The sequence below is a fragment of the Bifidobacterium indicum genome (genome assembly GCF_036987015.1).
GTDB lineage: Bacteria > Actinomycetota > Actinomycetes > Actinomycetales > Bifidobacteriaceae > Bombiscardovia > Bombiscardovia indica.
Genome location: NZ_BTXM01000001.1, coordinates 115,343 through 230,685 on the forward strand (window position 1 = coordinate 115,343; position 115,343 = coordinate 230,685).

Below are 115,343 nucleotides of genomic sequence, written 5' to 3' on the forward strand. Positions count from 1 at the left end.
CTTCATCCACTACATGTTCGCCTCGGAGCTCGCCCAGGTGGCGGCCATCTACACCCTCTTTGTCAGTGTGGCCGTGGCTGCCGGGGTCCCGGCCGTGCCCGCCGCCCTGATGCTGGGGTGCGCCAGCGGTCTGATTGGCGCAATGACCCATTACGCGTCAGGACCTGCCGCATTGATTTACGGTGCCGGATACGTCAAGACCTCGGAGTTCCTCAGAATCGGTCTGATATGCGGTCTTGTCACCGTTGTGGTGTTCCTCACCGTCGGATTGGGGTGGTGGAGGGTCATCGGCATCTGGTGACGCCCCTTGGGGATCCTGACCTTTCGGCATCCGCCAAAGATCGGGATCGGGCACCGGCTCTTTACGAGGCCTGCTTATGAGGAATCCGATGGTATGGAATGCCCGCTCGTCCCGGTCATGTTCAACCGGAAGGAGCGGGCATCCGTATCGGTTCAGCGACCTTCCCGTGCCAGGTAGTCGGGGATCCGGTCGGGGTATTCCGGCCAGGCACCCTGCCGGGTGCAGACGAAGGCGGCCGTGTTGACTGCTGCCCGGTGGGCCTGGACCAGGGTGGCGCCCAGGAGCCGGTTGATGGCGAAGGTGCCCGAGAAGGCATCCCCGGCGCCGACCGTGTCGGCGACCTCGACCTTGGGGGTCTGGATGCGCGAGGTCTCCCCGTCGGCGAGGTAGATGGTGCTGTAGGCACCGCCTGCCGTCAGCACGATGGTGTTCAGGTGGTACTGGTCCATGAACCACTGGCAGAGTTCGGCATCCGTGTCGCCGGGAATCTGGAACATGTCGCGCAGGAGCACCAGCTCCTCGTCGTTGAGTTTGAAGACCGTGGCCATGTCCAGGAGCTCCTGGATCAGGTCCTTGGAGTAGAAGGTGCCGCGCAGGTTGATGTCGAAGAAGCGCATGGCATCGGGCCGGGTGTCCTTCAGGGCCTCCAGGCCGGCCTTGCGTGATTCGTCGCTGCGCAGGGCCAGGGTGCCGTAGCAGACCGCGTCGGCCTTTTTGGCCAGGTCGGCCAGCTCCTTGGTGCAGCGCAGGTGGTCCCAGGCCACATCCGGCTTGAAGATGTACTGGGGTATGCCCTCGGTCAGTTCCACCTCGACCGTGCTGGTGGGGTGGTCGTTGTGCTGCAGGATGGCCTTGACGCCGGCCTTCTGGATGGCCTGTTCCAGCTCCCGGCCCAGGTCGTCATTGCCCACGGCGCTGAAGGCATACCCGTCTGCACCGTTCTTGGCGGCGTGGTAGCTGAAGTTGACGGGGGCCCCTCCGGCGCGCTTGCCCGAGGGCAGCACGTCCCAAAGAAGTTCGCCGATACTGAGGACTATGGGCTTTGCGGTCATGGTGTACCTTTCCTGGTGGTGATTCTGTGATTGATGATGGTTCTGTGATTGGTACGAAATCTTGCCCGGTTCCTTCATCCCTGCCCTCCCAGGCTCGAGGGATGCTCCAGAAACTGGTTGGCGGCAACGGCGGCGGCCCCGGTCAGGGTGGCGTCGGCGGGGAGTTCGGATAGGAGTATCTCGGTATGGTCGCGCACCTGGGGGAGGGCCCGGTCGGCCACCAAAGTCCTGACCCGGTCCAGGAGGGGCCGCCCCGCCTGGGCCACCAGATCGCCGATGACGATCTGCGCAGGGTTGTAGGCGTTGACGATGGTGACGCACCCGTAGCCCACATAGTCGGCCACCTGGTCGAGGAGACTGACGGCCGTCGGTTCGCCTTGGCGTGCCATGTCGAAGAGGAGGTTGCAGGCCTCCTTGTGGGTCATGGCCTCCAGGCCGGGGAAGTGGCCCCTGTGGTCGGCCCCACCCATCAGGGTGTGGATGGCCACGGCCGAGCAGTAGCATTCCAGGCATCCCCGGTTGCCGCACTCACAGGTGGTCCCGTTCATGTCGATGCTGACATGGCCGATCTCCGTGGCGGTGCCCAGGCTTCCGTTGACCAGGTTGTCCTGGTCGATGACCCCCAGGCCGACACCCTCGCCCACCAGGTAGTAGGCCAGGTTGGCCCCCTTGATACGGGTGTCGAAGAGGGCCTCGGCCATGGCTCCGGCCCGGGCGTCCTGCTCGATGAAGGTGGGGACCCGGAAGGTCCTGCCGAACTCCTCGATGAAGTTGACGCCCCGCCAGCCCTGCATGCTGGTGACGACGGCGATCCGCCCCTCCTCGCGCAGGTAGGGGCCGGGCACGGCCATACCGATGGCCACGATGGAGGGGTTCCGGTCAAGAAGGGTCTTGATGCGGCGCCTCACCTCATGGACGCATGACTCCACGTCCCCGTCGGTGACCGGCGGCAGCTCCTCCATTTTTAGGAGGTGGCCGCCGATGTCGAAGACCCCGATCTGGACCAGGCTTCGGGCGAATTTGACCCCGATGACCTGGTAGCGCTTGGCGTTCAGTCTCAGGCCGATGGACCGGCCGTGCCCCCCGGAGGCCACCTCTCCGGTTTCGCTGACGATGCCGGCGTCGATCAATCGGCCGACCAGCTTGCCCACGGCGGGGGCCGTCAGATGGAGTTTCCTGGCGATGTCGGCCCGGGAACTGACCCCATCGGCATGCAGGCACTGCACGATGCGGGACTGGTTGAGTTCGGACATGGCTGCAGGGGTGCTGGCAGGTCCGTTCTGGTGCATGTCCGCCTCCTCCTTGAGCCGAGCCGATGAGGACCAATCCGGGTCCTTTGATTCACAATGAATTAACGACGTTTATACATTAACACTGTTTATAGATTCTGTCGAAGTGCGGTCAGGTCTTCCGAAACAGGAGGGCGCGGCGGTGGTAATTGGAAGAAGTCGGAATCTTCCGAATCCGGCTGTCCGGGAGGGGTTGCGTAATCGGGGTTTCGAAATGGTTTGTCCGGGAGGGGTCCGGAGTCAGGATTTCATTATCGGGTTTTCGGATCGGGGCTTCAGAGCCGGGGCACTCGAGTCTGCTGACTCTGCACTTGCGTCTCGCGGAACCGTGCATCATGTCCTCGCCGCGTTCTGGCGGCGTCGGGTTTTGCAAGCTCCTGTTCCGGCCCGGATCTTCCGGATTACCTCTGCCCATCGTGTCGCCAGGAGAGTCGTGCCTAGACTGGTATGGCAAGCCTGAAGATGGTGGCGTCGTCGAGGATGTCCCGTCCGAACCGTCTGCATGCCAAATGCCGTCCTAGGCGGAAACTCGTCTCAGCCTGGGTGCCGAAGGAGTGACTATGTGTGGGTCTGACAGGGCCGTATTGGAAATCGCCGTCCAGGATCCGGCCGGGGCCAAGGTGGCCAGCGGGCAGGGGGCATACCGGGTTGAGCTTTGTGTTGGTCTGGGTGCTTACGGTGGGTTCACCCCGAGCATCGGTCTGGTCCAGGAGGTCTGCAGGGTGGGTCTGCCTGGCGGGGTCCAGGTTCTGGTGAGACCCAGGGCCGGTGACTTCCACTACACGGATCCGGACCTGGTCGCGGTTCAGGTCAATGACATCCGTGCCCTCGTGCGGGCCGGGGCAGCCGGTGTGGTCATCGGTGCCCTGGATGGGCGTGGTGACGTGGACCGGGAGCTCAGCGCCCGTCTCCTGGAGGCCGCCAGGGAGGAGGCCGACCGCCAGGGGAGGCCGGTCCAGGTGACCTGCCACCGCGCCTTCGACCAGGTTCCGGACAGGTCCGCAGCCCTGGAGACCCTGATTGATCTGGGATTCGACCGGGTGTTGACCTCGGGTGGGGCGCCGTCCGTTGGCCGGGGGATGGATGCCATCGCCGACCTGGTCCAGCAGGCGGATGGCAGGATTCAGATCATGGCCGGTGGGGGATTGCGGGTTGAGGATATCGGCAGGGTCCTGGATCTCGGTGTGGATGCCGTCCATATGTCCGCGAAGCGGCTGGTCGACTCGAGGGGTGGGCCGGGTGCGGGTGCCGATGCCGGCTTGGAGATTACGGATGGGGGCCTGGTAGGGCAGGCCGCCCATGCCGTGTCTGCCTGGCATTCTGCGGCAGGAGTCTGAGCAAGTTGTCCTGACCGGCGTGCGAAAGTTGCTCTTGACGCACAACGGTTATATACTTAAATAAGTTTCCAGAAAAAGTAAGGAAAGAAAACTAAATAATGTGAAACGGAGTCGATGAGGATCTGCAAACTCATCTTTCCCGACTGATCTGGAACCACTGGCGGTTGCCGATGGTCCACCATCGACGATTCGCCCGTTACCTCGCGGGCAGTGGACGTGGGGTAGGGGAGATAACCACTGCGATGAAGCTGAATGGTATACGTGCTCCTTGGAGGTTCACGATGAGAAACAAGACATGGATTGCAGGCGTGGCATTGGCCACCGCCGCCGCATTGGCGCTGGGTGGCTGCTCGATGGGCGGGGGGTCCTCCAGCAAGGCCTCCTCCTCGGGGGATGCCGATGGCAAGGGCAAGACCATCACGGTCTGGGCCATGAAGGGTGACTACACCGACAAGACCATGGACGCCATCAACAAGGCCTTCACGGAGAAGACCGGTGCCAAGGTCAAGGTCCAGGTGCAGCAGTGGAACGGCATCACCACCAAGGTGACCACCGCCCTGTCCACCTCGACCCCGCCCGATGTGATCGACATGGGCAACACCCAGGTGGCCGGATTCGCGGCCAGCGGCGGTCTGATGGACCTGACCGATGTGAAGAAGGACCTCTCCGGGGGCCAGACCTGGATCAAGGGCCTGGAGGATCCGGCCACCGTCGATGGCAAGCTCTACGGCGTTCCGGCCTTCGCGGCAGCCCGCGCAGTCATCTACAACAAGAAGGTCTGGGCCGATGCGGGTGTGACCGAGGCCCCCAAGACCTGGGACGAGTTCACGGCCGATCTGGACAAGGTCCAGGCCAAGAACGCCGACAACAAGGACTTCATCCCCTTCTACATGCCCGGCCAGTATTGGTACTCGGCACTGCAGTTCATCTGGGATGCCGGCGGTGACGTGGCCGAGCAGAAGGACGGGACCTGGAAGGGCACCACATCCTCCGACAAGGCCGTCAAGGGCATGGAGCAGTGGAAGGAATTCCAGAACAAATACTCATCCAAGGCTTCGCAGACCGTTGACACGGTCGACCCGAGCATGGATCAGCTCCTGGCCGACGGGAAGACCGGCGCCATCCTGAGCAACTCCGCCTCGATCGTGGCCGCCAAGGAGGCCAACAAGAACCTGAAGGACGACGACCTGGGCACCTTCGCCATGCCGGGGCAGTCCGGCAAGAACCAGAAGTCCATGGTCGCCGGTTCCGACTGGGCCATCGCCGCCAAGAGCCAGAACGCCAAGCTCGCCCGGGAGTGGGTCAAGATCGCCGCCAGTGACGAGATCCAGCAGAAGTGGGTCTTCAAGAACGACGGCTGGCTGCCCAACTCGGTCGAGGGTCTGGACAAGGCCATGAAGTCCGCGGACTTCCCCCAGGTGCAGAAGGGCTTCTTCGACGCGGCCAAGGATTCCAAGTCCACGCCGGCCTCTCCCAACTGGGCCACCATCGAGGGTGACAAGTCCATCAACGAGTTCACCCAGTCCGTGGCGACCGGCACCTCCTCGCCCAAGGATGCGGCCCAGAAGTTCGACGCCCACCTGGATGAGGTTCTGGGCAAGAAGGGCTGAGCCCCTCTGATACACCGGCCGGGTGACCAGGACAAGCGGATGCCGTGCAGGTCGGCATCCGTGGTGACCCGGCCCTGATGAAATCGTTCGTTCCGGTGGGGTGGGCCTGCCCGCCCCACCGGCCGTCATACGGCAAGCAAAGCAAGGAAGCTCTCATGACCGTCAATGCAAGTGCCGTCCCGGCGCCCCAAGGGCCCTCGGGAGGCAGTGGACGGATCAGGCGTCAAGGTGCCCGTTCCGGCAGGAGGCCCGACAGCCACAATGGCATGGCTGCCATGTTGCTGACCCCGACCGGGATCATCCTCCTGGCCCTGGTGATCGTCCCCATTCTCTTTTTGATTTTCACCTCATTCACGGACTTCAACCAGCGATCCCTTTTCACGGGGGAGTTTAACGTCGCAGGCGTGAAACAGTACGCAACGGTCCTGGGTGATTCCACCTTCTGGATGGCCCTTCTGAGAACCTTTCTCTTCACGGCGGCCCTGGTTGTGGGCAGCATGCTGATCGGCATGGCCGTGGCCCAGATGATGACCAAGCTGGGAACGGTCATGCGCTACCTGGTCACCTTCGTCCTGATCTTCGCCTGGGCCATGCCCAACGTCGCCTCCTCGGTGGTCTGGAACTGGCTCTTCCAACCCGGATACGGGGTCATCAACTGGTTGCTCACCCGGCTCCGCATCTTTGGCGATCTGTCGAACCTGGCCTGGTCCAACACCACCACCCTGGCCTTCGTCTGCATCTGGATGCTGGTGGTCTGGCAGGCCGTGCCCTACATCGCCATAACCCTCTATGCGGCCACCATGCAGCTGGATCCCTCCAGCCTGGAGGCGGCCCAGCTTGATGGCGCGGGCCCGATCAGGACCTACTGGCAGATCGTCGTCCCCCTGATCTCGCCCAGCATCATGGTCATCGGCATGCTGTCGATCATCTGGGACTTCAACGTCTTCAACCAGATCTGGCTGGTCTCCCAGGGCGGACCTTCGGGTTCGACATCCACCATCGGGGTCTTCACCTACAAGAAGGCTTTCATCAACTTCGACATAGCCCAAGGCGCGGCCATCTCGGTCATCACCGTGATCATCCTCCTGGCCCTGACCTCCGTCTATGTACGCAATCTGCTGAAATCGGGTGAGGATCTATGAGCACCATCACAAGCACGACCGGTTCGCACGGTCCGGTCGGCACCACCGCGGAGAGCGCTGATCCGGTAGGGGTCCGCAATGGAGTTCGGCGGTTCAACTGGAGGCGGCTGGGCACCAACCTCATCGCTGTCGTCTTCTGCCTCATCTGGTTCTTCCCGGTCTACTGGATGACCATCACGGCCTTCAAGCCCCGCAACGAGGTGATGACCACCAACCCGGTCTTCGTCCCCACGCACTGGTCCCTGGAGAACTTCAGGTCGGCCATCTTCCAGACGCAGTTCTTCAGCAACCTGAAGAACTCGGTCATCGTCACCTTCGTGGCCGTGATCGTCTCCATCCTTCTGGCCTTCCTGGCCTGCGCGGCCCTGACCCTTTACAGGTTCAGGGGGCGCCGGACCATCATGGTCATGATCCTCGCCATGCAGATGATTCCGGGGACGGCCATGCTGATCCCCCAGTTCATCGTCTTCAACCAGTTCGGCCTGCTCAACAAGTACATCGGGTTGATCCTGGCCTACATCGCCCTGGTCCTGCCCTTCTCGGTCTGGAACATGCGTGGTTTCTTCCTCTCCATCCCCTCCTCGATCTTCGAATCGGCCAGGGTCGAGGGTGCCGGCGAATGGCAGATCCTGCGCAGGATCACCTTCCCTTTGGTGGCCCCGGGCGTGGTCTCCACCTCGGTCTTCGCCTTCATCACGGCCTGGAACGACTACCTGACCGCCTACACCTTCATGAAGGATGAGACCAAGTACACCCTGCCCGTCTGGCTGTCGTCCTTCACGACGCCAGCCGGCACGGACTTCGGCGGGCAGATGGCGGCCTCCGTCCTCTTCTCCCTGCCGGTGGTCGTCTTCTTCATGCTTGTCCAGCGCAACATCGCCAAGGGCATCACGACCGGCTCGGTCAAGTAGATTGGATTGGGGGGGGGCGGTCCCGGATGGGTCCGGACGGAACGGAAAGATTTGGAGATGAGCCATGGAGGATGAACCCTTGAATTCACAGGTGGAATCCGGTGGGTCCTCCCGTCGGGGAGGGCGCCGCAGGCTGCGTTCGGCCCTCCCCTCTGACATCCGCCGCAGGAACCGACAGACCGTGCTCCGGGCCCTCTATCCCGACAAATGGCACTCCAGGGCGGATCTGGCTAAGATAACCGGGTTATCTAAAGTCTCGGTCTCCGACGTGGTGGCCGGACTTATCCAGGACGGTCTGGTGGTCGAGGGGGGCTACAAAAGTTCTTCAAGGCCCGGCAAGCCCGCTGTCCTGGTCGGCATCAAGGCTGACGGTACCAACGTCATGGCCGTGGACCTTTCCGAGGCCGGAGTCATCCGTGGCATCCTGACCGACCTGACCGGGAAGGTCCTGGTGAGGCAGGACATGGAGATACCCAGAGCAGGGTATCTTGACCCCCAGGCCGTGGTCACACTCTGCAAGAGACTGTCCGGGCAGACCCGGGTGCCGATTCTCGGACTTGGGGTGGCGACACCGGGAACCGTGGACCGGTACGGGCGGGTCATTGCGGCCCCCAACTTGGGCTGGACCGATCTGGACCTGGCCGAACAACTCCACCGTGCCCTGCGGATGGTGGTCCGGGTGAGCAACGATGCCGACAGTGCGGTCTTCGGTGAACGTTGCTTCGCCACCGGGCCTGACAACATGATCCTGGTGGCCATTGCCAAGGGTGTGGGCGCCGGTGTGCTGATCGATGACCACGTGGTGCAGGGAAGTGCCTATGTGGCCGGTGAGATAGGGCATGTGGTCGTTGACGAGAACGGCCCGGACTGCGTCTGCGGGAAGCGGGGTTGCCTGGAGACCCTGATTGCGGCCCCGGTGCTGGAAGCGAGGATCGCCGACGATCCCAACCGCCGCGACGACCTGCTGACCCAGGCGGGGGAGGTTCTGGGAACGGCCCTGTCCCTGCCTGTGGCTCTGACCAACATCACCGATGTGACCATATCCGGTCCCGAGCGAATAGTGGGCAGGGTCTTCCTGAACGCTGTCGAGAACACCATCAACGACCGGGTCCACTCACGTTTCATCGAGCGGGTGGACGTCCATACGACCCGCCTGGGCGGGGATGCCGCCGCCCTTGGTGGGGTGGCCAACGTGTTGCGCCATGAGCTGGGCGTCCTCTGAACCGGGAGGCGGTCAGGGGGACATGTCCCATGCCGCCCGCCCCGCCCTCTTCGTCCGCTCTGCCGTAACCGCCCATCGTGGCCGCCCCCTCCCGGTCGGTCTGGTCTCATCGGTCATCGCCCACCCGTCCATGTCGTTTCATTCGGTTCCGGTTCAATCCGTCCGTTTCAGGGCATGTGATCAGTCCTTACGCGGATTCGCTGCCGTGCATAAGCTCCGTACCATGCCTCATTCCAACACCGGGCATGATTTCGGTACCAGGCATGAACCACCTATTCAGAAAGGTCCACTCATGATGTCATCGAGCGAACGTCCGATTGGTCAATCCCCTTCCGAGGGAAGGGCCTTGGAGCTGATACCCAGCCCGGTGTCCTTGGCCTATGGCAGTGGTGAGATCCTCCTGCCCTTTCACGGGAGGATCGCCTATGCGCGGGGGGTGGATCAGAGCCTGGGCGACACGCTCGCCCGGACCCTCTCCGAGGAGATCGAGGCGGCAATCGGTCTGACCTGGGACAGGGCGCGGGGGGACCGGTGGCCCTCCTGCATCGAACTGGGTCTGGACCATGACCTTGGGAATCAGGAATACCGGTTGACCATCGGGGACCCTGCCGCCATTCGCATCATCGGTGGCGACGGTCAGGGTCTGAGGTACGGGGTCCAGACCCTGCGGCAGATCATCCGCCAGTGTGGTCAGGTCCTGCCTGTCCTGACCATCGAAGACAGGCCGGCCTACCCGTTGCGCTCCTACAGCCTGGATGTAACCAGGGGACGCGTACCGACCATGGACTGGCTCAGGCACTGGGCGGATATCCTTGCCTTCTATAAGTTCAACCAGCTCCAGCTCTACATTGAGCACTCCTTCGCCTTTGACGGGATGAGTGAATCCTGGCGCGGAAAGAGTCCATTGCGTCCCCAGGACATCATGGACTTTGACGCCTACTGTGCCGGGCTGGGCATTGAGCTGGTCCCCTCCATATCGACCTTCGGCCACCACTACACCAATCTGAGAACCAGGGGCCTGCGTGACCTGGGCGAGTTCCCCGAGAATGCGGACAGGCCCTACTCCTTCATCGAGCGTCAGGAGCATCACACCCTGAACGTGACCCACCCCGAGGCCTTCGAGTTCTCGACCCGGCAGATCGATTCCTACTCCGAGCTGTTCAGGAGCGACAAGTTCAATATCGGGGCGGACGAGACCTTCGATCTGGGCAAGGGCCGGTCGGGGGAACAGGCCGAGCGCAGGGGAGTGGCCGATATGTACGCGGATTATGTGATTCGCCTGTGCGACCATGTCCGCCATGAAGGTGGACTCCCCATGTACTGGGGTGACATCGCCGTTTCCATGCCCGCTGTTCTGGACCGCCTGCCCAAGGACTGCCTACTGCTGAACTGGCTGTATGACCCGAAGGTGGGGGAGGGGAAGGTACGTCTGGTAGCCGAGACCGGAGCCCGGCAAGTGGTCTGTGCGGCCGTGCATGCCTGGAACACCCTGCTTCCGGACATCGACGGGGCCTGGCAGAACATCTCCCGCCTGAGTGCCTATGGGCTCAAGTATGGTGCCGTGGGCGCCATGGTGACCGACTGGGGGGACTACGGGCATATCAACGATCCGAGGATGAGCATGCCCGGTCTTGCCTACGCCTCCCAGTGTTTCTGGAAGATGGAGGGGGCCGAGAAGAGCCGGGTGGACCGTGCCCTCTCCCTCCTGGCCTATGGCAATGCCGACGGGTCCTATATGGAGGGATTCACCAGGGCCTCCCATTGCGTCTCCTTCGGGTGGGATGACATGGTCCGGTACATGGAGCTGGATGATGGTCAGGGTGGTGTCAACCAGGATGTTGCCGAATTCCTGACCCAGGTCGATCCTCATGTCTGGGACGAGGGCTTTCCCGACAACCTGGAAGGGGCCCGAAGGGGGTTCATGGCGACCATGGCAGGACGCCTCGGGGATGTATCCGCGCATGAAAAAGGCCTGATCGAGGCTGAGAAGACCATGGGCCGTGCGGCGGCAGGAGGCAGAGGTCTAGGCGTGCAGACCATGCAGGCCCAGTTGGTGGCCTTGGAGGGACAGCGAATCTTTAACCGGATCGGCTGGATTCTGGCCGGACGGACGGGGATCGTCTCGCACAAGGCCACCCATCAGGAGTCCTGGGCCACGGCCGACGACCTGGAGACCTGGTTCGAGACCTACCGCAGCGTCTGGCGGCATGTTAGTCGGGAGTCGGAGCTGCGCTGCGTATCCTCCCTGATCTGGAGGTATGCCGATATGCTCAGGCAGGATGATCGCGAGTAATACCAGACCGGTGAATACCCGGCCCCGTCTGCTCCGAGACGGGGTCTTTCCGTCTCCGTCCTCTTCAGGTGGCGGGCTCTCTGTGCCCTCTCTCCTTTGAAGAGGTGTTTTCCTGCATTTCATTTGCCGGAAAATCGGTGGTATGTGACCGGATGGCACAATCGACATATAGTTAATTCAACGGATTGACAAATCATGTCAGTTACTCTACCGTAGACCCTGAGAGGGAGTTCGGACTCCCGCTGTATATAGCTGCATAGGCAAAGGAGCAATTCTGATGGGTCTTTGGGATGTCGACAAGATCGAATATGTCGGGCGGAAGGGCGAGAAGGAAGGCCTGGGATTCCGCTATTACGACAAGGACAAGGTGGTGGCCGGCAAGAAGATGAAGGACTGGTTGCGTTTCGCCGTGGCCTGGTGGCACACCTTCAACCAGGGTCTGGTGGATCCCTTCGGTGATCCGACCGCTCAGCGTCCTTACTACAAGTACAAGGATCCCATGGATCAGGCCCTGGCCAAGGTGGATTACGCATTCGAGCTCTTCACCAAACTCGGCGTCGAATTCTTCTGCTTCCATGACCGCGATCTGGCCCCCGAGGGTGACACCCTGCGTGAGTCCGATGCCAACCTGGACAAGGTGGTCGATCGGATCGAACGGAACATGAAGGATACCGGGGTCAAGCTGCTCTGGAACACCTCCTCCCTCTTCACCAACCCCCGCTTCGAGGCGGGCGCAGGTACCTCGCCCTTCGCCGATATCTACGCCTATTCCGCGGGTCAGCTCAAGCACAGCCTTGAGGTCGGCAAGCGCCTGGGTGCCGAGAACTACGTCTTCTGGGGTGGCCGTGAGGGGTATGAATCCCTGTGGAACACAGAAATGAAGCGTGAGCAGGACCACATGGCCAAGCTCTTCCACATGTGCGTGGACTATGCCAAGGAGATCGGCTTCGATGCACAGTTCCTGATTGAGCCCAAGCCCAAGGAGCCGACCCTGCATCAGTACGACTATGATGCCGCCACAACCATCAATTTCCTGCGCACTTACGGCCTGGCCGATAACTTCAAGCTCAACATCGAGGGCAACCATGCCAACCTGGCCATGCATACATATCAGCATGAGGTCAGGGTGGCCCGCGAGGCCGGTTTCCTGGGATCCCTGGATGCCAACCAGGGCGACAAGCTGATCGGCTGGGACATGGACGAGTTCCCCTCGGACCTCTATGATGCCACGGCCGTCATGTGGGAGGTCATGGCCAACGGCAGCATCGGTCCGCACGGTGGTCTCAACTTCGATGCCAAGCCCCGCCGGTCCTCCTTCCTCCCCGAGGACCTCTTCCGGGCCCACATCGTGGGTATGGACACCTATGCGGCCGGTCTGCTCGTGGCGGCCAAGATGCATGAGGACGGGTACATCGAGGATCTGCAGAAGGCCCGTTACTCCTCCTTCGACTCCGGCATCGGGACCAGTGTGGAGAACGGTTCGGCCACCCTGGCCTCCCTGGAGGAGTACAGCCTGGACAAGCCGCAGTCCGAGCTGATCGCAGCCGACAAGTCGGACCACCTTGAGGTGGTAAAGGCCACGATCAACAACTACATCGTCGACGCCCTGGCCGAGGCCTGAGCGGATTCCTTCCGCCTTCTGCATTGCAGAACCCTGCACGACAGGAACGACTGTCGTGCAGGGTTTGCTTGTGCCCGCTCATTCTGTATTGCCCAGGTGATCTTCAATCCATGACCAGTCGTATTCACGGTCATGGATATGGGTGAATTCCAGTATTTCGGTGGCATTGGGAGCGCTTACTGCTCCGCCGGGGGTTTGCACCGAGCAGGATGAGGCCACGGTCGCCAGTTCCAGGCAGTGTTTCAAGGGCCATGACCAGGTGGCGGCGGTCATCAGGCCGGATGCAAAAATGTCACCTGCTCCAGTTGGATCCACACTGGTGACGGATGGGGCTGGAATTTCAATAGATTCATTCGAATTCGATGCCATGGATCCCTTGCTGCCGAGGGTTATGACTGCTGTCTCGACATTATCCAGGAGAATCTTCATGGCGTCCTGGATCGACTCCTGCCCTGTGTATCGCCTTGCCTCGGTTTCATTCATTATCAGAACGTCAACGTGTTTGGCATCCTCGAGAACCTGTTTGGACCACCTGCCCGAAGCATCCCAACCAACCCCGCCGAAAATCGTTGTACCTTGTTCATGAAGTGGGTCCGTCCATTCGGGAAGACCGTCGGAAAGGCTGATGAAGAGGGTCCTTGTCCGTGCATTTGAGGGCCAGGCCAGGTTGGGACCGGGCCTGTCATAGGTGATGAACGATCTATCGTCTTGCGAACTGATGGCTGCGGATACGGGGTTGTGATATCCGCCGCAGGTCTGGCAGAGTGTCAGATCAAGATGCTCCACATCATGAAGTGAGTCAAAAAGCGAGGCAGATATCCGGTCGATTCCTCGATTCGTCAGCAGGGCGGACCTTGCTCCGAGTCTGGCGGCTCCGACCGCCCTATTGGCTGCTCCTCCTGGCGATATGGTCATATTCCCTGCCAGTACTTCTGTTCCGGGTTCGGGGAATGGAAGGTCGGAAAAAATCAGATCCAGATAGGTTTTGCCGGCAACGACCACGTCAAAGCAGGCGGAATCATTGGGCTTGCCGGTTTCTTCGCCAAGAGTTTTGCTCATACTTGCTCATTTTAACGGCAATCAAGCAAAATGAGCAAACTTTGTCAAAATGTGTCATTTGATGTATGGTGAAACCATGCTTCTGGATGAAAGGCGTCAGCAGATTCTCGATCGATTGGCTGAACACGGCCAATCCGTCAAGGATCTTTCAAACGGTCTTGGTGTCAGCGAATCGACAATCAGGCGTGATCTCACATATCTGGAACAGGACGGTCGCCTGCAACGCAAGTATGGCGGGGCAATGCTGACCCAAGGCAACAGGTCGGAGATCACTGATACGGGACAACCCGACAAAACCGAGAAGTCTTCTGATGCCGAAGTAGATGCGAAGAAGCGTCTTGCGCATGCGGCTGCTGACATGGTCCAGGATGGGTCGGTCGTCGTGCTGGACATAGGCCCGATCGCTCCTCTGATAGCCAGGAATCTTCGTGGGCGTCAGGTTACCATCATTACTTCGAATCTGGCGGTCATGGATCAGGTTCGTCATGATGATGCAGTTGATCTGGTGCTTGTCGGCGGAGCTTTACGTCATCACCATGACAGCCTGGTCGGGCCGCTGACCCAGCATATGATTGATGAAATCACAGCCGACATCATGTTCTTGTGCTGTACCGGGGTTCGTGGTGATGCCGTCGTTGACAACATGGCTGTTGAAGCACCCATAAGGCAGGGATTCATCGGAGCATCGCAGCAGGTCGTTCTTCTTGCTGACGATACCAAGTATCCCGGTACCGGCAGTTTCAAACTCTGTTCACTGACCGATCTCGATGTACTGATTACGACGGATCAGGTACCTGATTCCGTTGTTGACTTGCTCAATGAGGATGGAAAGAAAGTGGTTCAGGTATGAAGTTGACAATTCTTGGCGGCGGCGGTTTTCGAACGCCTTTCATTTGGCAGGCCCTGTTGAGGGACCAGGGCCAGCCAAGACTCGATGAACTGGCTCTTTATGACATCGACCAGTCGCGCATGGATACGATGTTGAACATCATGCGTGTCGAAGCCGAGGGATTCGACGATGCTCCTCGCGTGCAGACCTATACGGAACTGGAACCGGCGCTGGAGGGGGCTGATTTCATCTTCGCGGCTATACGCGAGGCCGGTCTCCAAGCCCGGTGTTGCGACGAGCATGTGGCCTTGAATCTGGGGGTCTTAGGCCAGGAAACAACAGGTCCTGGTGGCTTGGCCTATGCGATTCGTACGGTTCCGGTCATGCTCCATATGGCTCGCATCACCAAGAGGATCTGTCCGCAAGCGTACTTCCTGAACTTCACCAATCCTGCTGGAATCATTACCGAGATCCTGCAGGGTGTACTCGGGGACCGGGTGCTTGGTATCTGTGACACCCCTTCGGGATTGGGCAGAAGGATCGCTGAGCTCCTGGGCCAAGAAAACCAAGATATCCAGATGGACTATGTAGGGCTGAATCATCTCGGTTGGATGAGGCGGGTGTTGGTGGATGGGCATGACCTTTTGCCGGATCTTTTGTCTGACGAAAGAAAGCTGTCCAAACTGGAGGAGGCGAAGGTTTTCGATCCGGATTGGCTCCGAAGCATGGGGATGGTCCCAAATGAATACCTCTTCTATTACTACTTCAACAGGGATGCCGTCAGTAGGATTCTGGAATCCGGAATGACGCGGGGGGACTTCCTGCTCAAGACCCAGACCCGTTTCTATGAGCAGGCAGCCCAGGCTGGTGAGGACGCCGATCGAATCTGGAGGAATGCTCTTCAGGAACGTGGCGCCAGTTATATGGCGGAGGCTTTGGGTGGTGTCCAAGGTGCTCCCACCAGTAACCGCAAGGAGGAATTCGACCCGGCCCATCTGGGGTATGCGGGTGTTGCTTTGGGTGTTATGAACGCCATCAGCCGCCGCGAAAACCGGATCATGATTCTGAATGTGCGTAATAGGGGAACCATCGCTGGTCTTCCTGATGACGTTGTTGTCGAGGTCCCCACTCTGGTGGATGGCAATGGGGTACATCCCTTGAATGTGGGAGAGCAGCCAACCATGGATCAGATAGGACTGATGCAACAGGTGCGCCAGGCCGAACGTCATGCTGCCAAGGCGGGAATCGAAGGATCCGAAAATGAGGCCCTGCTGGCCTTTGCCCTGCATCCTCTTGTCCAATCGGTCCCGATTGCAAGGAAGCTTCTGTCCGGATACAGAAAAGCCATTCCGGAGATGGATGCCGTGCTGACAAGGGGAGCTGACGTGATCTAGACGAGTGATTGGCACCTGCGGCATGAGGAAGCCATGTCCCGGTTTTCCTCTTGGGAGATGATGCTGGGAAAAGGCATCCGGTGAGGTCCGGACTGGAACCATATCTGGGCGGGGTAGATTACATCAATAGGTGAAAGGTACTGTGGAACATGCAGATCAAGGTCGATCGGGAAATGAGCAAGTATAGGCGTTTTCTGCGAGATCGCATACGTCCGTATGTTGAGGAAAAAGTGGAATCGTGCTCCGTCGGCGTCTATGTCAATCCCGGAGAGCCCCAACCTTGCCGTGAATTCATCAATCGAGCCGAATCCGGACATATTCGCTTCCGCCCCATAGAAAAAGGGGAGAGCTGGGGGACAACATGGGGAACAACCTGGTTCCGTGTCGAAGGGGTTCTGCCCCCGGAGGAGTTGGGCACTGGAACCGATTTCGATTTGGTCACCGATCTGGGATGGAGCAAGAACACCTCAGGTGGTCAGTGCGAAGGTCTGGTCTACGACAGTGATGGACGAGCCGTCAAGGGTGTGCAACCATTCAATTCCTGGGTCCGTCTGCATGGTAAAGGAGCCTTGGAGGGGCTGACTGATAAGGACGGGCGTTTTCGTCTGTATCTGGAGGCTGGGTGCAACCCGATGCTCTTGAATATTCCTCAGCGGTCAACGGACTTGGGAGAAGAGGCAGATGGCCGTTTGTACTCAGGTTATGCCTATGGAGGCATCAATCTGTGCCGATTCAACCAGGAGTTGTGGGAATATGTCAGGGATCTTGAGGTAGTAACGGGACTGATCGAGGTTCTGGATAAGGACACGGTTCGGTATTGGCGCGTGGTCAAAGCCCTTCAGCGCTCGCTGAATGCCTATGATGACGATGATCGGGATGGCACTCTGGCCTCGGCGCGAGCAGAGCTTGCCGAGGTGCTTGACCAGACGGCCGGAGCTACGACTTTTCATGAGAACGCAATCGGACACGCACACATCGATGCCGCTTACTTGTGGCCGAAGCGGGAGACAAGAAGGAAAATCGGCAGAACGGTCTCCAATGTCCTGGCTCTGATGGACCAGGATGATGATTTCCTCTTCGCCATGAGTTCAGCTCAGCAGTATGCCTGGTTGGAAAAGGACTACCCCGATCTCTTCAAACGTATGAAAAAGAGGATTGATCAGGGGCGTTTCATCCCCGTCGGAGGTATGTGGGTTGAAGCCGATGCAATGATGCCCTCGGGGGAATCCCTGGTGCGACAGATTACGACCGGCATGAAGTACTTCAAGGAGCATCTTGGGGTAACCCCCAATGGAGTATGGCTTCCCGACAGTTTCGGATATTCCGGGGCCTTGCCTCAGATTGCAAGGAGAGCCGGTTACAGCTGGTTCCTTTCACAAAAGATCTCTTGGAATGACACAACCAAGTTTCCTCATCACTCGTTCATCTGGGAGGGTATTGACGGCAGCGATATCTTGACCCACTTCCCGCCCACCGACACCTATGCTGCGGAAGTCACCCCCAATGAGCTCAGGTATTCGGAGGTTAATGCTTGCGATAAGGAGAGCATTGACCAGGGTCTTCTTCTGTTTGGTTATGGAGACGGTGGCGGTGGTCCCACCCGTGAAATGCTGGGGCGCCTTTCGAGGATGAACGATCTTGAGGGAATCCCCACATGCAGGCTTTCGACGCCTGATGCCTTCTTCCATGAACTTTCCAAGGAGATGGATCAGTGTGAAGCCCGCGAACGTCCGCGTTGGCATGGCGAATTGTATCTTCAGCTCCACCGGGCAACCCTGACCTCCCAGCAGGATATGAAGGCAGGGTGTCGACATGAGGAGGGTCTGCTCAGAGTCATGGAATATATGGGTTGCAGGGCCCGTCTTTCCAATCCCGACTACCGGTATCCTTCAGATGAGATCGATGCCATATGGCGAAGGCTTCTGCTCAATCAGTTCCACGACATCCTTCCGGGATCCTCCATTGCCTGGGTACATCGAGAAGCCCGAGAGGACTTCGACAAGGATATACGGGCGTTGGAGCGCATGATTCAAGACGCCACCGAAGCCATTGCCGACGGTGTGCCTGAGTCCCCGTTGCTGGAGAACGGGCGTGTCTCCCAGGCGAATTGGCGTCCTCATTCCGTACCTTCCGACCAGGTCAAGGCGTTGGATGAAAGCGGCAATACCAATGTCGGAGCCCCGACTGTTCGTATGAAGGATGACACCTACATCCTGGCGAATGATATTGTCCAGGCAACCGTCGGAAAGGACGGGCGTGTTCTGTCCTGCCGCGATTCGAAGACCGGACGTGAGCTGGTCGTCGCCGGGATCGGTTTGGGGGGATATCGTCTCCTGATCGACAAGCCCTGCGAACGCGATGCCTGGGAGATCGATCGCGATGCCTTCCTGGGGCCGTGCGAATACGGAAAGACCACAAAGGTGGTCCCTATTGGTTCAGCCACATCCTCCGGGGTGGAGGTCACTACGAGAATTGGTTCCGAGACCACTATCGTGACTCGGATTGTGCTGGACCGTGGGGGGCATGGGTTGAGATTCCATGCCAAGGTTGACTGGAGAGAGCGAGACAGATTCCTGAAGGTTTCATTCCCTCTGGCCCTGAGAACCTCCACAGCAACCTATGAGTGCCAGTACGGTACCATTGATAGGCCTGTCTACAGGGACACCAAGGATACCGAGGCGATATTTGAGAGTTGTACCCACCGTTTCGTATATCTGCATGAGGGGGGTTACGGTCTCGGCCTGGTCAATGCCTCCACCTACGGATCCAGCATCTTCCCTCTGGAACAAGGTGGGATATCGGGAAATCAGCCGGGAACGCTTTTGGAACTCTCCCTGCTTTCCTCACCAAGTTTCCCTGATCCCAATACCGATACCGGTCGGATCCATGAATTTACCTGGGAACTTCTTCCCGGTGCAAATCTGGATGAGGTTGTTCAGGAGGCCAGTGAAATCAATGCACCGGTACTTGCTCATGTGCCGGACATCCAACCTCTGATCGAACTTTGCAGGCATCAGGGCGACGTGGTCCTGGATTGGGTCAAACCTGCGGATGATGGGTCCTCGGATATTATCGTTCGCCTCTATGAACCTATCGGTGAACGTGCAGATGCGGTAATTCATGCCTCAGCGCTCCTGTCCAAGGCAACGGTTTGTGAAACCGACCTATTGGAAGAAGACGGTGAAACCCATGGAATGCCGAAGGCGCTTACTGGTCCTGATTCGGAACCGACCGTTCACCAAGGCAGGGAAACACGGATTCCTCTGGAGGGCGCCCGGCTCTCCCTCGCTCCTTACCAACTGACGACACTAAGGATACGACCATGACTGAATTGTAAGAACAGCGGAACCTAGTGGGTGACCACACCAGCGGGCGCAGCATATATGAATCAGGCCTATGTCAGGCGAGTTGAAAATCGGCTGAGAACATGTAGGTTGACGGCCCCAAGGATGGGTTCAAAGCCGTTCGGCGACCGCTCCCAAAGAAGTGAGATCATTATTCCAAGAAAGCAGGGTGATTTGACTATGACGTCAGGTTCTCCTTCATCCCGGGTACAGAAGGTGCATCGGGATGCATATACAAGAAAGCACCATCGAGCGGTGAGTGCACATGCGAAAACCAGATGGGTCGGTCTGGGGTTTGTCGCCCCCTTCCTGGTGGTCTTCTTTATTGCGACCATTCTTCCCATCCTGTATGCTCTCTATCTGAGCGTTTTCCGTGACCAGCTCATAGGCGGCAGCCACTTCGTTGGTTTGGCAAATTACGTTGCCCTATTGAAGAACGGAACCTTCTGGGATGGTGTTTGGAGAGTCGTCCGTGTTTTCCTCATCCAGGTTCCAATCATGCTTGGTTTGGCCCTGGTTGCGGCGCTGTGTATAGATTCGGGCCGTTTAAGGGGACATGGTTTCTTCCGCATTATCCTGTTCCTGCCCTACGCCGTTCCAGGTGTCGTGGCGGTGCTGATCTGGGAGTTCCTCTATGGGGATCAGTTCGGTCTGACGGCCAGCATCAACGCTTGGCTCAATACGAGTATCCAGCCGCTTGCAAAAAACGTGATTCTGTGGTCCATCGGTAATATTATGACCTGGTCCTTCCTGGGCTATAACATGCTGATCCTCTATTCGGGTCTGAAGACCATACCGACGGAACTCTATGAGGCGGCCCGACTTGACGGTGCGAGTGAATGGAAAATAGCCCGGTACATTAAGATTCCGGCCATCAGGGGGCAGTTGCTTATTACCTGGATGTTCTCCATTATCGGGACCTTCCAGCTCTTCAGTGAGCCTCAACTGCTGAAAACCCCGGCTCCAAACGCGATTTCCAGCAACTACACGCCCAACCTTTGGGCATACAACCTTTCCTTGAATGGGAGTCAGTACAACAACGCAGCGGCTTTGGCCATCCTGATGGGTGTGATTACCGGTGTGGTCACCTACATCACACAAGAACGCGGTTCGCGGGTTGATGAAACCGATAGTCCCAAGAGCCGTCGAAAGGCTTCGAGAAAGGTCGCAAAATGAGTAAGGCAAGCCGGCAAGGCATCGTGAAGGCGGGAAGCAGGAATAGCCTGGTCCGCCATTCGCCAGCAATGTTCATATTCATGCTCCTGTTGGCCTTGTACTCTCTTGTTCCCCTCTTGTGGCTCGTGATCAATGCCACCAAGAACCAATCTGATGTCATGTCGACCTTCGGTCTGTGGTTCGGGCACGATTTCAATCTGGTGGAGAACATCAAGGAGACTTTCACCTATAAGGGTGGGATGTTTGCAAAATGGCTTCTGAACACCTTTGTCTATGTGCTGATCGGTGCAGGTGGTGCCACTTTCCTGGCCACTCTGGCCGGGTATGCCTTGGCCATCTTCGATTTCCCTGGAAAGAAAGGGATTCTGGCAACGGTCATTGGTGGTATCGCTATTCCTAGTACTGCCTTGGTTGTGCCGACATTCCTGCTCTTTGCAAAACTGGGACTCACCAATACGCCCTGGTCAGTGATCATCCCCTCCCTGGTCAGCCCGTTCGGTTTGTACCTGGTCATGAGCTATTCACTGACCGGTGTGCCGAAGAGCATCATCGAGTCGGCACGGATGGATGGTGCAGGAGAATTTAGGATCTTCGCCCAAATCGTCGTGCCTCTCCTATCGCCCAGCATCATTACGGTCCTGCTGTTTGCAATCGTGCAGACCTGGAACAATTACTTCCTTCCCCTGATCATGCTGAACGATCCCAAGTGGTATCCGCTTACGGTGGGCTTGAATGAATGGAACGATCAGGCTACAGGCTCTTCGACTCCAGAGCCCATCTACAACCTGGTCATCACGGGTTCGCTTCTTACCGTCATTCCAATCATCATCATTTTCCTTATGCTTCAGCGGTATTGGGAGTCTGGACTGACCGCAGGAAGCGTCAAGCAGTGAATCGTCGAGTTGGCAAGGAGGTCATCCGCGAACCGGAAACCCCGTCCGCCATCAGGCGGGACGGAGAGATTCGTTGCGCATCGATGCGCAACAAACACTAAGGAAAGGAAATACTCATGAAGTACGAATCATTGAAAAGGATGGCGGTGGCCGGCGTTACAGTCGCCATGACGGCCACGCTCCTTGGCGGCTGCGGAGGCAGCGCCCAGAGTTCAGGCGGTGGCAAGGAAAAGGATGTTGAATCCGCCCTGCAGGAAGGTGGGAACCTGGTCTACTGGACCTGGACAGCATCGGCTGATACCCAGGTCAAAGCCTTCGAGAAGAAGTATCCCAAGGTTCATGTCAAAGTCGTGAATCCGGGCAGCGGAGCTGCTGCATATACCAAGATGATGAACGCCATCAAGTCGGGTTCCAATGTGCCCGACATCATGCAGATCGAGTATCAGGCCCTGCCCCAGTTCTATACGCCCGGCAATCTGCTTGACCTTTCTGCATATGGTTTCGCCGATCTGAAGAGTCAGTATGCGGCTTCGGCTTGGGGTTCGGTGAGTGCTGACGGCAAGATCTATGCCCTCCCGCAGGACACTGGTCCCATGGTCCTCTTCTACAATAAGAAGGTTTATGATTCCTTTGGTATCAATGAACCTCCAAAGACCTGGGATGAGTTCGTCAAGGATGGCGAGATCATGCAGCAGAAGGATCCCAGTGTCCATATCACCAGCGACTCGGGCCAGGGCAACCTGGTTGCCTCGATGCTTTGGCAGGCCGGGAGCCATGCTTTCAAGGTGGATGGTACGAATGTGACCATTAACCTGAGTGATCCGGGTGCCAAGCGTTGGGCCAGCACTTGGGACAAACTGATCAGCGAACATCTGATCACCACTTTTGCCAATCAGGGTACCGAGTGGTACCAGGCCGCCAACAAGGGGAAGATGGCTTCAATCATCTCCGCTTCCTGGCTTCGTAATTCGTTGCAGACCTCAGTCACGGAAAGTGCCGGGGATTGGCGTGTCGCTCCTTTGCCTACCTACGATGGCAAGCCTGCCTCCGCAAACTACGGTGGTTCGTCCCAGGCTGTTTATGCCAAGACCAAGAACCCCGCTCTGGCTGCCGGCTTCGTCAAGTGGCTCAACAACTCAAGGGAGTCCATCGAACTCGCCAAGGCCTCGGGTGGTTTCCCCAGCACGGTCAAGGACCTGAATGCGAAGGAGTTCCTTGAAGAGAAGGCCGACTACTTCGGCGGCCAGCAGATCAACAAGGTCTTCAACCAGAGCTCGAAGGACATCCACAAGGATTGGCAGTTCCTCCCGTATCAGGTCTATGCCAATTCGATCGTGAACGACTCGATCGGCAAGGCCTATGAAGGATCCATTTCCTTCGAGGAAGGTTTGAAGAACTTTCAGAAAGACCTGATCAAGTACGGCAATGAACAGGGGTACACTGTTAAGGGTGTCTGATTCTGGTCCAGACGGGTGGGATGATTTTTCTCATCCGCTTCCATTCAATTTAATGTAACAACCGAAATGAATGCCACAGTATCTGCTGGAATGATGCTGTGGCATTCCTGTTTGTGGGAGCGTCCTCTTTCTGAGGTCCCATGCATTCCACCGAATTCGACACGCGGATGGTGAGCAGGAGCTTTGCGGGTAGGTTAGGAGTGCTCAACAGTACTGGAACGAACGACCAGCCGGGTGGGGAAAACGACCTCATGACTGACCTTTTTCCCTGCATGCATCATGAAGAGCATGGAAGCCGCTTGAGAGGCCATTTCAGCCATCGGTTGTCTGATCGTGGTCAGTGCAGGACCAAGGAAGGCCGATGCCTGGATGTCGTCGAATCCGATCACCGATATGTCATCCGGGATGCGTAGGTGGAGTCGGCGAGCTGTTTCGTACAGACCCATGGCTTGGAGATCGCTCCCCGCGAAGACGGCTGAAGGCCGGGAGCCATTTGATAAGAGAGAGAGGGCTTTGCAGCGTCCGCTGTCAACGGTAAAGTCACCGTACCGGACAAGGCTCGAATCGACCGTGATTCCCGATTCTTCAAGGGCTGCACAGTATCCGTCGTAGCGTGCCTTGGAACACATCATCTCCCTGGGACCGTTGATGATGCCGATTCTTCTATGGCCCTGCTTGATAAGGAAGCGGGTAGCGGTCAGACCGCCTGTCCAATTATCAGCTCGAACAGAGGCCGTAGAAATCGAAGGATTGCCATACGGGTCCAGGGTTACGTACGGTATCTGGCGGGATGAAAGAAGTTTGCGCTCCTTCGAGGAGAGATCCGAGAAGACAAGAATGACGCCCAGGGGCCTGCGTTCTAGCACTCCGTTGACCCAGGCGGTCGAGGGGGAACGCCTATTGCCACTCTCTGCGATGGTGACGCTGCAGTTGTGTTCCCTGGCGGCTCCACAGGCGCCCTGAAGGAGTTCCATTCCCCAGATGCTGTCAAATTTCTGGAACACGATTTCAATATTGTTGTTGGTCTTTTGTGCCTTGAGCGGTTTGGAGTAACCGACTGTCTCCAAAAGGGATTCCACGTGTTCTCTCGTGCTGTCCGATACGTCCGGCCGGCCGTTGATGACTTTCGAAACCGTGGCTATGGATACGCCCGCCTGTTTGGCAATGTCCGTCAAGCGTGGTTTGTCTCGGGAAGAGCTAGTGGACTTACGCCCAGTGTTCATATTCATGGTCATTATTGTATATCGAAACTTTCGCGTTTTAGAATCCAGTAATAGGGATTACCATACTTTAGCTTGACTTACCTGGGACACAATGGACCATTTCGTAACTTTCGGTACAATGAACGAAATATGATATACTGTGGTGCGATAATGATGAGAGCTGATCCGGATGCGCATCCACAGTGAGCAAATCGTCGGTATCTCTCTTTTCAATGCCACATCCTCGTCGTGCTGAAGCGACAGGGTTCTTAGGGGATTGGCTGAATCGATCAAATCACAGCGAAAGGCAATGATGGCTGGAATGAAGAGGATGCCGCTTGAAGAAGCAGCCTTCCAAGCGAAGGCCCTGGTTGCGGGGATGTCGGTCCAAGAGTGCGTGGAACAGCTAAATTTTGATGCGCCGGGTATAGAACGACTGGGCATCGAACCCTACAACTACTGGAATGAGGGTCTGCATGGAGTCGCCCGGGCCGGTACGGCGACGGTCTTTCCCCAGGCCATAGGGATGGCAGCAAGCTTTGACCCGGAACTTCTCCATTCAATCGCAGAGGTGATCGCCACCGAAGGAAGGGCCAAATACAACAGCTCCAGGCAGTTCGGCGACAGGGATATCTATAAGGGCTTGACCTACTGGTCACCGAATCTGAATATCTATCGTGACCCGAGGTGGGGGAGGGGGCAGGAAACCTACGGTGAGGACCCCTATCTTACTTCTCGTATGGGTGTGGCGTTCATACGTGGTCTTCAGGGGGAGGGCAAGTATCTCAAATTGGCCGCGACCGCCAAACATTTTGCCGTCCATTCAGGGCCGGAAGCCATGCGACATGGTTTCAATGCCCGTGTGGGTCTGCAGGAATTGTACCGAACATATCTTCCGGCCTTCAAGGCGGCTGTCCAAGAGGCAGGTGTCGAGTCGGTCATGACTGCCTACAACTCGCTCAATAATGTCCCCTGCAGTGTTGATGGCGGGCTGATTGATCATATCCTTCGTCAGCAATGGGGATTTCAAGGTCATGTTGTCTCCGATTTCATGGCTTTGGAAGACGTGTACGGTGACCACAGCTATGCTTCGGATGCTCAGGAGACGATGGTTTTGGCCATCAAGGCAGGTCTGAATCTATGTGCCGGAAGGTGTTCCGGTGCCGCGGCGGATGCGTTGGCAGCAGGCCAGTTGGACCAGGAAGAGGTGCGGGAGGCCCTGGAACCGGTTATTCGGACTCGGGTCCGTCTGGGGATGTTCGCGGACGACTGTTCGTATGATTCAATCGGAGTGGACCAGTGTGACACCGAGGACCATCGGAATCTCAGCAAACAGATGGCTCAAGAGACCTTTGTGCTCCTGCGCAACTCCGGCATTCTGCCCCTGGACGCGAGCGCATATGGTTCGGTCTGCCTGGTGGGCCCCTTGGCTGATTCCAGAAGTGCACTTCTTGGTAACTACTTCGGCACCCCCAGCCACTCCTCGACGGTTCTGCAGGGCGTGGAATCCGCTTTGCAGGGTCTTTTACCTGTTCGATATGTCCAGGGTTGTTCCCTAAGTGGCAACCATGCCCGATCGGGATTGGCCCATGAGGATGAAGGGGAATCTGAGGCTCTGGCCCTGGCCGCCGTCTCCGACCTGGTAATCGCTGTGATGGGGATGGACTCCAGCATAGAAGGTGAACAGGGCGATGTCGGCAACTCCATGGGTGCAGGCGATCGAAGAAGCCTCGGCCTGCCCGGTCATCAGGAACATCTGCTCCGCGGCCTGTTGGAGGTGGGCAAACCCATCATCCTTCTTCTTGTGGGCGGCGGCGGCTTCGCCCTGGGCGGGTTGGAAGATCACGAGAACATGGCGGCCATCATGCAGATCTGGTACCCGGGTGGGCAGGGTGGTAGGGCTGTGGCAGATGTGCTTCTGGGGGAAACATCACCGTCTGGTAAGCTGCCGATTACTGTGTACAGGACCCATGCCGGTCTACCGTCCTTCCAGGAATACGAGCTGGGGAATCGGACCTATCGTTTCCTGGACAGGCCACCTCTGTACCCGTTCGGCTACGGGTTGACATATTCACGGATCCGGGTGGACAGACCCTCGGTTGTCCTTCCCGATGGTTCCAGGCGTGTTTCGATCGGAGTCCCGGTCAGGAATGAGGGCGATAACCGGGTGAGTGAGGTGGTCCAGATCTACCTGGCTCATCACGAATCCGGACTGGCGGTGCCGAATTGGAATCTTGTGGCTTTTTCCAGAGTTGCTCTTTCACCGGGTGAGCAAACAGTAGTTGATCTGGAGGTCGGGCAAGAGGCGTTTATGGAGTTCGACCGCGATGGAAGAATGATCGTCGACGGGGACTCCTTCACTCTCTATGCGGGTATCAGCCAACCGGATACAAGATCGGTCGAATTGCTTGGGCAATCTCCCTGGCCGGTTGAAGTCAACTTCGCTACGGGCAGGGTGCGGATTCTGAACCCGGGACCGGCGGTTATGCCTTGGAGTGAGAATTGATATGGCAGAGCGTTTATCAATATCGTCGCTCTTTGCCGACAGGGCCATACTTCAGCGTGACCACACCCTGAGGGTCTGCGGGAATTCCTCCGCTCAGGCGCGGATCCGAATTGCGCTCGACGGAGTGTCCGAAACTGTGGAGAGCGACCCATCCGGACGTTGGGAGGCTTGTCTGCCGCCGCATGAAGCAGGTGGACCCTTGAGGATGACCGTGGCGAGTCAGGGGGAATCGCTGACCATTGAGGATTTATACTATGGCGATGTCTGGCTTCTCGGGGGGCAGTCAAACATGGAGCTACCGGTCAGGAGAATTCTGACAGGGTTCCCTGATCTGTCAACACATGGAGATCCCCTGATCAGATATATCAAGTCGGATGCCGGAGTCGACTTTCTGAAACGGCATCGTGATTTTGTCGGTGGTCCCTGGCGGGCGGCCATGGAAGAAGACCTATACGATGTCTCGGCCGTCGGTTTTTTCTTTGCTGAGGAGGTGAGGCGCGAAGAGGGTGTTCCCGTGGGTCTGGTCATGACGGCCTTGGGGGGATCATGCATCGGCTCCTGGCTGAGTGAGCAGACCTTGGCGCGTGTATCAACACTGCCGTCCCATTTGCATGATTTGGGCCAGGAACATGTGCATCGGGAGGAAGAACGATTCGCTGCCGATGAGCGGAGGTACTTTTCGGAATTGGACAGCCGAGATACGGGTCTGGCCGAAGGCTGGGAAGAGCCTGGCCTGGATGACACGTCCTGGGAGCGAATCAGACCTGCTGATTTCAACAGGTCCTGCTTTTCAGGTTCGGGATCCGTCTGGCTGCGGCGAACCGTGCACCTGCCGAAACAATACCGGGGCCAGAGCGCCCAGTTGCGATTGGGCACCATGGTGGATGCGGATCAGACCTACCTCAATGGCCGCCAGGTCGGTGCGGTCGGGTATCAGTATCCTCCCCGGAACTATGATCTGGGAAGGCTGGACGATGATTTCCAGTTGTCCATAAGGCTGAAGATGCTTCACGGGCAGGGCGGATTGACCGAGGGCAAGTCTCATCTGCTGGTTCTGAGCGGTGGCCATGTGATCGATCTGGACGATCAGGGGCCCTGGGCGGTCAGAAGAGGGGCTGAAATGCCGGCCCTGCGGGGTCAGACCTTTTTCACGCACCTGCCCGTGGGGGATTTCAATACGGCTATCAGCCCCTTGTCTCGATACCAGGTTCGCGGTGTGCTTTTTTACCAGGGCGAAGGTGATACGGGTAGTCCGGAGGGCTATGCCCGAAAAATGATCGCTCTGATTGATGAATGGCGTCGGATACTGGACGATCCGTATCTTCCCTTTATCTTTGCCCAGTTACCGAATTACGGATTGGAGCGTCAACGCTACTGGCCCAGGCTGAGGGATGAACAGAGGAAGGCGGCCGCAGTCCTTCCGAGCACCATGATGATTGTGACCTTGGGCATGGGGGAGGACAATGACCTGCACCCCTTGGATAAGAGGTCTGTGGGCCTTTCCTTCGCCAAGGCTGCGGGCGTCATGTCGTACGGGAAGCAAGGCGAACCGTGTGGTCCCATGCCGATTCTTGCCAGCTGGGATGGGGGGGATCATCTGGTCCGTGTCTCATTCGCCCATGTCGGTGATGGTCTGGTGCAGACCGACCAGCTCCTTATGGACATCTCCGGTATCGGGCCGGTCAAAGCCTTCATCCGTGGTGAGAACGAAGTGGAGTCTCTTCTGCAAGAGGGCTGTGATCCCCGAGGGGAAACGATACGGTATGCCTGGGTCGACACGGCCAAGCCGGTGCTTTTCAATTCGGAGAACCTTCCCGCCAGTCCTTTCGAGCTTGAGATCCACTGACCGGTCGGTTGCCGGATTTCGAATCTTCCCGTTGGGTCAGTTTCGGGGAGCGGGGCTCTACATCAGTAGAGACGACGGTTGATCCGCTTGCCGGCTGGGACCGTAATATGGCCTTGGATGTGTGCCGGAACGAAAGTTTCGCTTATTCGAAGCTTGGAATCATTGGAGTTTCTTGGTTTCGGTTGGTGAGATAGTAATACGATTTGACTTTTTTCGGAAAACCAATCAAAATTAAATCAGTTCCTGAAAGACATCTTTCGGGAATTGCCGAGATGTCTACATGGCAAATCTGGGTTCGAAGATGAACGGAGTTTGTAATGGAAAAAGGTTCAATTGTTAAGGTCGTTACGGCAGGTTTAGTTGCCGTTGCGACTCTCCTGCCAGTATCGGCTTGCGGTTCGACGCAGAAGAGCGCTGAGAAGAAAGATGTCATCATCAGCGCACCCACCAATGCGACTACGGCTCTCACGGTCAATTACAATCCCTTCTCCTCCCTAGCTCTGACGGGGACAAACGGAGGCTTGTATGAGGGGCTGTTCTTCTGCAACAGTTATGGAACCAAGGGGCTGGAACCCCTGTTGGGTACCTCTTATAAGATGAGTCAGGATGCCAAGTCCATCGAAGTCAATTTGCGCAAGAACGTGGTCTGGTCGGACGGTAAGCCCTTCACTGCGGACGATGTGGTCTATACCTTTGATTTGTTGAGCAAGAACAGCGCCCTGAATACGGTTGGTTTCCACGGGAAGGCATCCAAAATCAACGAGAACGAGGTCAGGCTGGACTTTGACCAACCTCAATCCGCCAACGGGTTCACCTTCCTGACAACGGTGTATATAGTCCCCAAGCATGATTGGGAGAAGAAGCAGGATCCGGTCGGTGACACCAATGAGAAGGCCGTCGGCAGTGGTCCTCTGACCGTAGAAGGTGGCAACTTCTCGTCCATGTCATACACGCTCAAGAAGAACAAGCACTACTGGGATAAAGGAAAGCCGAAGGTTGCCGGCATCAGGTACATTGTCTACTCCAATACCCAGTCGCAGCAGGATGCACTTCTGGCCGGTCAGTTGGATTGGGCGAATCTGAATATAGTCAATGCGGATCAGGTGCTCTCCGGCAAGCCCGCCATCAAACAGGTGAATCTACCCTCCAGCCAGGTCTCACTGATCACCTGCTCCAATGCAGAGCTGGGATGCAAGGGCCCGATAACCGACCCTGCGGTTCGTAAGGCGATCTACTACGGCATCGACCGCGGACAGCTGAACAAGCTCTCGTTCAACAATTCATATCTGAAGATCAACGGTTCACTTTACCCGACCGAGCAGTATGAGAAGTACTTCGATAAGTCGGTCGATGATTCCCCTGTACCCATGAAGGGCAGGGCTGATAAGGCCGAGCAAATCCTCAAGGATGCAGGCTACACCAAGGGGGCCGATGGACTCTATCAGAAGGACGGACAATCCCTGAGTTTCGAGGTTGCGGTCACCAACGGTACCTCTGACTGGATTAGCGCAGTTGATGTGGCAAATCAGCAGCTCAAGAAGATCGGCATTGAGCTGAAGACCAAGCAGGTCTCCTCCAACGAGTGGGGTCAGGGACTGCGCAAGGGAGATTATGATCTGACCATCTACGGTCTGTGGCTTCCCAATGCGACCGAGGCTTGGAACTTCTACAATCAGTGGTTCAATGGGGCGAAGACCGCGCCAAAGGGCCAAACCGCTTATCCGGGTTATGCCAGGTACAACAACGAAACCGTCAACAAGGCCTTGGAGACCATCAACAGTACAACCGATTCGGCGGTCAAGAAGAAGGCATACTTGCAGATTCAAAAGCAGGTGTTTGAGGACATGCCCTACATTCCGCTGCTGAGGCAGGGTGGTCAGGTACAGACTTGGAACGACAGGGTCACCGGTTTCCCGACCAAGGACAATCTCTACGCGAATCCTCAGACCTGGGCTAATCCGGATCTGGGAATCGTCATCAAGAATCTCGATCTGAAGTAACATCGCTTTCTCCTGGCGGGGGAGGTCGAAGGACATCCCCCGCCATGGGAGCATACTGGGGTGGAGACAATATGAAATTCTATCTTCGAAAAATCGGGTTTTACCTGGTGGCCTTTGTCGCTGCGATTACCATCAACTTCGCCATTCCGAGAATGATGCCGGGTAATCCTGTTGATTCCCTTATAGACAGGCTCGCAGCCAAGGGGGGAACAATCGCTCCGGAAACCAGGGCGGCTGTTCAATCTATGTTGGGCGATACGCAGACGGGCATCGTGTCTCAGTATCTCGAATATGTCAAGAACATCTTCACGGGTCACTGGGGTGTGTCAGTGACGTTCTTCCCGACACAGGTTACTGAGTGTATCGCCTCGGCCCTGCCATGGACGGTCGCGCTGGTCGGATGCACGACGGTCATTTCCTTCTTTATCCAACAGTTATTGGGCATCGCGGCCGGATGGCGACACGGGCGGCTCTTCGACAACATCGTCTCTCCCGTAGCAACAATATTCCAGTCCGTTCCTTATTTCTGGCTGGCATTGATTTTCATCTGGCTCTTTGCCAAGACCCTGAATATATTTCCCCTGTCAGGAGGGTACGACTACAGAAACGTCACTCCCGGCTTCTCTTGGGACTTCATATCCAGCGCCATATATTATGCGTGCCTGCCGGCCTTGGCCATCCTCGTATCCTCGTTGGGGGCCGGTGTAATCGGCATGCGCAACATGATGGTTTCAACCCTTTCCGAAGACTACATCACCACGGCTGAGGCAAAAGGACTTTCCCCGCGCCGAATCAAGTATTCCTATGCAGCCCGGAACGCAATCCTTCCGTCCTTCTCGGGGTTCGGAACCTCGCTTGGACACGTAGTGGGCGGCTCCCTGCTGACGGAGCAGGTCTTTTCCTATCCGGGAATCGGTCAGATGATGCTTCAGGCCGTACAAAGCAATGACTACGCACTCCTCCAGGGGCTCTTCCTGATCATTACCGTTACGGTGCTGGTGGTTAATTTCATCGTTGATCTGCTTTACGGTTTTGTGGACCCCCGTACAAGAATTCAGGATTGAGGTATCACCATGCCAGAGGAGAATACTAACCTGATGAATTCCGTCGATAAGTCAAAGTCCGTCGGCAGCGGTGACAGGCCGCCCAGGAATAGCCGTTTGGCCATGATCAAGGGCATACTGCCTAAGCGCTCAGCCCGTCTGGTCGCTGGTCTGTCCATTCTGGGACTGGTCCTATTGGTGGCGATCTTCCTGCCATTGTTTGCCAAGGAACCCAATCAGATCAGTGATATCGGTCTGACTGGTCCCTCGGCTTCCCATATATTGGGAACAACGAAATCGGGGCAGGATGTTCTGGCCCAGCTCGGGTATTCCACCCGGGGTTCCCTGATCATCGGCTTCTCGGTCGGAGTCATCGCTCTCATACTTTCCACGGTCTTCGGTGTTCTGGGGACCTATATAGGTGGATGGGTGGATGAAACCTTTGCTCTCATAACCAATGTCATGCTCGTTATCCCCGGTCTGCCACTGACCATCGTCATAGCTGCAATGATTCCCAACAAAGGCACAGGCATGCTCGTGGCTGTCATATCGGTGACGGCCTGGGCTGGAGCTTCCAGGGTTCTGAGGGCGCAGACGCTTTCAATCAGGGGTCGTGACTACGTACTTGCTGCACGAATTGCCGGTGAGCATCCCCTGCGCGTCATCTGTGTGGAGATTCTTCCCAACCTCCTGCCCGTTATGGCGTCCCAGTTCACATTCAGTGTCCTAGGAGCCATACTGAGTGAGTCGTCCCTTTCCTTCATTGGTCTGGGATCTTCCAGTCAATTCTCTCTGGGAACCATGCTCTTCTACGCCCAGAACGGCTCAGCACTGAATGCTGGAGCCTGGTGGTGGTTCCTGCCGCCGGGATTGATGATCGCCCTGGTTGGGGCTGGACTGTCATTTGTCAATTTCTCCATTGACGAGGTCATCAACCCCCATCTGCGTGATGCACGAGTAAAGCCGTCCAAGACCCGCAAGCATGGACGAAAGACAACCGCTCCGGCCAAGGCCTTGGAAGGGGAAAGGTAGCCACTGATGATTGTGAATGACAAGGAAACGAATATCACGAATGGCTCTTCTTCGATTGATCGGGACCAGGTTCTCTTAAGCGTCAATGGCGTTGATGTCGTGTACGAAACCGATTCACCTGTTCATGCCGTTCAGAATGCCTCTTTCGAGCTTCACCGAGGTGAGATGATGGGTCTTGCCGGTGAATCGGGTTGTGGTAAATCGACCCTAGCCTACAGCATCAATCAACTGCTGAAACCACCGGGGGCCATTAAGTCCGGGACGGTCATCTTCCATGACAAAAGCGGTGAAGATATCGATGTCCGCGCCTTGGAGGGTCAGTCACTGAGGAACTATCGGTGGGAAAAATGCTCCATGGTTTTCCAGGGCGCCATGAACTCTTTGAGTCCGGTGACGAGAATCGGTAAACAACTCGGGGACGTTTACAAGACACACCGACCGTCCATGAAGGCCAATGAACGGCGGGAGAGATGCGCCCATCTTCTGGAGATGGTGCACGTGGATTCGAACCGCCTGGCTGCCTACCCCTTCGAGCTGTCGGGTGGTATGAGACAACGTGTGATGATTGCCATGGCCCTGGCCCTTGAACCTCAGTTGATTATCATGGATGAGCCAACGACCGCTCTGGATGTGGTGGTGCAAAGAGAGATCATAGAGGAAATCTCCAGGCTCAGACGTGAGCAGGGGTTCGCCGTTATCTTCATTACCCATGATCTGCCCATGCTTTTGGAAATCACGGACACAATCACCGTCATGAAGGACGGCAAGATAGTGGAACACAATGATTCCCATGAGATATACCGACATGCCAAGCATCCATACACCAGGAAACTGTTGACCTCTTTCCCCTCCTTGACAGGTGACAGGGGTTCCTTGCTTCGCTCCTATCAAGAGAAGGACAGGTGATTTGATGGCCCGCCTTAGTATTGAACATGTCAGTAAGGATTTCGAGCTGCGCAACGGTCTCAAGCACACCACCATCCATGCTGTGCAGGATGCAGATTTCGTTTTGGAATCAGGCAAAACCGTTGCTTTGGTTGGTGAATCCGGTTCAGGGAAATCCACCATCGCCAGGATGATCACCTGCCTGGAATCCCCGACCTCCGGGCAGATCACGCTGGATGGGACACCGGTTCCACGCAAGGGGCGGGAACTGTATCGGTACCGGCACAATGTTCAGATGGTGTTCCAGGACCCCTTTGCCTCTCTTAACCCCTACCACAACATCTATCATCACCTTGTTCGCCCGATGAAGGTCAATGGTATGGCCTCCAGCGAGGAGGAATATGTACAGAAGGTCTCTGAACTCCTGAAACGAGTGGATCTGTCTCCGGCCGAGGACTACATGTGGAGACGTCCACATGAATTGTCCGGAGGCCAGAGACAGCGGGTGGCCATTGCCCGAGCCCTAGCCCCTGGTCCGAAGATTCTCATAGCGGACGAACCGGTTTCCATGCTCGATGTCTCGTTGCGTGTCGGGATCCTGTCCATGCTCTCGAAGATCCAGCATGAGGATCACCTGGCAATGCTGTATATCACTCATGACCTGGCTACGGCCAGGCACTTCTCCGATACGATCATGGTCATGCAAAAGGGCAGGATCGTGGAGGCGGGGCCTTCCGACAAGGTCATCCTGCATCCGCAGAACAGTTACACGAAAGTTCTGCTCAACGCCGCACCTGATCCGGAACGCTACTTTGAACACCAAGAAGAGGAGAAGGGCCGGGAGGTCGGGAACCAAGGAGGTCTTTCCTGATGAGGCGCACCGTCACAAGCCTGATGGAGGGTTGGGAGTTCTGCGATGATCATGCGCCTGGGCAATGGAGGGAAGTCGACCTGCCCCATGACTGGGCCATCGAACGACCCGTCAAGGCGGACATGCCTTGTGGGGGTGAACAGGCATTCAGGGATCGTTGGGGGATTGGCTGGTACCGCAAGACCCTTCGTATGGAGAAGATACCGGCGGGAAGGACCTGTTGGTTTCATTCCGACGGTATATATGAATGCAGCACAATTCAGGTGAATGGAGTCAAAGTAGGAGGCCACGACTACGGATATTCACCCTTCTCCTGCGATTTGTCGGATGTCGTGCACCCGGGGGAAAACCAGATTCTCATACGTGTGGACAATACTCGTACGCCCTCGGATCGCTGGTACAGCGGTGCAGGAATATACCGGCAATTGAACCTTATCGAGGCCTCGGATCCTCACTTGGACCAAGACCGGATCAGTGTAAGGCAGCAGATCGATGCTGAAAGGTCCCGGGCCGAACTGTCATGCAGGATACCCTTGGTCCGCTCCGCTCGGGAGTATGAGTCGGATGACCTGCGCGTCACCGCATCATTGATTGATCAGGACGGCATCACCGTATCTTCTGGCGGACTGGAAAGCAAGGATGAAACCATAGGGTTGAGCCTGTCCAATGCACACCTGTGGAGCGCAGAGGATCCCTATCTCTATAAGCTGCGAGTGGAACTGCATTCTCACGATACGCTGATTGACGATCTGGATCTGAATATTGGTTTGCGGCAGGTGGATTTTGATGCCGAACAGGGGATGCTGGTCAACGGAAGCAAGGTCATTTTCAAAGGGGTCTGCATACATCAGGATTTGGGGTGTATGGGCTCCGAGACTTCCCGTGATCTTCTGCGTCAGCGTCTGCTCCTGCTGAAGAAGATGGGTTGCAACGGCATTCGGACGGCACATCACGCCCATTCGAGTGAATTGCTCGACCTGTGCGATGAGCTGGGTTTCTACGTCTATGACGAGGCCTTCGACAAGTGGCTGAGCGGTCACGATGAACATTTCTTCGCTGATCATTGGAAGGAAGACCTGGCGGCACTGATGTACAGGGACAGAAATCGTCCCTCGGTGGTCATGTGGGGTCTGGGTAACGAAGTAGAGTACCAAGCCCAGCCGAGGATGCTTCGGATACTGTCGGAGATGGTCGATTTTGCCCATGGTATTGATTCCGCCAGGCCCGCATGCTGCGCCCTGAGTCCTCACTTCCAGCGACCTGAACAGAGCAGCCTTGGCGACGGTATAGTCCAGGCCACAGATGATGTACACGCGAATGAGGAAATCTTCGACGTGGATGGAATAGTCGGATGCATCAAGGCGGTCGCCGATGTCAGTGACATGGTAGTGGTCAACTATGCGGAACAATGGTACGACCGAATTCACGAAGTCATCAGTGACAAGCCGATCTTCGGCTCCGAGGTCTACCAGTATTTTTCCGGTCATCCCGATCAGATGCAGAACTTCTCGGTTGCCAATCCCAATCTTGTGCCCCTCGAGCGTTCCTATCTTGTCGGAGGGGCCATTTGGGCAGGATTTGATTATCTGGGTGAATCCATGGGTTACCCCTCCAAGGGGTGGAGCGGTGCCCTGATCAGAACCGACAATATACCGAAAACCGGTTATTATCTAATGCAGAGTTATTGGTCGGGGGAACCCATGGTCCATTTCTCTGTTCTCGATTACAGTCAGCCGGACGAGATGGTCAAAGAGCATTGGGACATGCCGCCATATTTGCATCATTGGGATTTTCCTGGAATCAGAAGAAGGGTCCTTCCTTTCACGATCGCCACCAACTGCGATACGGTGCGTCTTTTCCTGAACGGGAAGGAATTCCATCTGAAAGGGCCCACTGAGGAACGGAACCGGTGCATTAAAGGATTCCTGCCCTATATTCCGGGCTGCATCCGTGTGGAGGGATACAGGAACGGAAACAAGGTCTGTCAGCAGACACTACGCACGCCGGACGAACCTATGAGACTCTTGTTTGGTCCCGACCGGAATTCGGCCTGTATTCACCTCTCGGAATCGCATGACCCGGATTCCAACAGTGTGACGCACTTTCCCGCAGATAGGGGTTTCAGGCGGTTGATAGGGCTGAGGTGTGTCGACAGGAATGGGACACTCTGTTTTCGGAGTCACCCCTCGATACGGTTTGAAGTCCAGGGACCGATTCGTATAGTCGGGCTGGACGATGGGTGCCTGTTGAGCAATGGCGACTGCTATAGGGCTGATCGGGTACGTGCCTTTCAGGGGCAGTGTGGCATGGTAATCGGAGGGACGGGGGAGATCGGGCCCGCAAAGGTTACAGCCACGGCAGATGACATGGAGCCTGCTATCCTTGAATGTCTGATGTCCTGAATGAGCTCTCGGGTCAGCGGTTTTCCCATTGCATGTGACGGTGTTCGTTAGGTAAGTCACCGGGCTTTCCTCCCATGCTTCATGCAACCGATATCCACGCACCATGGGAGTGCGGCAAAGAAGTGCCAGGCCGATTCGTTTTCGAATCTGATCTTCCCGAGGTTTGCTTCGATTGGGTTTTGCCCTGCGGGTCGGCCTTCTTCTTACGTTCTATGGATGGATGAGGGGCGATAGACGGTTTTCGGGTGTCTCCGGTCGACTATGGGTTGTTTCGGCTGCAGGGAGGTCGAATTGAAACAGGGGAGTATAGACAATCCGGAAGATGGAGAAACCTGCGACGTTGCTGCGCGAACTGGTTGATGTTTCCTGTATCAATGCACATCCTTGGTGCTGAATGTTTGGGAATTTCCGTGGCAATTCCAGGAAACATACGGTCGAGGCATCTTCTGACGGATAAACTTGGTCAGGGTGCAGCGGGATGGAATAGAGGGCAGGCCTCGTGTTGGTTCCGTTCGGTCCCGGGCATCCGACAACCAGGTTAAACACGACCTGACAGTAAATCACCAATGAGGATGAGGCTTCATGTTTATTCCACGCTACTACGAGGACCCCTCCAGACTGCATGTGGGGACCCAACCCAATCGCTCCTACTTCATCCCGGCTTCGGGGCCGATGGATTCCAGGGGTGACAGGAGGAAGGAGTCCGACCGTTACCTGGATCTGGATGGTGCCTGGGATTTTCGCTACTATCCCAGTCTCTATGACCTGGACGCAGAAATCGCCCTAGCCCAGGAGAGTGGTGAGCCCCTCTTCTATCAGGAGGACTTCGATCCTCAGACCGATGCCGGGCATGGGGTGTTCAAGCCCATCGCCGTGCCAGGGGTCTGGCAGACCCAGGGGTATGACAATCCTCAGTACACCAACGTGCAGTACCCCTTCCCCTTCGATCCGCCCATGGTCCCCCAGGACAACCCCTGTGGAATCTATCTGCGGACCTTTGAATACCAACCTGACGCCAGAGCCCCCCGTGCCCTGCTGAACTTCGACGGGGTGGATTCCTGCTTCTACCTCTGGGTGAACGGTGAACTGGTGGGGTACAGCCAGGTCTCCCACTCCACCAGCGAATTCGATGTGACCGATCACCTCAGGCCGGGGCGTAACCGTCTTGCCGTTCTGGTGCTCAAGTGGTGCGACGGCAGCTACCTGGAGGACCAGGACAAATTCAGGATGAGCGGCATCTTCCGTGATGTCTATATCCTGCGCCGCCCCGAAGGCGGCATCCGGGATTACTTCGTCCATACCGACCTGGCACAGGACAATTCCCAGGCCTGGGTCACCGTGGATCTCGACCTGTCGCCCACCGGCCAATCGGCTAAACCGACAGTCAGGGCCAGACTTGTGGACTCGGCAGGACATGAGGTCGCCAGGGGTGCAACCGAGGGGGGCGGGGACCGGACCAGTCTGACCCTGGAGGTTGCCCATCCCCGTTTGTGGAATGCCGAGGACCCGCAGCTCTACAGGTTGGAGCTCTCCACCAGGGCCGATGGCCTGGAGGAGGGATCCATGGAGGATCCTGACGAGTTCATCACCGACCATATCGGCCTGCGCAGCGTGAGTGTCGATGGGCAGGTGGTCAAGGTCAACGGCTCTCCCATCAAGATCCATGGTGTCAACCGGCACGATGGGGACCCCAGGACGGGCTTCGCCATAGACCAGGATCAGATCATGCGCGACCTGGTGCTGATGAAGGAGCACAACGTCAATGCCATCCGCACTTCCCACTATCCCAACGCACCGCAGTATTACGCCCTGTTCGATCAGATGGGCTTCTACGTGGTGGCCGAGGCCGACCTGGAGACCCACGGTATCGAATCCCTCTATCATGGTCCCGACTGGAAGGAACCTGAGTACTGGAATGGCAAGATAGCCGACGACCCCGTCTTCACCCAGTCCATCCTGGACAGGGTCCAGCGCAGTCTGGAACGCGACAAGAACCATCCCTCGATCATCATCTGGTCCATGGGCAACGAGAGCGGGTACGGGTGCGGGATCGAGGCGGCCCTGGCCTGGACCAAGCAGCGAGACCCCTCGCGACTGACCCATTACGAGTCGGCGATCCACGGTTCACCCAGGACCGACCTCGATTACTCCAATCTGGATATCACCTCCAGGATGTACCCCTCCATCCGCCAGATCGAGGACTACTTCACACCCGAGGGTCCCCATGGCATCAGTTCACACGGGGATGACGGGGATGGGGGTCGACGGCCCTACTTCCTGTGCGAGTTCTGCCACGCCATGGGATTGGGGCCGGGCGATCTTGAGGACTACTTCCGCGTTTTCCAGGACCATCCGGGCATTCTGGGTGGATGCGTCTGGGAGTGGGCCGACCATGCCATTGATCAGGGACGGGCCCGGGACGGCCGCCGGGTCTACACCTATGGTGGCGATCATGGCGAGTATCCCAACGATGGCAACTTCTGCATGGATGGTCTGGTCTATCCTGACCGGTGCCCCCATACCGGGCTGGAGGAGTTCAAGAACGTCTTTCGTCCGGCCAGGGTGGTTGGTTTCGATCCGGTCGATGGCGCAATTCGCCTGCACAATTACCTGGACTTCACCTATCTGGACGAGTATCTGACCCTGTCCTGGACCGTGCTCAGGGACGGGGAACCTGCATCCTCCGGGAATCTGGCGGGGGAGGCCGAGGCTGATCTGCACATCGCCCCCCACCAGGAGGGAGGGGTCAGGCTCCCCGATGTGGAGTGGCCCGATCGGGGACGGGTGACCCTACTGGTTTCCTACGTCTTGAAGAAGGACGATCGGAATCTTCCCCAGGGGCACGTCCTGGGGTTCGATGAGTTGGATGCCGCCGCCATGGGGCTGGAGGAGCGGCCCAACAGCCTGGCGGAAATCATCCGGAAAGGGCAGGGTCACGGTCGGCAAAGCCCCGCCCGACCCATGACCAAGGAAGGAGCCGGCACGATCGAGGTGGAAGGCGAGGATTGGCGGTATGTCTTCAACAGACGCACCGGCATGCTGGATACCGCAATCGTGGCCAACCGACAGATTCTGACGGCCCCCGTCCAGGTCAATGTCTGGCGGGCTCCCACCGACAACGATGCCACCATCAAGCAGGAGTGGTTCAAAGCCCAATACGATCGGACCGTGACCCGGGCGTACGAATCCAGTCTGGATATTGACGAGGATCACGATCGCACCATAATCCGCGGCGACCTGGCCCTGGTGTCACCGGGTATCCAGCCCCTGGGCCGCATTGAGGCCACCTGGTCCCTTGACGGTCGGGGAGGGCTGGATCTTGGGCTGAACTTCCACAAGGACGCCGACTTCCCCGTCCTGCCGAGGTTCGGTATCCGTCTCTTCCTGCCCAGATCCATGGACAGGGTGACCTATTGCGGATACGGGCCATACGAGAGCTACAGGGACATGCACCGGGCCAGCCACTATGGCGTCTTCTCCAATACCGCCGAAGGTCTGGTGGAGCATTATCTGCGCCCCCAGGAGAACGGGTCACGTTTCGGTTGCGATTATCTGATGGTTGAGGATGACAGGTCCGTCCTGGAGGTCGCCGGTGACACCCCGGTCTCCTTCAGCTGCTCGCCATACACCCAGGAGGAGCTGACGGGCCAGGGCCACGACTACGAACTGCGGGAATGCGGCTCCACCGTACTCTGCCTGGATTACGCCACGGCGGGTATCGGCTCCAACAGCTGCGGCCCCGTCCTGGCTCCTGCATATCAACTGGATGAAACCGAGATCACCTTCGGCCTGCATCTGAGGGTCCGGCCCCGCTAGTTTCCCGAACCGTGATGGTGGGGGGGGGGGGGCAGGCCCCTCCCCGGCGGATTACTTTCGCCAGTCCCGGTACTGGTGAAAGACCTGATCCTGTGGCTGCCCGGTGAGGGTCTCTTCGACCTCCACGGGCCAGGTAGGTGGCTGGTCCTGCCCGGAGAGGGCCCAGGCGGCCTGGCGTGCTGCGCCGATGGCCACATACTCGTCGATGCGTGGCAACTCCACATCCATACCAAGAATCTGGGGGGCATAGGCCCTGACCGCCCTGGACTTTGCACCGCCGCCGACCAGGAGGATGCGTTGGACTTCGGTGCCGAGATGCTCGAGCAGCTCCAGGCAGTCGCGCTGGGAGCAGAGGAGCCCCTCTACGAAGGCTCGGGCCAGGTTGGGCCTGCTCGTGTTCTCCAGGCTCAGACCGTTGAGGCTGGCCCTGGCCTCCGGACGGTTGGGGGTGCGTTCGCCATCGAAATAGGGGATCAGGGTGATGCCTCCGGCTCCCGGCTCAGACTGGTCGGCCAGGTCGGCCAGGTCGTCGTAATCCACACCCAGGGCGGCACGGCCCGCATCGAGGATTCTGGACGCGTTGATCGTGCAGGCCAGGGGGAGCCAGTGTCCGGTTGCATCGGCGAATCCGGTTACCGAGGCGGTCATGTCGTAGGCGGGCACGGGGCTGATGGCAGCGGCCACACCGGAGGTGCCCAAAGAGATCGAGACGTCTCCGACCTGCATGGAAAGCCCCAATGCGGTCATGGCGTTGTCGCCTCCTCCCGGAGCTATGATGCAACCGCCGGGGACGTCCCTGCCGGCGATTCGGGGGTCGGCCTTGGCGCCGACCTGATGAGGGCCAAGGACCTTGGGGAGGACGACCTTCTCGGCCATTCCCTCGGGAAGGGCCATGGCAAGGAGGTCGCGACGATAGGCGTTCGAGGCTGAGTCAAAGTAACCGGTGCCGGAGGCATCGGACCTGTCGGTGAAGAGGTCATTCAGGTTCGTCTCCGCCTCGTCCGCGGCGGCGGGGCCGTGCCCGGCGATGGCCCAGCTCAGCCAGTCGTGGGGCAGGCAGATGGCGGCAATTCTCGCGGCATTGTCGGGTTCGTTGCGGCTCACCCAGTCCACCTTGGTGATGGTCAACGAGGCGACAGGGGAGGATCCGACCGCCCTGACCCAGCGCTGGCGGCCGCGCATGACCGGATCGTCATCCAGGTCCGACTCCGTCCCTCCGTCCTTGGGGGACTGGCCCAGACGGGCGATCAGGTCCTCCGCATCGGGTGCCGACCGGATGTCGTTCCAGAGCAGGGCATCACGGATGACCCGGCCGGTCTCGTCCAAGAGGACCATGCCGTGCTGCTGGCCACCCACCGAGATGGCGGAGACATCGTCCAGCCCCCCCGCCTCCTGGGTCGCCTGCCTGAAGGCATCCCACCAGGCCTGCGGTTCGACGCTGGTCCCGTCGGGATGTGATGCCTTGCCGAAACGAACCATCCGTCCCGTCACGGCATCCGTGACCCTCACCTTGCAGGATTGAGTCGATGTGTCGACTCCCGCCACCAGTACCTTGTTCATGCCGCCTCCTTGTTTGCCCAGATTGCATCTGCAGCCTGATACCATTCTACCCAAATCATTAGATGAATAAACTAAATCCAATCGCACAGCATTGACAACGGCAGGTGGGATACTGAAAGCCGATATACCCATCCTGCCGTCCGGGATGAACATCAACCTTGGGAAGGTCGATTCGTGGCTGCCTTGCGCTCAATCAATCAGGATGACCTGAGGAATCACAACCTTTCGGTCATCATCGACACCATCCTGCGTTCCACGACGGCGTTGAGCAGGGCGGATCTGGCCAAGGCCACCGGACTGACCAAGGCCACCATGTCCCTGCTGGGCGCACTCCTTTTGGAGAACCGGGTCATACGCGAGGGGGAGCCGGAGACATCGCAGACCACCTACGGCCGCCCAAGCACCCCCCTGTCCATCGCCCGTGGGCGCTGGGCCGGTGTGGGCCTGCAGATCAACACGGACGGGTACGGGTGCCTGGCCCTGGACCTTGACGGAACACTGATCGATTCGGCCTGGGTCGATGATGACATGCGCGAGGCGGAGCCTGATCAGGTCTTCGCCAACCTGGACGCCCTGGCCAAACCCATCGAGGCGAACCTCGGCGGCAGGAACTATCGGGTGGTGGGGGCAGGGCTGGCCCTCCCCGGTCTGGTCACCGATGATATGCGGCTGCTGATGGCCCGGAACCTGGGATGGGAACGACTCGACCTCTCCCGGTTCGATCTGGTCCGGAGGCTGGATCCCACGGCCGGCAACGAGGCCCGTCTGGCTGCCCTGGCGCAGATTCCCGGATTCGCTACGCAACGTCCGGCCGACGGTGGGGACACTCCCCTGTCGCCAACCGATTCCTTCCTCTACATCTCCACGGACATCGGTATCGGGGGAGCTGTGGTTCGGCGTGGTGCCGTTGAGGTGGGCGATCATGGCTTTGCGGGGGAGCTCGGTCATGCCTCGGTGGACCTGAATGGTCCCACCTGCAGGTGCGGGCGGCGGGGGTGCCTGGAGACCTATGCAGGTCGCAGGGCCCTGGTGGAGGCGGCGGGCATCGCCTCGGGGGCCGAGGCGGTCTCCACCCAGGCCATGGATGAACTCTACAGACGGTGGCAGCAGGGAGACGACAAGGCCGTCGACGCCATCGACCGGGGCCTGGATGCGATGATATCGGTCATCGCCACGGCCATCAATATCGTGGATGTGGACACGGTCATCCTGGGGGGATTCTGGTCCCACTTCGGCGGGAATCTCGCCCAGCGCCTGCAGAGTAGGCTCAATCGGCTGACTTTGGGCAGGACCGCCGTGACCGTGAGGGTCCTCATGCCCAGCCTGGCCGAATATCCGGCCCTGAGGGGCGCGGCCCTGGTGGGGCTGCGTCGGTTCATCGACAACCCCTTGGGGTTCTTCGAGGAGTGAACCACCGCCTCCTGGGGTCACTGCGGGAACCGGTCATTCGCCGATGGCCTGGGCGATGATCCGGGTCGACTGCTCGAAATGGGTACCGGCGGCTTGGAGGCCGGTGGCCAGGCCGCCCACCAATGCTGTGCAGAGGACGATGGCCGCCCACCAGGACCATTGGATGCCCAGCCGTGCATGCCCCAGGTATACGAAGAGGTTGAAGGCCGTACCGCCTGTGCAGATCAGGGTGACGATGAAGGAGAGCAGGGTGGCGGTCACCATGGTGATGGCCCCATCAAGGCTGCCCAGGATTCGCAACTGCCCCACCTCGGCCCCGGAGACATAGGTCAGGGCCAGGTCCAGGCTCCGTCCCCTGGAAGTGATCAGCAGGCCCGATATGACCCCGGCCAAGGTGACGACCAGGGCGGGACCGAGCATAGCCGCAAGGGAGACCAGCATCTGTCCGTCCGAGCTGCTGTCGTCGCTGGTGCCCGGGGGTGCGAACAAGGCCATGGAATTCCTTAGGGTGAGGAGTATGCCGGAAAAGGACATAAGGAGGGAGAGACCTGCGGCCATGGGGATGATGGTGGCACCCTGCCGTTGGATCCTGCCGACGGCCTGCTGACGGGCCAGGACCCAGGTTGGCGAGGGAAGAGGGATCAGGTTGGTCCACCCCCGGGTCAAGAGGGGGAGGATATAGGGTGACCAGGCGGCCAGGGAGAAGATCAGCAGGAACATTGCTCCCATGGATGTTCCCAGGAAGAGGTTCATTTTGCTCTGGATTGCCTTGCTGCCCAGGATGTTCGCCAGCTCGGTCCGGTCGGCCCGGCCGGAGGCCAGTCCTGGAATGGCCAGCAGACAGAGGGCTCCGGTGAGGAAGATGCCTCCCATGAAGGTTCGGAAAGTGCCAGCCTTTCCGGGGGGATTCCAGGATTGTCTGAGGGCTTCCATGGGCCGGATCCTGCCCAGGGAACGGACGGTCATGACTGTGCCGATGAGGGTGGTGGCCCCGCTGATGATGAGTCCGGTGCGCAGGGAGAAGGGGAGATTCACATTCCTGTAGGGAAGGGTCATGTCAAAGGAATTGGTTATCAGGGCACAGATGATCGGGGCGACCAGGGGTGTCAGGAGGCAGGAGACGACGGCGGCCAGGATGAAGAGGATCAGGATGGCCAGGATGTTCATGGCCAGAAGCTGCCAGGGCATGGCACCCTGAAGGACCAGGAGGGCCAGCTGATGCCGACGCTGGTCCAGTGCGCTACTGATGACCCAGAGTAGGACGAGGACCGCGGCCACGACGGTGAATACCATGGGAACGCTCGTGACGTTGGAAGCCATATCGTCGGCATTGCGACCGTGATAGTCCATGTCGATGACCGCGTGGACGGCGAATATGGAACAGAGCATGGTCTGTGACGCAATCATGGACAGCCAGACGCCCACCCATACCAGGGGGGCGGCTTTGAGTTCCGATAGGCTTCTTCTCAATTCAGGCCACCGCCTCTCCGCCAGCCCGCCCCAGTCTTCCGTCCCGTACCTCCACGATGCGGTCGCAGTGGTCGGCCACCTCCGCACTGTGCGTCACCAGGACCACGGTCTTTCCGGACCGTCTGGCCAGGTCGGCAAGGATCGTGATGACCCTGTCCCCGGATTCCCGGTCCAGTGCCCCGGTGGGCTCGTCGGCGAAGACGATGTCGGCATCCGAAAGGAGGACCCGGGCCAGGGCCACCCGCTGCTGCTCTCCCCCGGAGAGGAGGGTCACGCTCTGCTTTTTCTGCTCCGCCAGGCCGAAATAGCGCAGGAGGTCGTCGGCCTTCTTCCTTGGCAGGAAGGATCCCCGCAGGGTGAAGGGGAGGGCCAGATTCTCCTCCACGGTCATACTGGTGATCAGGTTGTAGGACTGGAAGACGAATCCCAGATGCCTGCGTCGGAACCGGGTCAGGGAGGCAACCCGCATGTGGGTGATCTCCTTTCCCAGAAGGGATACGCTCCCCTCGGTCACCTCCTCCAATCCCGCCAGGCAGTAGAGGAGGGAGGACTTCCCGCTTCCCGAGGGGCCGACTATCCCCGTGACCTGGCCGGGCCAGGCCTGGAAATCGATATGGTCGAGGATGGTCAGGGAGTCACCCTTCCTGGGAGAGACCACCAGGGTAATGTCGCTGGCAACCACGGAGGGGCCGCTCGATTCCCCTCCCGCGGCACTTCCATCCCCAAGACCGGGTCGCCTGTGGCCCGGTCGGACAGGTTGATAGGGCTGGCCGGCCTGACCAGGATGGTCCGTCGGTATGCTCATTCCGGTTGCATGGACATTCCGGAGGGGGGTACTCGTCTGGTTGCCGGTCCGGGAGGCACGCTGCCGGGGTCGAATCGTAAGGCTCATCCTTCAAGTCAAGCATTGGTCAGCTGCAGATGGTATCGGTGAACCCCCTGATTCTCCCCTGAAAAAACCCTGAGATTTGTGCCTGAACACCCCTGAGAGAAAACGGTGGTTGCAGCCTTCCCGGTTCCTTCTATGAGGGTCTCTCCTGACCGTCGAAGATGAAGAGGGCATGGGCGTCACCGGAGCGCAGGCGTTCACGGTAGGTGCGGACCCTGGCCATACGGTCCGCGGTGCTCTTGGCCAGTGGGTTGGGGAGATGGTCCGGGCTGAACCAGCCCACCGAGAGGCTCTCCTCGTCGCCCACGAAGGGTATCCTGTTCCCGTCCGGGTCGGGCCTGCAGATGAAGAGATGGTCCATGTACATGGTCCGGTCCCCGTTGGCGTAGGTGATGACCTCACGGGATGAGGTGACCGCCACCAGGTCGGTGACGACCACGTCCACCCCGGTCTCCTCCCTGACCTCTCTGGCCACGGTGTCGGCGGGATCCTCACCGGGCTCGTTGATGCCGTAGACCAGGGCCCACTGGCCGGTGTCGGAACGCCGGCCCATCAGGATGCGGCCCTGGTCATCCTCCACGAATCCGGTCACCCCGTTCAGCCAGAGCAGGTCATGGCCGATGGAACGGCGCAGGTCCAGGACGAAGTCGGGGGTGGGCATGGGTCAGTCCCTGCCCCGGCCGTTCCGGTCCGCCTGGCTGCCCATCCAGTCCTGGACATCCTCCACGGTCTTGGGGATGGCGGCGGAGAGCCATTCGGGGCCCTCTTCGGTCATCAGGATGTCGTCCTCGATGCGGACACCGATTCCTCGGAACTCTGGCGGCACCAGGAGGTCGTTCTCCTTGAAGTAGAGACCGGGCTCGATTGTGAAGATCATGCCGGGGGTGATGGGCGCCCCCTGGTAGGACTCGTAGCGGGCCTCGGCACAGTCGTGCACGTCCAGCCCCAGGTGGTGGGCGCACCCGCAGGCGTGCCAGCGACGGTGCTGCTGGCCCTGGGGGGAGAGGGACTCCTCGACGCTGACCTTGAGTATCCCCCACTCGTGGAGGGCCTCGGCCAGGACCCGCATGACGGCATGGTGAATGTCGGAGTAGGTGGCTCCGGGCCGGGCGGCATCGAACCCCGCCTGCTGGGCCTTGAGCACGGTCTCGTAGATCCGTTTCTGAAGGGGGCTGAAGGTGCCACCCACCGGGAAGGTCCTGGTGATGTCCGCAGTATAGAGGCTGTTCACCTCGACACCGGCGTCGATCAGGAGGAGGTCACCCTCTTTGACGGTCCCGTTGTTGCGCATCCAATGGAGGATGGGGGCGTGAGATCCGGAGGCGATGATGGACCCGTATCCCACATCGTTGCCCTCCTCGCGGGCGTTGGCATTGAAGACACCCTCCAGCATCCGCTCTGAACGGGGCCGGCCGACCACCTGGGGGAGGCGGGCCAGAATCCTGTCGAACCCGTCCTTGGTGGCCGAGATCGCCTTGCGCATCTCACCCACCTCATAGGAGTCCTTGATCATCCTGGCCTCGGAGGTGAACTCTTCGAGTTTCTCGTCCGCGGCGCGGTTCCTGTCGGGACCGCCGATTCCACTGGCCTTGCGGGCGGCCTCCACCTGGTCGCAGACCCGTGCGTCGGCGGTGCGGATCGCACGGATTCTGACTGCCCCCTCATCGGGTCCCAGATCCTTGGCGATGGCATCGGGGAAGGCGGCGATGTCGCGGGTGGGGATGCCGGTCATGACGGCCAGCTCCTTCAGGCCCGCCCTGGGGCCCACCCAGTACTCCCCGTACTGGGATGACCGGTAGTAGTCCCGAGTGGACTGGTCGGCCCTGGGGTGGACGAAGAGCTCGGGCGTGTGGGTGCGGCCCGCCTTGGCTTCCTCGCTGTGGGGGTCCACCGGGTCCAGGACCAGGACCGAGCCGGGCTCGAAGTCTTCGCCCAGGCCGGTGTAGTAGGCGAAGGTGGTGTCGGGGCGGAAGGCGTAGTCGTTGTCATTGTTGCGGGTCTTGTAGTCACCCGCCGGGATGACCAGGCGTTCGCCGGGGAAGCGACGGCCCAGTTCCTTCAGGCGGCGACCGATGAACCTGCTGGATTCCAGAGGCTCCACCGCGGGTTCCTGGGCCTGCCAGCCGGTGGTCATGAATTTCTGGAAGGCGGGGGAGTTGGGCCGGAGCGTGCGGTTGTTGACCCGGTCGCTCATGTCCTGTTCATTCACGTCGACATTGCCCAGGTCGGTGTCGTTCTGTTCCTTGTCTGCCGGTGTCATCACCATGCCCTGCCTCCTTGGATCGTCAGGTTCGTGACCCGTTTCAGCGAGCCTATGCATGCCCATGGCGCAGGGGCTCGGGGTCTCAGCTGCTGTGCTCCATGCTAGTGCCCGGCGCTGATGAACGCGGAGATCGGCATGTGGCGGGCCGGGTACAATCGGCCATCGGCCTCGGGGGGGGGGATGCAGGGGAAGGGCCAGTCGCTCGGCCCTAAGGGATGAAGGCTTGTCCGGACCGCCCTGCCGCATAGAATAGGCAGGGTCGGTACCACACGGGAGCAGGAGCAAGGGCTGAGTATGTCATTCGAACATCCCAATAGCGAGGGGAAGGGTATTCGCGAGGTGGAGCGCGCCATCATGTCGCGTCCGTCCGAGCATGATACCACCAATCTGGATCTGGACCGGATGAACCTGATTCTGGACCTCATGGGACACCCCGAGCACAGCTTCCGGGTCGTCCATATCACCGGGACCAACGGAAAGGGTTCCACGGCCAGGATGGCCGAGGCCATCGTCCGCACCTACGGCCTGAGGACGGGTCTCTATACCTCGCCGCATCTGGAGCGTATCAATGAGCGGATAGCCATCGACGGCCAGGAGCTCTCGGATGAGGACTTCGTGGATGTATACCAGCAGATTGAAGACTTCATCGCCATGGTCGATGAGAGGTTCGCCAAGGAGGGTCGGGCCCGGATGAGCTTCTTCGAGGTCCTGACAGCCATGGCCGTTTGGGCCTTCGCGGATGCCCCGGTCGACGTGGCCGTGGTCGAGGTCGGCATGGGCGGACTCTGGGACGCCACCAATGTACTGGATGCGGACGCGGCCATCATCGGCCCGATCGACATGGACCACATGCAGTGGCTGGGCGATACGGTCGAGCAGATAGCCACCGAGAAGGCCGGGATCATCAAACGGGGCTCCACCGTCATCGTCGGCCCTCAGCCCCATGAAGAGGCCGTCATGCCGATCATCGAGGCAGCCGCCCGGAAACATGGTGCCGCGCAGACCCTCCGCGATGGCCAGGAGCTGGAGGTGGTCTCCCGGATGCCCGCCGTAGGTGGTCAGGTGGCCACCCTGCGCACCCCGAACGGGGAGTACGACGAGGTGCCCATCGACAAGTTCGGGTCCCACCAGGCCCACAACGCCCTGGCCGCCCTGGCTGCGGCCGAGACCGTCATCCCCGTCAACGGCACCCTCAACCAGGATCTGGTGGACGAGGCCCTGAGCCGGGTCAGGATCCCCGGCCGCATCGAGCAGATCCGTACCTCGCCCACCATCATCATCGACGGCGGGCACAACCTGAACGCCGCACAGTCCCTGAGGGCCGCCATAGAGGAGAACTACCACTTCGAGCAACTGGTCGGGGTGGTGGCCATGATGGCCGACAAACAGGTTGAGGACTACCTGGGCATCCTGGAGCCCATCCTGAACCAGATCGTCGTCACCGAGAACTCCTGGCGGGACAGGGTCATGCCGGCCGAGGACCTGGAGAAGATCGCCAGGCGTGTCTTCGGTCCGGACCGGGTCATCAGGCGGGACTCCCTCCCTGATGCCATCCAGGAGGCCGTCGACATGGTCGATGCCGACGACGAAACCGGCCTGGGCTACGGCAGGGGGGTCCTGATCTGCGGCAGCTTCGTCACGGCGGGCGATGCCCGGACCCTTCTCAAGGAGCACCACGACCCGGATCTGGCCAAGCCCAAGTCGGAGCGTGCCTGATGTACCTCAAGGAGCTGACGCTCAAGGGGTTCAAGTCTTTCGCCTCGGCCACGACTCTCCGGTTCGAGCCCGGCATCACGGCCGTGGTGGGCCCCAACGGGTCGGGCAAGTCCAACATCGTGGACGCCCTGGCCTGGGTCATGGGGGAGCAGGGGGCCAAGAGCCTGCGTGGTTCATCCATGGAGGACGTGATCTTCGCCGGAACCTCCTCCAGACCGCCCCTGGGCCGCGCACAGGTGACCCTGACCATCGACAACACCGACCGCGCCCTGGACATCGACTACACCGAGGTGACCATCTCCAGGACCATCTACCGCAACGGTGGATCCGAGTATGCCATCAACGGGTCGGCCTGCCGTCTCCTGGACATCCAGGACCTCCTGAGCGACACGGGTCTGGGTCAGCAGATGCACGTCATCGTCGGTCAGGGCCGCCTGGACGAGATACTCAGGGCCGATCCCGGCGGGCACCGGGCCTTCATCGAAGAGGCCGCCGGAATCCTGAAACACCGCAAGCGCAAGGAACGCGCCCTGCGCAAGCTGGCCAACACCGAAACCAACCTCTCCCGCCTGGATGACCTGATCGGGGAGATTCACCGCCAGCTGGGGCCGCTGGGACGCCAGGCCAAGGTTTCCCGCCGGGCCGACAAGATCCAGGTCTCCCTGCGCGACGCCCAGGCCAGGATCGATGCCGAGGACGCCCTGAAATCACAGGAGGGACTGGCTGCGGTCCGTCAGGAGATGGGGCGGGTCAGGCAGGATCTGACCGGTCGCCAGCGCGACCTGGCACGGATCAAGCTGCGCATCGAACAGGTGGAGTCGGTGACCAGCAGATCCAATCCTCAGATGGAGCGGATCAACCAGGTCTGGCACGACCTGACCCAGCTCCAGGAACGGTTCCGGTCCATGGCCTCCCTGGCGGATGAGCGGGTCCGATCGCTCCAGGGGCGCATCGTCGACCATCCGGGGGAGGACCCGGATATTCTGCGAAGGCGTGCCAAGGAACTCGAGGACCAGGCCGGGGACCAGGAGGGTCGGGTCTCCCAGGCCCGCATAGCACTGGACAAGGCCGTCCAGGCCAGGGCCGACCAGGAGAAACAGCTGGCCGTTCTCCGCCAGACCCTGACCGAGTTGCGTCAGAATGCCAGGCAGCGTGACGTCAAGCTGAGCGCCCTCCGTCAGATGGTGGCCAAGGAGGAATCCGCCCTGGACCTGGCCCGGCGGCGCAAGGATGACTTCGACCAGCAGGAGGAGGGGCTGACCAGGGATGCGGATCAGGCCAGGCAAAGGCTGGAAGTCCTGGAGGCGGACGCCCAGGACACGGACCAGGAGAACCCCCAGGGATTGGAGACGGCCCGGGAAGCCAGGTCCGAGGCACGACAGGACCTGGACGCCCTGGAGGAGCGGCAGCGGCTCCTTGATGCCCGGATCATCTCCCTGAAGGCCAAGGCCGATGCCCTGACCGACACCATTGAAGGCCGGAATGCCTCGGACCAGCTGACCGGCCAGGATGACCTGGCCTTCCTGGGGTCCGTCACCGACTTCGTCCAGGTGGAGGAGGGCTGGGAGGAACCCCTTGCCCATGCCCTGCGCGACTATGCCGGGGCGATCGTCGTGGATGGGCCGGGCACCATGCTCAAGGCCCTGGACCGGGCCCGGGAGGACAGGCTGGGCAAGGCCGCCCTCCTGGTGCCGATTGATGTGGTAGGAGCAGAAGCGGCCCAGGATGAAGTCCAGGGAGGGGATGGCTTCACCTCTGCGGCCTCCCTGGTCAAGCCGCGTAAGGCAGTCCCCAAGGCGGGGCGGCCCCAAACCGAGAAGGTGCTGGCCGCCATCCGCCTTCTCCTGTCCCGGACGGCGGCCGTGGAGGACGGTCAGGCCGCCCTGGATGCACTGGGCACCGGTGGCTGTGATCGGGCGGTGACCCGTGAGGGCGACCTCTTCGATCGGGTGGGGGCTGTGGGAGGCTCCTCACGGGCCGCCAGCGACCTGGCCCTGGTCGCCCGTCGCGATAAGGCCCTGGCCGAGGCCGAAGAGCTGGGGCAGGAGCTTGAAGCACTGGCGCCCGGGGTGATTCAGGCCCGGAAGGCCCTGGACCAGGCCAACGCCTTGGTGGAGGAGGCCCGGAACCGGCAGACCGAGGCCAGGCTCAAGGCCGAGCAGTCGGCCCGCGACCTGGCAGCAGCCAGGACCCAGGTGGCCCAGATCAATTCCAGGTTCCAAACCCTGAAGGAGCGCAAGGACCAGGCCCAGGACCAGATCCACATGCACACCTTGAAACTGGATGACCTGAAATCGGGCCTGGCCAAGGCCGAGGTCAGCGGACATGACCAGATCGACCTTGACGACATGGACCGGCGGTCGAGGGAGCTGGAAGGAACCCTGGACCAGGCTCGTGCCCAGGAGATGGAGACCCGGATGACCTGGAAGGAGGCCGATCGGAAGGCCGCCTCACTGACCAGGCAGGCCGAACTCCTCAGGGACCAGGCCGACCAGGCCCGGCAGCGTCGTGAGCGCCAGCGGAAAGAGAACGAGCAACGGCATCAGGAGGTAAAGACCCTTCAGGGCATAGCCTCCCAGGCCCGCCGTCTGGCCATCCTGGTCACCCGGAGCATGGAGGCCGCCACCCGGGAGCGGGAGCGCCTTCAGGAGCAGGTCTGCGCCCATGACCAGGAACTTGTCTCTCTGCGCAGGGAACGCGACGGGATGGAGCCCGAGGTGGACAGCCTGCAGGACCGTGAGCACACTCTAGACCTGACCAGGGAGCGCCTGGCCACCGAGGATGGCCAGCTCAGACAGCGAATCCACGACGATCTGGACATGGAGGTCGACAAGCTCATCGGTGAGTACGGGCCCGACAAACCGGTGCCCGTCCTGGACGACGAGGGCAATCCCGTTCCCCTGGATGAATATGGGCCCGACCCGGAATCAGGAGCCGGCACCGATGGTGCCGAAACCGGTGCCGATGAAACCGGACCAGGCTCCGGTAGCGCCGGTTCCGGTGCTGACGGCGAGGAACCTGGCCTGGCTGATGGTCGACCCTGCAAGACCGTGCCCTATGTTCGCGCCGAACAGGTCAAGCGGCTTCAGAAGGCCAAGCGGGACCTGGCGGCCCTGGGCAAGGTCAACCCCCTGGCCACCGAGGAGTATGAAGCCCTCCAGACCCGCAACCGTTACCTGGACGAGCAGCGGGAGGACGTGGTCAAGTCCCGGGATGACCTGATGAACCTGGTCAAGGACCTGGATCGGACCATGGTCCAGGTCTTCAAGGATGCTTTCAATGATACGGCCGATGCCTTCGAGCGGATGTTCGCCACCCTCTTTCCCGGAGGCACCGGTCGCCTGCGTCTGGAAAACCCGGACGACCTCCTGACCACCGGGGTCCTGGTCGAGGCCAGCCCGGCCGGGAAGAAGGTCAGGCAGCTCTCCCTCCTTTCTGGCGGGGAGCGCTCGCTGACGGCCCTGGCCCTCCTCTTCGCCATCTTCACGGCCCGTCCCAGCCCCTTCTACGTCATGGACGAGGTGGAGGCCGCCCTGGATGATGTGAACCTGACCAGGCTGATCAAGGCCTTCGAGCAGCTCCGCGAGCACGCCCAGCTGATCGTCGTCACCCACCAGCAGCGGACCATGAGCATCGCCGACGCCCTCTATGGCATCACCATGCGGGGGGATGGGGTCACGGCCGTCATCTCCCAGAAGCTCGACAGGGAACAGGCCACAGGGTAAACCGTCAGATTCCAGCTTCAGTGAGCGAATTCCAGGGTCAACGGGAGGAGGATTCCCGAACCCTGAGCCCCTTGGCACGGTGCACAGCGGAAAGGGCCAGGACGGCCTGTGAGTCCACGATGGGCAGGTCCGGCATGGGGAAGACCTCGTTCAGGACCGACAGTTCCGTACACCCCAGGAGGACCGTGTCACAGCGGTACCTGTCCAGGAACTCCCGGACCACACCCAGGTAGCGCCCCCGGTCCAGGTGCCCCTCTTTGACGTCCTCGTAGATCAGGGCGCTGACCCTGTCCTGGAGGTCCTGGTCGGGGTCGACCAGTTCATAGCCGGACCTGTCTGCCGGATTCTGGTAAATGGCCGCATGCCGAGAGCCTTCGGTCCCCATGTATCCCATCCGCGGATGGGTCGAGGGGGGAAAGTGGTCCAGGGCCCAGTCGATGGTCTCCTGGGGCATGTCCATGATGGGTACGGGTGTCAGGGCCTGGAGGCGAGGCAGGACCAGGTGGGCCGTATTGCAGGCCATGACCATGAAGGCGGCCCCCATCCGGGTGGCCTGGTCCACGTCCTCGGCCAGGTATGGGTAGGGGTCGTCCCCGCTCCGCCCAAGGATGAAGTCGGTTCGGTCGGGTATGGAGGCGTGGTTGAAGACCACGTAATCCAGGAACTCCTGGTCGCAGGTGGCGTGCGTCTCCCTGTCGAGGACGCGCACGAAGCTCTCCGTGGCCAGGGTGCCCATCCCTCCCAGAACAGCGAAGAAGTTCCTCATGCCAGGTCCCCCTTGTTCTTGTAGTATCGGGCGTAACGCTTGCGGTAGATGGAGAACATGTGCCGTACCATCAGCCAGCGCAGGGGGTTCATGTCCTTCCGGTATTCCAGGGTGGTGCCCCAGTCGCCCCGCTTGATCATGGCCAGGGCGTGGTCCTTCTCCTTGGAGGGCTGGGTGTATGTGCGGAAGAGGTCCCTGGGGATCTCCATCCAGAGCCTGTGTCCTCGACCGAAGACGGTGTGGCCGTCGAAGGGTGTGTCCTCGACCAGGTCATCGACGAAGTACCGGGCCAGGTTGAACCCGTTCAGGGTCACCACGTAGCTGCTCCGTCCCTGGCGCAGATTGATCTCGAATAGCTTGAAGGTCTTGTCGCGCGGATCGTACTTCATATCGAAGTTGGCCACCCCGCGGTAGTCAATGTCTTCCAGGAAGGTCTTGATCCGGTCGAAGATGTCCTGGTTGTAATCGGGGATGATGGCCGCATAGTTCCCCACGGCCTCCGGGGTCGGGTCCTCAAGGAGGGGGTGGCCCAGGAACATCATCCTGACCTGGTGATGCTGATCCACGTAGGCGTTGAGGACCCGCATGTTCTCGTCGCCCCCGGGGATGAAGTCCTGGATGACCATCCGGTCGGTGTACCCGGCCTGGTAGGCCCGGCGGATCATGGTGTCCAGCTCGTCCGGGTCCTGGATGATGAAGGCCTTCTTGCGGCCGGGGAAATCAATGCCCAACCACTCATCGCTGTCGGCCGGTTTCATGGCCACGGGGTAGTCGAAGGGGAGGTTCCTGTGCTCGCCGGCCTCCACGCCCGCCCTGTCCACGCACTTGGTCAGGGGGTGGGGGAGGTCGTACTCATCGCAGAGGTCGTAGAAGGAGGACTTCAGACTGAGCCTGCGGTTCAGGTCGGCATCGATGGCGTTGAAAACGAAGTACCGGTGTAGGGGGGCGCCGACCTGGTCAAGGAGGTTGGCATAGGTGTCCCCGCAGGGCAGGAGGAGGAGGGTGGTGCCGGGGTGCTCCTGCAGGTATTCCCTGGCCCAGTCGGTCAGGGCCTGGACGAAGACCCGGGACCTGGTGAAGTCCCTGACCAGGTGGACGTCGATGATCCGGCTGTACTTGGTGGGCGAGAGCTGGGAATGGGCGAACGCGGTCGAAACCAATCCGTAGGCCTCGTGGAAGGCCCGGGCCATTCCGTAGGCGTTGATGTCACTGCCCAAAATGACCGGTTGAAATGTTCTCATCTGTGTGGACCACCTGCTGTGTTGACCTCGGCTGGAGTACTCGTACGGATTACTATCATATAGTCTGCTCCTGCATTCAGACCGTGGTCTTGCCCGTGGCACCCAGATCATGGCTGCGGATGCCCAGAAGGCGAGCCACGATGTGGTCGTCCCCCTCGTAGGGGGCATGGCCGTGCCCCACCTTGATCCACCGTTCCTCCCCCTTGCCGATGACCAGGATGACCTGAAGACCCTTGCCGTCCCCTGCCCCCTCCTTGAGGGCTGTGGTGATGGCCTGGGTCCTGTCCAGGATGATCGAGGCGTCCAGATCCGGATTGGTCACGTATCCCAGCATCTGCCGGCATACGTGGTCGGCCCCCTCCTCGCCCTCATCGTCCCCGGTGATGATGAGCCGGTCCACCCGGTTCTGGGCGGCTTGGACGATGCCCTGACGACGGTCGATGGCCTTGTCGCCCGAGGATCCGGAGACCAGGGTGACGGCGGGGTGGCGGTCCCCGTACTCCTCATCCACGAAATCCAGGAGGGCACCGACCGAGGCCTCGTTGTGGGCGTAGTCCACATAGACCACCCGATTGCCCGAGGCGAACCGTTCCATCCTCCCGGCTATCCTGACCTCCTCCATGTCCTCCATGGCCTCCCTGTCCGGTTCCAGCCCCAGGACCCGGACCATGGCCAGGGCGGCGGCGGCGTTCAGTGCGTTGAAATCCCCATCCATGGCCAGGTTGATCCGGGCCATGGGACCGGCGGCCGGCCCCACCAGGTAGGTGCCTGATGCGCTGTCGGGGTCTGCACCGTCCTGTCTGTTCCGGAGTCTGACCAGAAAGTCGGCATCCCGTCGGGGGCTGGACCCGGCCGCGGACTCGTCCAAACCGAAGGTGGTCACCTGTACACCCGCGGCCGCGGCATCCTGACGGATCAGGTCGGCGTGGGCGCAATCGGCGCCCAGGACCAGCTTCCGGGAGTTGTAGGTCAGCTGGCGCTTGCAGAAGAGGTAATCCTCGAAGGTGGGGTGTTCGATGGGGCTGATGTGGTCGGGGGAGATGTTGAGGAAGGCGCCCAGGTCGAAGGTCAGTCCATAGACCCGGTCCATCTTGTAGGCCTGGGAGGAGACCTCCATGACCATGTAGCGCATGCCCGCATCCGCGGCCTGCCGCATCATCCTGAAGAGATCCAGCGATTCCGGGGTCGTCAGTTCGGACTCCTGGCAGTGCCGACCGTCCAGGCAGTTGTCGACCGAGGAGAGGAGGGCCGCCCGCCCGCCCGAGATCCTGTTGAGCATGCTGTGGAGGAAGTAGGCGGTGGTGGTCTTCCCCTTGGTCCCGGTGATGCCGATCAGGGTCAGATCGTTCTGGGGGTGGCCGTAGTGGGCGGAGGCCAGGAGGCTCATGGCCTTGCGTACGTCGGAGACGATGATGCCCGGAGCCTGGCACCGTTCGGACAGGTCCACCTGGGCCACGTAGGCCGCCAGTCCTGCCTGGTCGCATCCTTCCAAGTATTCGGGTCTGAAGTTTCCTTTGCAGAAGAGGAGACTGCCCGGCCCAACCTGACGTGTGTCGTAGGTCAGGGTCTTGAATTCGGTCGGCCCCCGATCCGTGTCTGGTGCATTCAGCGACCAGTGCTCACCCTGAATCACCTCGCGGAGCAGGTGGTGCCTGCCCAGTAGATTCAGTGCCGAAGTCATTGTCAGAGCCATGCCGTCTCTCCCTTTGCCTGATGGGAATCTGGTCGAGCTGTCCGGCAGGGCTGGGATGCCGACCGGTACGGCCAGAAACCCAGTCTATATCGACAGGGGGCTGAAAGACCCTGGCGGGGCATCGCCTTGACTGAATGGACAAAAGAGCCCCTCCCCGGGGAGGGGGCAGGATTCAGAGCCAGGCGTCGGATGAAGGACGCCGTCCCTTGGATGTGAGCCATTCGTTGAACTGATTCTGCCAGGTCGTGTGGGCCTCACGCTGCCAGTCCATGAGCTTGTCCAGGGTGATTCTGCCCACCTGCGGATAAAGCGTGGTCATGGGTTCGATCAGGTCCACCGAGGCCACCGTGTCGGCGGTGGCGTTATGGAAGTCCCCGTGGGGGACGACCCCGTAGTACTCGGTCGTGTAGGCCAGTGTACGGCGTCCGGACCGGTGTGAAATGGCCCTGTCCAGAACGAGCGGATCCACAACAAGAAGATCCTGTTCGCTCATCGGTTCCACCCTGCCGGCGCACCATTGACGGATGTCGCCGTTGAGCATGCGGACGTCAAAGGGCGCATTGTAGGCAAGTAGCGGTATATGCCTGCCCTGTGCCGCCATGATGACCTTGGTTATCTGCTCGATCGATTCCGCCGGTTCGCTGCCGTTTTCGGCCAGATATTCGTCGGTGAAGCCGTTGACCCTGCTGGCTCCCTTACTGATGTGCCTACCTGGGTTGATGATCCATTCGGCCACGGCGTCACCCTCATACCCCGTTTGAGGATTACGCAGAACCAGGCTGGCCGAGACGATGTTGTCCTGACCGGGATTGGTTCCCGTGGTCTCCGTGTCGAACCCCAACAACCAGGACCGGTCAAGCCTGGTCGACATATCCTGTTCAGGTGCAGAGTCAAGCGCTTCACGCATGGCTGTAAGAACAGTGTTGATCATGTACAATCACCCCTTCCGTGAACATGGTAGCCGAGGGGGTTCTCGGTTGGGTAGTTTCTGCAAGGGCTGTCCATGTCGGAGCACTCTGCCGGCGACTCGGATGGCACAATGGGAGTGTGGCAGATCAAACAGAGCTCGAAAGCAGGAAGCGCCGGTTCGAAGAGCTCGCCATGCCGGCTGTGGATGTGCTCTACCGCCAGGCCATGAGATTGACCAACAACCCCGATGATGCCCAGGATCTGGTCCAGGATACCTTCGAGCGGGGGTTCAAGGCCTTCGACAGGTTCGAACCAGGCAGCAACTTCGAGGCCTGGATGACGACGATCGAACGCAACGCCTACTTCAACCAGTATCACAAGGCCAAGCGCCGTCCACAGCGGGCCAACGATTCGACCGGTGAATACAACGACTGGGATATATACTCCGCCTCCGAGCACGGGTCCGAGGGGCTCAAATCAGCCGAGCAGGAGTATCTGGAGACCTTTGCCCCCCAGGAGATCATGGCGGCCCTGGACAAGCTCAGTCCTGAACGGCGGCGGGTCTTCATCGATGCCGCCATCGACGGGAAGAGCTATCAGCAGGTGGCCGACGATGAGGGGATCAAGATCGGCACGGTCATGAGTCGGTTGAACCGGGCCCGGTCGCAGCTGCGCCAGGAGCTGGAACGGTACGCCAGGGAGCGGGGGTACGTGTCGGGCAGGTCCAGGTCCGGTCCGGCCAAGTCCGGCAAGCCCTCAGCAGAACCTGGCGGCAGGGGCGGCTCCCGTCCTAGTATGAAGTCAGAGACGGCGACCAGAGGCCGTTGAACAGGGAGCATGGAGTTCCTCGATAATGTTCAGGAAGCAGGGATTCGCGATGGATGGACGCATTGAGATGAGTCAGTACGTCTCTGACGACAATGGAAGAGCCGTCAGTTTCACCAGTGCCAGTCTGCACATCCATGGTGACACCCCCGAGGCCCCATCGGGCGACTGCTTCGACCCGGAGACCTGTTGCGACGAGCGTGAGCGCCTCCTGATCGAGGAGCTCCGCCAGTACCTTCGTCCCCAGTCGGCACCCGCCTGCCTGATCGATCGTCTGCGCCACATGTTCGACCAGCTGGATGAGGCCCCGGTCGAGAAGGGCGATGCCGCACGCCAGGCGTGATTGCCCGCTGACGTGGTTGTTGTTTGTATACCCCTGGTCAACCAGGTGTGGAAATCCGCCAGTCCAGTCGGGAATGAGGGGATTTGCATAAAAAGAACCCCGGTACCGATTGGTACCGGGGCCAACGATCAGGTGTTCGGCCTCTTGCCGTGGTTGGCGGCCTTCTTGCGGCGATCCCTGCGCTTACGTCCGCGCATGCCCATGATGGACTCCTTTGCTACTGATGATCTTATAAGCCTCGCCGATTATCGCACATCGACTTGACCTTTGTCAGATTGTACCCGCGATTGCCTCCGGTTCAGACCCTTTCCGCCCGGTACCCGACCTGGGTGGTGTAAACCGATGCCGGCTGGAGGACCACCAGGTTCTCCCCGGTCCGGAAAGCGTTGGCGTAGGCGGTCATCGGCTCGACGGCCACCCCTGCCGGCCTGAAGGAGGCCTCGAATCCGGTGCCGGTGCAGACCTGCCAGGCCTTGATGGTCTCGTCGCCCCAGAGCTGAACCCTGATTCCGTCGGGGCGGGTGAAAACAGCCGTGCAGGTGCCGTCATCGGCCCTTTCCACGTCCGTCCAGGCGTCATCGAAGGCCTGGCCCTCCAGGCTGGGGCCCTCCCTGAGGTCGGTGCGCCCCCGGACGGGTTCCTTGCCCTGGGGGAGGAGCCGGTCTGGGCTGGCGACGATGTGGGTTGCGCATGGCAGGGACAGGGAGCACCTTCCGTTGTCCTCCTGGATGGCGTCGCCTGTCCCGCCGGCTCCGTTGGCCAGCCAGGGGTGGATGCCGAAAGCCCAGGGGGCGGCCTCGTCGCCCATGTTGGTGGCCGTGGCCGTCATGGTCAGCCCCTGCTCATCAAGGGCATAGGTGATGCTTACCAGGATGTCGAAGGGATAGGAGGCCAGGTCGGGCACCCGCCAGACCAGGGTCACCGAGGACTCGGCCAGGCGTTCCAGCTTCCAGTAGTAGCGGTATCCGAAGCCGTGTATGGCCGTTTTCCTGTCGTGTTCATCGATGGGCATGGAGTAGGTCCTGCCCTGGAAGGTGTATTCGCCATCCTCGATCCGGTTGGGGTAGGGGACCAAAACACAGCCGTTGGAGCAGGGGACCAGACCGTCCGGGTCGAAGGAGGCGATCAGGTCATGGTCCCGGTATCTGAGGACACGCAGGGTGGCACCCAGCTCGGTCACCACCGCCGAGTAGTCCCCATGATGGATGCAGTACTGCTGACCCGTACGCGGTATCGTCTGTCCTATCATCTCGCTGTTATGCATATCTCCACTCCCGTAGTGCTCTTGAAATGTCCCCTCACAATCCTACCCGGTGACACACTTCTTGGCGTTCTTGGTGAAAGAGTGGACCCTTGCATGGCAGCGAGGACCCGCTCCACCTACCATGTGCATGTATCGGCAGTCGCACCCGGGCTGAGATTCAGGGAGACGTCTGCCGGGGTGGGTCATGCTTCCGTAAGGAGTCTTCAGTGTCAGGGTTCAGAACAACCGGTGTCGGTCAGGTCGCGGATCAGCCCGGGCCCCAGGTCCTCAAAGACGACCGGGAGGTCATCCTGGCCGACCCGCGGGGGTTCTGCGCCGGGGTGGACCGGGCCATACAGACCGTGGAGACCATACTGGACACCTGGAAGCCGGAAGGTGCGGAGGCGGCCCCGGACAATCAGGGTGACGGGGTCGGGAACCCCGAGATTCAAGCCGACCTGCCACCGGTCTATGTGCGGCGCCAGATCGTTCACAACCGTCATGTGGTGGAGGACCTGTCGAACCGTGGAGCCGTGTTCGTCGATGAGCTCGATCAGATCCCGGATCGTGCCGCCCAGGCCGGGGTGCCGGTGGTCTTTTCGGCCCACGGCATCGCACCCTCGGTCCAGGAGGAGGCCAGGAGGCGGGGGATGGAGGTGGTCGACGCCAGCTGCCCCCTGGTCAGCAAGGTCCACCGGGAGGTCCATCGTTTCGTCCGTGACGGGTACCAGATCATCTACATCGGCCATCGCGGTCATGACGAGGCCATCGGGGTTGTGGGTGAGGCTCCGGACCATGTTCACCTGATCGAGCACCAGGAGGACGTGGAGCACCTCTATTTCACCCCTGATACCAAGCTGGTCATGCTGACCCAGACCACGCTGAGCCTGGACGAGACGGCCGATATCGTTGCCGCCCTGCACCGTCGTTTTCCCTGGATCGAGGAGCCGCCTGGGTCCGACATCTGCTACGCCACCCAGAACAGGCAGCATGCGGTCAAGTTGGTGGCCAGGCATGCCGACTGCGTGGTCATCGTCGGGTCCGCGAACTCCTCCAACTCGGTCAGACTGGTCGAGGTGGCCCAGGACGTCCTTGATGAACGGTTCCCGGTTGGTGACGCGGGTGCCGGCCATCCCGGGCCCGGCAGGGCCTACCGGGTGGACGATGCCGGCGACCTGGATCCCGCCTGGTTCCAGGGGGTCACCAAGGTGGGGCTCTCATCCGGTGCCTCGGTGCCGGAAGACCTGGTCCAGGGTGTCCTGGATGCCCTGGCCGGGTGGGGGTTCGGGAGGGTCACCTATGCGGAGACCGTCAAGGAGACCATGCACTTCGTCCTGCCCTCGGCCCTGCGCTCGCGTGTTGCCTCCACGGGGACCGGGGCCGCGGCTGCACCATCCGGCGCGTAGGCGGCCGAGTACCGGTCGGGATATCCTTGGGGCTGTTCCAGCAGGCGATCCCGGAAGGGCGGAAGGGCGGTGCCCATGTTGCAGGCAATCAACACCTGGCTTCTTGCCGCCGTCTCCGGCGGGTGGGGGCTCCGGGCCCTCTTCCTGGCAGCCTTCCTCGACGCCCTGATCATCCCCATCCCCACCGAGCTGGTGGTCCTGGCCACGGCCACCTCCTTCAGGGCCTGGGGGTCGCCCCTGCCGGTCTGGGTGGTCCTGGTCTGCACCCTGGCCTTCACCCTGGGTGATGTCTGCACCTACTGGCTGGGCAGACTGGTTCCCCTGCGGCGGATCGTCTTCTTCCGTGGCGCGGGCGGGAAGGCCGTGATCTCATGGGCCCACAGGGCCTTTGAGTATGGAGGCGGGTTCTTCACCGTGGCCTCCCGGTTCGTACCCTCCGGGCGGACCATCATCAACCTGACCGCAGGAGCCGCCCGTTACCCACTGGGCAGGTACATCCCCCTGTCGGCCCTGGCCGGATGCCTCTGGGGTATATACATGTGGATGCTGGGATACCTGGCCTCGGCCTGGCTGGCCAACAACCCCCTGGCCGTCATGGTCCTGGGCTTCCTGGTCGGCATGGTGGTCGGTCTCTTCTGCGACATGCTCATGAAGGCCGTCTCACGTCATCGTTGAGCTCGGCTTCCCGACCGGCCCGAACCGTCTGGTCGTTCAGGCATGGAAAAGGGGCCGCCCCCTGGTTTCAGTTTCAGGGACGACCCCGGTGACCGATTCAGTGAATCGGATCGGTGCTCACTCGCCCAGCTCGGCGAAGTAGAGCAGGGTGCGGATCATGTTGCTGGTGAAGCCGTACTCGTTGTCATAGAAGGCAACGGTGCGGACCAGCTGGTCATCACCGTGGGTGTTGACATCGGTCTGGGTGGCATCGAAGATGCCGCCGTGGGTGTCGCCGATGACATCGGAGGAGACGATGCCCTCATCGTTGTAGCCGTAGTAGTCGGTGCCCTCGAAGGCCTTCTTGGCGGCCTCGTTGATCTGGTCGATGGTGACCTTCTTGTCGAGGACCGTGGTCAGCTCGGTCACGGAGCCGGATGGGACGGCCACACGCTGGGCGTGGCCCTGCAGCTTGCCGTCCACCGAGGGAACGACCTTGCCGATGGCCTTGGCGGCACCGGTGGAGTGCTCGATGGTGTTGATGGCGGCTGCACGGGTGCCACGGGGCTTGCTGCCCTTGGGGCCGTCCAGGAGCATCTGGGAGCCGGTGTAGGCGTGGATGGTGGTCATGTAGCCGATGCGGATGCCGAAGTTGTCGTCCAGCATCTTGACCATGGCGGCCATGGAGCCCGTGGTGCAGGAACCGGCGGAGATGATCTTGTCGGAAGCCTTGAGGATCTTTTCGTTGACGCCGAAGACCACGGTGGGGGTGGTGTCATCCTTGGCGGGGGCGGAGATGAGAACCTTCTTGGCACCGGCGTTCAGGTGGGCCTGGGACTTTTCGGCGGAGGTGTAGAAGCCGGTGCACTCGAGTACGTAGTCCACACCGTCGTTCTTGACCCAGGGGATGTTGTTGGCGTCCTTCTCGGCGTAGACGGGGTATTCCCTGCCGTCCACCACGATGGCGGTGTCGGTGGCGGAAACCTCGACCGGGGTGCCGTCGTCATGACGGAAGTTGCCCTGGGTGCTGTCGTACTTGAGCAGGTAGGCCAGAATCGACGGGGTCGTCAGGTCGTTGATGGCCGCCACCTCGATCTCGGAGGCGTTGCCGCCACGGGCCTGAAGCTCGAAGATGCGACGGAAGGCCAGACGACCGATACGACCGAAGCCGTTGATGCCAATCTTTACTGTCATTAATTTCTCCCTTGGAGACCGGCCGCATACAGAACAAGTGCCTCGGGACTGTACACGTCCACTTACTGATAACATCTCATACTTTAATCGGTCGCCTGTACTTTAACCAAGCGGAAGCCCGGGAAATGTCGGGGCAAAAACGAACATGAAAAATGTTGGGAAATGTTGTACCTTCCTTAAGAGAAACGATCACGATTTGTGAGAATTCCCGTTCACATCCGCCTGCCACCGCTCCCACTCCGGCTGGCGGAACCCGACCAGGACGGTGGACCCGTCCACCAGGATGGGTCGCTTCACCAGCATCCCATCGGTGGCCAGTAGGCGAAGAGCCTCCTCCCGACTCATCTCCGGCAGCTTCCTGCTCAGCTGCATGGACCGGTACAGTTGCCCCGACGTGTTGAAGAACCGCTTGACCGGCAGTCCGCTACGCCCCTGCCAGGCATCCAGTTCTGGGTAGGTGGGGTTGTCACCTTTGATGTCACGTTCGTGAACATCGATGCCCCGGGACTGGAGCCAGGTCCGGGCCCTGGCGCAGGTCGAGCAGCCCCGGTAGCAGACAAAAAGCGGCTCGTCTTCAGGGTTTGTCGTGGATGCATGGGACATGATGATGACCTTTCGCTGATAGCGTCTTCCCCGGGCGTTTCCTCAACCCTGCTCGGTTTCCGTTTTGGTCAGGCCAGCCAGCGGGAGGGGTTGGTGCCGACGATACCCAGGGAGGGGGCCGGGACCATGTCCGTCCGCCAGTCCGGGGTGGGGGCCGTGTCCGGGTAGGTGATGTAGATGATTCCCCGGTCCAGGCCGATCCGGGCGGGGGTGCCGGGAAGGAACTCATTGCTGACCCCGGTCACCTCCAGGTTGGTCATGGTCATACCCTCGACCTGGTACTTGAGCCCCCGCTCGGTGATGCCCTCCGACCGGTCCGTGGCGGAGAGGACCGAGACCATGGCCCGGTCTCCGCAATGCCAGGGGGCGAAGGAGAGGGACCCGCGGCCGATGGCCGTGACGATCATCCTGTCGCCGTACAGGCAGGCACGGCCCCCTGAGGCCGCCACCATGGAAATCAGGTTCAGGTTGGCCAGGGTGTGGTCCATCCTCTTGCCCAGGCCACCGTATATTTGGAAGATTCGGCAGCCGGCCTCCCAGCCGAGTTTGACCGCGGCCAGCATGTCGGTGTCGTCCTTCTCGGCAGGCAGGCGCCGGTATCGGGTGGCGGCCGATGATTGCCGTGATGGAGATGAAGGTGGATCCAACGGGGTTGCATTGATGTCGTCGCCCTGGTCAGGGTCGGTCGGGGTCGGCCGGTGAGCGGCGGCGATGGAGTCGAAGTCGCCCACGACCAGGTCCGGAACGACCCCCTTGGCCGCCGCCTCGTCGGCTCCTCCATCGGCCGCGATGACCATGGCGGCGTCGGGGAATGCGGACTCCTGGCCGTAATACTGGCCCGCACCCCAGATCTGGCATACGTCGGTCTGGATGCCCTGGACTGGTTCCTTCATCCGGGTGCCGCCTTTCGTCGGGTCGTCCCTGCCGGGTTCGCTCACCATCCTAGGCCAAGTGCCTGGGCCGCCAGGGGAATCCACCCCTGGACCAGGGCCATATAGGTCAGGGTTCCGCAGGCGATGGAGGCCATCATGTTCCGTTTCCAGCAGTGCATCAGCACCGTGACCAGAAGGGCCACGGCCTCGTATACGCCGTGGTCGCCACCGGTCAGGGAGGTCTTGCGGAGGGAATAGACCACCAGCATTCCCATGACCGCGGCCGGAAGGACCTGGCCCAGGCGGGTCACGAAGGCCGGGGGTCGATGTCCCTCGGGCCAGATCAGGAAGGGGAGGAACCTGGTGGTCATGGTGCCCAGGATCACGATGCCGATGGTGAGGGTGCCCTGCAGCGTGGTCATGCGCCCACCTCCCGCCTGTCGGATCCGTAGAGGTTTCCCTGCCTCTTCCAGAGGGTCCGGTCGGCGATGGCAAAGACCACCACGATCAGGACCATGGAGGGGATGATGAAGTGGTCCGCTCCGAAGACCAGGAGGCAGATCAGGGAGGAGGCCAGGCCGATCACCGCGGGGAAGTGGGTCCTGGTCTTCAACCACTGGTCGGCGAAGAGGACCGTGAACATGGAGGTCAGAACGAACTCAAGCCCCCGGGCGTCGAAACGCGCCAGATTGCCCAGGACGGCCCCTGCCGTGGCCCCGCCCACCCAGTAGGCCTGGTTGAGGAGGGTGATGAAGAACATGAACCAGCCCCTGTCGACCCCGGGCGGTTCCTTGTTGGAGGAGACCAGGGCGAAGGTCTCGTCACACATGCCGAAGATCAGGTAGGGCTTCTTCCAGCCGGTTCCCCTGAACCTCGGCAGCATGGCCAGTCCGTAGAAGAGATGGCGGGCGTTGACCATCAGGGTCAGGGCCAAGGCACCCAGGGGGTTGAAGGTGGAGAGCAGGAGATCCACGGTCACGAATTCCATGGAGCCTGCGAATATCAGGGCGCTCATGGCCAGGGGATAGATGATGGGGAACCCCTTGCTGGTCATCAGGAACCCATAGGAGATGCCAAGGAAGAGGAAGCCGGCCAGGATGGGCAGGGTCATGGGGAAGGCCGCCTTGAAGGCCTTGCCTGCCACCGAACCCGTCTTGGGATGATCCATCGTCTCCGCCTTCTTTCCTGCCCAGGGCCGCCCGGCCGCCCATACCGGTGTTCCGGTGCGGATATGCGCTCGATGGTAGTCCGAGGTGGAGTACTGCCGGGCAAGGTGTCGGAAATGTGAGAGGAAGGCCCTGAACGGAGGCTGCGCGGAATAGTGCCGGTCCATTCCCTGTTGACCTGCCAAGAGTCACAGGGACGATGGGAGGAATCATGAGAGGAATCAAGGACTCGTTCACGGTGATGCACGGTCGGCCGCATTCCCCGACCATGGTCACCGGGACCCGGACGGGGTCGGTCGGCCAGGCACCGCATGCTACGGGGAATCAGACCCTTACCCTGGCCGGCGGTTGCTTCTGGGGTGTGGAGCGCTTCTTCCAGGAGGTTGACGGGGTCACCGATACCCGGGTGGGGTACGCCCAGTCCAAGGTGGAGAACCCCTCCTACGAGGAGGTCTGCACTGGTGAGACCGACGCGGTCGAGGCCGTCAGGATCACCTACGACCCGGTCAGGGTCACCCTGCGCACCCTGACCCTTCTCCTCCTGGACCTGATCGACCCTTTCTCCCTGAACCGTCAGGGCAATGACCGTGGCCGCCAGTACCGGAGCGGGCTCTACTGGGAACCCGACAGGCGCGAGAGGGAGGAGCCGGTCTTCCGCCGGGCCATCCAGGAGCTGGAGAAGCGGACCGGGCGGCATCCTGTGGTCCAGGTCGAGGAACTGATCAACTTCTACCCGGCCGAGGAATCCCATCAGGATTATCTGCTCAAGCATCCGGACGGATACTGCCACATCCCCATGGAGGCCATCGCCAACGCCTCCAAGCGGCAAGGGTACATCGAGCGGGTCTGGGCCCTGGACCAGGAGAGCTACGAGGTCACCCAGCACGCAGCCACCGAACGTCCCTTCGACAACAAGTACGATGCGGAGTTCCGCCCAGGAATCTATGTGGACGTGGTCAGCGGGCAGCCCCTCTTCTCCTCGGTCGACAAGTACGACTCGGGTTGCGGGTGGCCGGCCTTCTCCAAGCCCATCGATCCGGACCTCCTGGTCGACCGGAAGGACTTCAAACTCCTGGGCAGGCCCAGGATCGAGGTCAGGACGGCCCAGACCGGCATCCACCTGGGGCATGTCTTCGATGATGGTCCGGCGGATCGCGGCGGACGCCGCTACTGCATGAACTCGGCCGCCCTGCGCTTCGTGCCCAGGGAGGAGATGGAGGCACGGGGCTACGGGGACTACCTGCCCCTGGTCGACGGCGGGGAGGGCGGACAGACGGCCTGAATTCCCGCCCGCCCGGGAGGAACCCGGGCGGGCACAGTTCAGACACATGCCTTTGCTATCGTTGATTCCTGGTCTGAATCTATAAGGAGTGCTGCCAATGTGCGGAATTGCCGGGTTTGTCTCTGATGCCCCTGCCGAGGAGAAGACGGCCGTCCTGAAGCGGATGACCGACATCATCGCCCATAGGGGTCCAGATCAGGAGGGACACCTCGTCGACGGGCAGGTGGCCCTGGGGTTCCGCCGGTTGAGCATCATCGACCTCCAGGGCGGCGACCAGCCCATCTTCAATGAGGACTCCAGCATGGCCATCACCTTCAATGGTGAGATCTACAACTACCGTCAGCTGCGCCGGGTCCTGATCGGGAAGGGCCATACCTTCACCACCGACTCCGACACCGAGGTCATCCTGCACGGGTACGAGGAGTGGGGCAAGGACGTGCTGACCCGCCTGCGCGGCATGTTCGCCTTCGTCATCTGGGACAGCGCCCACAAGGAGCTCTTCGGGGCCCGCGACCACTTCGGCATCAAGCCCTTCTACTACACCATCATGAACGGGACCTTCATGTACGGTTCGGAGATCAAAAGCCTCCTGCAGCATCCCGACTTCCACAAGGAACTCAACAGGGAGGCCCTGCGTCCCTACCTGACCTTCCAGTACCCGGCCCTGTCCGAGACCTTCTTCAAGGGCGTCTTCAGGCTGCCCGAGGGACACTGGTTCACCTACCGGGACGGGAAGATGGACATCCACCAGTACTATGACCCGGCTTTCGGGGAGAGCAACCAGGACCTGAACGATCTGGTCGACTCGATCGACAGGACCGTCGAGGACTCCGTCAAGGCCCATCAGGTGGCCGATGTGGAGGTGGGCTCCTTCCTCTCCTCTGGTGTGGATTCCAGCTACGTCGCCGCCCTGGCCCGACCCGAGCACACCTACTCGATCGGATTCGGCAGGGGCACCTACAACGAGTCGGACCAGGCCGGTGAGCTGGCATCCATCCTCAAGCTCAACAACACAACCGAGTCCCTGGATGGTGACCAGGCCTTCCGGTACTTCCCGCAGATCCAGTGGTACCTGGACGAACCCGACTCCAACCCCTCATGCGTGCCCCTCTTCTTCCTCTCGGAGCTGGCCAGCCGCGACCTGCGCGTGGTGCTGAGTGGTGAGGGCGCCGATGAGCTCTTCGCCGGTTACGTGGACTACGGGGTGCACACCCGGTCCAAGATCATCAAAATGGTCACCCGGATGCTGGAGCACCTTCCCCGCAAGGCGCGCTATGCCATCGGCCGCTGGGCCAAGGGGAAGCACTTCCACGGGGCCTGGCACCTCTATGCCAACCTGGCCCCGGCCGAAGAGAACTTCATCGGTCAGGCCAAGGTCTTCGAGGAGGATGAGGCCGGGCGGATCCTCAAACCCGAGTTCCGCAAGGCCCCCACGGTCAAGCAGATCGTGGGCCGGACCTATGGCCGCCTCGAGGGGCGGGACCTGTCCGAACTCAAGAAGAAACAGTATCTGGATATGCACCAGTGGATGCCCGGTGACATCCTCCTCAAGGCCGACAAGATGACCATGGCCCACTCCCTGGAGTTGCGTGTGCCCCTCCTGGACACCCGACTCATGGATGTGGCCGAAAAGGTCCCCACCAAGTATCTGATCACGGACGAGAACACCAAGTTCGCCTTCCGCAGGGCCGCCGACCGGCACATGCCGCGCGAATGGTCCGACAGGGAGAAGCTGGGCTTCCCGGTCCCCATCAAGGACTGGTTGCGACAGGAGAAGTACTACCGCCTGGTCCGCTCGGTCTTCGAGCGGGACTATGTCGGCGAGTTCTTCGACCAGGAGGCCCTCCTGAAGATGATCGACGACAACTACGCCGGCAGGAACGACGCCCGGCGCAAGATCTGGACCGTCTATTCCTTCCTGACCTGGTATGACGACTACTTCGTCAAGGACGGCACCAAACCGGGGCTCTTGGACCTGGCCGACTGAGCGGGAACGGGAATCGCAGGGGTCACCTGCGGATCGGGGTCCCCGTTCCGGGTCGTCATCAGGGTGGTCCTGGACTCGGCGAGGGGCTGGTGTGATCATGTCCACGACCGTGTGGTATAGTATTCCCTGGCTTGAGAAATCAAGAAAGTGGATATCCCACCTGGAAGCCTCCTGTGGCTTCGGGTTCACGATGTGGTTTGGGGCCGCCCGTTTCGGTCATCCAGGCCATACGGAAGGCAACGGTTCCCGTTCAGTGAAATGGTGCCGGCGTTCCTGCGGTGAATTCGATGCATGGGCTTGTTCGGGGGATTGCCCGCCTGCAGTGGGTGTTGTGTGAATTGAAAAGGAGTCATCATTAGCGACGAACCAAGGATCAACGACGAGATACGAGCATCTCAGGTACGCCTGATCGGCCCGAACGGCGAGCAGGTGGGGATCATCGCAACCTCGGTCGCTCTCAATCTGGCCAAGGAGGCGAACCTGGACCTGGTCGAGGTGGCTGCCCAGGCCAAACCTCCGGTCGCCAAGCTCATTGATTACGGCAAGTTCAAATACAACGAGAAGATCAAGGCCCGTGAGGCCCGTCGCAATCAGAGCACGTCGGAAATCAAGGAGATTCGTTTCCGGCTCAAGATCGACGACCACGACTTTGAGGTCAAGGAGGGGCATGTGCGCCGCTTCCTGTCCGCCGGAGACAAGGTCAAGGTCACGATCATGCTGCGTGGCCGCGAGCAGTCAAGGCCCATCGGAGGAGTCGAACTCCTGCGCAGGCTGGCCGATGATGTCGCCGAGTTGGGATCCATCGAGTTCGCGCCCAAGCAGGAGGGGCGCAACATCATCATGACCCTGGCGCCCAAGGGCAAGAAGGTCCACACCCAATCCGAGCAGCGCCGCAGGGGCGGCCAGGCACGGGCCGAGCGTCAGGCACGGCAGGCGGCACGCATGGCTGCCAAGTCCGACGAGACCGATGTCAAGAAGCAGGCCGAGGCCGAGGCGGAGCAGCTCGTAGAGCAGGTCGATGCGGCCCCCACCCCCAAGGCGTCCAAGCCAACCAGTACTTCCCCGAAGAAGATGAAATCCAAGGAGGGCAGCAATGCCGAAGATGAAAAGTAACTCCGCCGCGTCCAAGCGAGTCCGGGTCACCGGTACTGGCAAGCTCATGCACGCAGGGACCGGCATGCGCCACAATCTTGAGCACAAGTCGGCCAAGAAGCGCCGCGCCCTCTCCACGGACGAGGTGCTTGCTCCGAGCCAGGCCAAGAACATGAAGAAGATGCTGGGCCGCTGAGCGGACCGTGGGTCATCGAGTTAGATTTTTAGAAAGCTGAGGAATATCTATGGCACGAGTCAAGCGGGCAGTCAACGCGCACAAGAAGCGCAGGGTCGTCCTTGAGCGGGCTTCCGGCTACCGCGGTCAGCGCTCTCGTCTCTACCGCAAGGCCAAGGAGCAGCTGCTCCACTCATTCAATTACAACTACCGTGACCGCAAGGCACGCAAGGGTGATTTCCGCAAGCTGTGGATCCAGCGCATCAACGCCGGATGCCGAGCCCAGGGCATCACTTACAACCGCTTCATCCAGGGTCTGCGTCTGGCTGGCATCGAGCTGGACCGCCGCGCCCTGGCCGACTTGGTCGTCAACGATATCGACACCTTCAACGCCATCGTGGAAGAGGCCAAGAAGGCCCTGCCCGATGATGTGAATGCGCCCGTAGCCGCCTGAACTCATGCATCGGCCCCACCGATCACCGTTCGGGTATGGGCGCCAAACCGGTTTCCGAACCCCGCCCGGTGCGGGGTTCTTCCGTATTTGACGATTCACCCGGGAGACGGTAGGTTGATTGACGACATCAACGAGGGGGCCTCCATGACCGATGACCACACCCTGGTCGGGCAGGACGGTGCGGGGGTCCCCCGGGCTGACAAGGCGGACATCGGGAAGCCTCCGGCGGCCCGCCCCATACTGGGGTCACGGATATTCCTCTATGTGACCGAGTTCTTCTCGGGCATGGCCGTCATGGCCGCCGAACTGGGTGCCTCCCGCCTTCTGGCCCCCTACTTCTCCTCTTCGCAGATCGTATGGACCATCATCATCGGGACCATCATGATCGCCCTGGCCCTGGGTGCCGTGGCCGGTGGACGTTGGGCCGACCGGAACCCCGACCCGGACAGACTCTACCTGCTCATCTTGGCCGCGGCCGTGTGGATCGCCCTGATCCCCCTGGTCGGCAAGTATCTGATCATCCTGGTTTCAGGTCTCCTGATCGTCACGGTATCCACGAACTTCCTGGTCCTGGCGGCCTTCGTCTCCTGCCTGATCATCTTCGTTCCGCCCCTCTTCCTGCTGGGAACCATCACCCCGGGCCTGGTCAAGAACGCCACCGACTCCCTGGATGACAACGCCTCGGTGGTCGGTCGCCTGAGCGCCTGCAACACCATCGGGTCCATCCTGGGCACCTTCCTGCCCACATTCGTCACCATCCCGGCCGTGGGAACCTTCGTCACCTTCCTGATCTTCTCGGGGGTCCTCCTCCTGGTCGCCCTGGTCTACTTCCTCTCCTCCCGTGTGCACCGCATCGCCTGCGCCGTGGCCACGGTCATCTATGTGGTCTCGGCCGCCCTGTCGCCCCTGACCGGGTTCGCCTTCTGGGAGAATGGGCTGACCTACGAGGGGGAGTCCATCTACAACTACCTCCAGGTCAGAACCCTCTCGGACCGGACCGTCCTGTCGACCAATGTCCTCTTCGGGGTCCAGTCCGTGACCTTGAAGCATCCGGGCATGACCGGCATGTACTATGACACGGCCCTGGCGGCCCCACTCATGGCGGACCAGGCCCGTTCGGCCCTGATCCTGGGCATGGGGACGGGCACCTATGCCCGGCAGCTGAGACGGTACTACCCGCATATGGCCATCCAGGGTGTCGAGATCGACCGGTCCATCAGTGATCTGGCCGTCCGCTATTTCGACCAGCCCGCCGACCTTCCGGTCTCCACCTACGACGGACGGGCCTGGCTGGCATCCAGCAGCCAGCACTACGACCTGATCATGGTCGATGCCTACCAGGACATCACCATCCCCTTCCAGATGAGCTCCACCGAGTTCTTCACCCTGGTCAGGGAGCACCTGAACCCGGGTGGGGTCATGGTGGTCAACATGAACATGATCGACGACGGGCAGGGTTCCATCGATGCCGCCCTGACCGCCACCATCGCCCGGGTCTTCGGGACCGATGCCATGCTGGCGGCCGACGTGCCCCGGACCACCAACCGGGAGCTCTTCGCCAAGCGTCCCGGGGCCCGATCCGGGAGGCAGGCGGGTTCCGGCAGGAAGGCCAGGGACCGGTCCATGAAAGACTTCATCGGGTCCGGCCTCCTGACCGAGGCCGCCGGCAGGGTCAGCCGGGACCAGGACCTGGCCGACCAGATGGACCTGGTCGGTTCCCGGCTGAACCCGGTCCGGGATTCGGGTGGCCGGGTGCTGACCGACGACAAGGCACCGGTGGAGCTGCTGGGCGTGCACGCCATCGACGGAATCATCACCGAGGAGGCGGGCCCCTATCGGGAGATCCTCCGAAAAGAGGGGATCCAGGGCCTGATCAGGGAGGTCTCCTGAGTCAGGACGACACGAGTGGGACCATCTTGATGATTTCTTGAAAACTCGGATCCATCCTTGACCAGTCAACGAGGGGAAAGGAAGGACCCATGACTCTTATCGTCGAAACCAGAGGACTGACCAGGTGGTTCGGGCGTGGCGGGGACCGCAGGGAGGCAGTCAACCGGGTGAACATGCAGGTGGGCCGTGGTCAGATATACGGTCTCCTTGGGCCGAACGGGGCCGGTAAATCGACCACCCTGAAGATGCTGACCGGCATGCTGCGCCCCAGCCGGGGGAGCATCCTCTTCCAAGGGCATCCCTGGACCAGGGAGGACCTCTACCGGATCGGTGCCCTGATCGAGAGTCCGCCGCTCTATCCCAACCTGACCGCACGGGAGAACCTGCAGGTGAGGGCCACCCTCCTGGGCCTGGACCCGTCCTGCATGGACAGTGCCCTGCACACCGTGGGCCTGGAGGATACCGGGCGCAAACGGTCGGGAAGCTTCTCCATGGGGATGAAGCAGCGCCTGGGCATCGCCCTGGCCCTCCTGGCGGACCCCGACCTCCTCATCCTGGACGAGCCCACCAATGGTCTGGACCCCATGGGAATCGAGGACCTCCGTGCCCTGATGCGCTCCCTGGCCGACCAGGGCGTCACCATCATCGTGTCCAGCCATATCCTGAGTGAGATCGCCCAGGTGGCCGACCATATCGGCATCATCGCCCAGGGTCGGCTGGCCTATCAGGACCAGCTGGATTCCTCAACGGATCTGGAGGGGCTCTTCATGCAGGTCTGCCGGGACGCCTCCGACCAGGCGGGTGGACGATGAGGGGGTTCAAGGCCGCCTGCCGAGCGGAGGCACTCAAGGGACGGCAATCCTCCCTTCCCTGGCTGTGCCTGGGCCTGCCGGTACTGGTCGCCCTCATGGCCGTCCTCTTCTTCTTCCTTATGCCGGACTCGTACCGGGGAGCGCAATCGCCGCTGATGGCCTACGAACTCTGGAACTGGTGGGCGATCCTGCAACCGGCCCTCCTGGCCCTGGTCGCCGAATCGGTCATGCGTCGGGATTCCCGGCAACACCTCCGTCCTGTACTCCTGCTTCCCCTGGACCCTGGAGTCTCCTTCCTGGCCAAGACGGTGATCGTGCTGGCCTGGAGCCTGGTGGCCAACCTGGTCATATGCCTGGAGGGTTGCCTCCTGCCGGGTCTGATGGGGTTCGTTGCCACCCCTTTTCCAGCCGGTATGGCCGCCTGCCTGCTCAATGTCGCCACGACCGCTTGGCTGATCCCCCTGGGGCTGTGGGGTACGGCCGCGGTCGGCCCGACCTTTGGCATGGCCCTGCCCTTCCTCCTGGAGGTGGGCATCGGCGTGTCGACCTGGGATACCCCGATCTGGTGGTTCCTGCCCCCCACGGCCTCCATGAACACGACGGCGCCGGCCCTGGGAGTCCTGCCCAATGGGCTGCCCGTGGAGGCGGGGAGTGACCTGGCTGTCTTCGGTCTGCGCCCGCTCTGCTCCCTCCTGATCGCCCTGGTCTGCTTCCTTGTCCTGACCCTGGCGGGTTCCCGCTGGTTTTCCCGCAGTGAGGCGGTCTGATGTGCGGTGACCGTGTTCGCAGTCCATCCACAAGCCCTTGGCGGCATCCCGGTAGGTCCGGAGAGACCGCAGATCGCAGGTCCAGAGGGAAGAGGGGTCCGCAACCAGGGCAGACGTCCTCATCGGGTCCCCTCATGACCCTGATCGGGTCGATCAGGGCGGAGGTCATACGGCAGCGGCATTCCCGCCTTTCCGTCGTCCTGATTGGGTTCGCCCTGGGTGGGGTCCTGATCTTCCTGGGGTATTACTCATTCGTCACCTACGATCCCTGGTCGGAGGTGACGGTCTATCTGGAACTGGTGGGTGGCGTCATTCCCCTGGTGGTGGGGCTGGTCTGCGGGTTCGTGGCCGAGCGGGAGCTCCAGGCCGGTGGCTACGCCGCCCTCCTGTCCCTGCCTTCACGCCGTCTGGCCTTGGCGGGGGTCATGATCCAGATGGAGATGCTCTATGTCCTGGTGGCCTTGGTCTCGGTGGGCCCCTTCGCCCTGGGCATGGCCCTCTGGGGGCAGAACCCCCTGAGTATGGGGCTTTGGTTGCAGGTCCTCCTGGGTCTCATCCTGGGTGGTGCCGCACTGATTCCCCTGACCATGGTGATAGCCCTTGCCTGGGGGCGTCAGTTCGGTATCCTGACGGGGGTCCTGGGCAGTCTTCTGGGCTATCTCCTCCAGACCGGTCTGGGCGATCGGATCTGGTGGTTCCTCCCGCCGGCCCTGCCCTCCCACCTGTCAGCAGGTGTCCCGGCCCTGGCGGATGCCGGCCGTCTGGCCCAGGGAGCTATGGATGGCTACCGTACAGTACAGGGGCTGGGATGGGTGATGAGTATCGTACTTGCGCTACTTTCCTGGGTGCTGGCCATGGTCTGGGTGGCCGCCTTCCAACCCGGCCGAGGTCGGAGGTGATGGGATGATGGGGGTGTACAGGCAGCTTACGGACAGCGGGTCAGACCGGACCCGAAGGTGTTGCGAGCCGGGAAAGGGGACCATCCATGGCCAGGATCCTTGCGGTGGATGACGAAGAGTCCATCCTGGACGCCATCCGCATCGGGCTGGGCAAGGAGGGCCATCAGGTCACCACGATCCAGGATCCCCGGAAGGTCGACATGCCCCATCTGGACTATTTCGACCTGATCCTGCTGGATATCATGATGCCGGGAATGGATGGGTTCGAGCTGGTCACGCGGCTCAGGAGGGCCACCAGCGTTCCCATCGTCTTTCTGACGGCCCGGACAGACCAGGCCGATCTGGTCCGAGGTCTGGGGCTGGGGGCTGACGACTACCTGACCAAGCCCTTTCACCTGGCTGAGCTCCGCGCACGGGTCGATGCCCACCTGCGCAGGGAGCACCGCGGGCGCTCGGAGCTGCTGACACTGGGGGAGATCCGCTTCGACCTGTCGGCCAAGGAGCTCTCCTGCGGGGAGCGGGTCATGGACCTGACGCCGACCGAGTATGCCATCTGTGAGTTCCTGGCCCTCAACCGGGGTCACGTCTACTCCAAGGAACAGATACACCAGGCGGTCTTCGGCCTGGACGCACGTGGAGACCCGTCCGCGGTGGCCACCCACATCGCCAACATCAGGGCCAAGTTCCAGGCGGTGGGGGAGGCACCCATCCAGACCAGGTGGGGGGTGGGGTACCTGTGGCAGTGAGCGGGACTTCCTCGACCCGACGGCAGGGCGGGAGAGGGTTGAATACGATTCTGGGCTGGTTCCTGGTCCTTTTCATCGCCGCGGAGGCCCTTGGTCTGGCCCTGCCCCTTCTGTGTATCGATGCGGTCGGCACCGGGGTGATCCTTCCTGCGGACGCCTGTGAGGAATCGGTCGGCGAGTACACCCGGACCCTGATGGACGGCGGCGCCTTCCGGCCCGGCGACCTCCCCTCCTGCAGCACATACATGGAGCTGGACAAGGATCTCCATGTACGCTCGTCCGATATGGATGCCGGCAGTCGCAGCCGGATCCTGGACCGGATCTCAAGCAACGGCCTGAACCCGATGGGTACCTTCGTCGTGGTCCCCCGTGACGGGGGCTACCTGGTGATCGCCTACCAGATCGGTGCCCGCTACGCCATGGATGATCTGAACAGGAGACTTCCCTCCCCGGAGACCGTTCTGAAGCTGTGGATGGCCTTGAACGGCATCCTGGTGGCTCTGGTCGCCATCATTCTGCTGGGCCGGTACCTGCGTCGGGGCGTGGAACCCATGGACCGGGCCGTGGAGCAGATAAGCTCCGGGAATCTGGATTTTTCCGTCGGTTCCTCCACTGTCCGTGAGTTCGATCAGGTCCTGGGGTCGATGGAGGTCATGAGGGCCAATCTGCGTTCCTCCCTGGAAAGCCAGTGGAGGCTTCAGGAGGAGGGGAGACGGCGGACGGCGGCCCTGGCCCATGACTTGAAGACCCCGCTGACCGGAATCGCCTGCTGGGCCGATCTCCTCGGGGAGACGGACCTGGATGCCGACCAGTCAGACTACCTTTCCCGATTGGTCAAGGATGAGGGGAGGATGGAGGACCTGACCGCCTCCCTGATTCAGTCCTCCCTGGATGAAACTGGGAGGGGGCCGGACAGGAGGCCCTGCAAGCTGGGTGAAATAGTGGATAAGGTCACCGATCTTGTCCGGGCCCAGGTGAAGGCCAAGGCCATCAGCTTGGAGGTGAAAAGCCCGACGGACCTTGATGTGGACCTGGATCCGGCCCTTACCGTCCAGGCCCTCGGCAACGTGCTGGTCAACGCTGTGGAGCACACACCCCGCCGGGGCAGCATCCGTCTTGGGGCGGCGATCGGGGACCATCCAAGACGGTTGGTCCTCGCCGTGGAGGACAGCGGGCCCGGCTTCACCCGCCAGGACCTGGAGCTGGCCACCGAGCAGTCCTACATGGGCGACCCCAGCAGGTCCGGCCGTCACTTCGGGCTCGGTCTGAGCGTGGCCAAACGTGATGCCCAGGTGCAGTCGGGCGGCATCACCCTGGGCAGGTCCGACGACCTGGGCGGGGCCATGGTCTCCCTCTGCTTCGGCCTGGAGGAAGAGGCAGGCTAGAATACCGCCTATGACCAGCGAGCGCGGGCGGAACAGGAGGGCATCGGTCCCTGTCGACCTTCCGGTGGGGATGGCTGACCTTCTGGATCAGTTCCTGGCCTATACGGGTGTGGAACGCGGCCTGGCCCCGGCCACTGTCAAGGCATACCGGTCTGACCTGACCATGTATGCGGGCTGGCTGGCCGACCGGGGCATCAGGAGCCTGGACCAGGTGGGGAAGGACGATGTGGAGGCCTTCCTGGCCTGGTTGTCTTCCGAGAGCTCGGCCAGCCGGTCCCGTCGCCTGGCGGCGGTCCACGAGTGGCACCGCTTCGCCCTCCAACAGGGGGCCATCCAAGAGGACGTGTCTCGGGGGGTCAGGGCGCCCAAGGGGGTTTCCTCCCTGCCCGATGTGCTCACCGTTGACCAGGTCGCCGGCCTCCTGGACGCGGCCGCCATGGGAGGGTCCAAGGATCCGGTCGTCCTCAGGGACAAGGCCCTGCTTGAATTCATGTACGCCACCGGGTGCCGGGTGTCGGAGGCCGTGGGGACCGACCTGGACGACCTGGATCTGGATGAGCATGTGGTCCGCCTGACCGGCAAGGGGGACAAACAGCGTCTGGTTCCGGTAGGCTCCTACGCCTGCCGGGCCCTGGAATCCTACCTGAACCTCGGACGTCCCGACCTGCAGGGCCGTGCCTCCAAGGGACGTGAGCCGAGTGCGGTCTTCCTCAACAAGCGCGGAAAGCGTCTGACCAGGCAGTCCGTCTGGCAGATTGTCCGCGATGCCGGTGAGCGGGCGGGAATCCAACGTCCCCTTCACCCCCACACGCTCCGTCATTCCTTCGCGACACATCTGATCGAGGGGGGGGCCGATGTCAGATCCGTCCAGGAGCTTCTGGGCCATTCCTCGGTGACCACCACGCAGATCTATACCCATGTCAGCCCCCAGGGCCTGATCGAGGCCTACCAGACGGCCCATCCCCGAGCGCTTTGACCTCCTCCGGTAGCCGGTGGGTAATGCCGATTGACTGCGCCCGTCCCCGGGCGCTTCGGATTCTTTGACCGGAACATTGCCACTGGTGTCTTTTCCGGTGCCCATCCCGCGAATATGGAGATGCCCATTCCGCGATTGCGTGGCCCTGGGCGGGGTTACGTCCAGAATGCCACGGTTTCGCGCCAATCATCTGTTCTTGTGGACTCTGAGCCGGATGAGGGTGCCAGGGGCCGGACCATCCATTTTCCGACGGGCGTTCGGACACATCGACATCCGCGTCGGGCCCATCGACAAGCCCGTCCTATGGGGATGTTTCCGGGATGTTGGTAGTCTAGAGACATGCCTACGGATTTGTTAGGGCGCGAATATGAGACCTTCGCAGCCCCTGAGCCTTTGAAACAACACGGACCGGCCCGTGTCATAGCCCTGTGCAACCAGAAGGGCGGCGTGGGCAAGACCACCTCATCCATCAACATAGCCGGGGCGCTGAGCCTGTACGGGCGCAGGGTCCTGATCGTGGATTTCGACCCCCAGGGGGCCGCCACGGTCGGGCTGGGCATCAACGCCAACAGTGTGGACAACACCATCTACACGGCAATGTTCGATTCCTCCCTGGATGTGCATGATGTGGTCCACCACACCCGCTTCCCCGGGCTGGACATCATCCCCGCCAACATCGACCTTTCCGCGGCGGAGATCCAGCTGGTCAGCGAGGTGGGGCGTGAGCAGGCCCTGGCTTCGACCATCCGGCCCCTGCGCAGGGAGTACGATGCCATCATCATCGATTGTCAGCCCTCCCTGGGCCTCCTGACCGTCAATGCCCTGACGGCGGCGGACGGTGTGGTCATCCCGGTGGCGGCCGAGTTCTTCGCCCTGCGTGGTGTGGCCCTGCTCATGCAGTCCATCGAGAAGGTCCAGAGCAGGATCAACCCGGACCTGAAGGTATACGGGGTCCTGGTCACCATGTACACCCGCACCCTCCATTCGGAAGAGGTCCTCCAGCGCATATACGAGGCCTTCGAGGGGAAGGTCCTCCATTCCATCATCTCCCGGTCCATCAAGCTGCCCGATGCCACGGTGGCCGGCGAACCCATCACCATGTTCTCCCCTGAACACAAGACCTCCAAGGAGTACCGGGAGGTCGCCAGGGAACTGATAGCCCGCGGCATCGTGGCGTGAAGAGGGCCGTGACGGAACCGTCCCTGGAGGCCCTGGACCGCCGTGGCGACGGGTTCTCGGTGGACCTGGATGTGTACCAGGGTCCCTTCGATGTGCTCCTGAGCCTCCTGGCCAACAGGAAGCTGGAACTGACCGAGGTCTCACTGGCTTCGGTGACCGGCGAGTTTCTGGCCTATGTCAACACCCTGGATTTCCGGACCAGCATGGACCAGGCCAGTTCCTTCCTCGATGTGGCCTCGGTCCTGGTGGAGGCCAAGAGCGCAGCCCTCCTCCCGGTCGAGGATGAGACCCTGCGTGACCAGGCCTCCATGGAGGCCCTGAGGGAGCGTGACCTCCTCTTCGCACGCCTCCTGCAGTATCGGGCCTTCAAGGAGGCGGGGCAGGATTTCCGGGCCATGCTGGCGGCCAACTCGGGCAGGTACGTCCATCCGGGGCGTCCGGACGATGACCTGGCCAGCCTCCTGCCGGACCTGGAATGGGCAACCAGCCCCCAGGATCTGGCCCTTCTGGCGGCAACCGCCCTGGCCAATGCCCCCGTATCCCAGGTCTCCCTGGGGCAGCTCCACGTGCCCCTGGTGAATCTCAACCAGCAGGCCGACCTGGTCCGAACGGCCCTCCTGGACAAGCCTGGCCGGCCCGTGGCCTTCGCCTCCATCATCGCCACGGCCAGGGGGAACCTGGAGGTTGTGGCCAGGTTCCTGGCTGTTCTGGTCTACTTCAAGCAGCAGCTGATCCAGTACAAGCAGGAGGGCCCCTATGAGCCGCTCTACCTGCGTTGGGTGGGCAGCACCGATGCCGAGGACCTGAGGCAGATCAGTGAGGGGGACTTCGCATGATTCAGGACAGCAGGCAGATGCGCACAGATGAAAACCCGGGGGAGGAGGGGCAGGTTCCCTCAACCCACCCCGATACCCGACCCGAGTATGTCGACTTCGACGTGGACGATTTTCCCGGTGGCCTGGCCGCCTGCATGGAGGCCATACTGATGGCCACGGACCAGCCCCTGACCAGTCAGGACTTCTCGCGGGTCCTGGCCGTAGAGCCCGACCAGGCCCAGGAGGCCCTGCAGGCTCTGGCCGATTCCTACCAGGGACGGGGGTTCGAACTCAGGCAGACCGCCCGGGGTTGGCAGTTGGTCAGCCGACCCGACTACCTACCGGTTGTGGCCGCCTTCGTCAAGGATGGGCAGACGGCCAGACTCTCTCAGGCCGCCCTGGAGGCCTTGGCCATCGTGGCCTACCGGCAGCCCGTGACCCGCTCCGGGGTGGGGCAGATCCGTGGGGTCAACTCCGATGGGGTCATCCGTTCCCTTCTGGTTCGCGGACTGATTCGCGAGGAGGGGGCCGACCCGGTCACCCATGCAGCCCTTCTGGTCACCACCGGGATCTTCCTGGAGAAGATGGGGCTGAATTCCTTGGAGGAGTTGCCCTCGCTGGCCCCCTTCCTGCCCGATGAGGAGTCGGCATTGGCCCAGGTCCAGGAGGCCCTGCCGCAGGGTGCGGTCCAGGCGGGTTCCGCCCAGGGTGAGGGTCTGCCTGCGCCTGTCAGCAAAGACGATTAGTATTGTCTCTGTTTGTCCGATTTTTCGGCCATGCCAGTCTGGGGGTCATCGGTGGCTGTCTATACAGTCCTGCCCCCGGCGGCATGATATGAAGCATTCAACGAGAATGAGGTTTTGATGGCGGTACGCGGCGATATACGAAATGTTGCGATTGTGGCACACGTTGATCACGGCAAGACCACCCTGGTCAACGCCATGCTCCAGCAGTCGCACGTCTTCTCCGATCGTGAGGAGGTGCCCGACCGGGTCATGGATTCCAACGACCTGGAGCGCGAGAAGGGCATCACGATCCTGGCCAAGAACACCGCCGTCAAGTACACCGGTCCCCTGGCTCCCAAGCTGGGACAGCCCGACGGCATCACCATCAACGTCGTCGACACCCCAGGTCACGCCGATTTCGGCGGCGAGGTGGAGCGCGGCATCTCCATGGTCGACGGTGTCGTCCTCCTGGTCGACGCCTCCGAGGGCCCCCTGCCCCAGACCCGTTTCGTCCTGCGCAAGGCCCTGGAGGCCAAGCTGCCCGTCATCCTGGTCATCAACAAGACCGACCGTCCCGATGCCCGCATTTCCGAGGTTGTCTCCGAGTCCACCGATCTCCTCCTCGGCCTGGCCCAGGATGTGAGCGAGGAGGGTGTGGACCTGGACCTGGACTCCCTTCTTGACTTGCCCGTCATCTACTGCGCGGCCAAGGCCGGCAAGGCCTCGGTCAACCAGCCCGAAGATGGCGGCCTGCCCGACAACGACGATCTGGAACCCCTCTTCGAGTCCATCCTGACCAACATACCGGCCCCCGAATATGAGGAGGGCGCCCCCCTCCAGGCCCATGTGACCAACATCGACGCCTCGGACTATCTGGGTCGTCTGGGTCTGGTCCGCATCTACAACGGCAACCTGATCAAGGGCAGGCAGTACGGGCTCTCCCGCGTGGACGGGTCCATCGAGAACTTCAAACTGACCGAGATCCTGCGCACCAAGGGCCTGGAGCGTTTCCCCGTGGATGAGGCCGGTCCCGGCGACATCGTGGCCGTTGCCGGGGTCGACGACATCATGATCGGCGAGACCATCGTTGATAAGAGCGACCCCAAGCCCCTGCCCCTGATCCACGTGGACGACCCGGCCGTCTCCATGACCTTCGCCACCAATGATTCCCCCCTGGCCGGCACCGAGGGCAAGGACCACAAGCTGACGGCCCGCATGCTCAAGGACCGTCTGGACCGTGAGCTGATCGGCAACGTCTCCATCAAGGTCCTGTCCACCGACCGCCCCGATGCCTGGGAGGTCCAGGGCCGTGGTGAGCTGGCCCTGGCCGTCCTGGCCGAGCAGATGCGTCGTGAGGGCTACGAGCTGACCGTGGGCCGTCCCCAGGTGGTCACCAGGACCGTGGACGGGAAGGTCCAGGAGCCCATGGAGGCCGATACCATCGACGTGCCCGAGGAGTACATGGGTGCCGTCACCCAGCTCATGGCCGACCGTAAGGGCCGGATGGACACCATGACCAACCATGGATCGGGCTGGGTGAGGATGGAGTTCACCGTCCCTTCCCGTGGTCTCCTTGGCTTCCGCACCGCCCTCCTGACCGCCACGCGCGGTACCGGCATCTCCTCGTCCATATCGGCCGGGTACGCCCCCTGGGCCGGGGAGATCAAGACCCGCCAGAACGGGTCCATGGTCTCGGACCGCTCCGGCAAGGCCAGCCCCTATGCCATGCAGAAGCTCCAGGCACGCGGCGACTTCTTCGTCGAGCCCCAGTCCCCGGTCTACGAGGGACAGATCGTCGGCATCAACAACAAGCCCGGTGACCTGGACATCAACATCACCCTGGAGAAGCACATGACCAATATGCGCTCCGCAACGGCCGATGTGCTGGAGACCCTGACCCCTCCCATCCAGATGAGCCTGGAGGAGTCCCTGGACTTCGCCAACGACGACGAGTGCGTCGAGGTGACCCCCGAATCCATCCGTGTGCGCAAGATCATCCTTGATCGTGACGCCTGGTACAAGTGGAACGCCCGTCAGCGCCGCGCCAACAAGAAGTGACACGGGCCGACCCGGCCGCAGCGCTGGTGACCGGATCGTACTAGGCTGATTCCCATGGCGAAACAGCATGATGAGACCCATGCCGGTATCGAGGCTGCCAGTGGGGCACAGCAGGTGACCAGGCGTCAGATGATACGACCCAGTCGGTATCTCCTGGCCCTGGTCATTGGCGTTCTGGTGGGCATCCTGGGCACCCTGGTCCAGCGTTCCGGAGCGGCCGCCGGCATCCCCTGGGGGATGATTCTGGCTTACATCCTGGTGGCCCTGGCCTCCTGGCGGGTCCGCAATGATTCCGGCACCCTGGGCCTCTCCCTGCACCTGGTGGCCTCCACGGTGGTGGTCTGGCTCCTCTCCATGAGGGGACCGGGTGGGGACGTGCTCATGCCCTACGCCGACTTTCCGGGTTTCTTCGCCAAGTACGCCGTCTTCCTCTGGATGGGAGGACTGGTTCTGATTCAGTTCCTGGCCCTCTGCCTGCCCCGGTCCCTGTTCGATGATGGTCTGATCAAGGAGTGGCCGGCAAGGGGTGGGGCGGAGGCCGCAGACACAGCCCCGGAAACAGGGGAGACCCTGGCCGCTTCCTCCACCGGGGAACCCCGCGCATGAGCACCGGTCAGACTTCCCGGGTCGACCTGTATTATCTGGGCCCCCAGGGGTCCTTCACCCACCAGGCCGCCGTCGAGTCATCGGCTTGCATCGGGCCGGCCCTGGGCAGGCAGGTGACCCTGGTCCCCTGCGACAGGGCCACCCGGATCGTCGATGCGGTCGAGGCCGGGAGGGGTTGGGGGATCATCGCCTGGGAGAACAATGTCGAGGGGCATGTCATCCCCAACATGGACGCCCTGATCGACTCCACCAACGTGGCCGGATTCGGCAGGACCGGCCTTTCCATCGTCTTCGATGCCTTTGTGCGTCCCGACCATGGGGACCTGACTACGATCAGCGCCCACCCCCATGGCCTGGCCCAGTGCAGGGAGTTCATCCGCAGCACCGGATTGAGGGAGGAGGCCGCCTCCTCCAATGCCGCCGCCTGCCGTGACCTGAGGCGGGACCAGGTGGCCCTGGGACCCAGGATCTGCGGGTCCCTGTATGGGCTGGAGACCCGCAGGAGCGCTGTCCAGGACTACCGGGGCGCCCGTACGGACTTCCTGCTCCTGGCCCCCAGGGGGGAGGCCGCCGGTCTGGCCAGGGCCATGTTCGGCCAGCCGGAGCCGTGCGGGCAGGGTGACGCCGAGAACGGTGCCCGGTCCGGCAGCCATCGTGAATTCGAGTCCATCGTCACCTTCATCCCCCTCCACACCGGGTCGGGTGTGCTGGCCGACCTCCTGGACAGACTTCGGGATACCGGCCTGAACATGACCTCCTTCATGTCCCGCCCCATCAAGGGGAACGACGGGACCTACAGCTTCATCGCCACCATCGACGCGGCACCCTGGGAGCCTTCCCTGGGGGGTGTCATGCAGGACTTGCTGGACCGGGGCGACTGGATCAAGACCCTGGCCGTCTACCCCAGGCGGGAGCGGCCCGATCCACCCGTTTTGGACTGGATGCTGCCCAGGGCAGGGGCCTGGATGGAGCGCCACCTGGATAAGCCAGGGATTGATAAGGAGTTGCTATGGTAAAGGACCAGCGTTCACAGGCGGAACCGGTATCCGAATCAGGCCGGGTCGATGGCGACGACCTCCGGACGGGGTCGGATGCCATGCACCCCATGGCGGGTATGGCCGCCTCGCCCATCCTGACCTCGGCCCACAAGATCGCCGTGGCCGGACTGGGGTTGATCGGCGGCTCCCTGGCCAGGCGATTGGTCCGCCACGGCCGCTTCGTCGTGGCCTGGAACCATACGGACCGACCATTTGAGGCGGCCCGGGCCGAGGGAATCCGGTGTGTGGAGACCCTGGAGGACCTGGCCAAGGGCAAACCCGACGTCCTGATCCTGGCCACTCCGCTCCGGGCCATGCCGGAGATGCTGGGACGGCTGGCCCCGGTCCTGACCCGGGGAACCACTCTGACCGATGTGGGCAGTGTCAAGGGACTGGTCCGTCAGCAGGTCCAGGAGGCCGGTCTGGCCGACCGGTATGTGGGGGCCCATCCGATGGCCGGCAGCGAGTTCTCCGGTTACGAGGCCTCCGACCCGAACCTCCTGGAGGGGGCGCTCTGGGCCCTTACCGTGGACGAATACACCGATTATGGACGTTTCCTGACTGTGGCCGACACAGTCACCCAGGGCCTGGGGAACCGCCTGATCGTCCTGGATGATCAGACCCACGACCGGGCGGCCGCCCTGATCTCCCACATGCCCCATGTGGTGGCCACGGCCCTGGCCAACCTTCTGGTGGACTCGGATGACAGGAATGTGGCGGCCGCCCTGGCCGCCGGGTCCTGGCGCGACATGACCAGGGTGGTCCTGACCGATCCGGACCGGACCGAGGCCATGGTGGACGAGGACGCCGACCAGGTCGCCGGTCTCCTGGACGATATGGCTGCAAGATTGACCGATATGGCCGGCAGCCTCCGGGGCGGGGATGACCGGGACAGGGCAGGCATCCATGGCTTCTTCAGCCGGGCTCAGCCTTTCAGGGACTATAAGGCCGCCCTGGCCTCTGATCGGGTCCAGGCGGAACCGGCCGGTACCGACAGCCAGTCGGCCAGGTCGGACCTGACCCTGACCGATAAGGGTTGGCGGTCAGAGCTTCTGGACTCCGCCCGCAGGGGTCAGGAGGTCGAATCCTTCCTGACCACCCACCTGGCCAGGGTCATCCAACTGCCCAGGGTCGGTGACTGAGTCCGGCTTCCATATCCGATTCAGTTCCGGGCAGGGTCACCGGCATCCTGTCTTCCTGGTCTGTTCCCGTCATGATGCCCCAGGGGGTATGTCCGTTCCGGAATGGGTTTGATGCGGATGATGCAGACGGCAGGCAGCCGTACCTCCTGGCCCTCTCTCGACCCGTTGGCGGCGGGATCCCGGTTCAGGACCAGGCTGGTCCCGTCCCAGGAGATGACGTGGCCTAGGTAGTCGCGGAACTTGAGGCGTCCATCCTCGGGGTCGCGTCCCTCCACTGTCCTGACCACAACGCGGACTCCGGACGGTATCTCTTCTGGCAAGGGCATGGTCCACCTCCGGGAACAGTATATGCGGCCCCACCCCGGGTAGACTTGGTGGGGCGGACGGGAGGTTTCAGGTGGCCTTTGAAGACGAACTGGACGGGTATGTGCGCTACCTGGACCAGGTCCAGGGCAGGAGCCCTAACACGGTGCGTTCCTACCGGACCGACGTGGCCTCCTTCCTTCATCTGATGGACCTGCGTGGCATCACCGAACTGAATGCCATAGACCTTCCTGCCCTGCGCTCCTGGCTGGCCCATGAGGCCAGATCCCACGCCCGGTCGACCATGGCCCGAAAGACGGCCGCCATCCGTTCCTTTTTTGTCTACCTGGCCGATCATGGTCTGGTCGAGGTGGATCCGGCCCAGGGGTTGAAGTCCCCCAAACAGTCCGAACACCTGCCACGGATACTGACCGGGTCCCAGGCCGAGCAACTGATGGACCGGGTGGATTCGGCCCCCGTCGAGGAGGAATCGGATGAGGACCTGGCCTGCATCCTCCAACTCAGGGATGCGGCCATGCTGGAACTCCTCTATGCAACCGGGATGCGTGTGGCAGAGCTGTGCGGCCTGGACCTGGTCGACCTGAACCGTCAGTCCCGTACCGTCAAGGTCCTGGGCAAGGGGCGCAAGGAGCGGGTCATTCCCTACGGACTTCCCGCTGAACGGGCTTTGGACGGCTGGATAGAGCGGGGCAGGCCTGAGCTGGTCGGACGTCTTGGAGACGGGCGATCTGGCCGCGGGGCCTCTTCCGAAACAGACCATGAGGTTCTCCATACGATTGTCGGAGGGGATGCCAGGGGTGGAGAATCCGTTGACCAAGACCGCCCGGGAAGGCCCTCCCGGACTTCCGGCGATGATGTGCGGGCCCTCTTCCTGGGCGCCCGAGGACGCCGGATCGGCCAGCGTCAGGTCCGGCAGGTGGTCCACAGGGCGGCCGACCAGGCCCAGGTGCCCGACATAGCCCCGCATGCCCTGCGTCATACTGCGGCCACCCAGATGCTGGACGGGGGAGCGGACCTGCGTGAGGTCCAGGAGATGCTTGGGCATTCCTCCCTGCGGACCACCCAGCGCTACACCCATGTTTCCATCGAACAGCTACGGCAGCGATACCGGCTGGCCTTTCCCCGGGCCTGAGTCTCGGTTCCGCGGATCCCCGGTGTTACGGGGCTGGGACGGCCTGGCCCGGTCCATCGGGAGGGGGAGGTTTTTGCGAAAGGGAGGCAATCGTACGAGAATGAACGGTACTGCACGCAGATGCATCCGAGGTTTGGCCGGGGCGGCTTCCTGGGGTGGCGTGCGTGGTCATGATGGTGAATGTCCTTACCGGTTTCGGTAGGCAGGAGTGGAGTGTGATGACAAAGAGATCCGGCATGGCGCTTGTGTCGGCCGTGGCCTGTTCCCTGACCCTGGCACTGGGAGGGTGTGGCGGATCCGGCGACCCCGGCCAGGCCACCGACCATCCCCTGAACAACACGATCATCTCGGTCTATGGATGCGAACCCTCCAGGCCCCTCATTCCCAGTGACTCCGTGGATGAGTGCGGAGGGCAACTGGTTGATGCCATGTTTTCCCGTCTGGTGCGGTTTGACAGCAAGGGCAGGCCCCAGAATGACCTGGCCGCTGAAATCACCCACAATGACCGGATGACCAGGTACACGATCAAGCTGGTTGACGGGAGGTCCTTCTCGGACGGCAGCCCGATCACATCCCGCTCCTTCACCAGGGCCTGGTCCTGGGCGGCCAATGCCGCAAACAGACAGGCCGGGGCCCGCTTTTTCTCCAACATCAAAGGGTATGGGAACCTTCAGGAGTCCGACACTCCGAAGGATGCCCAGCTCTCCGGTCTCAAGGTGGTCGACGACCTGACCTTCACGGTCGACCTGACCGACCCCTCCGCCACCTTTCCCATCCAGGTGGGAACGCCGGTCTTCGCCCCCCTGCCTCATTCCTTCTACAAGGATCCCCAGGCCTTTGGTTGCAGGCCGGTTACATCCGGACCCTACAGGTTTGAAGCATGGCTTCACCGGAAGGTGGTGAAAATCCGCAGGAGCGCCACCTATACCGGCGATGCCGGAGCCAGGAACGGGGGAGTCGATTTCAGGATTTACCCGGATGCGGCAACGGCCCTGGCCGATGTACAAGCCGGTCGTCTGGATGTGATCACCACCATCCCCGCTTCGGCCCGTACGAGTTTCGTCAGTGATCCCGGGCTGCAGTCCTATAACAAGGCAGGGTCCAACCTTGAGATGCTGACCATCCCGGCCGGGGTGGAGCATTTCGGCCATGACAGGGAGGGACGTCTGCGTCGCCAGGCCATCTCCATGGCCATCGACCGGAGGTCCCTGATCGAGAAGACCATGGACAACCTGGCCCAGCAACCCTCGGACTTTACCTCCCCGGCGATTCCCGGCTGGTCCGAGGACCTGACCGGGGAGGACCATCTGAGGTACCGGGCCGATAAGGCACGGACAACATGGGCCCAGGCCGATGCCATCAGCAAGTGGCCACAGGACAGGCCCCTGTCCCTGGTCCATACGGACGAGGGCGGCACCGAGGCCTTCTACAAGGGGATGGCCAGGTCCATCCAGAACACGCTGGGTATCCAGGTCGAGGCCAGGGCGGCCCCGACCACCGCCGATCTCCGGACCGGGTCCGAGCGGACGCAAGGCGGCCAGGCCGACTTCTTCTCCACCCTGGTCTCGCCCGATTATCCCTCTCCGGAGGCATACCTGAACCAGGAATTCGTGTCTTCCGCATCAGGACCGGGAGACGAGGGAACCCGGGCTTATGACGACCGGGGATTCAAGGATCTTCTGCACCGGGCCGCCCGCGCCCAAGGGGTCGACCAGGCCAACAGGCTCTATCAGGAGGCAGAGGAGACCCTTTTGGAGGACCTGCCCGCCATTCCCCTGTACACCCCCAACAACACCGGGGCGGGGGCCAGGAGGGTTCAGGGTCTGGTTCCGGGTTGGAAAGGATGGCCTTCCTTCTGTGACCTTTCCAAGGACCACTAGGTCCTTGATTCCGACCTCATCCGTCCGGTATGGTGGATACCCTCCTGATTATGTGGATCAATTGATCTAGAATCTGTATTCGTCGCGGGGAAGTGGACAAAATCTTCCTTCCCGCTTCGTACCAAAAGGAAACAAAAGGAAGAAGCAAGTATATGAAGAAGCAATCGGTTCTGACCATTGCGGCGGCTGGAGTGTGCTCTATGTCACTTCTGCTCAGCGCCTGCGGTGGTTCGGGCGATTCTGCCGGCAGTGCAGATGCCAAGGGTGGAAGCGACACCATGGTCAGCGTGTTCAACCCAGAGCCCGCCAACCCCCTGATCCCCAGCATGACCAATGAGGTCGGCGGCGGCAACCCCATCGACATCCTCTTCTCCAAGCTGGTGCGTTTCGACAGCAAGGGCAAGCCCAGGAACGAGATCGCCAAGGAGATCAAGGCCAACGCCGACAACACCCAGTACACCGTCACCATCAAGGACGGTTGGAAGTTCTCGGACGGTACCCCTGTCACCTCGCAGTCCTTCACCAAGGCCTGGTCCTGGGCCTCGAACGTGAACAACAAGCAGCTGGGTTCCGGCTTCTTCTCGAACATCAAGGGCTATGGGGACCTGCAGAAGGAGGGTGTCGCGGGCGACGCCCAGCTTGCCGGTCTCAAGGTGGTCGACGACAAGACCTTCACCGTCGACCTGTCCGAGCCCTCATCCACCTTCCCGATCCAGGTGGGCTATACCGCTTTCGCCCCCCTGCCCGAATCCTTCTACAAGGACACCAAGGCTTTCGGTCAGAAGCCGGTGACCGTCGGTCCTTACAAATTCAAGTCCTGGGAGCACAACAAGGCTCTGACCCTGGTCAAGGACACGAATTACAAGGGTGGCGTCGTCGTCAAGAACGGCGGAGTGGAGTTCCGCGCCTACACCGATCCGACCGCGGCCTACCGTGATGTCCAGTCCGGCCACCTGGATGTGCTCGACACCGTGCCGACCTCGGCTCGCAAGACCTTCCAGAGCGACAGCTCGGTCCAGGCCATCAACGAACCGGGTTCCGTCATCCAGATGTTCACCATCCCCACCTACATGAAGCACTTCGGTGAGGACCAGGAGGGCAAGCTGCGTCGCCGCGCCATCTCCATGGCCATCGACCGCGACCTGATCATCAAGAAGGTCCTTTCGGGCACGGGCGTGGAGGTCCATGACTTCACCTCGCCCGCCATCCCCGGATACGCCAAGAACCTGCCCGGTTCCGACGTGCTCAAGTACAACCCCAAGAAAGCCAAGGAACTGTGGGCCGAGGCCGACAAGATCAGCCCCTGGACCCAGGCCGACACCTTCAAGATGGCCTACAACGCCGACGGGTCCCACAAGGAGACCTATGACGCCGTCGCCAACTCCATCAAGAACACCCTGAACATCAATGCGGCCGGCAACCCCCTGCCCACCTTCAATGAGTTCCGCAGCAACGTCCAGGGCCGCAAGTTCACCGACTCGGCCTTCCGCTCGGGATGGCAGCCCGATTACCCCTCGCCCGAGTCCTACCTGAAGAGCAACTTCGACTCCTCCGCGGCCGATGGAAACGGATCGAACGATGGCGACTACAAGAACCCCGAATTCGACCAGCTGATGGTCAAGGCGGCCTCGGCCAAGAGCCTTGACGAGGCCAACAAGATCTATCAGCAGAGTGAGGAGATCCTCTTCAAGGACCTGCCCGCCGTGCCGCTCTACTACATGAACTCCAACGGGGTCGCCGGCAAGGACGTCAAGGGCTTCTCCTTCACATGGAAGAACACCCCCGACTACGCCAGCCTCAGCAAGTGACCTTGGCCAACGGGTACTCCCCGCCGACTCCTTGATTCGTCGGGAGGGGCCTGACGACCGGTGTGGGGAACGCAGCATCCCCCACACCGGTCGCTTCTTTCCCGGGTCGTCTCCGATGCCCATCCCCGGAACTGGGGTGGGACGCAAAAACCCTGTTAAGAGATGCTGGTAGACTCGAACAAGTATTTTTGAGGCGACCTGGTTTCAATCGAAATCCTGATCGCGGACCACAAAGGAGACAAAGCCGATGGGTAAATATCTTCTGCGACGAATTCTGCAGATGATCCCCGTCGTTCTCGGCACCACGCTCTTGATCTACGCGTTGGTCTTCGCACTCCCCGGCGACCCGGTCGCCGCCATGTTCGGAGACAAACCCGTCAACCAGGCCGTGGCGGCACAGATACGTTCGGAGTACAATCTCGACAAGCCGTTCATCGTTCAGTACGTCCTCTTCCTGAAGAACGCCCTGACCCTGAACTTCGGTAACACCTTCGCCGGCCAGCCTGTGGTCAGCGTCATCGGGAGGGCCTTCCCCGTCACCGTCAAGCTGGCGCTCATGGCCTTCGTCTTCGAGGGTGTCTTCGGGGTTATCTTCGGCATCATCGGAGGCCTGACCAAGGGCAAGTGGTCCGACAACGTCATCCTGGTCCTCTCCCTCCTGCTCATATCGGTGCCTACCTTCGTCACCGGTTTTATCCTGCAGTACCTCTTCGGTGTCAAATGGCACGTGCTGCCGGCGACGGCCGGTGCCAACCCGGGCTTCATGGACCTGCTCATGCCGGCGGTCGTCCTGGGGTCGGTCTCCATGGCCTCGATCATTAGGCTGACCAGGACCGAAATCACCTCGAACATCTCCGAGGATTACGTCCGCACGGCCCGGGCCAAGGGCATGAGCAACCGGCAGGTGATCCTGCGGCACGTCCTACGCAACTCCCTGATCCCTGTGGTCACCTATTTGGGTGCCGACATAGGCGGACTGATGGGTGGTGCCATGATCACCGAGCGAATCTTCAATATCCAAGGGGTCGGCAACACCCTCTTCCAGGCCATCCTGCGCGGGGAGGGGACCCTGGTGGTCTCCATCGTGACCATCCTGGTCATGATTTTCGTCATCTGTAGTTTGGTGGTCGATATGCTCTATGCGGTCCTCGATCCTCGTATTCGGTATGCGTGAGGGGGCCGATTCCATGACTGATATGACTATGAACGAATCCAATGAACTGAACCAGAGCCAGGCCAAGGTCTTCTTCCCTGACCCACTGCCCGGACAGGAGCGCTTCGTGGCTCCCATCGAGGAGACCCCCCTGCGCGAGGTCGACTCCGTCGATGAGGATGTGCCGCCGACCAGCATGTGGGCGGATGCATGGATGACCCTGAGACACAATCCCATGTTCATCATCTCGACCATCCTGGCGATCCTCGTGATCCTGGTGGCCCTCTTCCCATCCCTCTTCGCCAGACAGGACCCGAGTGCCTGCACCCTGGCCAATTCACTGGAACCGGCGCGTTCCGGCCATCCCTTCGGATTCGACCTGCAAGGATGCGACGTGTACAGCCGGGTGATCTACGGCGCTCGAACCTCGGTCTCCATCGGCATCATGACCACGATCCTGGTCACGATCCTCGGTGGTGTGATCGGAGCCGTCGCGGGCTTCTTCGGAGGCTGGATCGATGCCCTCCTGAGCCGGGTCACCGACATCTTCTTCGCCATCCCCATGCTCCTGGGAGCCATCGTCCTTTTGCAGATGTTCCGCACATCCACATCCCTGTGGAAGATCATCTTCACCCTGACCCTCTTCGGTTGGGTCAACATGGCACGCATCACGAGAAGTGCGGTCATGGAGGCCAAGAACCTGGAGTTCAACACGGCGTCGACCGCGCTCGGGTCCTCGCCGATCCGAAACCTGTTCCGGCATATCATCCCCAACTCCCTGGCTCCGGTCATCGTCATGGCCACCACCTCCATGGGTACCTACATCGTTTCGGAGGCCACCCTGAGCTTCCTGGGCGTGGGATTGCCCCCGACGGTGGTCTCCTGGGGCGGCGACATCTCGACGGCCCAGAACCTCCTTACCACCAATCCCTCGGTCCTCTTCTATCCCTCCGCCGCCCTGGCCATCACCGTGCTGGCTTTCATCATGATGGGTGATGCGGTCAAGGATGCCCTGGATCCAAAGAGCAGAACGGCCTGAGTGGAGGAAGCATGAGTCAGGAAGAAAACATGGCAGTGAAGGCCGATCAGCAGGCGGACGTGGCATCCTCCGGCCCTCTTCTGGAGGTGAAGGACCTCAAGGTGGACTTCACCTCCGATGGTCGTGATGTCCATGCCGTCCGTGATGCCTCCTTCAGTGTCTATCCCGGACAGTGGGTGGCCATCGTAGGTGAGTCCGGTTCCGGAAAGTCCACCTGCGCCATGAGTGTTCTGGGCCTCCTGCCCGGCACGGGCAGGGTGGTCGATGGGAGCATCAGGCTACAGGGCCGTGAACTGGTCGGACTGGGCCGGAAGGAGTATGAGGACCTGCGTGGTTCCCATATGGGTCTGGTTCCCCAGGATCCGATGAGCAACCTGAACCCGGTCTGGAGGATCGGGTCCCAGGTCAAGGAGGCCCTGGTCGCCAACAAGATGGACGTCTCCCGGGAGAAGCGCTCCAGGCTGGCCCAGGAGCTGGCCTCCTCCGAGGACATCAAGCTGAGGTCCTCGGACGATGAGCTCTTCATCTCTTCTGCCGACCTGCCGGGGCTTCTGAAGGCCGCGCGACAGGTCCTCGACGAGGCCGGCGTCCCCAATCCCGACAAGGTCATGGAGACCTTCAAGGGGGAGTGGGATGTCGGCTCGGAGACCAGGTGGGGTGTGGCCAGGTCCCTGATTCGGGCCGGGGTCGGTGAGGACCGGGCCTGGGGAATCGCCAAGGCCCATGTGACCGGTTCAGACATGAATGACCGGATCGCCGGTCTCCTGTCCGAGGCGGGCCTACCCGATGCAGCCACCCGTGCCCGTCAGTACCCGCACGAATTCTCCGGCGGTATGCGTCAGCGTGCGCTGATCGCCATAGGTCTGGCATCCAGGCCCGACCTCCTGATAGCCGACGAGCCCACCAGCGCCCTGGATGTAACGGTCCAGAAGAAGATCCTGGACCACCTCAAGGGGTTGACCGACTCCCTGGGCACGGCCGTCCTCTTCATCACCCACGATCTGGGTCTGGCCGCCGAGCGTGCCCAGCACATCGTAGTCATGTACAAGGGGCAGGTGGTCGAGTCCGGCCCCAGTCTCGAGGTCCTTCAGCACCCGCAGCATCCCTACACCAAGCGTCTGGTCCAGGCCGCACCGTCATTGGCCTCCCAGCGCATCATCTCCGCCAAGCAGCGGGGGCAGGATGCCGAGAGGCTGATGGAGCACCACGTCAAGGGCGAATCCACCCTGGAGCGCAGCGAACACGTCATCACGGTGGAGCACCTGACCAAGGAGTTCAAGCTGCCGAGGAAGCGGGAGCTTTTCAAGGCGGTCGACGACGTCTCCTTCTCGGTCAAGCGGGGCACCACCCTGGCCATCGTGGGGGAATCCGGCTCGGGCAAATCCACCGTGGCCAACATGGTCCTCCACCTGCTCACTCCCACCTCCGGCACGGTGACCTACGAAAACCAGGACATATCCGGTTTCAAGGGGCACGAGCTCATGGAGTTCCGCCGGCACGTCCAGCCGGTCTTCCAGAACCCCTACGGTTCCCTGGACCCCATGTACTCCATCTACCGTTCCATCGAGGAGCCCCTGCGCATCCACAGGATCGGCGACAGGAAGTCGCGTGAACAGCGGGTTCGCGAGCTCCTGGACATGGTCGAAATGCCGGAGTCGGTCATGGGACGGTATCCCAATGAGCTCTCCGGCGGTCAGCGTCAGCGTATAGCCATCGCCCGGGCCATGGCCCTCAATCCGGATGTGATCATCTGTGACGAGGCCGTTTCAGCCTTGGACGTCCTGGTTCAGGACCAGGTGCTGCGTTTGCTCAACGACCTCCAGGCCGAGCGTGGTCTGAGTTACCTCTTCATCACCCACGACCTGGCTGTGGTCCGTCAGATCGCCGACGAGGTTGTGGTCATGCAGCAGGGTAGGCTGGTCGAGCACGCCACCACGGATGAGGTGTTCGACCATCCGCAACGCCAGTACACCCGTGACCTCCTTGACGCCATCCCCGGCGGCAAGTTGCGTCTGGGTCTCGATTAGGCAGACAGGTCGGCCCCGCGCGCAGGGGTGCAGGGCCGACCACGAAGACGTCGGGAAGGCGTCACGAGGAAACGAGGCATCATGGGACTGTTTGGTTTCGGCAGGAAGCACAAGGATGACCAGGTTCACCAGGACCGGGATTCCCCCGAGCTGGAGTCCGAGGATCCGAAGGATCAGGGCAGGAAGGCCGATCAGGAACCACGGGATCAGGATGACCAGGCTCGCGAGTCCGACCAGGTCGGGAAGGATGAATCCAAGGCCGAGCAGTATCAGGTCCATGGTCTGACCAGCGGCGAGCGTGGTGTGGACCACGGTCCCTGGGACAGCGAGGATGAGGACGTTGTCGACTACGATGACTACCTTGACATCGGTTCCCTGATGCTGCCCTTCCTCCAGGGCAGTCAGCTCAGGCTCAAGGCCAACGGGAGCACCGGGGAGGTCCTGGGCGCCACCATCACCTACGGGTCGTCAAGCCTGGAGCTGGAGGCCTTTGCGGCCCCCAAGACCCTGGGACTCTGGGATGATGTCCGTGCCGACCTGCTCAGGGCCAATCCCCGATGCCAGGAGGTCGATGGGGTCTTCGGCCAGGAGCTGGCCCTTCCGGTCAATGTTCGTGGCAAGGACCTGATGACCCGTGTGGTGGGCATCGACGGTCCGCGTTGGATGTTGCGGGGGATCTTCTCCGGTCCTGCCGCCAAAGGGGGCAAGGAGAAGGATCTGCTCGACCGGTATCTGGCCGATCTGGTTGTGGTCAGGGGCGATGAACCCCTGGCTCCTCGTGATCTGATTCCCATGCATTCACCGGTGACCCCGGACGAGCGCAGGGCCGACTCGGGCCAGGGCGGGGACGAGGGCGACAAGCCCAAGGACACCATTCCCGAGAAGCCCGAGGGGCCTTTCGATTCCGACCAGCAGACCGAGGTGAAGACCACATTCTCCCGTGGTCCCATGTTCTCGGAGGTGCGCTGAGACCGTGGGCGGAAAGGGGCAGGATGACCGGCCTTCCGACACGGAAGAAAGGAAGCATACCGGTCTGGCGGCACTGGCCGATGAGGATTTTTCGGTCTACGAGGCCATCGGAGGCTGGCGGGGGATGGTGGAATCCCTCCTGCCCGGCCTGGTCTTCCTGGTCGTTTTCCTGGTAACGGGGAACCTGGCCTGGACCGTCGTCGCGTCCGGCATCCTGGCCTTGGTCCAACTCCTGCTGAGGCTCCTGCAACGGCAGTCCTTCCTCGGGGCTCTGACCGGTCTCCTGGGGGTCGGCATCTGCCTGGTCTCGGCCTGGCTGAGCAAGGATGCCCGTAACTATTATCTGCCCGGTTTTCTGATCAACTCCTTCTGGATCCTGGTCCTGGGAGGCAGTCTGGTGGCCCGGGTGCCCGGGATCGGAGCCCTGGTGGAATACGTGCGCCAGCCTGTTCTCTCCGGTTTTCGAGCGTGGCTGAACTCCTGGCGCTCGGATCGTGCCCTCCTGCGGGCCTATGCCAGGGTCACCCTGGTATGGATCCTGGTCTTCATCATTCGCCTGGTGGTGCAGGTACCGCTGTATCTGGCCGGATTGGTCGGTCTCCTGGGCGCTGCGCGCCTGGTCCTGGGCGTGCCACTCTTCGCTCTGGCCATCTGGATTTCCTGGCTGATGATTCGTGATCCCTTCCACGCCTTCCACACCAAGGCGGACCTTGTCGATGCAGGGCATGACGGTGACGGGGGAGTCCGGGGCTGAGACCGCCCGGGTGTGGCCCACAGGCGGTGACGAAAGGCGAGTATGGGCGTTGAGCTTCGCATGGAACGATATGCTGACCAGGGCCGGTGCGTGGCCCATCTGGACGGGCGCGTGGTCTTTGTCCGCTTTGCCCTCCCGGGCGAACTGGTCCGGGTCAGGTTGGATGAGCCCCACAAGCGGCAGGACAGGTTCTGCACCGGCGAGGTGACCGAGGTCCTGGAGGCCAGTCCCGACCGAAGGGAACCGGTATGGCGCCTGGCCGGCCCCCTGGCCTGGGGTGGCGGCTTGGGAGGCGCCGACCTGATACATGTCTCCCTGTCCGGGCAACTGGCCTGGAAGGCCGACCTGATCAGACAGCAGATGGAACGACTGGGCGGCATCCACCTCGAGGTGCCCATCACCCGCCCCGATGACGGCACCTGCCGGGATGGTCTGCACTGGCGGACCCGTATCGACCTGGTGGCGGATGACCGGGGCAGGCCTTCCATGCGGCGACGTGGTTCCCATGACAGGATAGCCCTGGAGACCATGCCCCTGGCCTCCAAGCGACTCCTGGACAAGGCGGACAGGCTTGGTCTCTGGGATGGGGGATTCGACCCCGGAAGCAGGATACGGATGGCCGTGCCTGAGCCTCCTGACGGTCAGGTGGATGGGGAGAACTTCGCCTTGCTGGTCAACGGAAAAACCAAGGAGGGGACCGACCCCCTGACCGAGCAGGTCCGGCCACGTACCGATCAGGCCGATGAGGCCACCTTCACCTACCAGGTTGATGCGGACGGGTTCTGGCAGGTGCACCGCCTGGCGCCGGGCCTTCTCTCCGGCACGGTCCTGACCCAGATCAGGCAGTGGCTTGCGGGGAAGATGGCCCCGGTCATCTGGGACCTCTATTCCGGTGCCGGCCTCTTCACCCTTCCCATGGCCGCGGACTTCCAGGGGAAGGCGCGGATCCTGGCCGTGGAAGGTGCGGCGGGGGCCGTGGCCAGGGCCCGGAAGAACCTTGCCGATGCAGGCCTGGCCAATGCCACGGTCAGACGAGGCGATGTGGAAGGTGTGCTCAGGCATGGGATTCCCAAGACGCTGGCCCATCCGGACCTGGTCCTCCTGGACCCGCCGCGGGCCGGTGCCAGGGCCGCGGTGTGCAGGCTCCTGGACCAGGCCGGTCCCTCGACCATCATCTACGTGTCCTGTGACCCCACCAGTTTGGCCAGGGATGCAGGGACACTGACCTCGCTCGGGTACAAGCTGGCCCACATCCATGCCTACGATATCTACCCCATGACCCACCATGTGGAGACCATGGCCGTCTTCACCAGGTAGGCCACGAGGTGAAGGTCGCCATCATCTCACCGGATGAACCTCAGCGGATGGCGCATTTCCGGCGGGAGGATCGGTTTTCGTCTAGAATACCGTTGATGGCAGGAATGACGTGCGGAACGGGCGGACCGGGCAGGTCCGGTGCTCCGATTCTGCCCGTCCGCAGGCGGCGTAAGGCACGTATTCCCCTGGTTCTGGTCCTGGCCTTGATTCTGGTTGGTCTCTTGACGGGCTGTGCACCCTCCCACAAGGCTGTGGGTGATACCTGGCAGCCATCCACCGTGGACCATGATGGGGTGGACCGCTCCAATGTGCTGGTATCCCTGATCGGTCGGCCCTCTTCGTCGTCCGGTACGGCTCCCAAGGACGTGGACAGCCGGATTCTGGCCTCCCTCAAGGGCCAGCGCATGGATGGGTACTACTGGCAGGCGGCCTCGGCCCGGGACCAGCAGGCGGGTGTGGAGGATGCCGTCAACCGTGGAGTCAAGCTGATTCTCCTGGATGCCCCGGCGGAGGGAGATTGGATTCCATCCCTGTCCCAGGCCAGAAAGGCCGGGATACCCGTGGCCGTCATTCCGGAGCGGGGGGCCACCTGGGAGGGCGGTCCTGGCGGCGTCTACTACGCCGCCACCCTCAGCCTGGAGGCCGGTACAGACAGGGGCAAGCCGGTACTCCTGGCCGATGCCCTGCAGAACATCATCGATGACGGCCCGCATGCCCGTACTCTGCGGGTCACTCTGGGTCAGGTGGAGGATCGGCATGAGTGACGGCAGAAAAGACAGGATCCCCTCCTTCCCCCAGGTCGGGGAACCGGGGCTGACCAGTGTCCAGGTGGAGGAGCGCCTGGAGGCCGGACAGGTCAACAGGACCGAGGAACGGTCATCCAGGACGCTGGGGCAGATCATCCGGGCCAACGTCTTCACGCTCTTCAACGCCATCATCCTGGGGGCCATGGTGGTGGTCCTCCTGACCGGTCAGTGGAAGGATGCCGTCTTCGGCCTGGTCATCATCATCAACACCGGGATAGGCATCGCCACCGAGCTCAAGGCCAAGCGCACCCTGGACAACCTCTCCATCCTGGTGGCTTCGGACTACTACGTTCATCGGGAGGGATCCGATCTGCGGGTCTCCCACGATGCCATCGTCAGGGATGACCTGTTGTGGATCCGTTCGGGTGACCAGATTCCCGCAGATGCCCGCATCGTGGAATCCTATGGTCTGGAACTGGATGAGTCCATGCTGACGGGGGAATCCAGGACCGTTCGCAAGCAGACGGATGACAAGGCCTACTCGGGTTCAACGGCGGTCTCCGGCATGGCCCTGGCCAGGGTCACGGCCGTCGGGGCGGGTTCCTACGCGGCCACCCTGACCGCCAAGGCCAAGGTCTTCAAGAAGGTGCACTCCGACCTGAACGAGGGGATCAACACCATCCTCAAGGTCATGACCGTCGTGGTGGTGCCCCTGTGCATCCTCCTGATCTTCACCCAGATGCGCACGGTGGGTGGGTTTCAGACCGCACTGGCCAACGGGACCTGGCGGCAGGCCGTCGTCTCGGCCGTGGCCGGGGTGGTCGGCATGATTCCCGAGGGTCTGGTCCTCCTGACCTCTCTGAACTTCGCCCTTGCCGCCATCCGCCTGGCCAGGAAGCAGACCCTGGTCCAGCAGATGGAGTCGGTGGAGACCCTGGCCCGGGTCGATGCCCTCAACCTAGATAAGACCGGGACCATCACCGACGGGGGCATCGTCTTTGATGCCATCCACCTCCTCGACGGTTCAGGCAAGGAGGGGGAAGCTGTTCTGAGCCAGCCCCTGGTCGATGTCTGTGCGGAGGAGAATCCCAATGCCACAGGCCGGGCCATCATGGAGGGGCTGCCCCAGGTTCTCCCCTCCGGGACGGTCAAGGCCCGTCTTCCCTTCTCTTCGGCCAGGAAGTGGAGCGCCATCCTCGACCAGTCCGGCAGGCTCTGGTACTTCGGGGCTCCAGAGGTGCTGATGGCCACCCGGCCTGATGCCCACCCCCAGGTGGATTCGCAGGTGGCTGGTCTGGCCGACTCCGGCTACCGTGTGCTGATGCTGGCGGACGGTGGGCAGGTGCCTGCCGGCGACCTGAGATCGGATTACTTCCAGGAGGCCGGGTCCCTGCCCACAGACCTGGTACCCATGGCCCTGATCACCTGTTCCGAGCGAATTCGGGATGATGCCGCCCCCACCCTGGCCTGGTTCAGGGAGCAGGGCGTGCGCTGCCGGATCATCTCCGGCGACAACCCCGCCACGGTCGCGGCCATCGCCGGCAAGGTGGGCCTGACCGGTGCCGCCAAGCCCCGGGCCATGGATGCCCGGAAACTGCCGGAGGACCTGGAGGAACTGGCCGAGGTCCTGGAGCGGGTGGATGTGCTGGGCCGGGTCCTGCCAGACCAGAAGAAGGCCATCGTCCAGGCCCTGCATCTGGGTGGTCATACCGTGGCCATGACCGGGGACGGGGTCAATGACTCCTTGGCCCTGAAGGAGGCCGACCTGGGCATCGCCATGGGGAATGCGGCCCCGGCCACCAAGGCCGTGGCCGAGGTGGTCCTGGTGGATTCCAAGTTCTCCCATCTGCCCGACGTGGTGGCCAGAGGGCGTCAGGTCATGGCCAACATGGAACGGGTGGCTGGTCTCTTCCTGGTCAAGACCGTCTACTCGGCCCTGATTTCCCTGGGTGTGGTCCTGACGGCCATCCCCTTCCCCTACCTGCCCCGGCATATCACCTATATCGGTGCCCTGACCATCGGCACCCCCGCCTTCTTCCTGGCCCTGGCCCCGAACACCCGGCGCTACCGGCCCGGCTTTCTGAAGCGTGTCGTCGCCTTTGCCCTCCCGTCGGGACTGGCCACCGGGCTGACCATCCTGGTCGCTGCCTGGACCCTGCCCGGCATCCTGGGTCTGAACAGGTCCGATTCGGCGGATTTGACCGGTCTGCGGTCCATCTGTGCCATCATCCTCTTCTTCATGGGGGTTCTGGTCCTGGCCCAGGTGGCCCGCCCCCTGCGTTCCTGGCGTGGCCTCCTGGTCTTGGTCTTTGCCGCGGCGGGGGTCATCGGGGCCTTCATACCCCTGGTGGCCCGGTTCTTCGCCATCACCCTGCCCCAGGGGCGGGGCCTGGCCCTGACCATCGTATTCGTCCTGGCGGGGGCCGTCCTCATGGCCCTGGTGGTGTTGGCGTATCCGCCATGTGTGCGGTTCATACGCCAGTTAACACACGGGCGGTAGAACAGGGAGCATATTCCAACGGTGTCCCGTTCCCCCGGGTGGCTGTCCAAGTCGGTTCCTTCGCCTTGCAGGCAGGCATCATCGGCAGGGTGCATGGGACTGCACGAGGAGGATATGCCCATGACTGACAGGCCGACCGAACAGGGACTGTCCAGACTCCGGGTGGGGGATCGGGAGTTCGACTACTACCGCATCGCCGACCTGCCCGGCCTGGACCATCTGCCCTACAGCCTGCGTGTACTGGTCGAGAATCTGGTCCGCAACCGGGACGGAATCAACATCACCGATGACCAGGTGGATGCCCTCCTGGGCTGGGACCCGGAAGCCGAGCCCATCCATGAGATCCAGTTCTCGCCCAGCCGGGTGGTCATGCAGGACTTTACCGGAGTCCCCTGCATCGTCGACCTGGCCACCATGCGGGATGCCGTCAAGGACCTGGGCGGTGACCCCGAGGTCATCAACCCCCTGGTGCCCGTCCAGATGGTCATCGACCACTCGGTCCAGATCGACCTGGCCGGGGTGCCCGGGGCCATCGAGCACAACATGGACCTGGAGTATCAGCGCAACCGGGAACGTTACCAGTTCCTGCGCTGGGGGCAGCAGGCCTTCCGGAACTTCCGGGTGGTACCCCCCGGGACCGGCATCATCCACCAGGTCAACATCGAATACCTGGCCCAGGTGGTCATGCGCAAGGAGTCGGATCAGCCAGGTGGGCGACCCCTGGCCTACCTGGACTCCTGCGTGGGGACGGACTCGCACACCACCATGGTCAACGGGCTGGGAGTCCTGGGATGGGGCGTGGGTGGTATCGAGGCCGAGGCGGCCATGCTGGGCCAGCCCATCTCCATGCTGGTGCCCAGGGTGGTCGGTTTCAAGCTGACCGGTTCCATCCCCGAGGGGGTCACGGCCACCGACGTGGTCCTGACCGTCACCCAGATGCTCCGGGAGCATGGGGTCGTGGGCAAGTTCGTGGAGTTCCACGGCCGGGGCCTGGACCAGGTGCCCCTGGCCAACCGGGCCACCCTGGGGAACATGAGCCCGGAGTTCGGCTCCACCTGCGGTATCTTCCCCATCGACGGGGTGACCCTGGACTACCTGAGGCTGACCGGTCGGAGCGAGGACCAGGTTGCCCTGGTCGAGGCCTACGCCAAGGCCAACAGGCTCTGGCACGACCCCGATGACCCGAACTACACGGAACCCGTGTACTCCGAGACCATGGAGCTGGACCTGTCCACGGTCAGGCCCTCCATCGCCGGCCCCAAGCGTCCCCAGGACAGGATTGCCCTGGACCAGTCCAGGCAGGCCTACCAGGCCGCACTTCCCGACTACGAGACCTCGGCCACCGACCATGAGCCGGTCCCGGTCCACACCAAGACCCACGGCGACTTCGACCTGGCCAACGGGGCCGTGGTCATCGCCTCCATCACCTCCTGCACCAATACCTCCAACCCCTCGGTCATGGTGGCGGCCGGTCTCCTGGCCCGCAAGGCCCGTGCCCTGGGGCTCAGGCCCAAGCCCTGGGTCAGGACCTCCCTGGCCCCGGGCTCCCAAGTGGTCACCGACTACCTGGACCGGGCCGGACTGACCGAGGACCTGGATGCCCTGGGCTTCGAGTTGGTGGGCTACGGCTGCGCCACCTGCATCGGCAACTCCGGCCCCCTAGACCCGGCCATCTCCCGGGCCATCAATGAGCACGACCTGGCCATGACCGCCGTCCTCTCGGGGAACAGGAACTTCGAGGGCAGGATCAGCCCTGACGTGAAGATGAACTACCTGGCCTCGCCGCCCCTGGTCGTGGCTTACGCCCTGGCGGGTTCCATGAACATGGACCTGGTCAGGGAACCTCTGGGAGAGTCCCCTGACCAGCACCCGGTCTACCTGCGAGACATCTGGCCCTCCAACAGGGAGGTCCAGGAGGTCATCGACCGGACCCTGGACCGTGACATGTATTCGAAGGACTATGCCCAGGTCTTCAGGGGGGACCAGCACTGGTTGGGGCTGGATGTCCCCTCCGGCCGGCTCTTCACCTGGGACCCTGACTCCACCTACGTGCGCAGGCAGACCTTCTTCGACGGGATGGCCGCCGCCCCCGACCCCCTCCGGGACATCGAGGGGGCCAGGGTCCTGGCCCTCCTGGGCGACTCGGTCACCACGGACCACATCTCCCCGGCGGGTGCCATCAAGGTCGAGAGCCCTGCCGGCCGATACCTGGAGGAGCATGGCATCGCCCCCAAGGACTTCAATTCCTATGGGTCGCGGCGTGGCAACCATGAGGTCATGGTCCGTGGCACCTTCGGGAACATCCGGCTGCGCAACCAGCTCCTGGCCTCGGTGGGGCAGGAGGTCAGGCCCGGCGGGTTCACCTATGACTTCCTGGCCAAGCGGCCGACCACCATTTTCGAGGCCTCCCGGGATTATGCCGGTCAGGGTGTTCCCCTGGTCATCCTGGCCGGGAAGGAGTATGGGACGGGTTCTTCGCGCGACTGGGCCGCCAAGGGGACCATGATGCTGGGGGTCAAGGTGGTCCTTGCCCGGTCCTTCGAGCGCATTCACCGCAGCAATCTGATCGGCATGGGTGTCCTGCCCCTCCAATTCCCCCAAAACCAGTCGGCCGAGAGCCTTGGTCTGGACGGGACGGAGACATACAGCTTCGAGGGGGTTGAAGACATCAACCGGGAGATACCCGATCAGGTCAGGGTCACGGCCCTCCGCCGGGACGGTCAATCCGTCGGTTTCCGGGCCAAGGTTCGCATTGACACCCCCGGTGAGGCCGAGTACTACCGCAACGGGGGCATCCTCCAGTACGTGTTGCGCAACCTGATGGGGGAGCGGTAGGTCTCTCTCGGTCGGGCGCGATTACAACGAGGACTGGTGGAGATGGCCTGGTCGCAATGGACGACGGCTATCATGGCCGGCCCTTTATCCAGGTCCGGGTCGGGTGGGCTGATCCGTGGCCGGATTGTGACGGGTGCCTGAATTCGCGCACCAAAACAGCCGGGGCGGCCGGTTCAGGTCCGACCACCCCGGCTTATGGCCGGTTGCAGCTCCGCTCAGTTGCGGTTGCCCACCAGTTCCAGGATGTAGATGAAGAGGTTGACGAAGTCCAAGTAGAGGTTCAGGGCGCAGAGGATGGAGACCTTCTTGATGACCTCGGTTCCCTGGTTCTCATAGGCCGCGAAGATGAGCTTGGTCTGCTGGGCGTCGTAGATGGTCAGCCCGGCGAAGAGGACGATGCCGACACCGGCGACCACCTTCAGCGCCGTGTTCGAGGGGGCCAGGAACATCAGCGCCACCTGGACCACGATCAGGAAGAGCAGGGCGACCAGGAAGACGGAACCCATGCCCATCAAGTTCCTCCGCGTGGTCAGTCCCAGCATGCTCAGCACGAAGAAGAACCCTGCGCAGACCACCAGGGTCAGCAGGATGGCGGGTAGGGAGTAGGTGACGAATATGCTGCTCAGGGTGAAGCCCATCAGGGCGGCATAAAGGTAGAACATGACCCTGGCCGTCGATGTCCGCATCTTCATGACCCTGGCGCTCAGGAAGACGGCAAAGGCCACCTGGACCAGGGCCAAGCCGATCCAGCCAATGGTCCCTGTGGCCATGACGAAGGCGTACAGCAGTCCGGAGGTGGCTGTCAGGTAGGCCACCACCGCCGTGACCAGCAGGCCGATGGCCATCTCACCGTAAGCACGGGACATGGAAATCCGCTCCGCCTTCTCGAAGGAAGAGGTGGAGTCGGTGTTGATCGGCGCCGAGGGCACTGCCTGGGGCTGTGGCATCTGCATGGCCGGGGCCTGCGTATAAGCGGCCTGGTTGTACTGGCCCTGCGGTGCATACTGTCCCTGGGGGGCGTACTGGGTCTGCTGGTTCTGCTGCCCGTACGGCTGTTGCCCATATTGGCCCTGCTGCTGGTTGAACGTGTTGAAGTCCTGGTTTCCTTGGGGCTGGTCTTCAAATGCCATAGCGTCCTCCTCGGGGTCCTGAGATTGGTGATACACCAGATTATATTAAGTTTACATGGTTGAGCCCACTGGTTCGCGGGTTTTCCTTAGAAGCAAGATTCAAGAAATATGAATCACTATTTCAATATGGCACCATTTTTTTCAATCTTAATTTTGTCATGAGAATGGTAAGACAAAATAGTCGGTTGGGAGGAACAAAGAACTTAACTCAGGACAATACAAGATCTGAGAAGTAACCCATGTCAGTGTGTGTGAACGTTCCTATTAACAATCCACGATCTAGGAATCGGTTAAATTCCTCGCATGATGTCTCAGGCAATAGTGCACAACCATGGCAAGCTGCCAGATTGCAAGAATTTGGGCCCTGCCCTTGCTCACCGGAATCCATACATACTGGGTCTGTTGAGCACCAACGCGCATTATCGATTGCTCTGGCAAATACCTCCAATAGTCGATCAGTGGTCGCCATCCTAACCAACCCTCCAAGTGTGCCGTCGGAATCACCTGCCGCAGTATATATAAGTAAACCACCCATTTCTTCACCGACCTTGGTGGAAGCATATAACCTTTCCCGAAGGGCAGCGGAACTATATCCGCACGTGAAAACGAGTTGATTAATGAGAATATGGCTCAATGTATGCAGTAGGACGAAACGTGGAGTAAATTCCCTCGGTTCTAGTCCGCTGCTTTTGACAGCCTCAGCATACCTTGTGTTGATCAGACTGCTCCGGTGTACAACGTCTGGTCGTTTCTCCCAGTTCGATAATCTATCCTTATTCAGTTCAAGGTATATCCCCTCCCCTTTGACGACACAGGCGGGAAGCCAATCTTCTAACTGTGAGTTGATGGGTTTACGACGCATCAACCTCTTACCCTTATCCAAGCCAAGATGTGTATCGCGTAACCGAGTAAATCCACGCAGTGCACGAGTTTCCTGAAGAGTAGTGACTTGCCGGACCCTATCAAGATATGCCAATAGGGGTTTAGGAGTTTCAGGATTTTGGCAACGGAGATATGAATGCGAAGGAGTTTCTCTCAAGTATTCGTATTCAGGGAATCTCCATGTATTTCTATCGGAAAGAACCTTCTCTTGAGGAACTTGATTAGTGGTTTCTAAGACAGGATTGGATGATATTGGCTCCTGTGTCAGAGGTCCTGCGATGTTTTTTACAGCAGCGAGTATTTGATTGTCGTCAAAATTAGATAAGACATCCTTGTTGGAGTTTCTTAGGATAGATGGGATCTGTTGTTCATTAATGGTGTTATCCGCTAATAAAAACTGAATCAGCGAAATGGCCGAGTGAAAATTAGTGCTACCTACTATGTTTAGTAGATCCTCATCCGCTGGATCATTCTGGTAAGGAATAAAAATTGATGATTCAACTTTCGGGAAGTAAATATTTCCAGCTGATCTTAGAGCTCCCTGAAGTTGTTGACCGCATCGGGTTTCTTTAAGCTGGAGCCACGGCTCTGCCCCTCTGCAAAGAAACGGTCTGCCATCCTCGTTAAGTCGGGAACTTAAATCAGTTGATTCTTCATTAGTCACCGAACTGAGGTGCGCTGATGTGATGCCACGCAGCGTGCGAGTTCTCTTGCAGGTATCGCATTCAACTACCTGTCCTTCCAAACTTCCTCCACCGTGCGATTTGAGTCTGAGTGGTCCTGAACAGTTGGGGTTATCTGTTCGATGTACCCATTCATTAAAAGGAAAATCAGTAATATGTCCTTCTGCACAAATTGCCACAAACGGTACTTGTGACATCCGAGTTTTGGATTGTCGGCAGTCGCATGTTGCTGGTTCAATAGCTGTCAGCGGAACCAATTCTAGTCGTTTGCAGTACATGCAAAAATGCCAGCGAGGAAAGCGAAGCACTGGGACATGGATTCTATAGGTAGAATCAGCTTTAGAGATGTCCGAATCCCGATAATCAGGTGGCAGGCGAAATGATCCAACTCCTAGTCGTTGTTCCAGCCTCCAATCATGTATTTCAAACTCGGTTGTATTAGGTTTAGTTTGGTGGCTGCCGTCTGTGTACCAATAATCAAGGCCTGCTGTGATGACTGAGGTTCCATCCACTAGCGTACTCATCGCACCAACCCCAAAGGGGGTAATAAGTTGGGACCGCCTGATTTTTCCTTTTGTCATCTGACCTGCTCCTGATTATCTTTACCCCGGCCATCTTCTGCTGCATAAGATAGTGATATTTCCAGTTCACATTCAGCGTCGACATTGCGCATGCTAGTTGGCACTTCCCACACAAGGGCCTGTGAATCGGCGTTGTTCTTCAACCCTGCATACATCATAAGGCCCTGCTTCGGATTTCCGCCATGAGGATTTGCGGACCATTCAGTTCTTTCCCCGTTTTCCCAGTTTTGTTGAATTCTGTCGATTTCAGCAATTACATCCTGTTTGGAGGACGGGTCGGACAGCTCTGCTCGTTTTATGATTACTTGAGCAGCTTGATTGAATTCTGACTTAGGGAACGGATATGGTTTCATATCCGACGAGTTGGTCTGACGAATATATGCCAGAATCGCAGCATGAAGCGCTCTCTTAAGGACCGGATGTGCGAATGGTGTAACTGATGTCGGTTCCACTTGTGCATACAGACGTTCATGATACGTTTGGAAATGTTCGAAATGACTACGGTCCCGAGGTTTTGAAGCGCCATAAATAGTGATGACCAAACCGGGTGAGATGTTCGGTTTTCTGCCGACTCGACCGCTTACTTGAATATATTGCGCTGTCGTCTTTGGCTGCCCCACAATAGTCATTAGACCTAATCGGTCAATATCAATTCCAACCTCAATGATGTTCGAAGACAGGCAAATGTCTATACTACTGTTATTGTTTCCGTAAGGTACCGCAAGTTGTTCAATGGCCCTAGGGATTTCATCATTTCGCTTTCGACTTGTAAGCTCTAAGATCTGTCTTGGCCAGCGTATCTCACTCAGATGATCCCGGTTTCTCAAGCCCGTGAGGTAGTCAGGCACATCTGACTGAAGTAAAGTGACAGTATTACCCAATTCGCGAAGGCTGTTGAAGAAGTTCAGATTCGTCCAATAACCATCACGGTTTTCTTTGGGGATATTTAAGGCAGCCTCAAGAGTGGAAGCGGCTACACGGACTTGAACTGTTTGGGTTGACCCCAGAGAAGCGCTAAAAATTCCAAGATATCTTCTGCCTGGCGTGGGCAACCCTTCATCGTCGACTTCCGGTTCAGCGAAGAAAGAGTGTCCCTCTTCAAGTCCATGTGGCGGGAAAATAGCCGTTTGTTCGACTTCTCTGCCATACAAAGCCAATATCTGTTCTTCGTAACGTCTAGCTGTTGCTGTGGAAGCAATAATCTTCGGAGGAACAGGAGGTGTCGCCTTATCGCGATGATCAGTACACAGTTCGTCAATTACAGGCTCATACAGGCCGATCATAGAACCAAGCGGGCCAGAGATGAGATGAAGCTCATCCTGGATAATCAAGTTCGGCGGAGTGCACTGTTGCTTTCCGAGTCCATCTCTGCCAAATATGCTCTTTGCCTCAGGCACCCAAGCTAACATGGCAAATTTATCTACTGTTCCAATAACAATTGATGGTTTTTGCTCGTAAATATCTTCGTCTACAACATAAATTGGTAAGCCATGCTCCTTATGCGAGTACCAGCAGTTTGGATCAGCACAGCGGAAACGAACACTTCCCTTGCTTTTTTCATAGCCAAAGATGTTATTTCCGCCTCTGCGATGCGGACGTCTAACTGGTCCCATTTGAGCGCCACACCAGGGACAACGAAGAAGAAGGAACGGATTGGCTGTGTCGCGTTCATACATCTTTTCCAAGCTTTTTATCGCGTCTTTCTTGTGATTCGGGGTAGTGGATCCACCCAGCCAAGCGCCTATGCTGAACGATTTTTCGCCAAGAACAGATGGATTATCAGCCCTAATTCTTTCTAAAACGCAAATAAGCGAAGCTGCACGCTGAAATTGCTGTGTTGTGAGGAGTCTCAGAGTGTACCGCATAATGGTATCGGTTCCGCAGTCTTCTGGGTCTTTCAGTCTTCTCAACAGCAAGCTGAATGCACTGGCACCCAAGTAGGCTTCAGTTTTACCACCACCAGTGGGGAAATAAATAAGGTCGACCGTCGACCTGGTTGGCTGTGTTTTATCTACTAATTCAGGTAAAATGGCCAAAATAAATGCTATCTGGAACGGTCGCCAATTTCCCAGCCCAGGTTGAACTGGCAAATCTGGTAATGGCGAGAACTCTGAAAAATGAGGATTGAAAGTACCTGTGCCCTCTTTGGAGTAAGTAACTTTTCTAAGCGGTAATCTGGAATGGAGCTGCTGATATAGCATCGCCTGATTCATCCATCTAAACGCTTGCGCGGTATCAGACTTATTGTCCTTTATGACTAATTTCCATCCGTCTTGCATTCTTCGCAAAGCGGTTTTGCATAATTGTAAATTCCTCTTAGCAGCCGATTGATAAACATTTCCAAGTCCGGTTGCTGTCTTCTCTTCTTGTTCAATCCAATTCTCATATAGACTCAGTAACTGTTGAACCTGATTATTTCCTGTATCAGTACCCATCGCGAGTTCGCGCATGCTCACTTGCAATTTCTTTTCAGTCTCAGGAATACTGATGTCCGGCGTAAGATTAGGCACCTCGTAGTATGGCATTGGCTCGGCATTTATCCGATTGACAGTTGATGACTCTTTCCATGTGGCTGCGCAGCCGTGTCCAACGGCATACGTTAATTGCTTGCGATAGAGAAGATTGATTGTCTCTTCTTCAGGGGTTATGATTGAGTGTTGCTCTTCTGGGTAGGGCTGAAATGTGGCATCTCCCGTTGCCTCAATCTGGAAATGCGCTTGGAACAAGGCATTCTCCGGGCCATACGCAGACGTTGTATTACTGATAGAAACTGTGACCAACCGGCTATCTTGGTCTGTTTCCTTGGGAAGTGTCCTGGAAAAAAACTGTGCAGTGGGTTTTACTCGAGGAATTTGGTCCGCATCTTCCGGCATAATTACAATTTCTGTAAGCTGTCGCTCCTTCATCAATAATTCACGGGTAACCAGTCCCTCAAGTTTGAAAGGTCGACGAATCCACCACGTAAAGGTGTTTGCATAATTGGGTTTTCTGATGGTTAATTTATCGTAGTAGGCACCCTTAACCGTTATCAAAAAACTACCAGTTGACGGTATTCTGCACTTGAATGATATGGCCATTGAAGACGGCTTGTATTTATTGGCGTCTGATAAATCAAAATCATCCGAATCTGCAACGCTGTCATCAGGTTCAGTTATGAACTTTTGTCCTGCTAGTTCAACGGTACTCTCCTGAGAAGGAAGGCCACATATAGGGGTCTCTTCATCGATTTGGTTATCCTTGCTTGCACATGCCGGGTGCAGGACTCCTACTCCATATCGATGTAGGGGATCGCTGTGTGTCAGAATCTCTTGTCCCGTTGATTGGTCGTAATAGACGGAACCAGTTTCTTCATTAGATAGGAATTCAACAGTACCGCTAGAACAATCTAAAGGAGTTCCATAACAAGTGTCGATGTCGTCTGGGCCGTACAACTCTCTGCGGATTGCTGACTCGATTATTTTACGTGCTTCTTCCCCCGCCATGGTGCTCCAATCAGCCAACGACTAAAACAATTACAATCAATATACATGACAGAGTTGAGGTTCAATTCAAACTTGAAAGCCGTATCTCACACTTCTACCCATTTTGACCAAGTTGTGACGTGTGAGAATGCGGTATGTGTTTTTTGACGAGGTACAACTTGTTCATAGGGAGAAATAGCCAGCACCTTTGCAACAACCATATTCCTTAATTGCGCCTGCTTCGGACTGAGTTCGATGTAGCCGTTGCTCCCGAGTTGTTTGAGAGTTGAGGAGGGGATATTAACAAGCTCATTTTCCAAAGCACGTCGTACTTCCCGCCCCAGACTTAGTCGTTTACTGCGCAGCTGTGTCGCGTTATCGAAATAACGTTGATCAGGCAAATTGAGAAGTCTCAATAGCAAACGGAAATCCATCGAGCGCTGTGGTCTATCCACGTCAGTGGCAACCCATTCTTCCGCTCGGGTATAGGCATGGATTTGAGCATTTCTCAGTAATTCCTCAACCTGCTGCTTGTTGTGCGATGAAATCAACTTCCGCAGGGCTTCTTTCCAAATAGACTGTGTGCTCAGAATGTCGTGAGACCTATCACCAAAGCTGTTTATAGCTTCTTCATAGAGGGAACCTTGCCCATATTCATCATGTCGTAAAATAAGGAAAGCGCCAGGACACAACATATCGAATTGTAGCCTCGAGAGTCGGCTTCCAGTTGTGGAATTCGGATCAAACGTCTGTACTTCGTCCTGTTCGCTTAAGTAGCAGGCAAAATCCCCACTGAGAATAGTCAGGTGAGCTTTTATATCATTTTCACCACAATCTGTGTTGTTTATTTCAGATGTTTGCCAGTAAGGCTGTGGGAGTAGTTCCTGTTCAGATAGAGGAGTGGTTTCCACCCTTTCATCTGATTCTAGCCCATGACTTTGCCCCATAGGATGTTTCTTTGGTTGTAATTGGATAAAGCCTTCAGAGAATTCGTCCATAGGCGACTGTGGCAGGTCCAGCATCTTGAACCATGATGGCATAAGAAATGTAAGCTGCGAACTTACGGGTGAATATAATAATGAAGTTGGGTAAAAAAATGGAGGACCGACTACGTAAAGTTGTTCAAGGTTATCTTTGACTTCCGATAAATCTCCTTTGCAAAAGATCTGCGTGGAAATGCCTTTCGACTGAAACCATGAAGATACCGAGGACTGCGTTACTTTGCTGGAAGTAAGCACAGCGCAATTCTCTTCGCCAATTTCTCTTATACAATCTTCTAAAGCTGAACCTATCGGGGAAGGAATCGTTTTTACATAGTTGCATAGGTTTTCTATGGAATCGAAAAGTTGTTGAGTATCAGTGTTAACACCGAGGTGGCATTTCTTTATTTCCTCAACGGCAGTATCCGCAGCATAGGCTACCCGCGGGTTGAATTCCGAGGGTTGAATATCAGTAATCAGGCGACTTCTGAGTGCTTTTACTGTATTAATAAGTTCTAAAGTCAACTCTGAATCTTTAGTCGAGATGATTAATTGTCGTAGTACCTGGTCGACTTTTGAGCCAACATCATCAAAGACTGGTATAAGTTCGATGTCTAGAGTATGTGGGTTGTCAGCAAGTCGGTATTTAGCGTTGATGGTTTCCAGTTTATTCATCGTGGTACCTTAAAAGCCAGAGCTCTGATACCTTCCGTGGGCTTCCAGGACATTTCTTTTTCCAGACTTATTGGTGTTCCTCGGGTATTGCGCTTTTGTAAAAGAAAATCAGTAGCTTTTTCATTGATCACGCTTTGGTCCAGGATGGTGATTGCTAAGGGGCAATCAATCTCATCGAGTTGATGGATAGCAGATGTGCCATCGAATATCGCTGTTTTACATTTGTGAATGTCTTCGATTTGCGTCAGTTCTTCAGACGTGAAGAGTCGAGTGGTTGCAGTTGCGGTCTTTTCCTCTAATTTCGGCAGCACGATACTACCTATGCGGATGATCGAGTTTGTATCATCATTGCTGGTAATTAGTGTCTCGAATTCATCTTTGAACTTGCTTTTGCTGCCCACTAAGGTAAGTCCTTGAGGTGGATTGCACAAATACGAAATCCACGCTTGTTCCGAATTGGTAAAGGGGCCGAATGAGGGAACAGGAGGAAGGTCGTACTTGCCGGTACGTTCTGTCTCGTCTATGGGTGTTATTGCTTTGACTACGCTTGTCTTGAAAGTTCTTCCATCTACAGAAAGACGATCGACTGTGGGACGAAGTAGTTTGCCAACAACTATATAGTCTTTTGTTGCCATTCTGACAAAGGAACCCGGCCTTATTGATTCGAGGGAGACTTGGACGGAAGCGCTGCTTGGTTTGAATGCCTTCATCATCCATCCAGTAGCGATTAGCACAGATGCTAAATCTCTTACAGGTATAGAAACTGCAATAATCAGTTGCTCATTCGGCTGGATGCCATTTGTTTCAAAACAGAACTTATATGACTGAATTCCAAGATTCAGGAATTGGTTAACCCATGGTGTCGCCCTAAAACAACTATCTTGCTCTTCAGCCATTTCAAATTGCATTTCACGCAACTTCCAGTGCTCGCTGTATTGCGACTGCTAGAGCATACGCCAGTGGTGGTGGTACGGCATTAGATACTTGCTGTACTTGCGCAGAAAAGCTGCCCGTCAGCTCAAACTCTGTCGGGAAGCCTTGTAGCAGTAAGGCTTCATAGATACTTAGGCGCCTTTTCCCATTCGGATGTACATGTATTTCACGGTGACCATATGCAACAGTAGGACTTGGTCTGTCCCAATCCAGTTTTCTGAAGCTGCGACTTTGGTTTGAAAAACTGTCGGGGTTGGTAAAACGTGGAGACTTTGGTTGCATCGTCCAGTGGTTTGGATGGAATTTATTCACTACAGTTTTACCTCGGCAACAAAACGATGGATTCGGTAGGTCGCCTATTGTCTCTCGTACTGTTTTATTGCCGGTTATTTCACGCTTAGGCTTAAAGGCTTTTAACGCTGTCTCGGATTCAAAGGCAGCTATAATAACTCGATTCCTATGCTGCGGTACGCCAAAGTTATAAGCATCAAGTTCATTCACAACTTGATGCAGCCCGAGTTTGTGCAATTGATCTATAATTCCGTTGAACGTTTTTTCGTGCTTTTTGTCCTTAATGCCAATAACATTTTCAAATACAATAAACTCAACATTATAACTTGCGGCTAATTCACTTACAATATTCAGATATAAACTTGGTAATTGATTGCGGGGATCATCTGCTGTGGATTTGGTATTGGAACGAGAGAATCCTTGACAAGGTGGCCCACCTATAACACCTATCGATTCCCCAGGGGTGAGGTGCTTGGCAATTTCTTTGACTAATTTTGTTGCTCCCATTTCCACAAGGTCAGCTTGTTCACAGAAGGTTTGAGGAAAGGCATTCTTGTGAGTAGCAACAGCGTCTGGATCTTTATCAACGGCAAAGATTATTTCATAGTTGTCTTTTTGGAATCCCCAATCAAGGCCCCCCGCGCCAGAAAAAAGGCTTACTATTCGTGGAAGTTTCCCCTCACCGGGATTGACCTTACTTGCAGGAATGGGGCGTCCAGTTGAAGTGCACACATA

The 115,343-nt window shown here is 60.1% G+C and carries 88 protein-coding genes (1 of these 88 cut by a window edge); 61 read left to right on the plus strand and 27 right to left on the minus strand.

Annotation, left to right across the window (positions count from 1 at the left end; all coding sequences use genetic code 11):
- Window positions 1–301, plus strand: partial view of a DASS family sodium-coupled anion symporter gene (locus AACP59_RS00455; RefSeq protein WP_297317127.1) — the 3' end only. The gene continues 1,190 nt to the left of window position 1, outside the view; the window shows 301 of its 1,491 coding nt (coding positions 1,191–1,491); its start codon lies beyond the left edge, outside the window; its stop codon occupies window positions 299–301.
- Between the two features lie 152 nt (window positions 302–453).
- On the opposite strand, the gene AACP59_RS00460 is transcribed toward AACP59_RS00455, so the two are convergent.
- Both AACP59_RS00460 and AACP59_RS00465 read right to left on the minus strand, forming a co-directional pair.
- The gene (locus AACP59_RS00460; RefSeq protein WP_339349317.1) at window positions 454–1,353 is read right to left on the minus strand and encodes a carbohydrate kinase family protein; all 900 of its coding nucleotides are present in this window, start codon (window positions 1,351–1,353) and stop codon (window positions 454–456) included.
- A gap of 74 nt (window positions 1,354–1,427) precedes the next feature.
- Entirely contained in the window at window positions 1,428–2,642 is a 1,215-nt protein-coding gene (locus tag AACP59_RS00465) for an ROK family transcriptional regulator (RefSeq protein WP_297317129.1), read from the minus strand.
- A gap of 560 nt (window positions 2,643–3,202) precedes the next feature.
- On the opposite strand from AACP59_RS00465, the gene AACP59_RS00470 reads away from it, so the two are divergent.
- The 7 genes from AACP59_RS00470 (at window position 3,203) to xylA (ending at window position 12,778) form a co-directional block, all read left to right on the plus strand.
- A complete protein-coding gene (locus AACP59_RS00470) occupies window positions 3,203–3,979 on the plus strand; it encodes a copper homeostasis protein CutC (RefSeq protein WP_339349319.1) in 777 nt (258 codons plus the stop codon).
- Between the two features lie 281 nt (window positions 3,980–4,260).
- Window positions 4,261–5,589: a sugar ABC transporter substrate-binding protein gene (locus tag AACP59_RS00475; protein WP_297317131.1), complete on the plus strand. Its 1,329-nt coding sequence runs from the start codon at window positions 4,261–4,263 to the stop codon at window positions 5,587–5,589.
- A 155-nt stretch (window positions 5,590–5,744) separates the two neighbouring features.
- Window positions 5,745–6,731: a carbohydrate ABC transporter permease gene (locus AACP59_RS00480; protein ID WP_297317132.1), complete on the plus strand. Its 987-nt coding sequence runs from the start codon at window positions 5,745–5,747 to the stop codon at window positions 6,729–6,731.
- Complete coding sequence (locus AACP59_RS00485; protein WP_297317133.1) at window positions 6,728–7,642, plus strand: carbohydrate ABC transporter permease; 915 nt, start codon at window positions 6,728–6,730, stop codon at window positions 7,640–7,642. Before AACP59_RS00480 ends, AACP59_RS00485 begins: the two co-directional genes overlap by 4 nt.
- Before the next feature lie 64 nt (window positions 7,643–7,706).
- A complete protein-coding gene (locus tag AACP59_RS00490) occupies window positions 7,707–8,864 on the plus strand; it encodes an ROK family transcriptional regulator (protein WP_297317134.1) in 1,158 nt (385 codons plus the stop codon).
- Between the two features lie 292 nt (window positions 8,865–9,156).
- The gene (locus AACP59_RS00495; protein WP_339349322.1) at window positions 9,157–11,157 is read left to right on the plus strand and encodes a beta-N-acetylhexosaminidase; all 2,001 of its coding nucleotides are present in this window, start codon (window positions 9,157–9,159) and stop codon (window positions 11,155–11,157) included.
- 277 nt (window positions 11,158–11,434) lie between these two features.
- A complete protein-coding gene (xylA, locus tag AACP59_RS00500; RefSeq protein ID WP_339349324.1) occupies window positions 11,435–12,778 on the plus strand; it encodes a xylose isomerase in 1,344 nt (447 codons plus the stop codon).
- 78 nt (window positions 12,779–12,856) lie between these two features.
- Here the strand turns inward: xylA and AACP59_RS00505 are convergent, their stop codons facing one another.
- On the minus strand, window positions 12,857–13,837 hold the full coding sequence (locus tag AACP59_RS00505; protein WP_339349325.1) for a carbohydrate kinase family protein: 981 nt from the start codon (window positions 13,835–13,837) through the stop codon (window positions 12,857–12,859).
- Between the two features lie 76 nt (window positions 13,838–13,913).
- On the opposite strand from AACP59_RS00505, the gene AACP59_RS00510 reads away from it, so the two are divergent.
- From AACP59_RS00510 to AACP59_RS00535, 6 genes are all read left to right on the plus strand, one after another.
- Window positions 13,914–14,687 (plus strand): DeoR/GlpR family DNA-binding transcription regulator, encoded by a 774-nt coding sequence (locus AACP59_RS00510; protein ID WP_339349327.1) that lies wholly within the window; start codon window positions 13,914–13,916, stop codon window positions 14,685–14,687.
- On the plus strand, window positions 14,684–16,060 hold the full coding sequence (locus AACP59_RS00515; RefSeq protein WP_339349329.1) for a 6-phospho-beta-glucosidase: 1,377 nt from the start codon (window positions 14,684–14,686) through the stop codon (window positions 16,058–16,060). The genes AACP59_RS00510 and AACP59_RS00515 overlap by 4 nt, the downstream gene beginning before the upstream one ends.
- A 173-nt stretch (window positions 16,061–16,233) precedes the next feature.
- Window positions 16,234–19,386, plus strand: coding sequence for an alpha-mannosidase (locus tag AACP59_RS00520; RefSeq protein ID WP_479686260.1), 3,153 nt, complete (start codon window positions 16,234–16,236; stop codon window positions 19,384–19,386).
- A 198-nt stretch (window positions 19,387–19,584) separates the two neighbouring features.
- On the plus strand, window positions 19,585–20,580 hold the full coding sequence (locus tag AACP59_RS00525; protein WP_370465976.1) for a carbohydrate ABC transporter permease: 996 nt from the start codon (window positions 19,585–19,587) through the stop codon (window positions 20,578–20,580).
- Window positions 20,577–21,473, plus strand: coding sequence for a carbohydrate ABC transporter permease (locus tag AACP59_RS00530; protein ID WP_339349334.1), 897 nt, complete (start codon window positions 20,577–20,579; stop codon window positions 21,471–21,473). The genes AACP59_RS00525 and AACP59_RS00530 overlap by 4 nt, the downstream gene beginning before the upstream one ends.
- 116 nt (window positions 21,474–21,589) lie before the next feature.
- Window positions 21,590–22,930, plus strand: coding sequence for an ABC transporter substrate-binding protein (locus AACP59_RS00535; RefSeq protein WP_339349335.1), 1,341 nt, complete (start codon window positions 21,590–21,592; stop codon window positions 22,928–22,930).
- 194 nt (window positions 22,931–23,124) lie between these two features.
- On the opposite strand, the gene AACP59_RS00540 is transcribed toward AACP59_RS00535, so the two are convergent.
- The gene (locus AACP59_RS00540; RefSeq protein ID WP_339349336.1) at window positions 23,125–24,105 is read right to left on the minus strand and encodes a LacI family DNA-binding transcriptional regulator; all 981 of its coding nucleotides are present in this window, start codon (window positions 24,103–24,105) and stop codon (window positions 23,125–23,127) included.
- Between the two features lie 340 nt (window positions 24,106–24,445).
- Here AACP59_RS00540 and AACP59_RS00545 point away from each other — a divergent pair, with 340 nt between their 5' ends.
- From AACP59_RS00545 to AACP59_RS00585, 9 genes are all read left to right on the plus strand, one after another.
- Window positions 24,446–26,638, plus strand: a complete 2,193-nt coding sequence (locus tag AACP59_RS00545) for a glycoside hydrolase family 3 N-terminal domain-containing protein (RefSeq protein WP_339349338.1) — start codon at window positions 24,446–24,448, stop codon at window positions 26,636–26,638.
- Between the two features lie 205 nt (window positions 26,639–26,843).
- Window positions 26,844–28,484, plus strand: a complete 1,641-nt coding sequence (locus AACP59_RS00550) for a sialate O-acetylesterase (protein WP_339349340.1) — start codon at window positions 26,844–26,846, stop codon at window positions 28,482–28,484.
- Between the two features lie 317 nt (window positions 28,485–28,801).
- Complete coding sequence (locus tag AACP59_RS00555; RefSeq protein ID WP_339349342.1) at window positions 28,802–30,484, plus strand: ABC transporter substrate-binding protein; 1,683 nt, start codon at window positions 28,802–28,804, stop codon at window positions 30,482–30,484.
- A 71-nt stretch (window positions 30,485–30,555) separates the two neighbouring features.
- Entirely contained in the window at window positions 30,556–31,548 is a 993-nt protein-coding gene (locus tag AACP59_RS00560; protein WP_339349344.1) for an ABC transporter permease, read from the plus strand.
- 9 nt (window positions 31,549–31,557) lie between these two features.
- Complete coding sequence (locus AACP59_RS00565; RefSeq protein ID WP_339349347.1) at window positions 31,558–32,559, plus strand: ABC transporter permease; 1,002 nt, start codon at window positions 31,558–31,560, stop codon at window positions 32,557–32,559.
- A 6-nt stretch (window positions 32,560–32,565) separates the two neighbouring features.
- Window positions 32,566–33,465 (plus strand): ABC transporter ATP-binding protein, encoded by a 900-nt coding sequence (locus AACP59_RS00570; RefSeq protein WP_339349349.1) that lies wholly within the window; start codon window positions 32,566–32,568, stop codon window positions 33,463–33,465.
- Between the two features lie 4 nt (window positions 33,466–33,469).
- Complete coding sequence (locus AACP59_RS00575) at window positions 33,470–34,315, plus strand: ABC transporter ATP-binding protein (protein WP_339349350.1); 846 nt, start codon at window positions 33,470–33,472, stop codon at window positions 34,313–34,315.
- Complete coding sequence (locus tag AACP59_RS00580; RefSeq protein ID WP_339349351.1) at window positions 34,315–36,717, plus strand: glycoside hydrolase family 2 TIM barrel-domain containing protein; 2,403 nt, start codon at window positions 34,315–34,317, stop codon at window positions 36,715–36,717. Before AACP59_RS00575 ends, AACP59_RS00580 begins: the two co-directional genes overlap by 1 nt.
- 582 nt (window positions 36,718–37,299) lie before the next feature.
- A complete protein-coding gene (locus tag AACP59_RS00585) occupies window positions 37,300–40,533 on the plus strand; it encodes a glycoside hydrolase family 2 TIM barrel-domain containing protein (RefSeq protein WP_339349352.1) in 3,234 nt (1,077 codons plus the stop codon).
- Window positions 40,534–40,584: 51 nt separating this feature from the next.
- Here AACP59_RS00585 and AACP59_RS00590 read toward each other — a convergent pair whose 3' ends face one another.
- Window positions 40,585–42,093 carry a xylulokinase gene (locus AACP59_RS00590; protein ID WP_339349353.1) on the minus strand — a complete coding sequence of 503 codons (1,509 nt, stop codon included), beginning with the start codon at window positions 42,091–42,093 and terminating at the stop codon, window positions 40,585–40,587.
- Between the two features lie 174 nt (window positions 42,094–42,267).
- Between AACP59_RS00590 and AACP59_RS00595 the strand changes: the two genes are divergently transcribed.
- Window positions 42,268–43,503 carry an ROK family protein gene (locus AACP59_RS00595; RefSeq protein WP_339349354.1) on the plus strand — a complete coding sequence of 412 codons (1,236 nt, stop codon included), beginning with the start codon at window positions 42,268–42,270 and terminating at the stop codon, window positions 43,501–43,503.
- A gap of 33 nt (window positions 43,504–43,536) precedes the next feature.
- On the opposite strand, the gene AACP59_RS00600 is transcribed toward AACP59_RS00595, so the two are convergent.
- The 4 genes from AACP59_RS00600 to AACP59_RS00615 form a co-directional block, all read right to left on the minus strand.
- Window positions 43,537–44,973: an FtsX-like permease family protein gene (locus tag AACP59_RS00600; RefSeq protein WP_339349355.1), complete on the minus strand. Its 1,437-nt coding sequence runs from the start codon at window positions 44,971–44,973 to the stop codon at window positions 43,537–43,539.
- 1 nt (window position 44,974) lies between these two features.
- Entirely contained in the window at window positions 44,975–45,655 is a 681-nt protein-coding gene (locus tag AACP59_RS00605; protein ID WP_339349357.1) for an ABC transporter ATP-binding protein, read from the minus strand.
- Between the two features lie 340 nt (window positions 45,656–45,995).
- On the minus strand, window positions 45,996–46,523 hold the full coding sequence (locus AACP59_RS00610) for an NUDIX hydrolase (protein ID WP_339349359.1): 528 nt from the start codon (window positions 46,521–46,523) through the stop codon (window positions 45,996–45,998).
- A 3-nt stretch (window positions 46,524–46,526) separates the two neighbouring features.
- On the minus strand, window positions 46,527–48,128 hold the full coding sequence (locus tag AACP59_RS00615) for an aminopeptidase P family protein (protein WP_370465927.1): 1,602 nt from the start codon (window positions 48,126–48,128) through the stop codon (window positions 46,527–46,529).
- 291 nt (window positions 48,129–48,419) lie between these two features.
- Here AACP59_RS00615 and AACP59_RS00620 point away from each other — a divergent pair, with 291 nt between their 5' ends.
- Together AACP59_RS00620 and smc are read left to right on the plus strand one after the other, a co-directional pair.
- The gene (locus AACP59_RS00620) at window positions 48,420–49,841 is read left to right on the plus strand and encodes a bifunctional folylpolyglutamate synthase/dihydrofolate synthase (RefSeq protein ID WP_297316442.1); all 1,422 of its coding nucleotides are present in this window, start codon (window positions 48,420–48,422) and stop codon (window positions 49,839–49,841) included.
- On the plus strand, window positions 49,841–53,566 hold the full coding sequence (gene smc / locus AACP59_RS00625; RefSeq protein ID WP_339349362.1) for a chromosome segregation protein SMC: 3,726 nt from the start codon (window positions 49,841–49,843) through the stop codon (window positions 53,564–53,566). Before AACP59_RS00620 ends, smc begins: the two co-directional genes overlap by 1 nt.
- Window positions 53,567–53,603: 37 nt before the next feature.
- On the opposite strand, the gene AACP59_RS00630 is transcribed toward smc, so the two are convergent.
- The 4 genes from AACP59_RS00630 to AACP59_RS00645 all read right to left on the minus strand — a co-directional run bounded on the left by AACP59_RS00630 (window position 53,604) and on the right by AACP59_RS00645 (window position 58,197).
- Window positions 53,604–54,332 carry an aspartate/glutamate racemase family protein gene (locus tag AACP59_RS00630; RefSeq protein ID WP_297316440.1) on the minus strand — a complete coding sequence of 243 codons (729 nt, stop codon included), beginning with the start codon at window positions 54,330–54,332 and terminating at the stop codon, window positions 53,604–53,606.
- On the minus strand, window positions 54,329–55,573 hold the full coding sequence (locus AACP59_RS00635; RefSeq protein WP_339349363.1) for a carboxylate--amine ligase: 1,245 nt from the start codon (window positions 55,571–55,573) through the stop codon (window positions 54,329–54,331). Before AACP59_RS00635 ends, AACP59_RS00630 begins: the two co-directional genes overlap by 4 nt.
- 76 nt (window positions 55,574–55,649) lie before the next feature.
- A complete protein-coding gene (locus AACP59_RS00640) occupies window positions 55,650–57,266 on the minus strand; it encodes a Mur ligase family protein (protein ID WP_339349364.1) in 1,617 nt (538 codons plus the stop codon).
- A 172-nt stretch (window positions 57,267–57,438) separates the two neighbouring features.
- The gene (locus AACP59_RS00645; protein WP_339349365.1) at window positions 57,439–58,197 is read right to left on the minus strand and encodes an exonuclease domain-containing protein; all 759 of its coding nucleotides are present in this window, start codon (window positions 58,195–58,197) and stop codon (window positions 57,439–57,441) included.
- Window positions 58,198–58,367: 170 nt separating this feature from the next.
- On the opposite strand from AACP59_RS00645, the gene AACP59_RS00650 reads away from it, so the two are divergent.
- On the plus strand, window positions 58,368–59,003 hold the full coding sequence (locus AACP59_RS00650) for a sigma-70 family RNA polymerase sigma factor (RefSeq protein ID WP_297316454.1): 636 nt from the start codon (window positions 58,368–58,370) through the stop codon (window positions 59,001–59,003).
- A 49-nt stretch (window positions 59,004–59,052) separates the two neighbouring features.
- Window positions 59,053–59,343 carry a hypothetical protein gene (locus AACP59_RS00655; RefSeq protein WP_297316436.1) on the plus strand — a complete coding sequence of 97 codons (291 nt, stop codon included), beginning with the start codon at window positions 59,053–59,055 and terminating at the stop codon, window positions 59,341–59,343.
- 128 nt (window positions 59,344–59,471) lie between these two features.
- Here AACP59_RS00655 and AACP59_RS09435 read toward each other — a convergent pair whose 3' ends face one another.
- Both AACP59_RS09435 and AACP59_RS00660 read right to left on the minus strand, forming a co-directional pair.
- Window positions 59,472–59,546, minus strand: a complete 75-nt coding sequence (locus tag AACP59_RS09435) for a 50S ribosomal protein bL37 (protein ID WP_099327425.1) — start codon at window positions 59,544–59,546, stop codon at window positions 59,472–59,474.
- Window positions 59,547–59,641: 95 nt separating this feature from the next.
- On the minus strand, window positions 59,642–60,607 hold the full coding sequence (locus tag AACP59_RS00660) for an aldose 1-epimerase family protein (RefSeq protein ID WP_339349367.1): 966 nt from the start codon (window positions 60,605–60,607) through the stop codon (window positions 59,642–59,644).
- Between the two features lie 287 nt (window positions 60,608–60,894).
- On the opposite strand from AACP59_RS00660, the gene AACP59_RS00665 reads away from it, so the two are divergent.
- The gene (locus AACP59_RS00665; RefSeq protein ID WP_370465977.1) at window positions 60,895–61,992 is read left to right on the plus strand and encodes a 4-hydroxy-3-methylbut-2-enyl diphosphate reductase; all 1,098 of its coding nucleotides are present in this window, start codon (window positions 60,895–60,897) and stop codon (window positions 61,990–61,992) included.
- Between the two features lie 75 nt (window positions 61,993–62,067).
- Window positions 62,068–62,667, plus strand: coding sequence for a DedA family protein (locus AACP59_RS00670; RefSeq protein ID WP_297316433.1), 600 nt, complete (start codon window positions 62,068–62,070; stop codon window positions 62,665–62,667).
- A gap of 117 nt (window positions 62,668–62,784) precedes the next feature.
- Here AACP59_RS00670 and gap read toward each other — a convergent pair whose 3' ends face one another.
- The 5 genes from gap to AACP59_RS00695 form a co-directional block, all read right to left on the minus strand.
- Entirely contained in the window at window positions 62,785–63,840 is a 1,056-nt protein-coding gene (gene gap, locus AACP59_RS00675) for a type I glyceraldehyde-3-phosphate dehydrogenase (protein ID WP_297316432.1), read from the minus strand.
- A 189-nt stretch (window positions 63,841–64,029) separates the two neighbouring features.
- Window positions 64,030–64,443: an arsenate reductase family protein gene (locus AACP59_RS00680; protein WP_339349370.1), complete on the minus strand. Its 414-nt coding sequence runs from the start codon at window positions 64,441–64,443 to the stop codon at window positions 64,030–64,032.
- Between the two features lie 68 nt (window positions 64,444–64,511).
- A complete protein-coding gene (locus AACP59_RS00685) occupies window positions 64,512–65,336 on the minus strand; it encodes a thiamine pyrophosphokinase (RefSeq protein ID WP_339349371.1) in 825 nt (274 codons plus the stop codon).
- Between the two features lie 41 nt (window positions 65,337–65,377).
- Complete coding sequence (locus AACP59_RS00690) at window positions 65,378–65,737, minus strand: branched-chain amino acid transporter permease (RefSeq protein ID WP_339349372.1); 360 nt, start codon at window positions 65,735–65,737, stop codon at window positions 65,378–65,380.
- Entirely contained in the window at window positions 65,734–66,483 is a 750-nt protein-coding gene (locus tag AACP59_RS00695) for an AzlC family ABC transporter permease (RefSeq protein ID WP_339349374.1), read from the minus strand. Before AACP59_RS00695 ends, AACP59_RS00690 begins: the two co-directional genes overlap by 4 nt.
- 266 nt (window positions 66,484–66,749) lie before the next feature.
- On the opposite strand from AACP59_RS00695, the gene msrA reads away from it, so the two are divergent.
- The 19 genes from msrA to AACP59_RS00790 all read left to right on the plus strand — a co-directional run bounded on the left by msrA (window position 66,750) and on the right by AACP59_RS00790 (window position 86,508).
- Window positions 66,750–67,763, plus strand: coding sequence for a peptide-methionine (S)-S-oxide reductase MsrA (gene msrA / locus AACP59_RS00700; RefSeq protein ID WP_339350051.1), 1,014 nt, complete (start codon window positions 66,750–66,752; stop codon window positions 67,761–67,763).
- Between the two features lie 97 nt (window positions 67,764–67,860).
- Window positions 67,861–69,750: an asparagine synthase (glutamine-hydrolyzing) gene (asnB, locus tag AACP59_RS00705; protein WP_339349376.1), complete on the plus strand. Its 1,890-nt coding sequence runs from the start codon at window positions 67,861–67,863 to the stop codon at window positions 69,748–69,750.
- Window positions 69,751–70,101: 351 nt separating this feature from the next.
- A complete protein-coding gene (infC, locus tag AACP59_RS00710) occupies window positions 70,102–70,863 on the plus strand; it encodes a translation initiation factor IF-3 (protein WP_339350053.1) in 762 nt (253 codons plus the stop codon).
- The gene (gene rpmI / locus AACP59_RS00715) at window positions 70,844–71,038 is read left to right on the plus strand and encodes a 50S ribosomal protein L35 (protein ID WP_297316426.1); all 195 of its coding nucleotides are present in this window, start codon (window positions 70,844–70,846) and stop codon (window positions 71,036–71,038) included. Before infC ends, rpmI begins: the two co-directional genes overlap by 20 nt.
- A gap of 49 nt (window positions 71,039–71,087) precedes the next feature.
- Complete coding sequence (gene rplT, locus AACP59_RS00720) at window positions 71,088–71,471, plus strand: 50S ribosomal protein L20 (RefSeq protein WP_297316425.1); 384 nt, start codon at window positions 71,088–71,090, stop codon at window positions 71,469–71,471.
- Window positions 71,472–71,585: 114 nt separating this feature from the next.
- Entirely contained in the window at window positions 71,586–73,361 is a 1,776-nt protein-coding gene (locus AACP59_RS00725) for a spermidine synthase (protein ID WP_339349378.1), read from the plus strand.
- A gap of 89 nt (window positions 73,362–73,450) precedes the next feature.
- A complete protein-coding gene (locus AACP59_RS00730; RefSeq protein WP_297316423.1) occupies window positions 73,451–74,173 on the plus strand; it encodes a lantibiotic protection ABC transporter ATP-binding protein in 723 nt (240 codons plus the stop codon).
- Complete coding sequence (locus AACP59_RS00735; RefSeq protein WP_339349380.1) at window positions 74,170–74,940, plus strand: lantibiotic immunity ABC transporter MutE/EpiE family permease subunit; 771 nt, start codon at window positions 74,170–74,172, stop codon at window positions 74,938–74,940. The genes AACP59_RS00730 and AACP59_RS00735 overlap by 4 nt, the downstream gene beginning before the upstream one ends.
- A gap of 134 nt (window positions 74,941–75,074) precedes the next feature.
- A complete protein-coding gene (locus AACP59_RS00740) occupies window positions 75,075–75,839 on the plus strand; it encodes an ABC transporter permease (protein WP_297316421.1) in 765 nt (254 codons plus the stop codon).
- Window positions 75,840–75,925: 86 nt separating this feature from the next.
- Window positions 75,926–76,585 (plus strand): response regulator transcription factor, encoded by a 660-nt coding sequence (locus AACP59_RS00745; RefSeq protein ID WP_297316420.1) that lies wholly within the window; start codon window positions 75,926–75,928, stop codon window positions 76,583–76,585.
- Window positions 76,576–77,970 (plus strand): sensor histidine kinase, encoded by a 1,395-nt coding sequence (locus AACP59_RS00750; protein WP_339349384.1) that lies wholly within the window; start codon window positions 76,576–76,578, stop codon window positions 77,968–77,970. The genes AACP59_RS00745 and AACP59_RS00750 overlap by 10 nt, the downstream gene beginning before the upstream one ends.
- 70 nt (window positions 77,971–78,040) lie before the next feature.
- A complete protein-coding gene (gene xerD / locus AACP59_RS00755) occupies window positions 78,041–78,946 on the plus strand; it encodes a site-specific tyrosine recombinase XerD (protein ID WP_297316451.1) in 906 nt (301 codons plus the stop codon).
- Between the two features lie 339 nt (window positions 78,947–79,285).
- Window positions 79,286–80,125: a ParA family protein gene (locus AACP59_RS00760; RefSeq protein ID WP_297316418.1), complete on the plus strand. Its 840-nt coding sequence runs from the start codon at window positions 79,286–79,288 to the stop codon at window positions 80,123–80,125.
- 8 nt (window positions 80,126–80,133) lie between these two features.
- Window positions 80,134–80,961, plus strand: a complete 828-nt coding sequence (locus AACP59_RS00765; protein ID WP_297316417.1) for a segregation and condensation protein A — start codon at window positions 80,134–80,136, stop codon at window positions 80,959–80,961.
- Between the two features lie 17 nt (window positions 80,962–80,978).
- The gene (scpB, locus tag AACP59_RS00770) at window positions 80,979–81,686 is read left to right on the plus strand and encodes an SMC-Scp complex subunit ScpB (protein WP_339350056.1); all 708 of its coding nucleotides are present in this window, start codon (window positions 80,979–80,981) and stop codon (window positions 81,684–81,686) included.
- Window positions 81,687–81,803: 117 nt separating this feature from the next.
- Window positions 81,804–83,723 (plus strand): translational GTPase TypA, encoded by a 1,920-nt coding sequence (gene typA, locus AACP59_RS00775; RefSeq protein ID WP_297316416.1) that lies wholly within the window; start codon window positions 81,804–81,806, stop codon window positions 83,721–83,723.
- 54 nt (window positions 83,724–83,777) lie between these two features.
- Window positions 83,778–84,329, plus strand: coding sequence for an alcohol dehydrogenase (locus tag AACP59_RS00780; protein WP_339349388.1), 552 nt, complete (start codon window positions 83,778–83,780; stop codon window positions 84,327–84,329).
- On the plus strand, window positions 84,326–85,345 hold the full coding sequence (locus AACP59_RS00785) for a prephenate dehydratase domain-containing protein (protein ID WP_297316414.1): 1,020 nt from the start codon (window positions 84,326–84,328) through the stop codon (window positions 85,343–85,345). The genes AACP59_RS00780 and AACP59_RS00785 overlap by 4 nt, the downstream gene beginning before the upstream one ends.
- A 98-nt stretch (window positions 85,346–85,443) precedes the next feature.
- The gene (locus tag AACP59_RS00790) at window positions 85,444–86,508 is read left to right on the plus strand and encodes a prephenate dehydrogenase (RefSeq protein ID WP_339350058.1); all 1,065 of its coding nucleotides are present in this window, start codon (window positions 85,444–85,446) and stop codon (window positions 86,506–86,508) included.
- Between the two features lie 20 nt (window positions 86,509–86,528).
- Here AACP59_RS00790 and AACP59_RS00795 read toward each other — a convergent pair whose 3' ends face one another.
- The gene (locus AACP59_RS00795; RefSeq protein ID WP_297316413.1) at window positions 86,529–86,834 is read right to left on the minus strand and encodes a DUF6725 family protein; all 306 of its coding nucleotides are present in this window, start codon (window positions 86,832–86,834) and stop codon (window positions 86,529–86,531) included.
- Between the two features lie 71 nt (window positions 86,835–86,905).
- On the opposite strand from AACP59_RS00795, the gene AACP59_RS00800 reads away from it, so the two are divergent.
- The 12 genes from AACP59_RS00800 (at window position 86,906) to acnA (ending at window position 104,992) form a co-directional block, all read left to right on the plus strand.
- Window positions 86,906–87,964, plus strand: a complete 1,059-nt coding sequence (locus AACP59_RS00800; RefSeq protein WP_339349390.1) for a tyrosine recombinase XerC — start codon at window positions 86,906–86,908, stop codon at window positions 87,962–87,964.
- A gap of 218 nt (window positions 87,965–88,182) precedes the next feature.
- A complete protein-coding gene (locus AACP59_RS00805; RefSeq protein ID WP_297316411.1) occupies window positions 88,183–89,844 on the plus strand; it encodes an ABC transporter substrate-binding protein in 1,662 nt (553 codons plus the stop codon).
- A 152-nt stretch (window positions 89,845–89,996) separates the two neighbouring features.
- Entirely contained in the window at window positions 89,997–91,652 is a 1,656-nt protein-coding gene (locus AACP59_RS00810) for a peptide ABC transporter substrate-binding protein (protein ID WP_297316410.1), read from the plus strand.
- 247 nt (window positions 91,653–91,899) lie between these two features.
- A complete protein-coding gene (locus tag AACP59_RS00815; protein ID WP_297316409.1) occupies window positions 91,900–92,826 on the plus strand; it encodes an ABC transporter permease in 927 nt (308 codons plus the stop codon).
- Between the two features lie 28 nt (window positions 92,827–92,854).
- Complete coding sequence (locus AACP59_RS00820; RefSeq protein ID WP_297316448.1) at window positions 92,855–93,844, plus strand: ABC transporter permease; 990 nt, start codon at window positions 92,855–92,857, stop codon at window positions 93,842–93,844.
- 29 nt (window positions 93,845–93,873) lie between these two features.
- Window positions 93,874–95,871, plus strand: coding sequence for a dipeptide ABC transporter ATP-binding protein (locus AACP59_RS00825; protein ID WP_297316447.1), 1,998 nt, complete (start codon window positions 93,874–93,876; stop codon window positions 95,869–95,871).
- Between the two features lie 81 nt (window positions 95,872–95,952).
- Window positions 95,953–96,840: a DUF3710 domain-containing protein gene (locus AACP59_RS00830; protein ID WP_339349391.1), complete on the plus strand. Its 888-nt coding sequence runs from the start codon at window positions 95,953–95,955 to the stop codon at window positions 96,838–96,840.
- Window positions 96,841–96,844: 4 nt separating this feature from the next.
- Window positions 96,845–97,594 carry a DUF3159 domain-containing protein gene (locus AACP59_RS00835; protein WP_339349392.1) on the plus strand — a complete coding sequence of 250 codons (750 nt, stop codon included), beginning with the start codon at window positions 96,845–96,847 and terminating at the stop codon, window positions 97,592–97,594.
- 42 nt (window positions 97,595–97,636) lie between these two features.
- Window positions 97,637–98,911, plus strand: coding sequence for a class I SAM-dependent RNA methyltransferase (locus AACP59_RS00840; protein WP_297316406.1), 1,275 nt, complete (start codon window positions 97,637–97,639; stop codon window positions 98,909–98,911).
- 95 nt (window positions 98,912–99,006) lie between these two features.
- Window positions 99,007–99,675, plus strand: coding sequence for a type 1 periplasmic-binding domain-containing protein (locus tag AACP59_RS00845; protein ID WP_339349393.1), 669 nt, complete (start codon window positions 99,007–99,009; stop codon window positions 99,673–99,675).
- Window positions 99,668–102,157, plus strand: a complete 2,490-nt coding sequence (locus tag AACP59_RS00850; protein ID WP_339349394.1) for an HAD-IC family P-type ATPase — start codon at window positions 99,668–99,670, stop codon at window positions 102,155–102,157. Before AACP59_RS00845 ends, AACP59_RS00850 begins: the two co-directional genes overlap by 8 nt.
- Window positions 102,158–102,277: 120 nt before the next feature.
- On the plus strand, window positions 102,278–104,992 hold the full coding sequence (acnA, locus tag AACP59_RS00855; protein ID WP_339349396.1) for an aconitate hydratase AcnA: 2,715 nt from the start codon (window positions 102,278–102,280) through the stop codon (window positions 104,990–104,992).
- Window positions 104,993–105,207: 215 nt separating this feature from the next.
- Here the strand turns inward: acnA and AACP59_RS00860 are convergent, their stop codons facing one another.
- The 6 genes from AACP59_RS00860 to AACP59_RS00885 form a co-directional block, all read right to left on the minus strand.
- A complete protein-coding gene (locus tag AACP59_RS00860; protein WP_339349398.1) occupies window positions 105,208–106,122 on the minus strand; it encodes a Bax inhibitor-1/YccA family protein in 915 nt (304 codons plus the stop codon).
- A 208-nt stretch (window positions 106,123–106,330) separates the two neighbouring features.
- A complete protein-coding gene (gene drmB / locus AACP59_RS00865) occupies window positions 106,331–108,268 on the minus strand; it encodes a DrmB family protein (protein ID WP_339349399.1) in 1,938 nt (645 codons plus the stop codon).
- Window positions 108,265–111,750 (minus strand): helicase-related protein, encoded by a 3,486-nt coding sequence (locus tag AACP59_RS00870; RefSeq protein WP_339349400.1) that lies wholly within the window; start codon window positions 111,748–111,750, stop codon window positions 108,265–108,267. The genes drmB and AACP59_RS00870 overlap by 4 nt, the downstream gene beginning before the upstream one ends.
- Window positions 111,751–111,836: 86 nt before the next feature.
- On the minus strand, window positions 111,837–113,384 hold the full coding sequence (locus AACP59_RS00875; protein WP_339349401.1) for a DISARM anti-phage system protein DrmE domain-containing protein: 1,548 nt from the start codon (window positions 113,382–113,384) through the stop codon (window positions 111,837–111,839).
- Window positions 113,381–114,280: a hypothetical protein gene (locus AACP59_RS00880; RefSeq protein ID WP_339349402.1), complete on the minus strand. Its 900-nt coding sequence runs from the start codon at window positions 114,278–114,280 to the stop codon at window positions 113,381–113,383. Before AACP59_RS00880 ends, AACP59_RS00875 begins: the two co-directional genes overlap by 4 nt.
- Before the next feature lie 13 nt (window positions 114,281–114,293).
- Complete coding sequence (locus AACP59_RS00885) at window positions 114,294–115,340, minus strand: DNA cytosine methyltransferase (RefSeq protein WP_339349404.1); 1,047 nt, start codon at window positions 115,338–115,340, stop codon at window positions 114,294–114,296.
- Window positions 115,341–115,343: the final 3 nt, after the last annotated feature.

Bases quoted from the DNA above. Each gene is read 5' to 3' on its own strand.
- AACP59_RS00460 (WP_339349317.1), bottom strand. From the start codon at position 1,353: ATGACCGCAAAGCCCATAGTCCTCAGTATCGGCGAACTTCTTTGGGAC.
- AACP59_RS00465 (WP_297317129.1), bottom strand. From the start codon at position 2,642: ATGCACCAGAACGGACCTGCCAGCACCCCTGCAGCCATGTCCGAACTC.
- AACP59_RS00470 (WP_339349319.1), top strand. From the start codon at position 3,203: ATGTGTGGGTCTGACAGGGCCGTATTGGAAATCGCCGTCCAGGATCCG.
- AACP59_RS00475 (WP_297317131.1), top strand. From the start codon at position 4,261: ATGAGAAACAAGACATGGATTGCAGGCGTGGCATTGGCCACCGCCGCC.
- AACP59_RS00480 (WP_297317132.1), top strand. From the start codon at position 5,745: ATGACCGTCAATGCAAGTGCCGTCCCGGCGCCCCAAGGGCCCTCGGGA.
- AACP59_RS00485 (WP_297317133.1), top strand. From the start codon at position 6,728: ATGAGCACCATCACAAGCACGACCGGTTCGCACGGTCCGGTCGGCACC.
- AACP59_RS00490 (WP_297317134.1), top strand. From the start codon at position 7,707: ATGGAGGATGAACCCTTGAATTCACAGGTGGAATCCGGTGGGTCCTCC.
- AACP59_RS00495 (WP_339349322.1), top strand. From the start codon at position 9,157: ATGATGTCATCGAGCGAACGTCCGATTGGTCAATCCCCTTCCGAGGGA.
- xylA (WP_339349324.1), top strand. From the start codon at position 11,435: ATGGGTCTTTGGGATGTCGACAAGATCGAATATGTCGGGCGGAAGGGC.
- AACP59_RS00505 (WP_339349325.1), bottom strand. From the start codon at position 13,837: ATGAGCAAAACTCTTGGCGAAGAAACCGGCAAGCCCAATGATTCCGCC.
- AACP59_RS00510 (WP_339349327.1), top strand. From the start codon at position 13,914: ATGCTTCTGGATGAAAGGCGTCAGCAGATTCTCGATCGATTGGCTGAA.
- AACP59_RS00515 (WP_339349329.1), top strand. From the start codon at position 14,684: ATGAAGTTGACAATTCTTGGCGGCGGCGGTTTTCGAACGCCTTTCATT.
- AACP59_RS00520 (WP_479686260.1), top strand. From the start codon at position 16,234: ATGAGCAAGTATAGGCGTTTTCTGCGAGATCGCATACGTCCGTATGTT.
- AACP59_RS00525 (WP_370465976.1), top strand. From the start codon at position 19,585: ATGACGTCAGGTTCTCCTTCATCCCGGGTACAGAAGGTGCATCGGGAT.
- AACP59_RS00530 (WP_339349334.1), top strand. From the start codon at position 20,577: ATGAGTAAGGCAAGCCGGCAAGGCATCGTGAAGGCGGGAAGCAGGAAT.
- AACP59_RS00535 (WP_339349335.1), top strand. From the start codon at position 21,590: ATGAAGTACGAATCATTGAAAAGGATGGCGGTGGCCGGCGTTACAGTC.
- AACP59_RS00545 (WP_339349338.1), top strand. From the start codon at position 24,446: ATGGCTGGAATGAAGAGGATGCCGCTTGAAGAAGCAGCCTTCCAAGCG.
- AACP59_RS00550 (WP_339349340.1), top strand. From the start codon at position 26,844: ATGACCGTGGCGAGTCAGGGGGAATCGCTGACCATTGAGGATTTATAC.
- AACP59_RS00555 (WP_339349342.1), top strand. From the start codon at position 28,802: ATGGAAAAAGGTTCAATTGTTAAGGTCGTTACGGCAGGTTTAGTTGCC.
- AACP59_RS00560 (WP_339349344.1), top strand. From the start codon at position 30,556: ATGAAATTCTATCTTCGAAAAATCGGGTTTTACCTGGTGGCCTTTGTC.
- AACP59_RS00565 (WP_339349347.1), top strand. From the start codon at position 31,558: ATGCCAGAGGAGAATACTAACCTGATGAATTCCGTCGATAAGTCAAAG.
- AACP59_RS00570 (WP_339349349.1), top strand. From the start codon at position 32,566: ATGATTGTGAATGACAAGGAAACGAATATCACGAATGGCTCTTCTTCG.
- AACP59_RS00575 (WP_339349350.1), top strand. From the start codon at position 33,470: ATGGCCCGCCTTAGTATTGAACATGTCAGTAAGGATTTCGAGCTGCGC.
- AACP59_RS00580 (WP_339349351.1), top strand. From the start codon at position 34,315: ATGAGGCGCACCGTCACAAGCCTGATGGAGGGTTGGGAGTTCTGCGAT.
- AACP59_RS00585 (WP_339349352.1), top strand. From the start codon at position 37,300: ATGTTTATTCCACGCTACTACGAGGACCCCTCCAGACTGCATGTGGGG.
- AACP59_RS00590 (WP_339349353.1), bottom strand. From the start codon at position 42,093: ATGAACAAGGTACTGGTGGCGGGAGTCGACACATCGACTCAATCCTGC.
- AACP59_RS00610 (WP_339349359.1), bottom strand. From the start codon at position 46,523: ATGCCCACCCCCGACTTCGTCCTGGACCTGCGCCGTTCCATCGGCCAT.
- AACP59_RS00615 (WP_370465927.1), bottom strand. From the start codon at position 48,128: ATGGTGATGACACCGGCAGACAAGGAACAGAACGACACCGACCTGGGC.
- AACP59_RS00620 (WP_297316442.1), top strand. From the start codon at position 48,420: ATGTCATTCGAACATCCCAATAGCGAGGGGAAGGGTATTCGCGAGGTG.
- smc (WP_339349362.1), top strand. From the start codon at position 49,841: ATGTACCTCAAGGAGCTGACGCTCAAGGGGTTCAAGTCTTTCGCCTCG.
- AACP59_RS00630 (WP_297316440.1), bottom strand. From the start codon at position 54,332: ATGAGGAACTTCTTCGCTGTTCTGGGAGGGATGGGCACCCTGGCCACG.
- AACP59_RS00635 (WP_339349363.1), bottom strand. From the start codon at position 55,573: ATGAGAACATTTCAACCGGTCATTTTGGGCAGTGACATCAACGCCTAC.
- AACP59_RS00640 (WP_339349364.1), bottom strand. From the start codon at position 57,266: ATGGCTCTGACAATGACTTCGGCACTGAATCTACTGGGCAGGCACCAC.
- AACP59_RS00645 (WP_339349365.1), bottom strand. From the start codon at position 58,197: ATGATCAACACTGTTCTTACAGCCATGCGTGAAGCGCTTGACTCTGCA.
- AACP59_RS00650 (WP_297316454.1), top strand. From the start codon at position 58,368: ATGCCGGCTGTGGATGTGCTCTACCGCCAGGCCATGAGATTGACCAAC.
- AACP59_RS00655 (WP_297316436.1), top strand. From the start codon at position 59,053: ATGGATGGACGCATTGAGATGAGTCAGTACGTCTCTGACGACAATGGA.
- AACP59_RS00660 (WP_339349367.1), bottom strand. From the start codon at position 60,607: ATGCATAACAGCGAGATGATAGGACAGACGATACCGCGTACGGGTCAG.
- AACP59_RS00670 (WP_297316433.1), top strand. From the start codon at position 62,068: ATGTTGCAGGCAATCAACACCTGGCTTCTTGCCGCCGTCTCCGGCGGG.
- gap (WP_297316432.1), bottom strand. From the start codon at position 63,840: ATGACAGTAAAGATTGGCATCAACGGCTTCGGTCGTATCGGTCGTCTG.
- AACP59_RS00680 (WP_339349370.1), bottom strand. From the start codon at position 64,443: ATGTCCCATGCATCCACGACAAACCCTGAAGACGAGCCGCTTTTTGTC.
- AACP59_RS00685 (WP_339349371.1), bottom strand. From the start codon at position 65,336: ATGAAGGAACCAGTCCAGGGCATCCAGACCGACGTATGCCAGATCTGG.
- AACP59_RS00690 (WP_339349372.1), bottom strand. From the start codon at position 65,737: ATGACCACGCTGCAGGGCACCCTCACCATCGGCATCGTGATCCTGGGC.
- AACP59_RS00695 (WP_339349374.1), bottom strand. From the start codon at position 66,483: ATGGATCATCCCAAGACGGGTTCGGTGGCAGGCAAGGCCTTCAAGGCG.
- msrA (WP_339350051.1), top strand. From the start codon at position 66,750: ATGGTCACCGGGACCCGGACGGGGTCGGTCGGCCAGGCACCGCATGCT.
- asnB (WP_339349376.1), top strand. From the start codon at position 67,861: ATGTGCGGAATTGCCGGGTTTGTCTCTGATGCCCCTGCCGAGGAGAAG.
- rpmI (WP_297316426.1), top strand. From the start codon at position 70,844: ATGCCGAAGATGAAAAGTAACTCCGCCGCGTCCAAGCGAGTCCGGGTC.
- rplT (WP_297316425.1), top strand. From the start codon at position 71,088: ATGGCACGAGTCAAGCGGGCAGTCAACGCGCACAAGAAGCGCAGGGTC.
- AACP59_RS00730 (WP_297316423.1), top strand. From the start codon at position 73,451: ATGACTCTTATCGTCGAAACCAGAGGACTGACCAGGTGGTTCGGGCGT.
- AACP59_RS00735 (WP_339349380.1), top strand. From the start codon at position 74,170: ATGAGGGGGTTCAAGGCCGCCTGCCGAGCGGAGGCACTCAAGGGACGG.
- AACP59_RS00740 (WP_297316421.1), top strand. From the start codon at position 75,075: ATGACCCTGATCGGGTCGATCAGGGCGGAGGTCATACGGCAGCGGCAT.
- AACP59_RS00745 (WP_297316420.1), top strand. From the start codon at position 75,926: ATGGCCAGGATCCTTGCGGTGGATGACGAAGAGTCCATCCTGGACGCC.
- xerD (WP_297316451.1), top strand. From the start codon at position 78,041: ATGGCTGACCTTCTGGATCAGTTCCTGGCCTATACGGGTGTGGAACGC.
- AACP59_RS00760 (WP_297316418.1), top strand. From the start codon at position 79,286: ATGCCTACGGATTTGTTAGGGCGCGAATATGAGACCTTCGCAGCCCCT.
- scpB (WP_339350056.1), top strand. From the start codon at position 80,979: ATGCGCACAGATGAAAACCCGGGGGAGGAGGGGCAGGTTCCCTCAACC.
- typA (WP_297316416.1), top strand. From the start codon at position 81,804: ATGGCGGTACGCGGCGATATACGAAATGTTGCGATTGTGGCACACGTT.
- AACP59_RS00780 (WP_339349388.1), top strand. From the start codon at position 83,778: ATGGCGAAACAGCATGATGAGACCCATGCCGGTATCGAGGCTGCCAGT.
- AACP59_RS00785 (WP_297316414.1), top strand. From the start codon at position 84,326: ATGAGCACCGGTCAGACTTCCCGGGTCGACCTGTATTATCTGGGCCCC.
- AACP59_RS00790 (WP_339350058.1), top strand. From the start codon at position 85,444: ATGGCCGCCTCGCCCATCCTGACCTCGGCCCACAAGATCGCCGTGGCC.
- AACP59_RS00795 (WP_297316413.1), bottom strand. From the start codon at position 86,834: ATGCCCTTGCCAGAAGAGATACCGTCCGGAGTCCGCGTTGTGGTCAGG.
- AACP59_RS00805 (WP_297316411.1), top strand. From the start codon at position 88,183: ATGACAAAGAGATCCGGCATGGCGCTTGTGTCGGCCGTGGCCTGTTCC.
- AACP59_RS00810 (WP_297316410.1), top strand. From the start codon at position 89,997: ATGAAGAAGCAATCGGTTCTGACCATTGCGGCGGCTGGAGTGTGCTCT.
- AACP59_RS00815 (WP_297316409.1), top strand. From the start codon at position 91,900: ATGGGTAAATATCTTCTGCGACGAATTCTGCAGATGATCCCCGTCGTT.
- AACP59_RS00820 (WP_297316448.1), top strand. From the start codon at position 92,855: ATGAACGAATCCAATGAACTGAACCAGAGCCAGGCCAAGGTCTTCTTC.
- AACP59_RS00825 (WP_297316447.1), top strand. From the start codon at position 93,874: ATGGCAGTGAAGGCCGATCAGCAGGCGGACGTGGCATCCTCCGGCCCT.
- AACP59_RS00830 (WP_339349391.1), top strand. From the start codon at position 95,953: ATGGGACTGTTTGGTTTCGGCAGGAAGCACAAGGATGACCAGGTTCAC.
- AACP59_RS00840 (WP_297316406.1), top strand. From the start codon at position 97,637: ATGGGCGTTGAGCTTCGCATGGAACGATATGCTGACCAGGGCCGGTGC.
- AACP59_RS00845 (WP_339349393.1), top strand. From the start codon at position 99,007: ATGGCAGGAATGACGTGCGGAACGGGCGGACCGGGCAGGTCCGGTGCT.
- AACP59_RS00850 (WP_339349394.1), top strand. From the start codon at position 99,668: ATGAGTGACGGCAGAAAAGACAGGATCCCCTCCTTCCCCCAGGTCGGG.
- acnA (WP_339349396.1), top strand. From the start codon at position 102,278: ATGACTGACAGGCCGACCGAACAGGGACTGTCCAGACTCCGGGTGGGG.
- AACP59_RS00860 (WP_339349398.1), bottom strand. From the start codon at position 106,122: ATGGCATTTGAAGACCAGCCCCAAGGAAACCAGGACTTCAACACGTTC.
- drmB (WP_339349399.1), bottom strand. From the start codon at position 108,268: ATGACAAAAGGAAAAATCAGGCGGTCCCAACTTATTACCCCCTTTGGG.
- AACP59_RS00870 (WP_339349400.1), bottom strand. From the start codon at position 111,750: ATGGCGGGGGAAGAAGCACGTAAAATAATCGAGTCAGCAATCCGCAGA.
- AACP59_RS00875 (WP_339349401.1), bottom strand. From the start codon at position 113,384: ATGAATAAACTGGAAACCATCAACGCTAAATACCGACTTGCTGACAAC.
- AACP59_RS00880 (WP_339349402.1), bottom strand. From the start codon at position 114,280: ATGGCTGAAGAGCAAGATAGTTGTTTTAGGGCGACACCATGGGTTAAC.